This is a genomic window from Terrabacter terrigena (genome assembly GCF_042676085.1).
GTDB classification, from domain to species: Bacteria; Actinomycetota; Actinomycetes; order Actinomycetales; family Dermatophilaceae; genus Terrabacter; species Terrabacter terrigena.
Genome location: NZ_JBHTKH010000005.1, coordinates 171,326 through 285,320, shown reverse-complemented (window position 1 = coordinate 285,320; position 113,995 = coordinate 171,326). Strand labels below are relative to the sequence as shown.

The 113,995-nt window shown below is 72.5% G+C and carries 97 protein-coding genes, 1 tRNA gene and 1 riboswitch (2 of these 99 cut by a window edge); of the genes, 58 read left to right on the top strand and 40 right to left on the bottom strand.

Annotation, left to right across the window (positions count from 1 at the left end; all coding sequences use genetic code 11):
- A protein-coding gene (locus ACFQ2V_RS10380; RefSeq protein WP_386052614.1) for a ribose-phosphate diphosphokinase crosses the window boundary here: on the top strand, positions 1 to 246 show its end. Its footprint begins 735 nt before the window's first position; 246 of the gene's 981 nt are visible here — the last part of the coding sequence; its start codon lies off the left edge, out of view; its stop codon occupies positions 244 to 246.
- 79 nt (positions 247 to 325) lie between these two features.
- On the opposite strand, the gene ACFQ2V_RS10375 is transcribed toward ACFQ2V_RS10380, so the two are convergent.
- The gene (locus tag ACFQ2V_RS10375) at positions 326 to 886 is read right to left on the bottom strand and encodes a CGNR zinc finger domain-containing protein (RefSeq protein ID WP_386052613.1); all 561 of its coding nucleotides are present in this window, start codon (positions 884 to 886) and stop codon (positions 326 to 328) included.
- 102 nt (positions 887 to 988) lie between these two features.
- Between ACFQ2V_RS10375 and ACFQ2V_RS10370 the strand changes: the two genes are divergently transcribed.
- The 6 genes from ACFQ2V_RS10370 (at position 989) to ACFQ2V_RS10345 (ending at position 9,043) form a co-directional block, all read left to right on the top strand.
- Complete coding sequence (locus tag ACFQ2V_RS10370; RefSeq protein ID WP_386052612.1) at positions 989 to 1,987, top strand: EamA family transporter; 999 nt, start codon at positions 989 to 991, stop codon at positions 1,985 to 1,987.
- Between the two features lie 282 nt (positions 1,988 to 2,269).
- Positions 2,270 to 2,959, top strand: coding sequence for a 50S ribosomal protein L25/general stress protein Ctc (locus tag ACFQ2V_RS10365; RefSeq protein WP_386052611.1), 690 nt, complete (start codon positions 2,270 to 2,272; stop codon positions 2,957 to 2,959).
- A 142-nt stretch (positions 2,960 to 3,101) separates the two neighbouring features.
- Positions 3,102 to 3,692, top strand: coding sequence for an aminoacyl-tRNA hydrolase (gene pth, locus ACFQ2V_RS10360; RefSeq protein WP_386052610.1), 591 nt, complete (start codon positions 3,102 to 3,104; stop codon positions 3,690 to 3,692).
- Positions 3,693 to 3,772: 80 nt separating this feature from the next.
- Positions 3,773 to 7,423, top strand: a complete 3,651-nt coding sequence (mfd, locus tag ACFQ2V_RS10355; RefSeq protein ID WP_386052609.1) for a transcription-repair coupling factor — start codon at positions 3,773 to 3,775, stop codon at positions 7,421 to 7,423.
- Between the two features lie 33 nt (positions 7,424 to 7,456).
- Positions 7,457 to 8,029: a hypothetical protein gene (locus ACFQ2V_RS10350; protein WP_386052608.1), complete on the top strand. Its 573-nt coding sequence runs from the start codon at positions 7,457 to 7,459 to the stop codon at positions 8,027 to 8,029.
- 21 nt (positions 8,030 to 8,050) lie between these two features.
- Positions 8,051 to 9,043, top strand: a complete 993-nt coding sequence (locus ACFQ2V_RS10345) for a MazG family protein (protein ID WP_386052607.1) — start codon at positions 8,051 to 8,053, stop codon at positions 9,041 to 9,043.
- A 137-nt stretch (positions 9,044 to 9,180) separates the two neighbouring features.
- Here the strand turns inward: ACFQ2V_RS10345 and ACFQ2V_RS10340 are convergent, their stop codons facing one another.
- Positions 9,181 to 10,545 (bottom strand): sugar transferase, encoded by a 1,365-nt coding sequence (locus ACFQ2V_RS10340; protein ID WP_386052606.1) that lies wholly within the window; start codon positions 10,543 to 10,545, stop codon positions 9,181 to 9,183.
- Between the two features lie 538 nt (positions 10,546 to 11,083).
- Here ACFQ2V_RS10340 and eno point away from each other — a divergent pair.
- The 4 genes from eno (at position 11,084) to ACFQ2V_RS10320 (ending at position 14,788) form a co-directional block, all read left to right on the top strand.
- Positions 11,084 to 12,385, top strand: coding sequence for a phosphopyruvate hydratase (gene eno / locus ACFQ2V_RS10335; RefSeq protein ID WP_386052605.1), 1,302 nt, complete (start codon positions 11,084 to 11,086; stop codon positions 12,383 to 12,385).
- A gap of 5 nt (positions 12,386 to 12,390) precedes the next feature.
- Positions 12,391 to 13,119: an FtsB family cell division protein gene (locus tag ACFQ2V_RS10330; RefSeq protein WP_386052604.1), complete on the top strand. Its 729-nt coding sequence runs from the start codon at positions 12,391 to 12,393 to the stop codon at positions 13,117 to 13,119.
- Between the two features lie 111 nt (positions 13,120 to 13,230).
- Complete coding sequence (locus ACFQ2V_RS10325; RefSeq protein ID WP_386052603.1) at positions 13,231 to 13,821, top strand: DUF501 domain-containing protein; 591 nt, start codon at positions 13,231 to 13,233, stop codon at positions 13,819 to 13,821.
- Positions 13,814 to 14,788 (top strand): Ppx/GppA phosphatase family protein, encoded by a 975-nt coding sequence (locus ACFQ2V_RS10320; RefSeq protein WP_386052602.1) that lies wholly within the window; start codon positions 13,814 to 13,816, stop codon positions 14,786 to 14,788. The genes ACFQ2V_RS10325 and ACFQ2V_RS10320 overlap by 8 nt, the downstream gene beginning before the upstream one ends.
- Positions 14,789 to 14,879: 91 nt before the next feature.
- Here the strand turns inward: ACFQ2V_RS10320 and mptB are convergent, their stop codons facing one another.
- Both mptB and ACFQ2V_RS10310 read right to left on the bottom strand, forming a co-directional pair.
- Entirely contained in the window at positions 14,880 to 16,487 is a 1,608-nt protein-coding gene (mptB, locus tag ACFQ2V_RS10315) for a polyprenol phosphomannose-dependent alpha 1,6 mannosyltransferase MptB (RefSeq protein ID WP_386052601.1), read from the bottom strand.
- A gap of 188 nt (positions 16,488 to 16,675) precedes the next feature.
- A tRNA-Leu gene (locus tag ACFQ2V_RS10310) sits at positions 16,676 to 16,750 on the bottom strand.
- A gap of 149 nt (positions 16,751 to 16,899) precedes the next feature.
- Between ACFQ2V_RS10310 and ACFQ2V_RS10305 the strand changes: the two genes are divergently transcribed.
- Entirely contained in the window at positions 16,900 to 17,781 is an 882-nt protein-coding gene (locus ACFQ2V_RS10305; protein ID WP_386052600.1) for a Bax inhibitor-1/YccA family protein, read from the top strand.
- A gap of 51 nt (positions 17,782 to 17,832) precedes the next feature.
- Positions 17,833 to 18,120: a hypothetical protein gene (locus ACFQ2V_RS10300; RefSeq protein WP_386052599.1), complete on the top strand. Its 288-nt coding sequence runs from the start codon at positions 17,833 to 17,835 to the stop codon at positions 18,118 to 18,120.
- 106 nt (positions 18,121 to 18,226) lie between these two features.
- Here ACFQ2V_RS10300 and ACFQ2V_RS10295 read toward each other — a convergent pair whose 3' ends face one another.
- Positions 18,227 to 19,450: an acetyl-CoA C-acetyltransferase gene (locus ACFQ2V_RS10295; protein ID WP_386052598.1), complete on the bottom strand. Its 1,224-nt coding sequence runs from the start codon at positions 19,448 to 19,450 to the stop codon at positions 18,227 to 18,229.
- A gap of 218 nt (positions 19,451 to 19,668) precedes the next feature.
- Here ACFQ2V_RS10295 and ACFQ2V_RS10290 point away from each other — a divergent pair, with 218 nt between their 5' ends.
- Entirely contained in the window at positions 19,669 to 20,424 is a 756-nt protein-coding gene (locus ACFQ2V_RS10290) for a hypothetical protein (protein ID WP_386052597.1), read from the top strand.
- Between the two features lie 125 nt (positions 20,425 to 20,549).
- Here the strand turns inward: ACFQ2V_RS10290 and ACFQ2V_RS10285 are convergent, their stop codons facing one another.
- On the bottom strand, positions 20,550 to 21,683 hold the full coding sequence (locus ACFQ2V_RS10285; RefSeq protein WP_386052596.1) for an SGNH/GDSL hydrolase family protein: 1,134 nt from the start codon (positions 21,681 to 21,683) through the stop codon (positions 20,550 to 20,552).
- A gap of 222 nt (positions 21,684 to 21,905) precedes the next feature.
- Here ACFQ2V_RS10285 and ACFQ2V_RS10280 point away from each other — a divergent pair, with 222 nt between their 5' ends.
- The gene (locus ACFQ2V_RS10280; RefSeq protein ID WP_386052595.1) at positions 21,906 to 23,276 is read left to right on the top strand and encodes a cystathionine beta-synthase; all 1,371 of its coding nucleotides are present in this window, start codon (positions 21,906 to 21,908) and stop codon (positions 23,274 to 23,276) included.
- 80 nt (positions 23,277 to 23,356) lie between these two features.
- Here the strand turns inward: ACFQ2V_RS10280 and ACFQ2V_RS10275 are convergent, their stop codons facing one another.
- Both ACFQ2V_RS10275 and ACFQ2V_RS10270 read right to left on the bottom strand, forming a co-directional pair.
- Positions 23,357 to 23,929, bottom strand: coding sequence for an HhH-GPD-type base excision DNA repair protein (locus ACFQ2V_RS10275; protein ID WP_386052594.1), 573 nt, complete (start codon positions 23,927 to 23,929; stop codon positions 23,357 to 23,359).
- Between the two features lie 103 nt (positions 23,930 to 24,032).
- A complete protein-coding gene (locus ACFQ2V_RS10270) occupies positions 24,033 to 24,701 on the bottom strand; it encodes an IMPACT family protein (RefSeq protein ID WP_386052593.1) in 669 nt (222 codons plus the stop codon).
- 123 nt (positions 24,702 to 24,824) lie between these two features.
- Between ACFQ2V_RS10270 and ACFQ2V_RS10265 the strand changes: the two genes are divergently transcribed.
- Positions 24,825 to 25,418 carry a WXG100 family type VII secretion target gene (locus ACFQ2V_RS10265; RefSeq protein WP_386052592.1) on the top strand — a complete coding sequence of 198 codons (594 nt, stop codon included), beginning with the start codon at positions 24,825 to 24,827 and terminating at the stop codon, positions 25,416 to 25,418.
- A 30-nt stretch (positions 25,419 to 25,448) separates the two neighbouring features.
- Here ACFQ2V_RS10265 and crcB read toward each other — a convergent pair whose 3' ends face one another.
- The 4 genes from crcB to ACFQ2V_RS10245 form a co-directional block, all read right to left on the bottom strand.
- Positions 25,449 to 25,826, bottom strand: coding sequence for a fluoride efflux transporter CrcB (gene crcB / locus ACFQ2V_RS10260; RefSeq protein WP_386052591.1), 378 nt, complete (start codon positions 25,824 to 25,826; stop codon positions 25,449 to 25,451).
- Entirely contained in the window at positions 25,823 to 26,308 is a 486-nt protein-coding gene (locus ACFQ2V_RS10255; RefSeq protein ID WP_386052590.1) for a fluoride efflux transporter FluC, read from the bottom strand. The genes crcB and ACFQ2V_RS10255 overlap by 4 nt, the downstream gene beginning before the upstream one ends.
- Complete coding sequence (locus ACFQ2V_RS10250; protein ID WP_386052589.1) at positions 26,299 to 26,841, bottom strand: universal stress protein; 543 nt, start codon at positions 26,839 to 26,841, stop codon at positions 26,299 to 26,301. The genes ACFQ2V_RS10255 and ACFQ2V_RS10250 overlap by 10 nt, the downstream gene beginning before the upstream one ends.
- Positions 26,842 to 26,913: 72 nt before the next feature.
- Positions 26,914 to 26,990: riboswitch (Fluoride riboswitch) on the bottom strand.
- 7 nt (positions 26,991 to 26,997) lie between these two features.
- The gene (locus tag ACFQ2V_RS10245) at positions 26,998 to 27,687 is read right to left on the bottom strand and encodes a sirohydrochlorin chelatase (protein WP_386052588.1); all 690 of its coding nucleotides are present in this window, start codon (positions 27,685 to 27,687) and stop codon (positions 26,998 to 27,000) included.
- A gap of 232 nt (positions 27,688 to 27,919) precedes the next feature.
- On the opposite strand from ACFQ2V_RS10245, the gene cobA reads away from it, so the two are divergent.
- Entirely contained in the window at positions 27,920 to 29,008 is a 1,089-nt protein-coding gene (cobA, locus tag ACFQ2V_RS10240; protein WP_386052587.1) for a uroporphyrinogen-III C-methyltransferase, read from the top strand.
- Between the two features lie 101 nt (positions 29,009 to 29,109).
- The gene (locus ACFQ2V_RS10235) at positions 29,110 to 30,243 is read left to right on the top strand and encodes a uroporphyrinogen-III synthase (protein WP_449343043.1); all 1,134 of its coding nucleotides are present in this window, start codon (positions 29,110 to 29,112) and stop codon (positions 30,241 to 30,243) included.
- 32 nt (positions 30,244 to 30,275) lie between these two features.
- Here ACFQ2V_RS10235 and ACFQ2V_RS10230 read toward each other — a convergent pair whose 3' ends face one another.
- Complete coding sequence (locus ACFQ2V_RS10230; RefSeq protein ID WP_386052585.1) at positions 30,276 to 30,665, bottom strand: winged helix-turn-helix transcriptional regulator; 390 nt, start codon at positions 30,663 to 30,665, stop codon at positions 30,276 to 30,278.
- A 95-nt stretch (positions 30,666 to 30,760) separates the two neighbouring features.
- Between ACFQ2V_RS10230 and ACFQ2V_RS10225 the strand changes: the two genes are divergently transcribed.
- The gene (locus tag ACFQ2V_RS10225) at positions 30,761 to 31,630 is read left to right on the top strand and encodes an SDR family oxidoreductase (protein ID WP_386052584.1); all 870 of its coding nucleotides are present in this window, start codon (positions 30,761 to 30,763) and stop codon (positions 31,628 to 31,630) included.
- Positions 31,631 to 31,747: 117 nt separating this feature from the next.
- Here the strand turns inward: ACFQ2V_RS10225 and nirD are convergent, their stop codons facing one another.
- The 5 genes from nirD to ACFQ2V_RS10200 all read right to left on the bottom strand — a co-directional run bounded on the left by nirD (position 31,748) and on the right by ACFQ2V_RS10200 (position 40,080).
- The gene (gene nirD / locus ACFQ2V_RS10220; protein WP_386052583.1) at positions 31,748 to 32,197 is read right to left on the bottom strand and encodes a nitrite reductase small subunit NirD; all 450 of its coding nucleotides are present in this window, start codon (positions 32,195 to 32,197) and stop codon (positions 31,748 to 31,750) included.
- Between the two features lie 65 nt (positions 32,198 to 32,262).
- Entirely contained in the window at positions 32,263 to 34,821 is a 2,559-nt protein-coding gene (nirB, locus tag ACFQ2V_RS10215; RefSeq protein WP_386052582.1) for a nitrite reductase large subunit NirB, read from the bottom strand.
- The gene (locus ACFQ2V_RS10210) at positions 34,821 to 36,431 is read right to left on the bottom strand and encodes an FAD-dependent oxidoreductase (protein ID WP_386052581.1); all 1,611 of its coding nucleotides are present in this window, start codon (positions 36,429 to 36,431) and stop codon (positions 34,821 to 34,823) included. Before ACFQ2V_RS10210 ends, nirB begins: the two co-directional genes overlap by 1 nt.
- The gene (locus ACFQ2V_RS10205) at positions 36,428 to 38,596 is read right to left on the bottom strand and encodes a molybdopterin oxidoreductase family protein (RefSeq protein WP_386052580.1); all 2,169 of its coding nucleotides are present in this window, start codon (positions 38,594 to 38,596) and stop codon (positions 36,428 to 36,430) included. Before ACFQ2V_RS10205 ends, ACFQ2V_RS10210 begins: the two co-directional genes overlap by 4 nt.
- Positions 38,593 to 40,080 carry a nitrate/nitrite transporter gene (locus ACFQ2V_RS10200; RefSeq protein WP_386052579.1) on the bottom strand — a complete coding sequence of 496 codons (1,488 nt, stop codon included), beginning with the start codon at positions 40,078 to 40,080 and terminating at the stop codon, positions 38,593 to 38,595. The genes ACFQ2V_RS10205 and ACFQ2V_RS10200 overlap by 4 nt, the downstream gene beginning before the upstream one ends.
- 217 nt (positions 40,081 to 40,297) lie before the next feature.
- Between ACFQ2V_RS10200 and ACFQ2V_RS10195 the strand changes: the two genes are divergently transcribed.
- On the top strand, positions 40,298 to 41,128 hold the full coding sequence (locus ACFQ2V_RS10195) for an alpha/beta fold hydrolase (protein WP_386052578.1): 831 nt from the start codon (positions 40,298 to 40,300) through the stop codon (positions 41,126 to 41,128).
- 6 nt (positions 41,129 to 41,134) lie between these two features.
- Here ACFQ2V_RS10195 and ACFQ2V_RS10190 read toward each other — a convergent pair whose 3' ends face one another.
- Both ACFQ2V_RS10190 and ACFQ2V_RS10185 read right to left on the bottom strand, forming a co-directional pair.
- Entirely contained in the window at positions 41,135 to 41,833 is a 699-nt protein-coding gene (locus ACFQ2V_RS10190) for a LuxR C-terminal-related transcriptional regulator (RefSeq protein WP_386052577.1), read from the bottom strand.
- Positions 41,830 to 43,305: an ATP-binding protein gene (locus ACFQ2V_RS10185; protein WP_386052576.1), complete on the bottom strand. Its 1,476-nt coding sequence runs from the start codon at positions 43,303 to 43,305 to the stop codon at positions 41,830 to 41,832. Before ACFQ2V_RS10185 ends, ACFQ2V_RS10190 begins: the two co-directional genes overlap by 4 nt.
- Before the next feature lie 125 nt (positions 43,306 to 43,430).
- Here ACFQ2V_RS10185 and ACFQ2V_RS10180 point away from each other — a divergent pair, with 125 nt between their 5' ends.
- The 3 genes from ACFQ2V_RS10180 (at position 43,431) to ACFQ2V_RS10170 (ending at position 47,590) form a co-directional block, all read left to right on the top strand.
- Positions 43,431 to 44,756, top strand: a complete 1,326-nt coding sequence (locus tag ACFQ2V_RS10180) for a PspC domain-containing protein (protein ID WP_386052575.1) — start codon at positions 43,431 to 43,433, stop codon at positions 44,754 to 44,756.
- Positions 44,753 to 45,445, top strand: a complete 693-nt coding sequence (locus ACFQ2V_RS10175) for a hypothetical protein (RefSeq protein ID WP_386052574.1) — start codon at positions 44,753 to 44,755, stop codon at positions 45,443 to 45,445. Before ACFQ2V_RS10180 ends, ACFQ2V_RS10175 begins: the two co-directional genes overlap by 4 nt.
- A gap of 186 nt (positions 45,446 to 45,631) precedes the next feature.
- The gene (locus ACFQ2V_RS10170) at positions 45,632 to 47,590 is read left to right on the top strand and encodes a M13 family metallopeptidase (RefSeq protein WP_386052573.1); all 1,959 of its coding nucleotides are present in this window, start codon (positions 45,632 to 45,634) and stop codon (positions 47,588 to 47,590) included.
- Positions 47,591 to 47,632: 42 nt separating this feature from the next.
- Here ACFQ2V_RS10170 and ACFQ2V_RS10165 read toward each other — a convergent pair whose 3' ends face one another.
- Together ACFQ2V_RS10165 and ACFQ2V_RS10160 are read right to left on the bottom strand one after the other, a co-directional pair.
- A complete protein-coding gene (locus ACFQ2V_RS10165; RefSeq protein WP_386052572.1) occupies positions 47,633 to 48,091 on the bottom strand; it encodes a GNAT family N-acetyltransferase in 459 nt (152 codons plus the stop codon).
- Positions 48,088 to 48,552: an SRPBCC family protein gene (locus ACFQ2V_RS10160; protein WP_386052571.1), complete on the bottom strand. Its 465-nt coding sequence runs from the start codon at positions 48,550 to 48,552 to the stop codon at positions 48,088 to 48,090. The genes ACFQ2V_RS10165 and ACFQ2V_RS10160 overlap by 4 nt, the downstream gene beginning before the upstream one ends.
- A 224-nt stretch (positions 48,553 to 48,776) precedes the next feature.
- Here ACFQ2V_RS10160 and ACFQ2V_RS10155 point away from each other — a divergent pair, with 224 nt between their 5' ends.
- On the top strand, positions 48,777 to 59,327 hold the full coding sequence (locus tag ACFQ2V_RS10155; protein WP_386052570.1) for a calcium-binding protein: 10,551 nt from the start codon (positions 48,777 to 48,779) through the stop codon (positions 59,325 to 59,327).
- A 76-nt stretch (positions 59,328 to 59,403) separates the two neighbouring features.
- Here ACFQ2V_RS10155 and msrA read toward each other — a convergent pair whose 3' ends face one another.
- On the bottom strand, positions 59,404 to 60,078 hold the full coding sequence (gene msrA / locus ACFQ2V_RS10150) for a peptide-methionine (S)-S-oxide reductase MsrA (protein WP_386052569.1): 675 nt from the start codon (positions 60,076 to 60,078) through the stop codon (positions 59,404 to 59,406).
- 195 nt (positions 60,079 to 60,273) lie between these two features.
- Positions 60,274 to 61,797, bottom strand: a complete 1,524-nt coding sequence (gene thrS / locus ACFQ2V_RS10145; RefSeq protein ID WP_386052568.1) for a threonine--tRNA ligase — start codon at positions 61,795 to 61,797, stop codon at positions 60,274 to 60,276.
- On the opposite strand from thrS, the gene ACFQ2V_RS10140 reads away from it, so the two are divergent.
- The 4 genes from ACFQ2V_RS10140 (at position 61,778) to ACFQ2V_RS10125 (ending at position 65,726) form a co-directional block, all read left to right on the top strand.
- Entirely contained in the window at positions 61,778 to 62,794 is a 1,017-nt protein-coding gene (locus ACFQ2V_RS10140; protein ID WP_386052567.1) for a GNAT family N-acetyltransferase, read from the top strand. The two genes, thrS and ACFQ2V_RS10140, sit on opposite strands and share 20 nt — an antisense overlap.
- Positions 62,795 to 63,055: 261 nt before the next feature.
- Positions 63,056 to 63,610 carry a hypothetical protein gene (locus ACFQ2V_RS10135; RefSeq protein ID WP_386052566.1) on the top strand — a complete coding sequence of 185 codons (555 nt, stop codon included), beginning with the start codon at positions 63,056 to 63,058 and terminating at the stop codon, positions 63,608 to 63,610.
- 2 nt (positions 63,611 to 63,612) lie between these two features.
- Entirely contained in the window at positions 63,613 to 65,106 is a 1,494-nt protein-coding gene (locus ACFQ2V_RS10130; RefSeq protein ID WP_386052565.1) for a sensor histidine kinase, read from the top strand.
- Positions 65,103 to 65,726: a response regulator gene (locus ACFQ2V_RS10125; RefSeq protein WP_386052564.1), complete on the top strand. Its 624-nt coding sequence runs from the start codon at positions 65,103 to 65,105 to the stop codon at positions 65,724 to 65,726. Before ACFQ2V_RS10130 ends, ACFQ2V_RS10125 begins: the two co-directional genes overlap by 4 nt.
- A 98-nt stretch (positions 65,727 to 65,824) precedes the next feature.
- On the opposite strand, the gene ACFQ2V_RS10120 is transcribed toward ACFQ2V_RS10125, so the two are convergent.
- Positions 65,825 to 66,529 carry an SGNH/GDSL hydrolase family protein gene (locus ACFQ2V_RS10120; protein WP_386052563.1) on the bottom strand — a complete coding sequence of 235 codons (705 nt, stop codon included), beginning with the start codon at positions 66,527 to 66,529 and terminating at the stop codon, positions 65,825 to 65,827.
- Between the two features lie 44 nt (positions 66,530 to 66,573).
- Here ACFQ2V_RS10120 and ACFQ2V_RS10115 point away from each other — a divergent pair, with 44 nt between their 5' ends.
- Both ACFQ2V_RS10115 and ACFQ2V_RS10110 read left to right on the top strand, forming a co-directional pair.
- Entirely contained in the window at positions 66,574 to 67,752 is a 1,179-nt protein-coding gene (locus ACFQ2V_RS10115) for a cystathionine gamma-synthase (protein ID WP_386052562.1), read from the top strand.
- 30 nt (positions 67,753 to 67,782) lie between these two features.
- Positions 67,783 to 69,129 carry a glutamate mutase L gene (locus tag ACFQ2V_RS10110; protein ID WP_386052561.1) on the top strand — a complete coding sequence of 449 codons (1,347 nt, stop codon included), beginning with the start codon at positions 67,783 to 67,785 and terminating at the stop codon, positions 69,127 to 69,129.
- 163 nt (positions 69,130 to 69,292) lie between these two features.
- On the opposite strand, the gene greA is transcribed toward ACFQ2V_RS10110, so the two are convergent.
- Positions 69,293 to 69,778, bottom strand: a complete 486-nt coding sequence (gene greA, locus ACFQ2V_RS10105) for a transcription elongation factor GreA (protein ID WP_386052560.1) — start codon at positions 69,776 to 69,778, stop codon at positions 69,293 to 69,295.
- Between the two features lie 211 nt (positions 69,779 to 69,989).
- The gene (locus tag ACFQ2V_RS10100) at positions 69,990 to 70,361 is read right to left on the bottom strand and encodes a DUF4307 domain-containing protein (RefSeq protein ID WP_386052559.1); all 372 of its coding nucleotides are present in this window, start codon (positions 70,359 to 70,361) and stop codon (positions 69,990 to 69,992) included.
- Positions 70,362 to 70,534: 173 nt separating this feature from the next.
- Here ACFQ2V_RS10100 and mca point away from each other — a divergent pair, with 173 nt between their 5' ends.
- Both mca and ACFQ2V_RS10090 read left to right on the top strand, forming a co-directional pair.
- Positions 70,535 to 71,557, top strand: a complete 1,023-nt coding sequence (gene mca, locus ACFQ2V_RS10095) for a mycothiol conjugate amidase Mca (RefSeq protein WP_386052558.1) — start codon at positions 70,535 to 70,537, stop codon at positions 71,555 to 71,557.
- A complete protein-coding gene (locus ACFQ2V_RS10090; RefSeq protein WP_386052557.1) occupies positions 71,557 to 71,841 on the top strand; it encodes a hypothetical protein in 285 nt (94 codons plus the stop codon). The genes mca and ACFQ2V_RS10090 overlap by 1 nt, the downstream gene beginning before the upstream one ends.
- 94 nt (positions 71,842 to 71,935) lie before the next feature.
- Here ACFQ2V_RS10090 and trhA read toward each other — a convergent pair whose 3' ends face one another.
- Positions 71,936 to 72,646, bottom strand: a complete 711-nt coding sequence (gene trhA / locus ACFQ2V_RS10085; RefSeq protein ID WP_386052556.1) for a PAQR family membrane homeostasis protein TrhA — start codon at positions 72,644 to 72,646, stop codon at positions 71,936 to 71,938.
- Between the two features lie 223 nt (positions 72,647 to 72,869).
- Here trhA and ACFQ2V_RS10080 point away from each other — a divergent pair, with 223 nt between their 5' ends.
- The 6 genes from ACFQ2V_RS10080 (at position 72,870) to ACFQ2V_RS10055 (ending at position 78,936) form a co-directional block, all read left to right on the top strand.
- The gene (locus ACFQ2V_RS10080; RefSeq protein WP_386052555.1) at positions 72,870 to 73,631 is read left to right on the top strand and encodes an isoprenyl transferase; all 762 of its coding nucleotides are present in this window, start codon (positions 72,870 to 72,872) and stop codon (positions 73,629 to 73,631) included.
- Between the two features lie 197 nt (positions 73,632 to 73,828).
- Positions 73,829 to 74,758 carry a hypothetical protein gene (locus tag ACFQ2V_RS10075; protein WP_386052554.1) on the top strand — a complete coding sequence of 310 codons (930 nt, stop codon included), beginning with the start codon at positions 73,829 to 73,831 and terminating at the stop codon, positions 74,756 to 74,758.
- A 175-nt stretch (positions 74,759 to 74,933) separates the two neighbouring features.
- Complete coding sequence (locus ACFQ2V_RS10070) at positions 74,934 to 75,605, top strand: hypothetical protein (RefSeq protein ID WP_386052553.1); 672 nt, start codon at positions 74,934 to 74,936, stop codon at positions 75,603 to 75,605.
- Positions 75,602 to 75,967, top strand: a complete 366-nt coding sequence (locus ACFQ2V_RS10065) for a hypothetical protein (protein ID WP_386052552.1) — start codon at positions 75,602 to 75,604, stop codon at positions 75,965 to 75,967. Before ACFQ2V_RS10070 ends, ACFQ2V_RS10065 begins: the two co-directional genes overlap by 4 nt.
- Before the next feature lie 504 nt (positions 75,968 to 76,471).
- Positions 76,472 to 77,707 carry a PhoH family protein gene (locus tag ACFQ2V_RS10060; protein ID WP_386052645.1) on the top strand — a complete coding sequence of 412 codons (1,236 nt, stop codon included), beginning with the start codon at positions 76,472 to 76,474 and terminating at the stop codon, positions 77,705 to 77,707.
- Positions 77,708 to 78,150: 443 nt separating this feature from the next.
- On the top strand, positions 78,151 to 78,936 hold the full coding sequence (locus tag ACFQ2V_RS10055) for an aggregation-promoting factor C-terminal-like domain-containing protein (protein WP_386052551.1): 786 nt from the start codon (positions 78,151 to 78,153) through the stop codon (positions 78,934 to 78,936).
- Positions 78,937 to 79,127: 191 nt separating this feature from the next.
- Here the strand turns inward: ACFQ2V_RS10055 and coaA are convergent, their stop codons facing one another.
- The gene (gene coaA / locus ACFQ2V_RS10050; protein ID WP_386052644.1) at positions 79,128 to 80,060 is read right to left on the bottom strand and encodes a type I pantothenate kinase; all 933 of its coding nucleotides are present in this window, start codon (positions 80,058 to 80,060) and stop codon (positions 79,128 to 79,130) included.
- 249 nt (positions 80,061 to 80,309) lie between these two features.
- Between coaA and glmS the strand changes: the two genes are divergently transcribed.
- The 9 genes from glmS to tsaD all read left to right on the top strand — a co-directional run bounded on the left by glmS (position 80,310) and on the right by tsaD (position 89,607).
- Positions 80,310 to 82,169, top strand: a complete 1,860-nt coding sequence (gene glmS / locus ACFQ2V_RS10045; protein WP_386052550.1) for a glutamine--fructose-6-phosphate transaminase (isomerizing) — start codon at positions 80,310 to 80,312, stop codon at positions 82,167 to 82,169.
- Position 82,170: 1 nt separating this feature from the next.
- Positions 82,171 to 82,521 carry a holo-ACP synthase gene (locus ACFQ2V_RS10040; protein ID WP_386052549.1) on the top strand — a complete coding sequence of 117 codons (351 nt, stop codon included), beginning with the start codon at positions 82,171 to 82,173 and terminating at the stop codon, positions 82,519 to 82,521.
- Entirely contained in the window at positions 82,521 to 84,104 is a 1,584-nt protein-coding gene (locus ACFQ2V_RS10035) for a bifunctional ADP-dependent NAD(P)H-hydrate dehydratase/NAD(P)H-hydrate epimerase (RefSeq protein WP_386052548.1), read from the top strand. The genes ACFQ2V_RS10040 and ACFQ2V_RS10035 overlap by 1 nt, the downstream gene beginning before the upstream one ends.
- Before the next feature lie 67 nt (positions 84,105 to 84,171).
- Positions 84,172 to 85,425, top strand: a complete 1,254-nt coding sequence (alr, locus tag ACFQ2V_RS10030; protein ID WP_386052547.1) for an alanine racemase — start codon at positions 84,172 to 84,174, stop codon at positions 85,423 to 85,425.
- Positions 85,422 to 86,765, top strand: coding sequence for an alpha/beta fold hydrolase (locus ACFQ2V_RS10025; RefSeq protein ID WP_386052546.1), 1,344 nt, complete (start codon positions 85,422 to 85,424; stop codon positions 86,763 to 86,765). Before alr ends, ACFQ2V_RS10025 begins: the two co-directional genes overlap by 4 nt.
- A 5-nt stretch (positions 86,766 to 86,770) precedes the next feature.
- Positions 86,771 to 87,253: a tRNA (adenosine(37)-N6)-threonylcarbamoyltransferase complex ATPase subunit type 1 TsaE gene (tsaE, locus tag ACFQ2V_RS10020; RefSeq protein WP_386052545.1), complete on the top strand. Its 483-nt coding sequence runs from the start codon at positions 86,771 to 86,773 to the stop codon at positions 87,251 to 87,253.
- 58 nt (positions 87,254 to 87,311) lie between these two features.
- Positions 87,312 to 88,028: a tRNA (adenosine(37)-N6)-threonylcarbamoyltransferase complex dimerization subunit type 1 TsaB gene (gene tsaB / locus ACFQ2V_RS10015; RefSeq protein ID WP_386052544.1), complete on the top strand. Its 717-nt coding sequence runs from the start codon at positions 87,312 to 87,314 to the stop codon at positions 88,026 to 88,028.
- Positions 88,029 to 88,033: 5 nt separating this feature from the next.
- Positions 88,034 to 88,564, top strand: coding sequence for a ribosomal protein S18-alanine N-acetyltransferase (gene rimI / locus ACFQ2V_RS10010; protein WP_386052543.1), 531 nt, complete (start codon positions 88,034 to 88,036; stop codon positions 88,562 to 88,564).
- Positions 88,561 to 89,607, top strand: coding sequence for a tRNA (adenosine(37)-N6)-threonylcarbamoyltransferase complex transferase subunit TsaD (gene tsaD / locus ACFQ2V_RS10005; RefSeq protein ID WP_386052542.1), 1,047 nt, complete (start codon positions 88,561 to 88,563; stop codon positions 89,605 to 89,607). The genes rimI and tsaD overlap by 4 nt, the downstream gene beginning before the upstream one ends.
- A 198-nt stretch (positions 89,608 to 89,805) precedes the next feature.
- Here the strand turns inward: tsaD and ACFQ2V_RS10000 are convergent, their stop codons facing one another.
- On the bottom strand, positions 89,806 to 91,119 hold the full coding sequence (locus tag ACFQ2V_RS10000) for a glycoside hydrolase family 3 N-terminal domain-containing protein (protein ID WP_386052541.1): 1,314 nt from the start codon (positions 91,117 to 91,119) through the stop codon (positions 89,806 to 89,808).
- 115 nt (positions 91,120 to 91,234) lie between these two features.
- Here ACFQ2V_RS10000 and ACFQ2V_RS09995 point away from each other — a divergent pair, with 115 nt between their 5' ends.
- From ACFQ2V_RS09995 to ACFQ2V_RS09980, 4 genes are all read left to right on the top strand, one after another.
- Positions 91,235 to 92,224, top strand: coding sequence for a nucleoside hydrolase (locus ACFQ2V_RS09995; RefSeq protein WP_386052540.1), 990 nt, complete (start codon positions 91,235 to 91,237; stop codon positions 92,222 to 92,224).
- On the top strand, positions 92,224 to 93,054 hold the full coding sequence (locus tag ACFQ2V_RS09990) for a PfkB family carbohydrate kinase (RefSeq protein ID WP_386052539.1): 831 nt from the start codon (positions 92,224 to 92,226) through the stop codon (positions 93,052 to 93,054). Before ACFQ2V_RS09995 ends, ACFQ2V_RS09990 begins: the two co-directional genes overlap by 1 nt.
- 81 nt (positions 93,055 to 93,135) lie before the next feature.
- A complete protein-coding gene (locus ACFQ2V_RS09985) occupies positions 93,136 to 93,378 on the top strand; it encodes a metalloregulator ArsR/SmtB family transcription factor (protein ID WP_386052538.1) in 243 nt (80 codons plus the stop codon).
- Positions 93,379 to 93,461: 83 nt separating this feature from the next.
- Positions 93,462 to 93,974 (top strand): SRPBCC family protein, encoded by a 513-nt coding sequence (locus tag ACFQ2V_RS09980; RefSeq protein ID WP_386052537.1) that lies wholly within the window; start codon positions 93,462 to 93,464, stop codon positions 93,972 to 93,974.
- Positions 93,975 to 94,016: 42 nt separating this feature from the next.
- Here ACFQ2V_RS09980 and ACFQ2V_RS09975 read toward each other — a convergent pair whose 3' ends face one another.
- Positions 94,017 to 95,258: a THUMP-like domain-containing protein gene (locus ACFQ2V_RS09975; protein ID WP_386052536.1), complete on the bottom strand. Its 1,242-nt coding sequence runs from the start codon at positions 95,256 to 95,258 to the stop codon at positions 94,017 to 94,019.
- Between the two features lie 224 nt (positions 95,259 to 95,482).
- Here ACFQ2V_RS09975 and groES point away from each other — a divergent pair, with 224 nt between their 5' ends.
- Both groES and groL read left to right on the top strand, forming a co-directional pair.
- Positions 95,483 to 95,779 carry a co-chaperone GroES gene (gene groES, locus ACFQ2V_RS09970; RefSeq protein ID WP_045187591.1) on the top strand — a complete coding sequence of 99 codons (297 nt, stop codon included), beginning with the start codon at positions 95,483 to 95,485 and terminating at the stop codon, positions 95,777 to 95,779.
- Positions 95,780 to 95,935: 156 nt separating this feature from the next.
- Positions 95,936 to 97,549 (top strand): chaperonin GroEL, encoded by a 1,614-nt coding sequence (gene groL, locus ACFQ2V_RS09965; protein ID WP_386052535.1) that lies wholly within the window; start codon positions 95,936 to 95,938, stop codon positions 97,547 to 97,549.
- A 154-nt stretch (positions 97,550 to 97,703) separates the two neighbouring features.
- On the opposite strand, the gene ACFQ2V_RS09960 is transcribed toward groL, so the two are convergent.
- Entirely contained in the window at positions 97,704 to 97,991 is a 288-nt protein-coding gene (locus ACFQ2V_RS09960; protein ID WP_386052534.1) for a WhiB family transcriptional regulator, read from the bottom strand.
- Positions 97,992 to 98,399: 408 nt separating this feature from the next.
- Here ACFQ2V_RS09960 and ACFQ2V_RS09955 point away from each other — a divergent pair, with 408 nt between their 5' ends.
- The 4 genes from ACFQ2V_RS09955 (at position 98,400) to ACFQ2V_RS09940 (ending at position 102,798) form a co-directional block, all read left to right on the top strand.
- Positions 98,400 to 98,927, top strand: a complete 528-nt coding sequence (locus tag ACFQ2V_RS09955; RefSeq protein WP_386052533.1) for a sigma-70 family RNA polymerase sigma factor — start codon at positions 98,400 to 98,402, stop codon at positions 98,925 to 98,927.
- On the top strand, positions 98,924 to 100,033 hold the full coding sequence (locus tag ACFQ2V_RS09950; RefSeq protein ID WP_386052532.1) for a hypothetical protein: 1,110 nt from the start codon (positions 98,924 to 98,926) through the stop codon (positions 100,031 to 100,033). Before ACFQ2V_RS09955 ends, ACFQ2V_RS09950 begins: the two co-directional genes overlap by 4 nt.
- A 42-nt stretch (positions 100,034 to 100,075) precedes the next feature.
- Positions 100,076 to 101,590 carry an IMP dehydrogenase gene (guaB, locus tag ACFQ2V_RS09945; protein ID WP_386052531.1) on the top strand — a complete coding sequence of 505 codons (1,515 nt, stop codon included), beginning with the start codon at positions 100,076 to 100,078 and terminating at the stop codon, positions 101,588 to 101,590.
- Between the two features lie 86 nt (positions 101,591 to 101,676).
- Positions 101,677 to 102,798: a GuaB3 family IMP dehydrogenase-related protein gene (locus ACFQ2V_RS09940; RefSeq protein ID WP_386052530.1), complete on the top strand. Its 1,122-nt coding sequence runs from the start codon at positions 101,677 to 101,679 to the stop codon at positions 102,796 to 102,798.
- A gap of 36 nt (positions 102,799 to 102,834) precedes the next feature.
- Here ACFQ2V_RS09940 and ACFQ2V_RS09935 read toward each other — a convergent pair whose 3' ends face one another.
- On the bottom strand, positions 102,835 to 104,955 hold the full coding sequence (locus ACFQ2V_RS09935) for a bifunctional lysylphosphatidylglycerol flippase/synthetase MprF (RefSeq protein ID WP_386052529.1): 2,121 nt from the start codon (positions 104,953 to 104,955) through the stop codon (positions 102,835 to 102,837).
- A 105-nt stretch (positions 104,956 to 105,060) separates the two neighbouring features.
- Between ACFQ2V_RS09935 and ACFQ2V_RS09930 the strand changes: the two genes are divergently transcribed.
- Positions 105,061 to 106,752, top strand: a complete 1,692-nt coding sequence (locus tag ACFQ2V_RS09930) for a GMC oxidoreductase (RefSeq protein ID WP_386052528.1) — start codon at positions 105,061 to 105,063, stop codon at positions 106,750 to 106,752.
- Positions 106,753 to 106,768: 16 nt separating this feature from the next.
- Here ACFQ2V_RS09930 and ACFQ2V_RS09925 read toward each other — a convergent pair whose 3' ends face one another.
- The 7 genes from ACFQ2V_RS09925 to ACFQ2V_RS09895 form a co-directional block, all read right to left on the bottom strand.
- The gene (locus ACFQ2V_RS09925; protein WP_386052527.1) at positions 106,769 to 108,073 is read right to left on the bottom strand and encodes a glycoside hydrolase family 3 N-terminal domain-containing protein; all 1,305 of its coding nucleotides are present in this window, start codon (positions 108,071 to 108,073) and stop codon (positions 106,769 to 106,771) included.
- A 429-nt stretch (positions 108,074 to 108,502) separates the two neighbouring features.
- On the bottom strand, positions 108,503 to 110,278 hold the full coding sequence (locus ACFQ2V_RS09920) for an ABC transporter ATP-binding protein (protein ID WP_386052526.1): 1,776 nt from the start codon (positions 110,276 to 110,278) through the stop codon (positions 108,503 to 108,505).
- The gene (locus tag ACFQ2V_RS09915; RefSeq protein ID WP_386052525.1) at positions 110,278 to 111,999 is read right to left on the bottom strand and encodes an ABC transporter ATP-binding protein; all 1,722 of its coding nucleotides are present in this window, start codon (positions 111,997 to 111,999) and stop codon (positions 110,278 to 110,280) included. The genes ACFQ2V_RS09920 and ACFQ2V_RS09915 overlap by 1 nt, the downstream gene beginning before the upstream one ends.
- 136 nt (positions 112,000 to 112,135) lie before the next feature.
- Positions 112,136 to 112,504, bottom strand: a complete 369-nt coding sequence (gene mnhG, locus ACFQ2V_RS09910) for a monovalent cation/H(+) antiporter subunit G (protein ID WP_386052524.1) — start codon at positions 112,502 to 112,504, stop codon at positions 112,136 to 112,138.
- Entirely contained in the window at positions 112,501 to 112,800 is a 300-nt protein-coding gene (locus ACFQ2V_RS09905) for a monovalent cation/H+ antiporter complex subunit F (protein WP_386052523.1), read from the bottom strand. Before ACFQ2V_RS09905 ends, mnhG begins: the two co-directional genes overlap by 4 nt.
- Entirely contained in the window at positions 112,797 to 113,498 is a 702-nt protein-coding gene (locus ACFQ2V_RS09900) for a Na+/H+ antiporter subunit E (RefSeq protein WP_386052522.1), read from the bottom strand. Before ACFQ2V_RS09900 ends, ACFQ2V_RS09905 begins: the two co-directional genes overlap by 4 nt.
- On the bottom strand, positions 113,495 to 113,995 hold the final stretch of the coding sequence (locus ACFQ2V_RS09895) for a Na+/H+ antiporter subunit D (RefSeq protein ID WP_386052521.1). 1,119 nt of this gene lie beyond the right edge of the window; only the last 501 of its 1,620 coding nucleotides appear in the window; the start codon falls outside the window, past its right edge; the stop codon is at positions 113,495 to 113,497. Before ACFQ2V_RS09895 ends, ACFQ2V_RS09900 begins: the two co-directional genes overlap by 4 nt.

The following is a 113,995-nucleotide window of genomic DNA, read 5'->3' as shown; positions in this document are numbered from 1 at the left end:
CTCATGGACCAGGGCGCCGCGTCCGTCATCATCGCGGCCACCCACGCGATCCTCAGCGGACCGGCCGTCGACCGCCTCAAGGCCTGCAAGGTCGACGAGGTCATCGTCACGAACACGCTGCCGATCCCCGACGACCGCCGCTTCGACAAGCTCGAGGTGCTCTCGATCGCGCCGCTCGTCTCGATGGCCATCAAGGAGGTCTTCGAGGACGGTTCGGTCACGAGCCTCTTCGACGGCAAGGCCTGAGCCGCCGGCTCACACCAGCAACAGACCGAGGCCGTATGCCGCCGTGGCCCGCCCGGCGGCATACGGCCTTCGCGTGCGCTCAGGCTCGCGCTGCCTGCCGGGCGCGGTAGGCAGCCGTGTGCGCCCTTGCGGCGCAACCGCCCTCGCAGAAGCGCCGGGACCGGTTGCGTGAGAGGTCGACGACGACGTCGTCGCAGTCCGCGGCCTCGCAGACCCGCAACCGGGTCAGCTCGCCTGCGCGCACGACGTCGATGACGGCGATGGCGGCCTCGACCGCCATCCGCTGGGGGAGCGGCGCGTCGGCAGGGGTCGCGTGGATGTGCCAGCCGACGTCGTCGTGGTCGACGAGCTGCGGTGTCGCCCTGGCCTCGGCGAGCAGGTCGTTGACGAGCGCGACCACCCCGGCCTCGTCGAGCTCCCAGAAGCCGCGCAGCCGGGGGCGCAGCTCGCGCACACCCTCCAGCTCGGCGCTGTCGTGGTCGAAGCGGCCGGTCCAGCCGTGCTCGGCGTAGAGGGCGGCCAGCTCGTCGAGGGTCGTCAGGGTGTCGGGGGCGTGGTCGCCGGGCAGCACGCCGGGCATCGTGTTGACGAGGGCTGCGGCGCCCACGAGGGCAGCTTCGGTGTCATGGGTGAACAGCATGTTGACTCCTGACGCGAGGCGTCGATACCGTCATGAGTGTAAGTCTTTTGGGTGCTGACATCGACGAAGGGTCGGGCGTCGGCGGAATCGAGCGAGGCTGTCATGACCGAACGCGTTGTCGTCACCGGACCGGCCGTCGGCGAGCCGGCGAGGGTCGACGACGCCGAGTCCCACGGCAGCGACCACGCCGGCCACTCCCGCCACCCGCTGCTGGGCCTCGGGGTGGCCCTCGTCTCGGCCGCGGCCTTCGCCACCTCGGGTGCCTTCGGCAAGTCCCTGCTCGTCGGCGGCTGGTCGCCCGGTGCCGTCGTCACCCTGCGCATCACCCTCGCCGCCCTCGTGCTGCTCGCCCCAGCCCTCTGGTCGCTGCGCGGCCGGTGGCCCGCACTGCGCCGGAACGCGTGGGTCGTCGTCGGCTACGGCCTGACCGGTGTGGCGGGGTGCCAGCTCGCCTACTTCAACGCCGTGACCCACCTCTCCGTGGGTGTGGCCCTGCTCCTCGAGTACCTCGCGCCGGTGCTCATCGTCGGCTGGCTCTGGCTGCGCCACCGCCAGGCGCCGCGGCGGCTGACGCTCGCCGGCGTCGCGCTCGCGGTCGCCGGGCTGCTGCTCGTGCTCGACGTCCTGGGTGGCGCGAGCGTCAACCTCGTCGGGGTCTTCTGGGGCCTCGGTGCGGCCGTGTGCCTCGTCCTCTACTTCCTGCTGGCCGACCACGTGGACGACGACGTGCCGCCGCTCGCGCTCGCCGGCGGCGGTCTGGCCGTGGGGGCGGCCTCGCTCTGGCTCGCCGCCGTGGCCGGCGTGCTCGACATGACCCGGGGCGCGTCGCGGGTGCCGCTCGGCGGCGTCGTCGTCCCGTGGTGGGTGCCCGTGCTCGTCATCGCCCTGGTCGCGGCCGCGTTCGCCTACGTCACCGGCATCGCGGCGGTGCGGATGCTGGGGGCCAAGGTCGCCTCGTTCGTCGCCCTGACCGAGGTGCTCTTCGCGGTGCTCTTCGCCTGGCTCGTGCTCGCCGAGCTCCCGACGCCGGTGCAGCTGCTCGGGGGGGCCCTCATCGTCGCTGGGCTCGTCGCGGTGCGCTCCGACGAGGCCCGGCCCTGACCCGTCCGCAGGATTTCACCGGGGGCGCGTCCGTCCCGTAAGATCGAGCAGTTGCCTCGGCGAGGGACGGTGCACGACTGCCACGGCAGGACGTGACGAGGTCCGTGATCGACGCGGTGGCCTGACTCGTGGACGTGCTCGGTGAGCGCGCTGCGAACGGGTTCGCCTCTGCGTGCGGACCACGTCGGCCATCCGCTGCGAACTGCCGATCATCGCGCGTCGTCCCGCGTCGAGGCCACCACAACGACCGCCTCATGTTCCACAAGACCTCAGGAGACACCCGTGTCCGACAACACCAAGCTCGTCGCCGAGAAGCGCACCGACTTCGGCAAGGGCGCCGCCCGCAAGATCCGCCGCGCCGGCAACATCCCCGCCGTCATGTACGGCCACGGCACCGAGCCCGTGCACATCTCGCTGCCGGGCCACGACACGATGATGGCGCTCAAGCAGGCCAACGCCCTGCTCACGATCGTCATCGAGGGCGCCGAGCAGCTGGCCCTGGCCAAGGACGTGCAGCGCGACCCGATCAAGCCGGTCATCGACCACGTCGACCTCGTCGTCGTCCGCAAGGGCGAGAAGGTCACCGTCGACGTCTCCGTCCACCTCGAGGGCGAGGCCGCTCCCGAGACGGTCGTCACGCTCGACCACAACACGCTCCAGCTCGAGGCGCTCGCCACGAACATCCCCGAGAACGTCGTCGTCTCCGTCGAGGGCCTCGAGGCCGGCACGCAGATCCTCGCCGGTGCCGTCGAGCTGCCCGAGGGTGCGACCCTCGTGACCGACGCCGAGGCCCTCGTCGTCAACGTCACGCAGGCCATCTCCGCCGAGGCCCTCGAGGCCGAGCTCGCCGAGGCCGAGGCCGAGGCCGGCATCGAGCGCGAGGAGCACGAGGAGGAGGGCGCCGAGGGCGAGGCCGCCGAGGGCGAGGCCGCCGAGGGCGCCGAGGCCAAGGCCGAGGGCGACGAGGCCTGAGCCACAGCACCATCCGTGGCGCGACGCCGTATGCCGCGCCACAGCCAGCGTCCACGGGTCCCGTCCGAGCCTCGGCTCGGCGGGGCCCGTGCGCGCGCCGGCACCAGCAGGACGACCTGAGCGCCGACCACCGGAGGACCGCATGGACACCTGGCTCGTCATCGGGCTCGGCAACCCCGGGCCCGGCTACGCCGGTAACCGCCACAACGTCGGGGCGATGGCGCTCGAGGAGCTCGCGGGTCGGGCGGTCGGGGGCCGGGCCGTCCTCAAGCCGCACAAGGCGCGTGCGCGCGTGGCCGAGACGCGCCTCGAGGTCGGCGGCCCCAAGGTCGTCCTGGCCACCCCCTCGAGCTACATGAACGAGTCGGGCGGGGCCGTGGCCGGGCTGATGAAGTACTACGACGTGCCCGTCGAGCGGGTCGTCGTGATCCACGACGAGCTCGACATCGACGCCGGGCTCGTGCGCCTCAAGCAGGGCGGGGGAGAGGGCGGCCACAACGGTCTGCGTTCGGTCACGAAGTCGCTCGGCTCCAAGGAGTACCTCCGGGTGCGCCTCGGAATCGGGCGGCCGCCCGGCCGCCAGGACCCCGCCGACTTCGTCCTCAAGGACTTCAGCAAGGCCGAGCGCACCGAGCTGCTCCCGTTCCTGCTCGACGAGGGCGCCGACGCCGTGGAGGCGCTCATCGAGGTCGGCCTGCTCGACGCCCAGCAGCGCTTCCACGCCCCGCGCTGAGCCCGGGCCCAGCCCCGGGCTGGGGCCCCCCGCGGTCGGCGTCCCGACTGTCGCAGCCTCGACCTAGACTGGAGGACCTGATGCCGCATCCAATGCTGTCCGCCTTCAGGGCGCTTCCCGATGTCCGCCACGTCCTCGACCAGGTCGGCCGCACCCGCCTCGTCGACGTCTCCGCCAGCGACGGCTCGCGGCCCTTCCTCGTGGCCGCCCTCGCCCGGCAGGCCGAGGCCTCCGCTGCCGGTCCGGCCGACGCTGCACCCCTCGTCGTCGTCACGGCGACCACGCGAGAGGCCGAGGACCTCGAGACCGCCCTGGGCCTGTTCCTGCCGAGCGAGCGCATCGCCGTCTTCCCCTCGTGGGAGACCCTGCCGCACGAGCGGCTCTCGCCCCGCAGCGACACCGTGGGTCGTCGCCTCGCGGTGCTGCGCCGGCTGGCCCACCCCGACCCCGACGACGCGGCATACGGCCCCCTGTCCGTCGTGGTCGCGCCTGTGCGCGCCCTCCTGCAGCCGCTGACCAAGGGCCTCGGCGACCTCGTGCCCGTCGCGCTGCGCGCGGGCGACGAGCGGCCCCTCGAGGACGTCGTCGACGCCCTCGCCGCCGCCGCCTACACCCGCACCGACCTCGTCGAGCGGCGCGGCGAGTTCGCCGTGCGCGGCGGCATCCTCGACGTCTTCCCGCCCACCGAGCAGCACCCGGTCCGCATCGAGTTCTGGGGCGACACCGTCGAGGAGGTGCGCTGGTTCAAGGTCGCCGACCAGCGCTCGCTCGAGATCGCCGACCACGGCCTGTGGGCGCCGCCCTGCCGCGAGCTGCTGCTCACCGACGACGTCCGGGCCCGGGCCCGGGCCCTGGCCGACCAGCTCCCCGGCGTCTCCGAGATGCTGTCCAAGGTGGCCGAGGGCATCGCCGTCGAGGGCATGGAGTCTCTCGCCCCGGCCCTCGTCGACGGCATGGAGTCGGTGCTCGACGTCCTGCCCGAGGGGGCCGTCGTGCTCGTGGCCGACCCCGAGCGGGTGCGCCGCCGCGCGCACGACCTCGTCGCGACGAGCGCCGAGTTCCTCGAGGCCAGCTGGGCCAACGCGGCCGCCGGCAACCACGTCCCCGTCGACCTGCAGTCGCTCCTCGGCAGCGCCTCCTACTGGTCGCTCGCGGACGTCCGCGCGCACGCCGAGGTCACCGGCCGCGCCTGGTGGACCCTCACGCCGTTCGTCGCCGACGCCGACCTCGTCATCGAGGACGACGACGTCGACGAGCGTATCGCCGTGCGCACCACCGACCCCGAGGCGTTCCGCGGCGACACCGAACGCACCGTCGAGCACCTGCGCGAGCGGGTGCGCGACGGCTGGGCCGTCGCCGTCGTCACCGAGGGTCCGGGCCTCGCCAAGCGCGTGGCCGAGGTGCTGCGCGAGAACGAGGTCGCGGTGCAGGCCCTCGACACGTCGCGTGACGACACCCTCACCGCCGGCACGGTCCACGTCACGACGGCGCCCCTCGGCCGGGGCTTCGTCCACGAGGGCGGCCGCATCGAGGTGCTCACCGAGACCGACCTGACCGGCCAGCCCGGCAGTGGAACCTCGACGAAGGACATGCGGCGCATGCCGTCGCGCCGCCGCAACCAGGTCGACCCGCTGCAGCTGCGCCCGGGCGACCACGTGGTCCACGAGCAGCACGGCGTCGGCCGCTTCGTCGAGATGATGCAGCGCACGGTCGCCGGGGCCACCCGCGAGTACCTCGTCATCGAGTACGCCCCGAGCAAGCGCGGTCAGCCCGGCGACCGCCTCTTCGTCCCCACCGACCAGCTCGACCAGGTGACCAAGTACGTCGGCGGCGAGGAGCCCACCCTCAACAAGATGGGCGGCTCCGACTGGAGCAAGACGAAGTCGCGGGCCAAGCGCTACGTCAAGCAGATCGCGGCCGACCTCATCCGCCTCTACAGCGCCCGGCAGGCCACCAAGGGTCACGCCTTCGCGCCCGACAGCCCGTGGCAGCGCGAGCTCGAGGAGGCCTTCGCCTACGTCGAGACGCCCGACCAGCTGGTCAGCATCGACGAGGTCAAGGCCGACATGGAGAAGCAGGTCCCGATGGACCGCCTCATCTGCGGTGACGTCGGCTACGGCAAGACCGAGATCGCGGTGCGCGCCGCCTTCAAGGCGATCCAGGACGGCAAGCAGGTGGCGGTGCTCGTGCCGACAACCCTGCTCGTGAGCCAGCACCAGCAGACGTTCGCCGAACGCTACGCCCAGTTCCCCGTCAAGGTCGCCTCCCTGTCGCGCTTCCAGAGCGACAAGGAGGCCAAGGACGTCATGGCCGGCATGGCCGACGGCACCATCGACCTCGTCATCGGCACGCACCGCCTGCTCGCCAAGGACGCGCGGTTCAAGGACCTCGGCCTCGTCATCATCGACGAGGAGCAGCGCTTCGGCGTCGAGCACAAGGAGCTGCTCAAGACGATGCGCACGGCCGTCGACGTGCTGTCGATGTCGGCCACCCCCATCCCGCGCACGCTCGAGATGGCGGTCACGGGCATCCGCGAGATGTCCACTCTCGCAACGCCGCCCGAGGAGCGCCACCCGGTGCTGACCTTCGTCGGTGCCTACGACGAGAAGCAGATCACCGCCGCGGTCCGGCGTGAGCTGCTCCGCGAGGGCCAGGTCTTCTTCGTCCACAACAAGGTCAGCTCCATCGAGAAGGCCGCGAGCCGCCTGCGTGAGCTCGTGCCCGAGGCCCGCATCGCCACGGCGCACGGCCAGATGGGGGAGCACCGGCTCGAGCAGGTCGTCGAGGACTTCTGGGAGAAGCGCTTCGACGTGCTGGTCTGCACGACCATCGTCGAGACCGGGCTCGACATCTCCAACGCCAACACCCTCATCGTCGAGCGCTCCGACGTCCTGGGCCTCAGCCAGCTGCACCAGCTGCGCGGCCGCGTCGGCCGTGGACGCGAGCGGGCCTACGCGTACTTCCTCTACCCACCCGAGAAGCCGATGACCGAGACGGCCCACGACCGCCTCCGCACCATCGCGAGCAACACCGACCTCGGCTCGGGCATGGCGGTGGCGATGAAGGACCTCGAGATCCGCGGCGCCGGCAACCTGCTCGGCGGCGAGCAGTCGGGCCACATCCAGGGTGTCGGCTTCGACCTCTACGTGCGGCTCATCGGTGAGGCCGTCGCCGACTTCCGCGGCGACGCCGTCGACCTGCCGGCCGAGATCAAGATCGAGCTGCCCGTCGACGCGCACCTGCCGCACGACTATGTGCCGGGGGAGCGGCTGCGACTCGAGGCCTACAAGAAGCTCGCCACCGTCGAGACGTTCGAGGCCGTCGACGAGATCGAGGCCGAGCTGCGCGACCGCTACGGCGCCCCGCCGAAGCCCGTCGCGAACCTCCTCGAGGTCGCCCGCCTGCGTGTCGTCGCCCGCCAGGCCCGCATCGGCGACATCGGTGTGCAGGGCAAGGTCGTGCGCTTCGGGCCGGTCAAGGAGCTGCGCGAGAGCCAGCAGCTGCGGCTCATGCGGCTCTACCCCGGCACCATCGTCAAGGAGGCCCTGGGCACGATCCTCGTGCCGGCCCCCATGACGGCGCGGGTCGGCGGCAAGCCGCTGCGCGACGTCGAGGTGCTGACGTGGGCGCGCCAGCTCATCTCCGCCGTGCTGCTCGACGACATCGCCTCCGCGGGCTCGGCGGCGAGCGCATCGTCGGGGTCGGCGAGATCCGCCGTGGGCGCCCCGTAGGATGTCAGACGCATCCGCCAGAGGAGGAAATCAGTGAAGGCTTGGTCCGCCACCCCCGCCAGGCGCGTCGCCGTCGTCGGCATCGCCGCACTCGGTGCCGTGTCGCTGCTCGGTGGATGCGGCTTCGAGACGCGCCAGCAGGCCGCTGCCGTCGTCAACGGCGAGGTCATCCACGAGTCCGACGTGCGCGAGACGTTCGACCAGCTCAAGGCCGCCAAGCTCGACTTCGCCGAGAACATCGTCGTCACCGCCCTCGTCGCAGCGCCCTTGCTCAAGAGCGCCGTCGCCAAGTCGGGCAGCTGGAAGCCCGACGAGACCTACGCGTCGGTCATCGCCTCGATCCCGGGCGCCACCGACACGACGAAGGAGTTCGTCGAGGCGGTCGCCCTCATCCAGTCGCAGAAGATGACGCCTGCCGACGTCGCCGCCTACCGGGCCGACCTCAAGAAGGCCGACATCTCGATCAACCCGAAGTACGGCAGGGTCGTGCAGTCCGACCAGGGCCCGGTCTACTTCACCATCGGCCAGACGACGCCGAACTGGCTCAAGCCCGAGACGAACCCGGCTCCTGCCGGTCCCGGTGCCACGGGCACCCCGGCACAGTAGTCGCGCACCTCTCGCAACGCCGTGCCCGGTCGCCTCGTCCTGCTCGTCACGACTCCCCGCATCGCGCCGGGGCTGCTGACGCGTGAGGCGTGGACCATCCTCGACCAGGCGTATGCCGTCTGGGGTCGACCCGACGAGCCGCAGGTCGCCGCGGTCGTCGAGGCCGGCATCGACGTGCAGGAGCGCGAGGAGGGCCACCCGGCCGCCCTCGCGCGTGACCTCGTCGCGGCTGCCGAGGCGGGCGACGTCGTCTGGGTGGGCTCGTCCGACGGGGACCCGGGGCTCAGCGACGCCGTCGCCGTCGAGGTGACAAGGCTTCCCGAGCCGCCCGACGTCGAGCTGCTCATCGGCTCCTTCGACGTGCCCGGCGCCCGCCTGCTCGACGTCGTCGCCGTCATGGACCGGCTGCGTTCGCCGGGCGGTTGCCCCTGGGACGCCGAGCAGACCCACGCCTCCCTCGTGCCCTACCTGCTCGAGGAGGCGCACGAGGCGATCGAGGCCATCGAGAGCGGCGACCCGGTCCACATGCAGGAGGAGCTCGGTGACCTGCTGCTGCAGGTCGCCTTCCAGTCCCGGGTCGCCGAGGAGCACCCCAGCGAGCCGTTCGGCATCGACGACGTCGCTGGTGGTCTCGTCGACAAGCTCGTGCGCCGCCACCCGCACGTCTTCGCGGACGTCGAGGCCGACACCGCCGAGGCTGTCGCCACCAACTGGGAGTCCATCAAGGCCGCCGAGAAGCAGCACCGAATGCACCCCGTCGAGGGCGTGCCGCAGTCGCTGCCCGCACTGGCCCGCGCCGAGAAGTACGTCTCGCGCCTGCACAAGGCCGGTCGCGACGACCTGGTCGACGCCGCCGTCGCGACCGGAGACCTCGGCGCAGAGCTGCTCGCGGTCGTCCGCCGGGCCCGGGCGGAGGGCCTCGACGCCGAGGCGGCGCTGCGTGAGACCCTGCGTGGCCTCGCAGCCGCCAGCGAGGCGCTCGCCGACGAGGGCGGACGCGCGCCGGGCGCCTGACCGCGCGCGACGGCATACGCCCTCGGCCGAGCCGACGGCACACGTCGTCGGGCTGCCCTGAAACGCCGGGACGAAGAGGGCCGCGTCGACCGGGTGACACGACGCGACCCCCTCCGGGTCCGTGGCGTGGCGCGGCGTCAGTAGGCGCCGCGCGCGCGAACGACCGCGTGGACGGTCCTGGCCAGGATCGACAGGTCCTGCACGAGCGACCAGTTGTCGACGTAGTAGAGGTCGAGGCGAACCGTGTCCTCCCAGGACAGGTCGCTCCGGCCCGAGACCTGCCACAGGCCGGTCACGCCGGGACGCACGTGCAGCCGTCGCTGGACGTCCGGCACGTAGCGCCGCACCTCGGCGGGCAGCGCGGGCCGCGGGCCGACGAGGCTCATGTCGCCGTTCACGACGTTGACCAGCTGGGGCAGCTCGTCGATCGAGAGGCGGCGCATCACGGCGCCCACCCTCGTGACCCGCGGGTCGCGCGCCACCTTGAAGAGCACGCCGTCGCTGTTCTGGTTGAGGTGCGTGATGCCCGGCAGCTGCGCCTCGGCGTCGACGACCATGCTGCGGAACTTGAGGCACTCGAAGAGCTCGCCGTCGCGGCCCACGCGGGTCTGCCGGAAGAGGACGGGCCCGCCGTCCTGAAGCTTGGTGGCGACGGCGAAGACAAGCATGACCGGCGCGGCGAGCAGGAGCAGCGCGGTGGCGCCGAGCAGGTCGAAGGCGCGCTTGAGCCCACGTGAGGCGCCGAGGCTCTGCGGCTGCCCCACGTGCACGAGCGGCAGGCCGCCGACCGGACGCATCGCGATGCGGCCCGTCGAGATGTCGCTGAGGCTGGGGACCACGGCCATCTGCACGTGGTGCCCCTCGAGGTCCCACGCGATGCGACGGAAGTCCACGGCCGACGGGAAGGCGCCCTCGGTGAAGACGACCATGTCGGCCTTCTCGGCGAGCACCGAGTCCGCCGTGTGGGTCGTGGTGCCGACGACGCGCACGCCGCGCGGCGTGGCCCGGAGCGGCTGCGACGACGGCACGAGCGCGCCGACGATGCGGAAGCCGAGCCATGTCTCGCGCTCGAGCACCGCGGCGACCTCGTCGACGTGCGCGACCGAGCCGGAGATGAGCACCCGGGTCAGCAGGTGGCCACGGGCGTGCGCGCGGTGGACGAGGCGTCGGGCGTACCAGCGCCACAGCAGAGCTGCCGGCACCCCGATCGCGAAGATCAGCACGAAGAAGCCCCGAGAGAGGTTGAACTTCGTGAGGTAGCTGAGGATGCCGATCGCTCCGGCCGTCAGGCCTGCCGCGCTCAACACCCTGGCGTACTCGATGGTGCCGACCCCCAGGTGGCTGCTCGTGTACGTCCCGGAGAGCAAGTTGGCCATCATCCAGGCGGCCACGATCCACAGGCCGACCGACTGCGCCACCTGGCCCACGTCGTTGGCGACGTCGAAGACGTCGAGCCCGGTTCGGCCGAGCGCGGCCAGCGCCGTTGCAGCGGTGATGATCACCAGATCGCCCCCCGCGATCCCCAGCTGCAGGAGACGCTGGCCGCGACTCCTCTCGCTGTGAGGTTGCGTCACCGGACGCGCACTCACATCGAGCAGAACAACCCCCGCTTCGCGCATGGGCTGACCCATGACAACACCCCACCCCCGGCACCCACCGGTGCCCTCGCCACGAAGAGCTCCACCCCCCCGGATGGTTAGTTGGAGTATGCCTCTCCCGGGTCAGCGATTGGTAAGGAAAGAGTAAAAATCTTTGGACTGTCCAACTTGCGGCATTCGCGCCGGAACGGCCATCGGAACGCCGTCGTCCAGCGGTCACCAAGACCTACCCGCCCGTATGCCGGGTCGCTCCGACCGGCCCCGGACACCACGGGCTACGCTCGAACCCGACACCTGTGCTCGGTGTGCGCGCGGTCCGCAGTGCCGCGTCTCGCGCGCACCAGTCGAGGACCACCGAGCACCCCGGACCCATCCACCCACCGTTCGTTCGACATGGCCGGGCCCGCCCGGCATCACGAGCAGCACCAGCACAGGAGAGCCAGTGGCCAGCATTGAGGAGATTGGCGCCCGCGAGATCCTGGACTCGCGAGGCAATCCCACCGTCGAGGTCGAGATCCGTCTCGACGACGGCACGTTCGCCCGCGCAGCCGTCCCGTCCGGCGCGTCCACGGGTGCCTTCGAGGCATCCGAGCGTCGCGACGGCGACAAGGGCCGTTACCTCGGCAAGGGCGTCGAGCAGGCGGTCGACGCCGTCATCGAGGAGATCAACCCCCGACTGGTCGGCTTCGACGCGAGCGAGCAGCGGCTCATCGACGCCGAGATGCTCGCGCTCGACGGCTCGGCCAACAAGGAGACGCTCGGCGCGAACGCGATCCTCGGCGTCTCGCTCGCCGTGGCCCACGCCGCCGCCGAGTCCGCCGGCCTGCCGCTGTTCCGCTACGTCGGCGGCCCGAACGCCCACGTGCTCCCGGTCCCGATGATGAACATCCTCAACGGTGGGTCGCACGCCGACTCCAACGTCGACATCCAGGAGTTCATGATCGCCCCCGTCGGCGCGCCGACCTTCCGCGAGGCGCTGCGCTGGGGCACCGAGGTCTACCACGCGCTGAAGAAGGTCCTGAGCGAGCGCGGTCTCGCCACCGGCCTCGGCGACGAGGGTGGCTTCGCGCCCGACCTCGAGTCCAACCGTGCCGCTCTCGACCTCATCCTCGAGGCGATCAAGGCGGCCGGCTACGAGCCGGGTCGTGACATCGCCCTCGCGCTCGACGTCGCGGCGTCCGAGTTCTTCAAGGACGGCTCCTACGCCTTCGAGGGCGCCAGCAAGTCGGCCGACGAGATGGTCGCCTACTACGCCGAGCTCGTCGACGCCTACCCGCTCGTGTCGATCGAGGACCCCCTCAACGAGGAGGACTGGGACGGCTGGAAGTCCATGACCGACCTGCTCGGCACGAAGGTGCAGCTCGTCGGCGACGACCTGTTCGTCACCAACCCCGAGCGCCTCGGTCGCGGCATCAGCACCAACACGGCCAACGCGCTCCTCGTCAAGGTCAACCAGATCGGCACGCTCACCGAGACGCTCGACGCCGTCACCCTCGCGCAGACCAACGGCTACCGCTGCATGATGAGCCACCGGTCCGGCGAGACCGAGGACGTCACGATCGCCGACCTCGCGGTCGCGACGAACTGCGGCCAGATCAAGACCGGCGCCCCGGCCCGTTCCGAGCGCGTCGCGAAGTACAACCAGCTGCTCCGCATCGAGGAGGAGCTCGACGACGCCGCGGTCTACGCCGGCGCCGGCGCGTTCCCGCGCTTCGACGCGAGCCGCTTCGGGTCGCAGGGCTGAGTCCGGTGGCCGACCGCACGCCGTCCCGCCCGGGTCGCCCGTCCTCGACGGGCCGCCCGGGCGGTGGCGCGCGCCCGGCCACCCCCCGGCCCTCCACCCCCCGCAGCGCACCCCGCTCCTCGTCGGGCGCGGCCGGCGCCTCGGCTGCGGGCTCGCGCTCCGGCTCGGGCCGCACCGCCCCGCGCTCGGGTGCCGCCAAGGCCTCGGGTACGCGCCCGGGCCAGTCCCGCCCGGGGGCCTCCCGTCCCAGCCGGCCCGGGGCGGGCAAGGAGCGTCCGGCGCTCGCCGCCCGCCCGCGCACGCCGCAGACGGCACCGCCCTCGGCATCGACCACCTGGGTGCGCGGAGCCATCCTCCTCGGCATCGTCGTCATGCTGGCCGTCACGATCGTGCCGACCCTGCGTTCCCTCGTGCAGCAGCGAGGTGACGCGGCTGCCTTGCAGGAGAAGGTGACCCAGCAGCAGCAGACGGTGCAGCAGCTCGAGCGCGAGGCCGCGCTGTGGAAGGACCCCGCCTTCATCGAGGTGCAGGCGCGCGAGCGCCTGAAGTTCGTGCGCGTGGGTGACCGTGCCTACACGGTGATCGACCCTGCCGCGAACGAGACCAGCGCGCCGGCGGCCGAGCGTCCCGTCGTGGCGGCACCCCTGGCCAACGCCTCGGCGCCCTGGTACGGCAAGGTGTGGCAGTCGGTCCAGATCGCCGACCGACCGACGGCCGGCGTCGCGCGCAAGTGACCGGGTCCGGGCGGCCGCCCGTTGGTGTCCCCTGGAGGGAGCACACTGGTGCGGCACCGGTCCGAAGGCCCCAGAAGCCAGTTCCAGGAGTGAGCCCCAAGTGAGTGCCGAGTGAGCGACCCCACCCGTCCGTCCCGTCCTGCCGTCGACCCCGCCGACCTCACCGCCGTGGAGAGGCAGCTCGGCCGGCGCCCGCGTGGCGTGGTGGAGGTGGCGCACCGCTGCCCCTGCGGCGAGCCCGACGTGCTGCGCACGGAGCCGCGGCTGCCCGACGGCACGCCCTTCCCGACGACGTACTACGCGACGTGCCCACGACTCACCGGTGCCATCAGCACCCTCGAGAGCGTCGGGGTCATGAAGGAGATGACCGAGCGGCTCGGCCGGGACGAGCAGCTCGCGGCCGCCTACGCTCGCGCTCACGAGCACTACCTGGCCCAGCGCGCCGAGCTGGGCCACGTGCCCGAGATCGACGGCATCTCCGCCGGCGGCATGCCCACCCGCGTCAAGTGCCTGCACGTGCTCATCGGCCACTCCCTCGCCGCCGGCCCCGGCGTCAACCCTCTCGGTGACGAGGCGCTCGCGATGCTCGACGACTGGTGGCAGCCCACCTCGTGCGCCGCCGCGCACGCCGCCGAGGACGCCGCCGAGGACGCTGCCGCTGACGGAGCGGCTGAGGACGCGACGGGCCGCGCCGATGGCTGAGCCCACAACCCGCGTCGGGGCGATCGACTGCGGCACCAACTCGATCCGCCTGCTCGTCGCCGACGTCGACCCGTCCACGGGCGCCCTCTCCGACGTGCTGCGTCGCATGGAGATCGTCCGGCTCGGCCACGGCGTCGACCGGACGGGCGTGATCGCCCCCGAGTCGATGGAGCGCACGCTCGCCGTCACCCGCGAGTATGCCGGCCAGTGCCGCGAGCTCGGCGCGTCGGCCGTCCGCTTCGTGGCCACGTCTGCGTCGCGCGACGCGCGGAACGCCGCCGACTTCATCGGGGGCGTTCGCACCGCCTTCCAGGAGCACTACGGCGCCGAGGTCTCGCCCGAGGTCGTCTCCGGCGACGAGGAGGCCTCGCTCTCGTTCGCGGGCGCCACGGGCGGCCTTGCGGCCAAGGGTGTCGCGGGGCCCTATCTCGTCGTCGACCTCGGCGGGGGCTCGACCGAGCTGGTCCGTGGCACCGACCACGTCGAGGCTGCGCGCTCGGTCGACATCGGTTGTGTGCGCATGACCGAGCGCCACCTCGTGAGCGACCCTCCCACCGCCGACGAGATCGCGGCCGCCACGCGCGACATCGACGCGGCCCTCGACGTCGCCGAGTCCACGGTGCCCATCGAGGGGGTCTCGGCCCTCGTCGGCCTGGCCGGCAGCGTCACGACCATCACGGCGCACCTGCTGCGCCTCACGGCATACGACCCCGAGCGCATCCACCTCAGCCACGCGCCCGTGGCCGACGTGCTCGCCGCGTGCGACGACCTGCTGACGATGACCCGCGCCGACCGGGCAGCCCTGCCCTACATGCATCCCGGACGCGTCGACGTCATCGGCGCCGGTGCGCTCGTGTGGCGGCGGGTCGTCGAGCGCGTCGCCGACCGGGCGGGCATCACCGAGGTCGTCACGTCGGAGCACGACATCCTCGACGGCATCGCCCTCAGCGTCGCCTGCCGGCACTGACCCGCTGTCGCATCTGACCGGCCGTGGCTGGCTCGTTGCGGTCAGTGGCGCGGGCACGCCACATCGAGCCGGCCACTGCGGTGGGGATGCGTCAGGCGCGGGGGAGGGACGCCGCGAGCACCGGCTCGTCGGACTGCTCGTGCACCCTGCGTCGGTGGGCCCGCAGCCGAGCCGCCATCCAGAGCGCGGCCGAGACCCCGAGGGCCCAGGTGCCGTTGGACACGGTGGCGTCGACGACCCCGTAGGTGACGAAGAAGAGCGTCGCGAAGACGACCGCGCGCACGTGGACCGCCGAGAGCCGGACCGCGGCGAGCAGCACGCCACCCCACAGGAGGTACCACGGGTGGATGACCGGGCCCGAGGCGCAGAGCACGAGCATCGCGCCGGCGGTCGCGAGCACCGGGTTGCGCGGGGCGACCCGCCACGTGATCCACGTGATGCCCACCAGACCGGCGGCGAGGCCGATGCTCTGGGCGATCGGGACCGGGGCGGCGGTCACGCTCTCGGGCATGCCGCCGACGCGCATCAGCCACTCGACGACGCTGCCGACGAAGGTCGGCGGCGACAGCATCGAGCGCAGCGAGACGGGCACCGACAGGTTGGGCACCCAGCCCCAGCCGAGGCCGGTGAGCTGCGTGATGACGGCGAAGGTGACCACCATGATGCCGCCGTAGGTGAGGCCGTGCCGCACCATCGCGCGCAGTCGGGCCGTGGCGCCGGGGGCGAGGTCGGTCTGCGCCTGCAGGGCCATCCCGACGACACCGATCAGCGCGAGCACGGCCGTCTGCTTGTACGCCGCGGCGGCCGCGAGCGTCATCGCCGCGACGATCAGCTGCCCCCGGCTGGCGAGCAGCAGCGCGAACGCGACGAGCGCGACCATGACGGCGTCGCCGTGGGCGCCACCGATGAAGTGCATGATGACGAGCGGGTTGAGCACCCCGAGCCACAGGGCGTGCCGGCCGCTCACGCCGTAGCGCTCCGCGAGCCGGGGCAGGGCGTACGCGAGCAGCCCCACGGCGAGCAGGGCGGGCACGCGCATGGCGACGGCGGCGGCATACGCGTGGTCGGGGAAGACCTGGACGACGGCATGCTGCACCTGCAGCGCGAGCGGGCCGTAGGGCGCCGGGGTCTGCACCCACATGGGGTCGACCTGGTCGGCGAACGGCCCCGGCACCCAGAAGGGCCCCACGGCATACGGGTCCATGCCGCGGGAGACGATCTTGCCCTGGGCGGCGTAGCTGTAGGCGTCGCGGCTGAAGAGCGGCGGCGCGAGCATGATCGGCAGGCTCCAGAGCAGCCAGGCGAGCGAGGGCGCCTTGCGGCCGTGGACGGGGCGCATGCGCAGCCACGCGTCGACGAGCAGCGCGAGCCCGACGGCGAGCAGGAGCGTGGTGAAGACGCGACCGGCTCCGGTGCCGAGCCACTCGAGTCCGAAGCGCCCGATGAGGGGCGAGACCGGCGTCTCGAAGGTGTCGCCGGGCAGGAACGCTGGGCTGATCGAGCCGGCCGCGACCAGCGACGTGCCCACCGTGCCGCGGCGGACCATGGGGTCGGCCCAGGTGCGCCGGAGGGCCGCGGTGAAGCGCGCGGCGAAGTCGGCGCCGAAGTCGGCGACGGCTGCGGTCAGGTCGGGGTAGGTGCTGCGGCGCACACGTGCGGGAGCAGTAGTCGTCGCCCCCGCGACACGATGCTCCAGCACCCGCTTGCTCCTTCGGTTGAGGGGCCGCGTCACCGACGCGGCACAGTCCGTGAAGGAGCGACGATCAGCCCCTGGACCGCGTTCTCGACCGCCATTCTAGGTGGAGCGGCGTGCCGGGTGCCGTGCGACGCCCAAGGGGTGGGCGGCGACGTTACCGAACCGTGCCCCGACGACCGACGCTGAACACGTACCCCCGGAGGGACTCGAACCCTCACCGTTGGCGATTTTAAGTCGCCTGCCTCTGCCGGTTGGGCCACGGGGGCGCCGGCCCAAGTATGCCGCGGGGTGGTCGTCACGCACCGGGACGGGTGCGCCGGGAACCTATCGGTGGGGTGCGTTCGCTTACTGTTGGGGACAGTCGTCACGCCCAGGAGCGGGTCGTGGCACCCAGTGCTTCGAGGAGCGCACTCACATGGCAGGTGGAAACCCGGTCTTCGACCGGCTCAACAAGCAGATCGAGAAGGAGCGCTACGCCGGTTTCGGCGCTCCCCAGGGCAGTCCGCAGCAGCCGGGCGCCCAGACGCAGGCTGCAACCACGGGTTACGCGACCCAGGACGCGATGTCCGCGCAGCAGCTCAACGACATGTACGCGCGTCAGAGCGCCGGTCCGGTCGACACCGGCCGCGTCACGCTCGACGACGTCATCATGAAGAGCCTCGGGCTCTTCGCCCTCCTGGTCGCCGCAGGAGCCGTGACGTGGGTGACGGTGTCCGGGTCGCCGGGTCTCGCCCGCCCGATCTGGCTCGGCGGCATGGTCATCGGGCTCCTGCTGGGCCTCGCGATCGCGTTCATGAAGACCGTCTCGGTGCCGCTCATCGTGCTGTACTCCGCGGTCGAGGGAGCGTTCCTCGGGGCCTTCAGCTACACGATCAACACGATCCCCAACTACAAGGGCGTCGTGCTCATGGCGGTGCTCGCCACGGCCTGCACGTTCGCCGGCATGTACGCGGCGTACGCCTTCGGCCTGGTCAAGGTCAACAACCGCACCCGCCGCATCTTCACGTTCATGCTGATCGGCTACGCCCTCTTCATGCTGCTGCAGCTGGTCCTGCAGTGGACCGGCGTGCTGAGCGGCTGGGGCTTCGGTGGCAGCGGCATGCTCGGCATCGGCCTGTCGATCCTCGGCGTCGGCCTCGCGGCCTGGTCGCTGGCGTTCGACTTCGACTCCATCGACCACGCGGTGCGCCTCGGCGCGCCGGCCAGGTACTCCTGGCTGCTCGCGCACGGCCTCATCGTGTCGGTGGTCTGGCTCTACATCGAGTTCGTCCGCCTGTTCGCGCGACTGCGCGACTGACGCGTGGCACCTCCGGCATCTCCGGGCGCGGGTTCGCCGACCCCGCAGGAGGTGTCGGACGAGCTCCGGCGCGTGGTCGAGCGGTGGCACCAGCTGCCGCTCGACCACGCGCTTTCGCGTATGCCGTCCGTCCGCCTCGTCGTGCAGCGGCTGGCCGACCGCGTGGCGGGCGAGCGCGGCGTCCCGTCGCGCGAGGTGCCGGACCTCGGGCCCGCCGTCCTGATGGACCAGCTCGCCGTCATGGTCCACGACCTGCTGGCCGCCCGGCCTCGCGCCGACGCAGCCGCCGACGCAGCCGCGGTCGCGGCCGAGCTCGCCGGCATACGCCGCTCCCTCTGATTCCGCTGACTCGCCCGACTCGCCCTGACTCGCCTGACTCGGCCCCCCGCCCGTTCGAAAGAGCACGCGGTACGCGTACGGCGTGCTCTTTCGAACGGAGACGGGGTCAGCTGAGGCGCTCGAAGATGACCGCCATGCCCTGGCCACCGCCCACGCACATGGTCTCCAGGCCGAACTGGCCGTCGGTCTCGCGCAGTGCGTTGATGAGCGTGCCGGTGATGCGCGCGCCCGTGGCGCCGAAGGGGTGGCCGATCGCGATGGCGCCGCCGTTGACGTTGAGCTTGTCGTAGTCCATGCCGATCTGGTCGGCGGAACCGATGACCTGCGCCGCGAAGGCCTCGTTGATCTCGTAGAGGTCGATGTCGCCGATCGAGAGCCCGGCGCGCTTGAGCGCGAGGTTGCTCGCCTCGACCGGGCCCAGGCCCATGATCTCGGGGGAGAGGCCCGTGGCGGCCGTGGAGACGACGCGGGCGAGCGGCGTCAGGCCCAGCTCCTTCGCCTTGGCGTCACTCATGACGACGAGGGCGGCGGCGCCGTCGTTGAGGGGGCAGCAGTTGCCGGCGGTGACCGTGCCCTGCTCGCGGAACACGGGGTTGAGGGCCTGGACCGCTTCGAGCGTGACGCCGGCGCGGGGGCCGTCGTCCTTGGTGACGACCGTGCCGTCGGGCGTGGTGACCGGGGTGATCTCCCAGTCGAAGAAGCCACGGCCGATGGCGGCCTCGGCGCGGTTCTGGCTCGTGACGCCCCACTCGTCCTGGCGGTCGCGCGAGATGCCGTAGGCCGTCGCGACGTTCTCGGCGGTCTGGCCCATCGCGATGTAGATGTCGGGCAGGGCGCCGTCGGCGCGCGGGTCGGTCCACGTCTCGTTGGTCTCGGCGATTCGCTTGGTGCGCTCCTGCGCCTCGGCGAAGCGCGGGTTCTGCGCGTCGGCCTTGGCGCCGCCGGCGCCGGCCCAGTCGGTGTACTGCGAGACGCACTCGACACCCGCGGAGACGAAGATGTCGCCCTCGCCGGCCTTGATCGCGTGGAAGGCCATCCGGGTGGTCTGGGCCGAGGAGGCGCAGAAGCGGTTGATCGTCGCGGCCGGGGTGGCGTCGAGACCGAGCAGGGTGGCGACCACCTTGGCCATGTTGGAGCCGTGCTTGCCCGACGGCTCGGCGCAGCCGAGGTAGAGGTCCTCGACGAGCGACGGGTCGAGGCCCGGGACCTTGTCGAGCGCGGCCTGGATCACGGTGGCGGCGAGGTCGTCGGGACGGACCTCCTTGAGCGAGCCCTTGAAGGCACGCCCGAACGGCGAGCGGGCGGTCGAGACGATGACGGCTTCGGTCACGGGGGTTCTCCTGCTACTTCATCGGGAGGGATCCACTAAGCGCTTGCTCAGTCACTCGATGGTAGGACGTCCTCGCACCCGTTGGACAGGGCGCGGCCCATGACATGCGTCTCGCTGCGCCCCGCTAGGCTGACCGGGTTGTCGGCGCGCAGCTGTGTTGCCGGCCCCGGTCCGGCGGCTCAGCCCGGACCTCCGACGATCAGGGGGCACCACCCACCATGAAGACCTTCACGACCCGCGTCGTCGCCGTGTCCGGCGCCATCGCGATCAGCCTGGGCGCGGCCGCGTGCTCCAAGTCCGAGACGCCCGTCGCCGGCTCCGCCGGCACCACGTCCGCGACGGGCGCCGCCACGTCCACGACCGCTGCTTCCGGCGACGCCACTGAGGCGTCCGACATCCTGAGCAAGGCGAAGACGAGCGCCCTCGCGGCGAAGTCCGGTGCCTTCGTCGGGCAGGTCGACCAGAACGGCAAGACGATCAAGATCGACTTCAAGGGCACGAGCGACGGCAAGACCGCCGACATCACCATCGACATGGAGGGCGACGGCAAGGCGCGCGTGATCTCGCTCGCCGACGGTGTCTTCATCCAGGCCGACGCAGAGTTCTGGAAGAAGCAGGGCGCTCCGGCGTCGGTGCAGAAGGCCGGCAACAAGTTCATCAAGGCCCCCACCTCGGCCAGCGCCATGACCGAGAGCCTGAGCCTGAAGACCTTCCTCGAGAAGGCCTTCGGCGCCGTGACGCCCAGCCAGCTCGCGAAGGACGTCGCCAGCGAGGACGTCAACGGGGTGCCGTGCTGGGTGCTCACCGACAAGAAGGGCAAGACCGAGGGCGCCCTCTACGTCTCCAAGGACAAGTTCGAGGTCGTGCGCTTCACCGGCTCCTCCGCGAGCCCGGGCCAGCTCGACTTCTCCAAGTGGAACGAGGACCTCGGCATCAAGGCGCCCGCCGCCTCGGAGATCATGAAGATCGGCTGACGCGGTCCAGCCGATCCAGCTGTGCGAAGGGTCCGTCCGCGCCGTGCGGACGGGCCCTTCGACGTCTCGCCGACGCGGTCGTACGCCGTGGGCCGCCTCACCGGGGATGTCGCCGCACGTGCCCGCTAGCGCGCGACGGGGTCCTCGGCGGGTGTGTCGTCGGCAGTGGGCTCGTCCGCCTCCTGCGCGACGGGACCCGGAACCGGCGCAGCGTCGGCGGCGCCCTCCGGAGTGACCGGCTCGCCGAGACCGGCCGGGGCGGACAGCGGCACCGCCGGCCGGATGCGGTGGAGCAGCACGGCCCAGCGGCCCTGGGCCCCTCGGGCCTGCCCGTCGACCTCTGCCGGCGCGACCTCGGTGCCCGGCTGCGTGACCGCCCGCATGGCGGCCTTGGCGACCGGCCCGACACTCTCGCCCCGGCGCAGGTTCGGCTCGGCGGGTGCGCTCCGCTCGCCGAAAAGGTCGAGCGCGGCGCTCACCGTCGGCAGCAGGGCGGCCGCGACACGTGCGTAGCCGGCCGGACTCGGGTGGAAGCGGTCCTTGCTGAACATCACCGTCGGCTCGGCCGAGAACGCCTCGCTGAGGAGGTCGCCGACCGACACCGCGCGGCCTCCGGCCTCGACGACGGCCACCGTCTGGGCCGCGGCCAGGTCGCGCGACCAGCGGCGGGCGAGCAGCCGCAGCGGCTGCGGCACCGGCTCGATGGCCCCGAGGTCCGGGCACGTTCCGACGACCACCTCGGCCCCCGCCTCACGCAGTGACCGGACGGCCATCTCGAGGTGGCGCACGGCGACGGAGGTGTCGATGCGGTGCGTGACGTCGTTGGCGCCGACCATGATGACGGCGACGTCGGGCTCGGGCACGGCAGCCAGGCCGCGCTCGACCTGCTCGTCGAGGTCGGAGGACTCGGCACCGATGACGGCGACGTTCGTCAGCTCCACGGGTCGCCCGCTGAAGGCGGCCACGCCGCTCGCGATCGTGGCGCCGATCGTCTGGTGCGGGTGGTCGGCGCCCATGCCGACGCCGGTGGAGTCACCCAGCACCAGGAACTGCACCGGTGTGCCGTGGCCCGAGCCGTAGGTGCCGCTGTCCTCCGGAGCGCCCTCGAAGGGCTGGCCGACGATGCGCCGCGCCATGCGTGCCTCGGCTCGCAGCAGCCCGTAGCCGAGCAGGCTGAGGGCTCCGAGGCCCGCCACCCCGACTCCGCCGCCGTACGCCGCCTGCTGCGCGATCCTGCGTGCGCGTCGTGCACGCCCCATCTCGAGAGCCTCCCGCCGTCGTCGTGCCGTGTTCCTGCCGGGTCGTGGGCGACCCGGACGTCCGGAAACCGGTCCACCACGGTAACGCCCGGGGCCCTGGCTCCGTGCCCGGTTCGTCCAGGTCCGCGAGTCTCCGCCTGACGGTGGAGCAGGCCCGTAGCCGGGGCTCGTGGAGGGGGCCGCGGGTCTCGACCCGTGGGACGTCCCTCCTAGGATGGGCGGGTGAAGTATGCAGAGAACGTCGCCGACCTCGTCGGGAACACGCCACTGGTCAAGCTCGGTTCGGTCGTCGCCGACGCGGGGGTGAGATGCACGGTGCTGGCGAAGGTCGAGTACTTCAACCCCGGCGGTTCGGTGAAGGACCGCATCGCCCTGCGCATGGTCGAGGCCGCGGAGCGCGACGGGCTGCTCGAGCCGGGCGGCACCATCGTCGAGCCGACGAGCGGCAACACCGGGGTGGGCCTGGCCCTCGTGGCACAGCGCAAGGGCTACAAGTGCGTCTTCGTCTGCCCCGACAAGGTGAGCCAGGACAAGCGCGACGTGCTGAAGGCGTACGGCGCCGAGGTCGTCGTCTGCCCGACGGCCGTCGAGCCCGAGCACCCCGACTCCTACTACTCGGTCTCCGACCGGCTCGTCCGTGAGATCGACGGCGCCTGGAAGCCGAACCAGTACTACAACCCCGAGGGCCCCAACAGCCACTACCTGACCACCGGCCCGGAGGTCTGGAACGACACCGACGGCAGGGTGACGCACTTCGTCGCGGGCGCCGGCACGGGCGGCACCATCAGCGGCACCGGCAAGTACCTCAAGGAGGTCAGTGACGGCGCCGTGCGCATCATCGCCGCCGACCCCGAGGGCTCCGTGTACTCCGGTGGCACCGGCCGGCCCTACCTCGTCGAGGGCGTGGGCGAGGACTTCTGGCCGGGGGCCTACGACCCGTCCGTCGTCGACGAGGTCATCGCGGTCAGCGATGCCGACTCCTTCGAGATGACGCGCCGGCTCGCCCGCGAGGAGGGCCTGCTCGTCGGCGGCTCGTGCGGCATGGCCGTCGTCGCGGCCCTGCGCGCCGCGAAGGACCTCCCCGAGGACGCCGTCGTCGTCGTGCTACTGCCCGACTCGGGCCGCGGCTACATGAGCAAGATCTTCAACGACGAGTGGATGCACTCCTACGGCTTCCTCAACGACCACACCGAGGAGACCGTCGGTTCGGTGCTGCGCACGAAGTCGGGTGACATGCCCGCCCTCGTGCACACCCACCCCAACGAGACCATCCGCGACGCGGTGCAGATCCTGCGCGAGTACGGCGTCTCGCAGATGCCCGTCGTCAAGGCCGAGCCGCCCGTCATGTCGGGTGAGGTCGCCGGGTCGGTGAGCGAGCGCGCCCTGCTGCAGGCCCTGTTCACCGGTCAGGCCCACCTCGCCGACTCGGTCGAGAAGCACATGGAGCCCGGGCTGCCGCTGGTCGGCGCCGGTTCGCCGGTGTCCGCGGCGCGCAAGGAGCTCGAGGACTGCGACGCGATCCTCGTCGTCGAGGACGGCAAGCCGATCGGTGTGCTCACCCGCGCCGACCTCCTCGGCTTCCTCGCCGACTGACAGACACCAACCACGTATGCCGCTGGGCTCGCTTCTCTCGGAGGCGAGCCCAGCGGCATACGTGCGGAAACTGTTGTGGCTCAGGCGTCCTGGGCCGCCTTGGCGCTGGCCTTCTTGGCCTGCTTGAACTCTCGCACCTTGAGCAGGGAGTCGCCGTCGACGACGTCCGCCACCGAGCGGTAGCCGTCGAGGGCGTAGTCGCCCGCCGCGGCCTCCCATCCCTCCGGACGCACGCCGAGCTGCTTGGCGAGCAGCGCCACGAAGATCTGCGCCTTCTGCTTGCCGAAGCCGGGCAGCTCCTGCACGCGCTTCAGCAGCTCCCTGCCGGTCTGCGCCTCGGTCCAGAGGCGGGTGACGTCGCCGTCGTAGCGGCTCTCGACGAGCGCGGCGAGCTCCTGCAGGCGCGCGGCCATCGAGCCCGGGAACCGGTGGATCGCCGGCGGCGTGCTCGCCATCGCCTTGAACTCGTCGGGGTCCGCGGCCGCGATGGCGGCGGGGTCGAGGGTGCCGAACCGGCTCAGCACCTTGTAGCCGCCACGGAAGGCGTGCTCCATGCCGTACTGCTGGTCGAGCATCATGCCGACGACGACGGCGAACGGGTGCTCGTCGAGCACCTGGTCAGCGGCGGGATCGCCCGCGATCTGGAAGCCCATGCAGGCATGCTCTCACGCGCCAGCCGGGGCGGGCTGCCCCATATGGTCGGTCTGCGGCGCCGCCAGCACCGGATGCCCACCTGAGCCGGAGCCGCCCGGTCGGTCAGTCCCCGACGGGCGGATGCAACGAGATCGGCACCCAGCTCTGCGGCCCGGCGGCGACGTGCCCGGCGCCCGATGTCAGCGATGCGACGAGCCGGGCGAGCGAGTCCTGCGTCCCGGGCACGACCGCGAGGTGTAGCACGAGCCCGTCTGCCGTCCATCCGGTGTGCGTGACGTCGCAGCCCTCGTGCCCGCGCAGTGCGTTCTCGACGCGCGGCCCGTGGACCGCCCCTACATCGACGACGAGCCCCTCGCGACGCTCCATCCTCCGCAGCCGCGCCTGCTCGAGGGCTGCCGTGAGCGCGTCGCCGTAGGCGCGGATCAGACCGCCGGTGCCGAGCAGCGTGCCGCCGAACCAGCGCGTGACGACGGCGACCACGTCGACGAGGCCGTGGCTACGCAGCACGTCGAGCATGGGCGCACCTGCCGTGCCCGACGGTTCACCGTCGTCGTTGCTGCGCAGCGTCGCCCCGTCGGGGCCGAGGACGTATGCCGTGCAGTGGTGTCGCGCGTCGCGGCTGCCCGCGCGCACCTGCCCGACGAAGGCCCGGGCGGCCTCCTCCGACGTCGCGGGCGCGACGTCGCACACGAAGCGGGAGCGACGCACCTCGATCTCGGCCCTGGCCGGCGACGCGAGGGTCAGGTAGCTGCGTGGCGAGCTCAGCGGCACACCTTCCCTAGGGGTGGTCGGGACCCCTCGAGTATGCCGGCAGACCGGGGAGCGCTCCCCGTTGCACGCGGGCGCGTGGTCGGGTGAGGATTGGTCCGGTTTGCAGGGGTGAAGGGGAGTTCTGTGTTCTCGAAGGGTGCTGACGTCGACGCGCTGCGCGACTCGGCGGGGCGGATGGCGTCGTTCGGCGACGAGGTCGACCTCGTGCGGGCGCGCGGCCGGCGGGCGGTGTCGACGATGCAGCGAGTCTGGCAGGGGCCGGACCTGCAGCACCTGGTCGAGAGGTGGCGCCGGGTCGAGCAGGACCTCGTGCGCCTCAGCGCCGACTTCGACCGGCTCGCGCGCCGGCTGAACGACAACGCAGACCTGCAGCACCGTTCGAGCGGACGCCCCGTCGACACGTCGGGTCAGGCGTCGGGTGCGTCAGGTCAGGTGTCGCGCCACGCGTCCTTCGGCCACGTCGCCGACCCGGCCGGCGCCGGGCACGGCGGCCGAGCAGGTCATCAGCCTGCCGCGTGGGCGGCTCCTGTCGGCGCCTCCTCCGTCGGGTCGACGTGGGCTCCGCAGGCGCAGACCGCGATGGGCTGGGCCGAGTGGATCGGCGTCGGGCAGGGGTTCGAGCCGCAGGACGGCGTGCCGGTCGGATGGTTCCACCCGGTCCCGTCGGCGGCCGTCGGGGCTGCCGCTGCGCACCGGCTGGGCCTGCCCGTCCGCTGACCGAAGGCCGCGGCTGGTCGCCGGTCCGGGTCAGAGGAGCGCGCCGAGCCAGAGGCCGAGGGCGGCCGCCCCGACCGACCCGAAGAGCGTCGCGGCGGCGTACCTCACCCCGGTGCCACGGTCCTGCGCGACCCACAGCCGCACGGTCTCGACCGAAGCCGTGCTGAACGTGGTGTAGCCGCCGCAGAACCCGGCGCCGAGGACGGCGCGCACGCTGGCCCCGGCCGAGTCCGGCGACCCGGCGGAGAGCAGACCGGTGAGCAGGCCCAGCAGCAGCGAGCCCGTGACGTTGATGACGAGGGTGCCGAGCGGCATACGGAACGGGTTGTGCCGGGCCACGAACGCGTCCGCGAGGAAGCGGGAGACGGCCCCGAGGCCACCCGCGACCGCGAGGAGCAGCATCGTCATCGGAGGGGCTCCGCCCCGGACGCCCGCGTGAGGCGGCGCGCGCCGACGAACCCCGCGGCAGCGGCGGCCGCACCGAGAACGATGCTGCCGACGGCGTAGACGAGGCCCACGGCAGCCGAACCGGACGTCGCTCGCTGGACCGTCTCGACGGCGAAGGTGCTGTAGGTCGTGAAGCCCCCGAGTGCTCCTGTGCCGAGCGTCAGCCGGGAGGCCCTTCGTCGCCCCACGTCGTCACCGGTGCGAGCGAGCCACTCGACCAACAGCGCCAGCACGAGCGACCCGATGACGTTGATGGCCAAGGTCATCCAGGGAATGCCGGCTGGCTCGGCCGGCAAGAGGTTCTCGAGCGCGGCCCGCGCAGCAGTGCCCACGGCGCCTCCGACGAAGATGAGCGCGAGCAGCCCGGCGTGCCGGTGTGCCGGCCGCGGGGCCGGCGCCGTCGGGGTCGACACCCGGTCGGGCTCGCCGGCGGTCACTCCCACGGGGCCCGGCCCTCCCAGTCGACGACGTCGACGGGCACGACCACGACCGGTCGGTGCTGGCGGTGGGACAGCTGCGTCGAGACGGAACCGTTCACGAAGTCCGCGACCCGGTGGTGGCGACCGACGTGCGTCCCCACGACGAACGCCGCGGCGTCGACTGCGCGGGCGAGATGGGTCAGGGCCCGGTCCGGGCGCCCCGCGAGGTAGCGGAAGCGCCACGGCACGTCCTGGCCGTCCATCCACTCGCCGACCATCCGCACGAGGGAGGCCTCTCGCTCGGGCCAGGCCCGGTCGTCGGCGTCGGGGTCGATCGGCAGGTGACGGACGGTCCCGTCGGGGTGCTCGGCGTCGGCGTAGCGCGAGGTGTCGACGTGCGCGAAGTAGACGGCCGGGGCGGCGGTCGCCCGAGCCAGCGACACCGCCGTCAGCGCGACGATCGGTGCCTGGTCGGCGACCACGCCCACGACCAGCGGGTGACCGGCGAAGTCCGTCAGTCGTGAATGATGCGGCTGGGGTGGCACGCGCTCGCCCATCGGTGAATCTCCAGTCACTCGGTGACGGGCGCGGCGCCCGGGCCTGCCCATCGCCGCGGCAACGCGCACCGCGGATGAACAGGAACCATCAGCCGGTCGGCGGTTCGGGCACCCGTGGTGCCCCGGCGGGATCCATCGCCGGGCACCACCCTAGCGTCAACCGAGGAAGCGCTCGAGGACGATGTCGACGAGCTCGTCGGGCGCCGGCTCGCCGGGGACCAGCAGCGGTGGTGTGACGACGTCGGCCCCCGCCCTGGCGGCAAGGTCGGCGAAGAAGCCGGGCGCCAGCAGGTAGGTGGCGACGACGACGCGGCGGCCGGGAACACGTTGCGACACAACGGCATCCGCAAGCCTCGGCTCTGCGGCTGACAGGAACGCCGCCGTGACGGGGCGTCGCAGGAGGCGTCCGAGCTCAGTCGCGACGGTGCGGCAGTCCTCGACGGCTGACGGCTGCGACGAGCCGGCCGCAGCGAGCACGACGGCGTCGTCGTCGCGAAGCCCGGCGGTGACGAGCCGACGCCGGAGCAGCTCGGCGAGCCGGTCGTCCGGCCCCAGCGCGGGCGCGACGGTGGTGCCCGGCACCGATCCGGCGGCATCGGTGAGGTCGACGTAGACGTGGTAGCCCGCCGAGAGGAGCAGCGGGACGAGCCGAGCGTTCCGACCGTCCGCGAGCGAGGCCAGCACGGCCGCGGGGTCGGGGGGCTGGACGTCGACGTACGCCGCACGCACCGTGAGGTCGGGCCGCCTGGCGCAGACGGCGGCCACGAGCCCGCCGATGGCTGACCTCCCCGCCGGGGACGACGTGCCGTGGGCGGCCGCGACGAGCACGGGCGCTTGACGGGTCATGACGTCACTCTGTCAGGTGGGGAGACCACGAGGACGCGACGGCTCACCGACCAGCCGACCGGCGGCTCCGACGACCGGGTCGAATTGCGACGCCTCCGGTGGGACGCACCCTCACCGGGCGAACGGGTGAGCCGGTCGTTACCAGCGCATCGCACGATCGAAACGCGGATGAAACACGCACTTCCTAGCGTGGGAGCACCGCGAAACCGAGCTGCGACGGAAGGAGTCCGCCGTGCTGATCGACACCGACCTCACCGGCGTGCCCGTGCTCGTCGTCGGACCGCCCCACGCACTCCGCTCCGCGGTGCGCCGCTACTCGCGAGCGGGAGCCGTCGTGGCCACGGCCGACTCACCCGACGCGGTGACTCCCGAGGCCTGCGCCGCTGCGCGCCTGGGCGTGCTGGTCGGCGCTGCCGTCACGTGGACGGCCGCGCGCGCTGCGCTCGCGGCCGGCTGCGTCGTCGTCACCGACGCCGCGCCCGCCCCAGTGCCCGCGCCGGAGACGGACGACGGGCCCGAGGGCGTCGACGGCGAGTGCTCGACCGGCGGTCGTGTGGTCCTCGTCGGCGCGGGTCCCGGGGGTCTCGAGCTGCTCACGCTCGCCGGGGTCCGCGCCCTCGCCGAGGCCGACGTCGTGCTCACCGACCGGCTCGCCGAGGTGGGTGACGTCGCCGCCCTCGCGCCGGGCGCCGAGGTGATCGACGTCGGCAAGCGCGCCGGCCACCACGCGGTTCCGCAGGCCGAGATCGAGCGGATCATGGTCGAGCGTGCCCGTGCGGGCCACGTGGTCGTACGCCTCAAGGGCGGCGACCCCTACGTCTTCGGCCGCGGCGGCGAGGAGGTCCTGGCCGCTGTCGAGGCGGGGCTGCACGTGACGGTGGTCCCGGGCGTCTCGTCGGCGGTCGGCGTGCCCGGTGCGGCCGGCATACCCGTGACCCACCGCGGCGTGAGCCACGTCTTCACCGTCGTGTCCGGCCACGTGCCGTTGGAGCCGCACCAGGCTGCGTCGCTCGCCACGCTCGGCGGCACCGTCGTGTTCCTCATGGGTATGCACAACCTCGTGCCGATCACCACCGCCCTCGTGCGCGCCGGGCTCTCGCCGGACACCCCGGCGGCCGTCGTGGAGCGCGGCTTCACGCCCGACCAGCGCAGCGTCGTGGGCACCGTCGGCTCGCTGGCCGACCTCGCCGCACGTGCAGGGGCCGCGGCGCCGGCGGTGATCGTCGTCGGGGAGGTCGTGCGCCAGTCCGAGGTGTGGGCCCGGCGCGCGGGTGCCGTGCATCCCGAGTGTGCGAGCCCCGCGAGGGGCGCTGTCGGGTGAACGGCCACGAGCGGCGCACGGGGTCGGCTGCCGGTGACGAGGCGCAGGCGGACTCGCCGTCGACGCCCGGGCGGCATCCGCACACGGCCTGGTCCGCCGAGCTGAACGGGCCCGACACCGACAGTGGCCGCCTCGAGCCGAGCGGCCCCGTGCTCTCGGGGTTCCGCATCGCCGTGACGTCGGACCGACGGTCGGCTGACCTCATCGACGCCTTCGTGCGGCGCGGCGCCGAGGTGCTGCACGCACCGGCCGTCCGCATCGCCCCGGTCGAGCAGGACGAGATCCTCATCGGTGACACGAGGGCGGTCATCGCCTGTCGACCTGACGTCGTCGTCGTGACGACGGCCTACGGCTTCCGCAGGTGGATCGAGGCCGCAGACGCCGCCGGGCTCGGGGACGCCCTGGCCCGCACGCTCGACGAGGCGCGCATCATCGTGCGGGGACCCAAGGCGCGCGGGGCCGTGCGAGCCGCGGGCCACGACGACGACGGCATCGCCCACGACGAGCGCACCGCCTCCACGATCGGCCTGGTGCTCGATGCCGGCGTACGCGGCAAGCGGGTGGCGGTGCAGCTGCACGGCCACGAGGACGTCGAGCAGCTGGAGCGGCTGAGAGCGGCCGGCGCCTCCGTGCTGACCGTCGCCCCCTACCGGTGGGTGCGCCCCACCGACGAGAGCCGGCTCGGCCGGCTGGTGGCTGCCGTCGCCGCCCGAGAGGTCGATGTCGTGACCTTCACGTCAGCACCCGCCGTGGACGGACTCGTCTCTGCCGCAGCGCAGCTCGGCATGGACGGCGTGCTGGTCGACGCCCTGCGGTGCGGGGTCACGGCTGCGGCCGTCGGGCCCGTGACCGCCGAACCCCTGCTCGACCTCGGCGTGACCCCGATCATGCCGGAACGGTTCCGCATGGGCGCGCTCATCCGCACCGTCATCGAGCACCTCACCGTGAACGGCGTCGAGCAGGTGCAGACGGCGCTCGGGCCGCTCGTCGTGCACGGACGCGTCGTGACGTTCGGTGGGCAGACCGTCACCCTGGCGCGTGGGCCTCGGGCGATGCTCGCGGCCCTGATGTCGGAACCCGGCGCGGTGCTGAGCCGGGAACGCCTGCTCGACGAGCTGCCCGACGCCGAGAACGAGCACGCCCTCGACATGGCGGTCAGCCGCCTGCGGTCCGCACTGCCGGACCGGCACCTCGTGCAGACGGTCGTGCGGCGGGGCTATCGCCTGAACGTCTGAGGTCCCATGGGCCGGCTCGGCGCGGGGTGCGGTCAGCGCGAGGTGGCGGCGGCCTCGGCGTCGGCGAGGATGTCGGGCGCGTTCTCGACGATCCACAGCATGAGCGGAACCATGCGCTCGGCGAGCTCGGCGCCGCGTGACGTGAGGGAGTACTCGACGTGCGGCGGCACGACCGGGCGCGCGTGACGGCTGACGAGCCCGTCGGCCTCGAGCAGCTTCAGCGTCTGCGCGAGCATCTTCTCGCTCACGCCCTCAGCCCTGCGGCGCAGCTCGCTCCACCGCAACGGCTCGCCCTCGGACAGCGCGAGGAGCACGAGCGTGCCCCACTTGCTCGTCACGTGGTCGAGGACGACCCGGCTCGGGCACCCGGACGAGTAGACGGCATCCGGGAAGAAGTCGCGCAGCGTCGGACTAGCTGTCATGTCAGTACCTTACTTCAAAGTGGGTACTAACTTCTGGGAAGCATGCCGTTAGCCCGGTCGTTCATGTGGGTGTCCAGCCCTTCGAAAGGAACGTCATGACCCTTCTCGTCACCGGTGCCAGCGGCCACCTCGGCCGCCTCGTCGTCGAGGCCCTGCTCGACCGCGGCACGTCCGCCGCCGACGTCGTCGCCACCGCCCGCAACACCGAGTCGATCGCCGACCTGGCCGAACGAGGGGTCGAGGTGCGCCGCGCCGACTACGACGACCCGGCTTCACTCGACGCGGCCTTCGCCGGGGTCGACCGCCTCCTCCTCGTCTCAGGCAGCGAGGTGGGCGCGCGAGTTCCTCAGCACACCAACGCCATCGAGGCCGCCAAGCGGGCCGGGGTGGGCTTCGTCGCCTACACGAGCATCACCCGGGCCGACACCTCCGACCTGGCGCTCGCGGCAGAGCACCGCGCGACGGAGGAGCTGCTCGCCGCCTCAGGCCTGACGTACGCCCTGCTCCGCAACTCCTGGTACCTCGAGAACTACACGGGCCAGCTCCCGACCGTCCTCGAGCACGGCGCCGTCCTCGGCGCGGCCCGCGACGGCCGGGTGAGCGCGGCGACGCGTGCCGACTACGCCGCCGCGGCTGCGGCGGTGCTCGCCGGTGGCGAGCACGACGGTGCCGTGTACGAGCTCGGTGGCGACCACGCCTTCACGCTCGCCGAGTATGCCGCTGCGGTCGCCACTGCGAGCGGGCGCGACGTGGACTACCGCGACCTCTCGGTCGAGGACTACACGGCGGCGCTCGTGGCCGCGGGGCTCCCCGAGGGGTATGCCGCCGTGCTGGCCGACAGCGACCGCGGCATCGCCGAGGGCGCCCTGTTCACCGACTCCGGTGACCTCTCGCGCCTGGCCGGCCGACCGACGACCGACCTCGAGGCAGCCGTGCGCGCCGCCCTGGTCACCACCGCCGCCTGACCCGACGGACCCCCGCCTTCCCAACCGTCGAGAGGCCACGTCGTCCCGCTCCTCCACGGTCGAGAGGCCGACGTGTGCCGCTCGCATGCTCACTGGTCAGGATTGGCCCCTCGACGGTCAGGGGAGGAGGGGGAGGCCGATGTGGACGATGCCGTGCTGGACGCGGACGGCATACGTCGGCAGGGCGGTGGCGTCGTCGTCTAGGGCGGCGCCGGTGCGCAGCGAGAAGACCTGCTTGAGCAGCGGTGACGCGACCGTCGGCTCGCCACCCCGGTCGCCGGTCAGCCCGCGCGACAGCACCGCCGCGCCGGCGTAGGGGTCGAGGTTGTCGACGGCGTAGATCATCCCGTTGGGCAGCAGGAAGAGCGCGGCCTGGGCTCCGCCGGGGAGCAGCACCGCGACGCCACGGCCCGGGACGAGCCGGTGCACGTCGCAGGCCGGCACCCACTGCTTGGCTCCGGGGGCGGGCACGATGCCGGGGCGCACCACGGTGCGGGCCCGGGCCAGCGCGGTCGCAGCGACCTCGGGGTCGGTGGTGATCTCGGGGGCGGTGGCGATGCTGGTCATCTCGGGATCCTCTCTGGCTCAGTCGTTCTGGTGAGTCGGGTGCGGGTCGAGCGGTGGACGGGCACTCAGGACGGGCGGGTTGACGACGGCATGCCGAGCATGACCGGCACCTTCCGCGGTCCGGAGTCGTCGAACGCGACCGTCGGGTCCGCCTCGTCGGGAGCGTTGACGAACGACACGAAGCGAGCGAGCTTCTCTGGGTCGTCGAGCACGGCCTTCCACTCGTCCTGGTAGCCGTCGACGTGGCGGGCCATCGTCGCCTCGAGGTCGGCGGCGATGCCGAGCGAGTCGTCGCACACGACCGCCTTGAGGTGCTCGAGGCCGCCCTCGAGCGAGTCGAGCCACGGTGCGGTGCGCTGCAGCCGGTCGGCGGTGCGCACGTAGAAGACGAGGAACCTGTCGATGTAGCGCACCAGGGTCTCGTCGTCGAGGTCGCTGGCCAGCAGGCGAGCGTGCGCCGGCGTCTGGCCACCGTTGCCGCAGACGTAGAGGTTCCAGCCCTTGTCGGTCGCGATGACGCCGACGTCCTTGCCTCGCGCCTCGGCGCACTCGCGGGCGCACCCGGAGACCCCGAACTTCAGCTTGTGCGGCGACCGGAGCCCGCGGTAGCGGTGCTCGAGGTCGACCGCCATGCCCACCGAGTCCTGCACGCCGTAGCGGCACCACGTCGAGCCGACGCAGGACTTCACCGTGCGCAGCGACTTGCCGTACGCCTGCCCCGACTCCATGCCGACCTCGACGAGGCGCTGCCAGATCGCCGGCAGCTGCTCGACCCGCGCGCCGAAGAGGTCGATGCGCTGGCCGCCGGTGACCTTGACGTAGAGCCCGAAGTCCTGGGCGACCTGCCCGATCGTGATGAGCTGCTCGGCGGTGACCTCGCCACCCGGCATGCGCGGGACGACGGAGTAGGTGCCGTTCTTCTGGATGTTCGCGAGGAAGTGGTCGTTGCTGTCCTGCAGCGCCGCCTGCTCGCCGTCGAGGATGTGGTCGCTGCTCGTCGACGCGAGGATCGAGGCGACCGTCGGCTTGCAGATCTCGCACCCGGTGCCCGTGCCGTAGCGCGAGACGAGCCCCGAGAAGGTGCGGATGCCCGTCGACGCCACGATCTCGAAGAGCTCGGCGCGGCTCTGCTCGAAGTGCTCGCAGAGAGCCTTCGAGAGCTCCACACCAGAGTCGACGAGGAGCTTCTTCACGGTGGGCAGGCAACCGCCACAGGTGGTTCCGGCGTTCGTGCACCCCTTGATCGCCGCCAGGTCGCAGGCGCCCTCGGCGATGGCGCCGCAGATCGAGCCCTTCGTGACGTTGTTGCACGAGCAGATCACCGCGTCGTCGGGCAGGGCGTCCGCTCCGAGCTCGGCGCCGGCGGGGGAGACGAGCGCGCCAGGGTCACCGGGCACCTCGCGGCCGACGTACGCCTTGAGCGTGGTGTACGCCGACGCGTCGCCGACGAGGATGCCGCCGAGCAGCGTCCTGGCGTCGTCGCTGACGACGACCTTGGCGTAGGTGCCCTTGGTCGCGTCGGTGTGGACGATCTCGAGCGCGCCAGGCGTCGTGGCCATCGCGTCGCCGAACGACGCGACGTCGACGCCGAGCAGCTTGAGCTTGGTGGACAGGTCGGCGCCGGGGAAGGTCGCCTCGCCGCCGAGCAGCCGGTCAGCGACGACCTCGGCCATCGTGTACCCCGGGGCGACGAGGCCGTAGCAGCGGCCCTCGACGGCCGCGACCTCTCCCACGGCCCAGACGTTCTCGTCACTGGTGCGGCAAGCCAGGTCGGTGAGGACGCCGCCGCGCTCACCGACCTCGAGGCCGGCATCGCGGGCCACGGCGTCGGACGGCCGAACCCCTGCGGAGAAGACGACGAGATCGGTGAGCAGCGCTGTGCCGTCGGAGAGCTCGACCGCCAGGCGCCCGTCGTCCTGCGGGGAGATCGAGCTCGTGCCCGCGCCGGTGTGCACCTGCACGCCCAGGTTGCTGATGAGGCCCTCGAGCACCGCACCACCACCCTCGTCGACCTGGAGCGGCATGAGCCGCGGCGCGAACTCGACGACGTGCGGGGTCAGCCCGAGCAGACGCAGCGCATTGGCTGCCTCGAGCCCGAGCAGGCCCCCGCCGACGACGAGTCCGTTGGCCTCGCGGCCCTCGGCGCGCGCCCGCTCGTGCGACTGCTCGGCGGCGCGGCGGATGCCGTCGAGGTCGTCGAGCGTGCGGTAGACGAAGCACCCCGTCGAGTCGTGGCCCGGCACCGGCGGGACGAACGGGTAGGAGCCCGTGGCGAGCACGAGCGAGTCGTACGTGATGACGTCGCCGTCGCCGGTCGTCACGGTTCGCGCCACGCGGTCGACGCTCTCGGCGCGGGTGCCGAGGCGGAGGTCGACGCGGTCGTCGTCGGCGTACGTGTTGCCCGTCAGGGCGAGTGCGCCCCGGTCCCACGCTCCGACGTACGACGAGAGGCCCACGCGGTCGTATGCCGCCTCCGCCTCCTCGGACAGGACGACGACCTTCCACGCGCTCTCGGTGTCGCGCGAGCGCAGCGCCTCGACGAAGCGGTGGCCGACCATGCCGTGGCCGATCACGACGACCGTGCGGGAGTCGCTGCCCGGCAGGTTCTCGGTGGGGGTGGACATCAGGCGGCTCCTTCGGTCAGGGCGGCGGTTGCCGGCACCGGTGCCGGGCTGGTCTGGGCAGGGGAGGTCGGGGCGGCGGAGGCGGCAGGCGGCGCGTGTTCGGTTGGGGAAGAACCGGGTTCGGCCGATCGGAGCCACGAGCAGAGGCCGTCGACCGCGCTCTTGCACGAGCCGCAGCCCGTCGTGGCACGAGTGGCGTCGGCGACATGGGCGACGGTGTCGGCCCCGGCACGGAAGGCGCCGACGATGGCCGACTTCGTCACGGTGTTGCAGCGGCAGATGACGGCGGAGCCCGGCATCTCCGCGAGGCTGGCCGTCTCGGGGGCGCCCGAGCGGGTGACCGCGCGGCCGAGCATGAGTGCCAGGCGGTCCCTCGGGACGGCCGCGCCGGTGTCGTAGAGCTGGGTGAGGGGGCCGGCGGCGTCCCCGACCCCGAGCAGGATCGCGCCGACGAGCCGGTCCTGACGCAGCACGAGCTTGGCGTAGCGACCGCGGCTCGGGTCGGTGAAGGCGAGCACCTCGTGGCCGGGGTCGTGCACGTCGACGTCGACGGTGCCCATGCTCGCGAGGTCGATGTCGTGCGCCTTGAGGCGGGTGAGCACGCTCGTGCCCTCGTAGGTCGCGGCGGCGTCGGACCCGGTCAGCACGTCCGCGAGCACCCGAGCCTGGTCCCAGCCGGGCTGCACGAGGCCGGGCACCGCGCCGCGGTGCTGGCTGCACTCGCCGATGGCGTGCACGTGGGGTGCCGACGTGGCGAGGCGGTCGTCGACGACGACGGCGCGGTCGACCTCGAGCCCCATGGCCACGGCGAGGTCGGTGCGGGGGCGCACACCCGCGGCGACGACGACGAGGTCGGCCGGCACGGCCGAGCCGTCGCTGAGCACGACGTGTGCCGGCTCGCCGTCGCCTGCGGGGTGACGGGCCGTGACGAGCTGGCCCAGCACGAGGCGCGCGCCGATGCCGCGCACGACGCGGGTGAGGACCGCGCCGCCGTCGACGTCCAGCTGACGGTCCATCGGAAAGTCCTGCGGGTGCACGATCGTCACCTCGACGCCTCGGGCGAGGAGCCCTCGAGCAGCCTCGAGCCCGAGCAGTCCGCCGCCGAGAACCACTGCGGTGGAGGCCGACTCGGCGGCAGCCACGATGCGGGACGAGTCGTCCACGGTGCGGAACGCGACGACGCCGTCAGCGAGCTCGGCGTCGGGACCGGGCGCGGCGGCATACAGGCCCTCGGTGGGCGGGACGAACGCGGTGCTTCCGGTGGCGAGCACGAGCTCGTCCCACGCGAGACTGGTCTGCGCGCCGTCGGCGCCGGTCAGCGTGGCGGTTCGCGACGCGGTGTCGACGGCGGTGACCCGCGCCCCGGTGACGACCTCGACGTGGCGCGCGGTCCACCAGCCGTCGGGCTTGAGCCGGGTCTCCCGCGGCGTGAGGCCGCCGGCCACGACGGTCGAGAGCAGCACCCGGTTGTAGGCGGCGTGAGGCTCCTCACCGACGACCGTCACCGAGAAGCGACTGGCCTCCGGGTCGCGGTGGCGGATCTCCTCGGCGAGGCGGGCACCGGCCATGCCGTTGCCGACGACGAGCACCCTGCGGGGTGTGGGGGTCATGAGACGGCCTCCAGGCGGACGGCGCACGCCTTGAACTCGGGCATGCGGCTGGTCGGGTCGAGGGCGGCGTGGGTGAGCGAGTTGGCGCGGGCGTCGCCGGCCCAGTGGAACGGCAGGAAGACGACGTCGCTGCGCATGTCGTCGTCGAGGCGCACGGCCGCGCGGGTGCGGCCGCGGCGGCTCACGACGTCGACGAGGGCCCCGTCGGCCACACCCGCGGCGTCCGCCGTGTCGGGGTGCATCTGGACGAACATCGCTCCGGCGGCTGTCGACAGCTCGTCGACGAGCCGCGTCTGCGCACCGGACTGGTAGTGCTGCAGGACCCGACCGGTCGTCGCGACGAGCGGGTAGTCCCTGTCGTCGGCCTCGGCCGGACCGACGTGGTCGACGGGCACGAAGCGGGCCAGCCCGTCCGGCGTGGCGAACGCGTCCAGGAACAGCCGCGGGGTGCCCTGGGGGCGCTCCGTGGTGCACGGCCAGTGCAGGCTCTCGCCGGCATCCAACCGCGCCCACGTGACGGCGGAGTAGTCGGCCGGGCCGCCGGCAGAGGCGCGACGCAGCTCCTCGAAGACGACGTGAGGGTCGGTGGGGAAGTCTGTGCTGCAACCGATCCGGGCGGACAGCTCGCTCCAGACGTCGAGCTCGCTGCGGCACCCGGGCGGAGGGGAGAGGGCGCGACGGCGACGCAGCACCCGGCCCTCGAGGTTGGTCAGCGTGCCCTCCTCCTCGGCCCACTGGAGCACCGGGAGCACGACGTCCGCGATCGCGGCGGTCTCCGACAGGACGAAGTCGGAGACGACGAGCAGGTCGAGGGCGGCCAGCCGCTCGGCGACGACTCGGGCGTCGGGCGCCGACACGACGGGGTTGCTCCCGTGGACCATGAGCACGCGCGGGCCGCCGTCGGTGCCGAGTGCCGAGAGCAGCTCGAACGCGCTGCGGCCCGGCCCGGGCAGCTCGTCGGGGTCGACGCCCCAGACGGCCGCCACGTGCGCTCGTGCCGCCGGGTCGTCGATCTTGCGGTAGCCGGGCAGCTGGTCGGCCTTCTGGCCGTGCTCGCGCCCGCCCTGCCCGTTGCCCTGGCCGGTGATCGTGCCGAAGCCCGTGCCACGGTTGCCGGGCAGGCCGAGCACGAGGGCGAGCGCGATGAACGCGGTCACCGTGTCGGTGCCGCTCGCGTGCTGCTCGCTGCCACGGGCGGACAGCACGTACGCGCCGCGCTCGGTGTCGCGCGCCCGGGCGAGTGCCGCGACAGCAGTCCGCATCACCGTGACGGCGACGCCGGTGACGCGCTCGACGCGCTCGGGCAGCCACTGGGCCGCCACCGGCCAGAAGTCGTCGAAACCGGTGGTGCGCTCGGCGACGAAGCGGCGGTCGGCGTACCCCTCGGTGACGGCGAGGTGGATCATGCCGAGAGCGAGGGCGGCGTCGGTGCCCGGGCGCAGCTGCAGGTGCAGCCCGCCGCCGTCGAGCGCCTTGGTGGCAGTCGGGGTCAGGCGTGGGTCGGCGACCATGAGCCCACCCGAGTCCGCGGCGCGCACGAGGTGCGTGAGGAAGGGAGGCATCGTCTCGGCGGGGTTGGCACCGAGGAGCAGCACGGCGTGGGCGGACCCGATGTCGGTCACCGGGAACGGCAGCCCACGGTCCAGCCCGAAGCAGCGGATGCCCGCGGCGGCGGCCGAGCTCATGCACCAGCGGCCGTTGTAGTCGATCTGGCTGGTGCGCAGGGCGACCCGCGCGAACTTGCCCAGCTGGTAGGCCTTCTCGTTCGTCAGACCGCCTCCGCCGAACACCGCGACGGCGTCCCGGCCGAATGCCGCCTGCGTCCGCACGATCGCATCGGCGACGACGTCGAGCGCCTCGTCCCACGACGCGGGCGCGAGCTCGCCGTCGCGGCGGACCAGGGGGGTCGTGAGACGCCCGGGCGTGCGGAGCAGCTCGGCACTGGTCCAGCCCTTCTGGCACAGGCCGCCCCGGTTGGTCGGGAAGCGCCGGGGAGCCACCGTGAGGTCGTCGGGCGACGTACCGGTCAGTGTCATCGCGCACTGGAGGCCGCAGTAGGCGCAGTGCGTCGCGACGCCCACCTGCCCCGACTGCTCGGAGGGGGAGTCCCCTCCGAGCGTGCGCGCCGGCCTGGTGGAAGCGGCGTCGGTGGTCTGGCTCGTCATCGTCGGTAGCGCACCTTGGTGAGGACGGCGGCGCCGACGTAGAAGAGCGTGAAGACGACGAACGCGGCGGTGGCCGACTTCGCCGCGCCCTGGTACGACGCTCGCAGCCCGAGGTTGATGAGCACGCCGCCGACGGCACCGATCGCTCCGGCGATGCCGATGAGGGCCCCGGACATCGAGCGGGACCAGGCGGCCCGCTCGACGGCGGGTCCGGGCACCGACGCCGCCTTGGTCTCGAAGAGCGCCGGGATCATCTTGTAGACCGAGCCGTTGCCGACGCCCGAGAGGACGAAGAGCAGGACGAAGCCGCCGATGAGGCCGGTCAGCTGCAGGCCGGTCGCCGCGCCGGTGGTGACGTCGTCGGCGCGGGCCGAGAGGGTCACGAGGACCCCGGCGCAAGCCATCCCGACGAAGGTCCAGAGGGTGACGACAGCCCCGCCGCGGCGGTCGGCGAGCTTGCCTCCCCAGACGCGGCTGACCGAGCCGAGCAGTGGCCCGACGAACGCGATCTGGGCCGCGTGGAGGCTGGCTGCCGCGGTCTGGGCGGGGGTCGGCGCGGCGCCACCGGTGAGGCCGGCGAGGAAGGTCTGGTTGAGCACCTGGCCGAAGGCGAAGCCGAAGCCGATGAACGAGCCGAACGTGCCGATGTAGAGCAGCGAGACGACCCAGGCGTCGGCGTGCCGCAGCACCTCGAGCATCGCCTTGGGGTTGGCGGTCTGGTGGTCGAGGTTGTCCATGAAGACGGCGGCGCCGACGCTCGCGACGGCGAGCAGCACGAGGTAGACGGCGCAGACGACCTCGGGGCGGCGGTTGCCGAGCGTCGCGATGACGAGAAGGCCGACGAGCTGGACGACAGGGACGCCGATGTTGCCGCCGCCTGCGTTGAGTCCGAGCGCCCAGCCCTTCATCCGCTGCGGGTAGAAGGCGTTGATGTTCGTCATCGACGAGGCGAAGTTGCCGCCGCCGAGGCCGGCGAGGGCAGCGACCGCCATGAACGTGCCGAGCGAGTGGCCCGGGTTGACCATCAGCCACCACGTCAGCACGGCCGGGACGAGGAGGGCGACGCCGCTGAAGATGGCCCAGTTGCGGCCGCCGAAGAACGCCGTCGCCATCGTGTACGGCACGCGCAGCACGGCGCCGACGAGCGTGGGCACGGCGACGAGGAAGAACTTGTCCGCCGCAGTGAAGCCGTAGACGGCCTGCGGCATGAAGAGCACCATGACCGACCAGATCGACCAGATCGAGAAGCCGATGTGCTCCGTCGCGACGGACCAGACGAGGTTGCGTCGGGCGACCTTCCTGTTGCCCGCCTCCCAGGCCGCGGTGTCCTCGGGGTCCCAGTCGCGGATGACACGGGACCTCGGTGCAGTGAGCTGGCGGAAGCGGCTCGGGCTCTCCGGGACGAGGGTGGTCGGCGTGCTGGTGGGTGCGGCGACGCTGCCGTTCGTGCTGGTGCCGGTGCTGTTTCCGGTGGTGGTGCTCACGGGTTCCTCCTCGGGAGGCGGGTCGGGGGCCGCTGCGAGAGCGTGGCGCCCACGCTAGGAACGCGGTGTTGCACGTCGTCCGGCCCGCGGTGACACGGGAGTTACATCTCCCTCACGTGGCGGTCGGAGGGCCGTGAGGTCACGCACGGCACGCCCGGGATGGGACCTCACGGACGGCCGCGACGGCCGTGAGGCCGCCGCCGCGTAGGCTCGCCGCATGACGTCGGCTCCGGACCAGGCCTCGCTCAACACGCTGTCCGTGGGCACCGCCGGACCCCGCGTCGCGTTCCTGCACGGGCTCTTCGGCCAGGGCCGCAACTGGACCCAGATCGCGAAGGCGGTCAGCGGCCCCGACGGCGCCGACGCCCGCTGCCTGCTCGTCGACCTTCCCGACCACGGGCGGTCCCCGTGGTCGCAGCAGTTCTCGCTCGACGCGTACGCCGACGCCGTGGCCGCCACCCTGCGCGACGCGGCGCCGGGGGAGTCGTGGACGGTCGTCGGGCACTCGCTCGGGGGCAAGGTGTCGATGGTCCTGGCGCTGCGCCACCCCGAGCTCGTCGGCCGGCTCGTCGTCGTCGACATCGCGCCCAAGGGCTACGGCTCGCTCGAGCGCTTCGAGGGCTACATCCGCGAGATGCAGGAGCTGCCGATCGCCGAGCTCGCGAGCCGCGGCGACGCTGAGGCCCGGTTCAACGAGCCCGACCCGGGCGTCAAGGCATTCCTGCTGCAGAACCTGCGACGCGACGGCCACTCGTGGCGCTGGCAGGTCAACCTCGACCTCATCGCGGCCGACGCCGCCCTCGGGGTGGACTCACGCATCGCCGACTGGCCCCGCGAGGTCGACGACCTCCCGGCCTACGACGGACCCGTGCTGTGGATCGCCGGCGGCGACTCCCGCTACGTCAAGCGGGAGGACGGCGAGCGCATGAGACGGCACTTCCCGCGTACGCGTCAGTTCACGATCAAGGGAGCCGGGCACTGGGTGCACACGGACGCACCCGAGATCATCGTCACCGCCCTGCGCCGCTTCCTGCACGGCGCCACCTGACGGCGGTCACAGGAGGCGGCGGCCCATCGCCCAGGCCGTGAGCTCGTGGCGCGAGCTGAGCTGCAGCTTGCGCAGCACCGAGCTGACGTGGGTCTCGACGGTCTTGACGGAGATGAACAGCTCCTTCGCGACCTCCTTGTACTGGTAGCCGCGCGCGATGAGGCGCATGACCTCGCGCTCGCGCGCCGACAGCCGGTCGAGCTCCTCGTCGATCTCGGCCACCTCGCCGGCGGCGGCACCGAAGGCATCGAGCACGAAGCCGGCCAGGCGCGGGCTGAAGACGGCGTCACCGTCGGCGACCCGGCCGATCGCCGTCAGCAGCTCGTCGGCGCTGATCGTCTTGGTCACGTAGCCGCGGGCACCCGCACGGATGACGGCGATGACGTCCTCCGCGGCGTCCGACACCGAGAGCGCGAGGAAGCGCACCGGGACGTCAGCTGCGGACTGGACGCCGGCGCACGCCCGGATGACGTCGGCACCGCCGTGGCCGTCACCGCCGGGGAGGTGGACGTCGAGCAGCACCACGTCGGGCCGCTGCTCCGTGATGACCTGCACGGCCGACTCCACGGCACCTGCCTCGCCGGCGATCTCGAGCGACACGGAACCCGATGCCGCCGAAGCCGCGGTCAGCTCGGCGCGCACGCCGGTGCGGAACATGTGGTGGTCGTCGACGATCACGATGCGGATGGTCCGCGGGTCGGTCATGAAGCCTGCTCCTGGGTCTGTCGTGCTGCTGCGGCGTCGGGGTCCTCGGCCGGGGGGTCGGTGTCCTGCGGGTCGGTGTCCTGCGGGTCGGTGTCCTGCGGGTCGGTGCTCCTCGGTGCCGCGGCCCCGGCCGTGGAGGCCCTGGGCTCGGCGGGCTCGGGCTCGGACGGCTGGCGCACCGGCAGGCGCAGCTCGATCTCCGTGCCGTCGGCGCGGTGCCGGATGCGGGCGGTGCCGCCGTGCCGCTCCATGCGGCCGATGATCGACTCGCGCACGCCGGCTCGGTCGTCGGGCACGTCGTCGAGGTCGAAGCCGGTGCCGTGGTCGCGCACGAACGCCTCGACGGCGTCGGGGCCGACTTCGACGTATGCGCTGACGGGCGGGCTGCCGTGGCGCACCGCGTTCCAGGCGGCCTCGCGGATCGCCTTCACGAGGGCGTCGAGGTGCTCGTCGATCTGCCGGTCGCCGGTGACGACGAGCTGCACGGGCACGCCGTGGAGGTCCTCGACCTCACCCATGGCGGCGGTGAGGGCGGCCCCGAGCGTGCCGGCGCGGGCGTCCTCGTCGTAGAGGTAGCTGCGCAGCTGGCGCTCCTGGGCCCGGGCCAGCCGGGCGACGGTCGCGGCGTCGGACGACTGCCGCTGGATGAGCGCGAGGGTCTGCAGCACCGAGTCGTGCAGGTGGGCCGCGATGTCGGCGCGCTCGGTGGCGCGGATGCGGGCGGCCTGCTCGAGACGCAGGTTGCTCCAGAGCCGCAGCATCCACGGTGCGGCCAGCACGGCGACGCCGACGAGCGCGGCGAGCACGGCGCCCGCGACCTGCCAGACGGCCGTGAGGTCGGTGCCGCGGACGAGCAGCCCGACGAGGCCCAGGATCGTCAGTCCGAGGCCGACGACGAGCCAGATCCACCGGACGGGACGCCGGGCCCCGATGGCGTCGGTGTCGTCGAGCTGCGACCAGAAGAAGATGGCACCGATGACGATCGCGACGACGGGCAGGATCACCTCGGCGTGCACGTCGAAGCCGGCGCTGCCGAGCCACAGGGCGCCGGCGAGCGCCAGTGCCGCGACCCCGAGCAGCGTGATGAGGACGGCCTGGTTGCCGCTGCGCAGCCACGTGCGCAGGCTCGCGAGGTCGACGTGGTGACTCGTGCCGGAGGTGGGCGACGTCGCGGCGGGCACGCTGGCCGCGGCCGGGTCGCCGACGACCGGAGCGGCCGTGGGAACCACGTCGCCGATCTCGCGCATGGTGGCCCAGAGGAACACGTAGACGGCGAGTCCCGCACCGAAGGGGATGCTCGTCAGCACGAGCGCGATGCGCACCGCCGACGTCGGCACGCCGAGGTGGTCGGCCAGCCCCGCGGCGACCCCTGCGACGACCTTTCCCTGCCGGTGGCGCACGAGTGGTGGCCGTTGCGCCGCCCGCCAGGCGGGTCGCACCGGACCCTGGCCGTTCTCGTATGCCGTCTGCACCGTTCCATCCTCGCCCACCCGGGTGGGTGAGGGCGACCATCAGGCCCTGCTTTGGGGGTCGCGTCAGGGTGCGCTCAGGGTCGACCCTCATGGTTGCGGTGCGAGCGCACCGCCACGCTGGAGCCATGACGAAAAGCAATGGGGCCCCCACGCAGGGCCACGGCCTGGACGGTTTGTACACCGCCCTGCGACGCCCGGGGATCGTGCGCAGCAGGGACGGTCGCTGGTTCGCCGGCGTCGCGACGGGCATGGCCCGGTGGCTCGGCGTGGACCCGCTCGTCGTGCGGGCCGGCTTCATCCTCTTCTCCATCTTCTTCGGGATGGGCGTGGCGCTGTACCTCGTGCTGTGGCTGCTGATGCCCGACGAGCAGGGCGAGATCCACGTCGAGCGCGCGCTGAAGCACGGCGAGGGCAGCTCGATCTTCCTCCTCGTCGTCACGGGCATCTCGGTGCTGGGTGGCGGCCCCTGGTGGGGCGGTGACACCCAGGGCTTCCGCTTCTTCGGCTTCGTCCTGCTGGTCGTCGGTGCCTGGTGGTTCCTCACCCGCACCGACACGGGCCGCGACCTCATGGCCTCGGCCCCGTGGAAGAGCTCGGGCAACCGTGCGACGCCGGGGTCCACCACCGGCACACCCACCGACCCGTCGGCAGACCCCACCGCGTCGGGCACGTCGGCGGCGGCGCCGCTGCACCCGGCATACGGCTCGACGGGAAACGCCGCAGCCAACGCCGGCGCGACTCTCACCGCACCGCGCCCGCCGGCGCCCACCCCGGTTCGGTACCGCACGCCGTCGATCGGCTTCGCCGGTGGGCTGCTCGTGCTCGGCCTCGCGATCACGACCGGCGTCGTGCTCTCGCTCGTCGCCGACGGCGCTGGGTGGCCCGGCAACCACGTGGCGATCGGAATCGCCTCTGGCGTGGGGATGCTCGGTATCGCGATCGTGGTCGCGGGCATCGCCGGCCGCCGCTCGGGCCTCGGCTTCTTCGCCGTCGTCGGCGTCATCGCCGCAGCCCTCACGACCGCTGCCCCCGCGGGCCTGGACTACCCCTGGCAGGTCGGTGACAGGTCGTATGCCGTCACGTCCCTGACGCCCGCGCCGACGTACGAGCTCGGTCTGGGTGACCTGAAGGTCGACCTGACGAAGGCCGACTACAAGGCCGCCGGGACCGACACCGTCACGGCGACGGTCGGGGCCGGCCAGGTGACCGTCGTCGTCCCGAAGGACGTACCCGTGACGATCAACGCCAGGGCGCGCGCCGGCGCGCTCAGGGCGACCGGCAGCAACGAGGGCGACTTCAGCTACGAGTCGGCTGACCCGGGGCTGCACGCCGGCGGCATCAGCTGGGAGCGCACGGTCCACTACGGTCCGAAGACCGGAGCCGACGAGATCGTCGTCGACGCCGAGGTCGGGCTGGGCGAGATCCGGATCCTCTCGGGGAGCGCGTCATGAGCGCCGAGCACACCCGGGATCCGGGCGACGACGCCGACACCACCCACACGACCGACACGACGTCCGGGGAGACGAGCACCATGAGCCACGACGACAGCACGAGCGCAGGGCCGCAGTTCAGCGACCCGCTGGCCGACCCGACGGCTGAGCCGTTCGGCGACCCGACGGACGCGTCGACGGCCGACAGGCAGGCGGCCACCGCGTCGGCCGTGCCGTCGGTCATGCCGATGGCCGGCGCGACCGACCCCGGCGCGACCGACCCCGGCGCGACCGACCCCGACGCGACGACCACGATCCCGGCGACCACCACCCGGGCGCTGCCGACGCCGAGCCCGTTCCGGGTGGAGCCGTCGGCGCCGGTGCCCGACGACGCCGTGACCGACGCGGCGCAGCTGCCGCACCTGCCCCCGCCGTCGCAGACCGACCCCTCGTGGCCCGCCCCGGCCCACGCGCAGCAGGCCCACCAGGACCCGCGTCCGGCCCTCGTCACCGTGCGCAAGGGCCCCCGTCCGGGCTCGATCATGTTCGGGCTGCTGACCATGATCGTGGCCGGCTGGCTGCTCGCCGCCAACCTCACCGACGCCGACCTCACCTTCCGGTTCGTCGGGCCGCCGATGATCGGAGCCTTCGGCGGCATGCTGCTCATCGTCGGGCTCGCCGGCGTCGTGGCCGGACGGCTGCGCCGCTGACGAGTCCCCACGCCACGAGGGGCCCTGCCCGCTGGTGGCCGTGGGCGCGGCCGGCCGGGTGACGGGACCCGACCGGCGGCGCTCGTGCGCGTGCCGGGTCGGCACCCGACGGAGGGTCCGGCGTGGTTAGGCTCGGGGCACGTTCGCCGGGACGATCCGGCACGGGTACGAGGAGACATCGTGGTCATGAAGTCCGGCATCAACCTCGAGACGCTCGACCGGTCGACGCGGCCGCAGGACGACCTGTTCAGGTTCGTCAACGGCACGTGGCTCGACACGACCGAGATCCCCGGCGACCGGGCCCGGTTCGGCACGTTCGACATCCTGCGCGAGGAGTCGACGTCGCGTGTTCGCGATCTCATCGAGGGCGCCGCCGCCGACCACGACAGCGCGCCGGGCACCCCGAAGCGCCAGGTCGGTGACCTCTACGCCAGCTTCACCGACACCGACCGGGTCGAGGAGCTCGGACTGACCCCGCTGCAGGCGATGCTGTCGGAGGTCGCCACCGTCATCGACGTCAGCACCCTCGGGGCTGCCCTGGGACGCCTCGAGCGCGACGGCGTCGACGGGCCGCTGCGCCACTTCGTGTCTCCTGACGAGCGCTCCCCGGAGGACTACGTCGTCTACCTCGAGCAGGGCGGGCTGGGCCTGCCCGACGAGTCGTTCTACCGCGAGGACAAGTACGCCGACATCCGCGCCGCCTACGTCGCGCACATCGGGCGGCTGCTCGGCCTCGCCGGCACCCCCGACGCGGAGGGCAAGGCCGCGCGCATCATGGCCCTCGAGACGCTTCTGGCGTCGTCGCACTGGGACAACGTCACCAACCGCGACGCCGTGAAGACCTACAACGCCCACACCCTCGACGAGGCGAAGGAGCTGGCTCCCCAGTTCCCTTGGGACGCCTGGCTGTCCGCGCTGCAGGCACCGGCCGGCTCGTTCGACAAGGTCGTCGTGCGCCAGCCCAGCTTCGTCGGTGCCCTCAGCTCCGCCCTGGAGTCGGTCGACATCGACGACTGGCGCGCGTGGCTGACGTGGCACGTGCTCTCGGAGTTCGCGACCCTGCTGCCCCAGTCGTTCGTCGACGAGGACTTCGACTTCTTCGGCCGCACCCTGTCGGGGCAGCCCGAGAACAAGGAGCGCTGGAAGCGCGGGGTGGCCGTCGTCGAGTCGTGCGTCGGTGAGGCGGTCGGTCAGCTGTACGCCGAGCGCTGGTTCCCGCCGGCGGCGAAGGAGCGCATGCAGGAGCTCGTCGGCAACCTCGTCGCGGCCTTCCGCAAGTCCTTCTCCTCGCTCGAGTGGATGGGGCCCGAGACCCGCGCGCAGGCCCTCGAGAAGCTCGACGCCTTCACCCCGAAGATCGGCTACCCCGACGTCTGGCGTGACTACTCCTCCATCGACATCGACCCCGCCGACCTCGTCGGCAACGTGCGGCGCAGCACGGCGTTCGAGGTCGACCGCAACCTCGGCAAGATCGGGGGCCCCATCGACCGCACCGAGTGGTTCATGCTGCCGCAGCACGTCAACGCGTACTACATGCCGTCGATGAACGAGATCGTCTTCCCGGCCGCGATCCTGCAGCCGCCGTTCTTCGACCTCGACGCCGACGACGCCGTCAACTACGGCGGCATCGGCGCCGTCATCGGGCACGAGCTCGGGCACGGCTTCGACGACCAGGGCTCCCGCTACGACGGCACCGGGGCGCTGCGCGACTGGTGGACCGAGGCCGACCGTGACCGCTTCGACGCCCTGTCGCAGCGGCTCATCGAGCAGTTCGACTCCTACACGCCGGCCGGGCTCGACGACTCCCACAAGGTCAACGGCAGCCTCACCGTGGGCGAGAACATCGGCGACCTCGGCGGCCTGCAGATCGGCTACTCGGCCTACCGCATCGCGACCGAGGGCACCGGCATGACCGAGCTCGACGGCTTCACCGGCCCGCAGCGCTTCTTCATCGGCTGGGCCCAGGTCTGGAAGGGCAAGGCGCGCGAGGCCGAGGCGATCCGCCTGCTCGCCATCGACCCGCACTCGCCGCAGGACGTCCGGGGCAACGCGGTGCGCAACCTCTCGGAGTTCCACGAGGCGTTCGCCGTCAAGCCCGGCGACGGCCTCTGGCTCGAGCCCGACGAGCGCGTCCGCATCTTCTGAGCAGGCACGACCCGAGGGGCGGTGACGACCGGTCGCCGCCCCTCAGCCGTCGAGCCGGAGCTTGAAGCCGACGTGTGAGGCCTCGAAGCCGAGCCGCTCGTAGAAGCGTCGGGCATCGGTGCGGCTGGCGTCGCTCGTCAGCTGCACCAGGGTGGCACCGAGCCGGCGCGACTCCTCGACGGCCCACGTGACGAGCTCGGTGCCGAGGCCGCTTCCGCGCTCGCCGTCGGCCACGCGTACGGCCTCAATGATGGTGCGCGTCGCGCCGCGTCGGGAGAGCCCGGGGATGACGGTGAGCTGGAGCGTGCCGACGACCGTGCCGTCGCGCTCGGCGACGACGAGGTGCTGCCCGGGGTCGGCCACTACCCGGTCGTACGCCGCGTGGTAGGTCTGGGTGTCGGCCGGGTCCTCGCGGCCCGCCCCGAGCGGGTCGTCGGCGAGCATGGCGACGATCGCCGGGACGTCGCCTCGCATCGCCCGGCGGATGGTCAGGCCGGTCACGCGGTCTCGGCCGTGCGCTTGAGCTGCGCGAGGCCCTTCTCGAGGTCCGGGCCGACGAGCTTCTCCATGGACCAGAACCTGCTCATGAGGCGCATCACGGCGTTCTGTGGACCGGTCATCGCCCACTCGACGCGAGTGCCGTCGCCGACCGGCGTCAGCGTGAAGTCCACCCGGTTGTGCGCCTTCATCGGGGCGGCGAAGAGCAGGTCGATGCCCACGTGACGGGGCTCGGACTCGAGGACCTCCATGCGGCCCTCGCCGGCCTTGCGGTTGCCCCTCCACGCGTAGACCGCGCCGGCGCCGGACGGGGCACCGGTGTACGTGCGGTCCATGGCCGGGTCGAGCCCCTCCCACGGCGACCACTTCTGCCACTCGTGGAAGTCGGAGAGCAGGGGCTGGATGCGTTCGGGCGGCGCCGCGATCGTCGTCTCGCGGGTGATGCGGAAGCTCTTGTCGGCCATGCCGGCATCCTGCCATCGGAGACCGACGGTGGGTGGCTCGACCTCGGTCGGGTTGGTGGACGTCACCTGAGTCCCATCTGTCCCTCTATCACCGACTCGATGCCTTTTCCGACGATTTGCCAGACGTGTGACGGGGGGCTCACTACGTTGTCAGCACGAGGAGTGTGTCGGATGTGGCTCGGGCAGGGATGGGCTCGCGGTGCGCTCCCTTCTGGGGAGAAACCATGGTGCGCAAGTCGATTCGTCGTGCCCTCGGAGCGGTTGTGGCGTCGCTCCTCGTCGTGGTCGGAGCGCTCTCCGGGCCGTCGCCCGCGTTCGCAGCCGACCCCGACCCCGGAGTCGACAAGGTGGTGGCGTTCCTCGGCGGAAGCGGTGGCACGGCCAACCTCGCCACCTGGACGCGTGGGCTCGCGACGATCGGTGCGTTCGGCAAGCAGCTGCCGTTCGTCGCAGCGAGCCCCGGAGGGCTGGCCGGCCTCGACGACCTCGTCGAGGAGGGCGTGACAGGGGCTCTGGCCGGCACGACGACCTGGGCCGACCTCGCGACGTCGGGGGAGTCGGTCAGCCTGCCCGGCGGCCGCACCGGGACGCTCGACATCACGGTCGACGACCTCGGCGAGGGCAAACGAGTCCACGTGAACCTCGTCGTCACCCGCACGGCCGCGCAGCAGGCTCTCGCCGTCAGCTCGGCGAGCCCGCGCGTCGAGCTCTCCTCGCCGAAGGGCGTCACCGCGACGGTCGAGGCGACGCTCTCGCTCTGGGTGGTCTGGACGGGCGCCACGACGAACAAGGTCTACCTGGCGAGCGACGCGGGCCACGCGCCGCGGGTCGACGTCGACGTCACCGCGCACCTGTCGGCAGCGGCGAAGGCCGCCGTCGGCATCCTCGGCGTGACGCTCAGCAGCACCGACTTCGCCGTCACGGCGCACGCGTACGCGAAGGTGGACGACCCGGACAACGACGGAGTACTGGCCTTCGACGGGGCGGGCACCGGTGACGGCGAGCTCGCCGACGGCTCGCTCGCGGGGCTCGTCTCGGCATCCCTCGACCCGACCGGGTCGCCCACACAGCCGGGCACCGCCGGCTCGGTGTCCGGCACCCTGCACGTCGCCGCCGACACGAGCGGCCTCGCAGGAGTGAGCTTCCCGACGAACGTCGCCGCCGACGTGACCGTCGCGTGGCCCGACATCGCGACCGGCACGCCGACGGTCACGGCCCCGACGCTCGCCGGCCTCGTCGGCAAGTTCCAGAACATGAGCCTGCGCGACCTCGCCGACGGACTGGCCCAGGTCGCGACTGCGCTGACCGGCATCCAGGCTGCCAGGTTCGACCCCGACGGCGCGGGACCGCTGCCCTCGACGGGCAACCTCGACCTGCCGTTCCTGCGCGGCACCGTGTCGGACGCGATCAAGGCCAACCAGGTGCTCGTCGACTTCCTCAAGGCCAACGTCGTCCAGGCTCCGGACCCGAACCAGCCCTCGCCGCCGGGCTTCGACGCCTCCACGGTGGGCAACCCGACCTTCGACTCGCTGCAGGACCTCGTCGCGAAGCTCAAGGCGGCGGGCATCGGCCTGGACAACCTCGCCTGGGACGCGGCCACGAGCAAGCTCGTCTTCCGGATGCGCATGGTCAAGGCCGCACCGTCCACCGGTGTCGCGATGGACGCGGGGGCTGCACGCACGTCGCGTCCGTCGGCCACCTACTCGGCCAGCGGCCTGACCCTGGACGACGGCACCCAGCCATGGCAGCCGAACCAGTGGGTCGGCATGCGCGTCATGGCCGGCACCTCGGCCGGAGAGATCACGGCCAACACGAAGAACTCGCTCACCGTGTCCGGTACCTGGATCGGCGGGCAGCCCTCTGCCAGCTCGCCGTTCGTCATCGTGGGCCCGGAGGCCCAGCTCGGCGCCGTCACCTTCGGAGACCAGCTCACCGACCAGCCCGGCGGCACCGGTCCGCGACGCGGCATCCTGCGGGCGAACTCCGCCCAGACCTTCGCGACGGTCAAGCCGTCGTTCGCCGCGGACCTGACGCTCGTGCTCGACCTGCAGGACCCGAAGACCGGCAACGACTGCATCGGCTTCGAAGGCAACACGAAGGCCTGCCCGTTCGCGCAGACGACCGGCGCGTTCTCGACCAACGTCACCTCGCTGCCGCTCGGCCCCGACCGCATCATGGTGCGCACCGGCAGCCCCCTGCTCACAGCGGACTTCCCGATCGACACCGCGGTCGACCTCACCGCCAACGCCGGCTTCTTCCAGGTGCGGCTCAAGGGATCGCTGTCGGTGTGCAACAGCTCCGCCCCGGCCGACTGCTCGGCTGCAGGCACCGGCCACATGCTCTCCATCGGCCTGAAGCAGGCCGGGGACGCCCAGCACGACCTCCGGCTGCGCGACTTGTTCGCGACCCTCGTCACCGACACCCCGACCGGCACGAGCAACGCCGGCGACCTTCTCGACGTGGACCTGGCCGTGCGGGCGAGCGCCGACCTCAAGGCCTCGATCCCGGACGCCGACGGGTTCCTGCCCGCCGGCACGGACGTCGGGCTCTCCGCGCACTGGAACGACCTGACCAAGCTCAGCGGCAGCGACGGTCCGCAGCTCGACCTCAGCCGACTCAGCCGGATCTTCGCCCTCGACATCAAGCCCGGCTCCCAGGCCGAGCTCTTCGCGATCGTCCTGAAGACGCTCCAGACGATGGCGGCCCAGCTCGCCGACGCGCAGCCCGGAGGCGCAACGGGCATCTACAGCCGTGAGATCCCCGGCACCGGCACGTCGCTGCGCGACCTCATGCGGCGTGACGCGTCGGGCGTCGGCTCCGACGTGAACTACGGCACGAACACCCTTCAGCACGTGGGGCGTACGTTCGACGCGTCCTTCGTCGGGCGCACGGTCGTCGTCGGCACGCAGGTGGCCGTCGTGGCCTCCGCGTCAGGGGACACCGTGACGCTCACCGAGCCCTGGACGACCAGGCCTGTCGACGACACGGCATACGCCTTCCGCTCACCGCTCGACGACGCCATCGACGTGCTCTCGTTGCACCCGCCGCAGAACATGCAGGACCTCGTGAAGGTGCTCGACGACCGCCTCGGCGCGGGCGCCCTGCACTTCCGCTACCTCGACGACGGGGGCACCCCGAACGTCGTGCTCGACCTGGACTGGAAGCGCGACTTCCGCACGAGCACGCCGCTGCGCCTCGACCTCGGTGGCGACAAGTCGCTGGTCACGGCCGCCGCGACCGGCCAGGGCTCCGCTCACGTCACCGGCGGCGTCAAGGTCGGCCTCGTCGTGCCGCTCGCACCGGGCACCGGTCCCGACGACGCGGCCTCGCTGAAGGTGCTCGCCGACTCGAAGGTCAGCATCGCCGCCGACGCCGGCTTCACGGGGCGTGCCGCCGGCACCATCGGCCCGTTGACCGTGTCGGCCGGCGACCCCGCCGGGGACCCGGCCAAGCAGGCGAAGCTGAAGGCCAACCTCAGCCTCGAGCTGTCCGACGCGGGGGCCGCGGCGAACACGCCGGTCAGCTTCTCCACCTTCCTGTCCGGCCTCGACGTCGGCTTCAACGCCTCGAACACTCCCGTCGACTGCGGCGAGGGCCTGACCACGCCGCTCATGGTCTGCGGCCTCATCCCGCTCTACGCCACCGTCTCGGGCGGCCCGACCACCTCGCTCGGCTCGGTGGCCCTTCGCCTGCAGGACTCGACCGACCCCGCGACCCTGCTCGACCTCTCCGGCAACCTCCCGGCCCCGGACGCCGCGGAGCAGCGCTTCGAGCTGCCCGACCTGTCGGCCGCCTTCGCCAACGCCTTCGCCGACTTCACCCAGATCGGCCCCGGCCTCGACGGCTACCTCGAGAAGATCGAGCAGTCGATGCGCCTCGCGACCTTCGACGGCAAGCTGCCCTTCGTCGGCAAGGACCTCCAGCAGGGCGCCGACTCCGTCGGACGCCTGCGTGCCGAGATCAGGTCCAAGCTCGGGAACGTCCCGGCGAGCCCGAAGGAGGCCAAGGACTACGTCAACACCAAGATCGCCGAGGCGATCACCGCGGCCGGCCTGCAGAAGACGAGCCTCACGGTGGACTACGAGTGCAAGGCGAAGCTCGAGCCCACCGCGGCTCCGACGCTGGCGGCGACGCCGTCGACGACCGGCTCGACGACGTGGCGCTACGAGGTCGTCGCGAGCCAGGGCTCCGGCGCCGGCACCGACGGCGACACCGTGGCCTCGCCCCCGAGCGCCGCGACGACGACGTCGTGGACGACCCTCGGCGGCGGCAACTCGATCAAGGTCTCGTGGACGAAGACGAACGGGGCCACGAAGTACAAGGTGCTGCGCAGCAAGGACGGCGGCGCGTACCAGCTCGTCAAGGTCGTCGACGCGGCCTCGGGCAGCGCGCAGTCCTACACCGACGACGGCACCGCGACGGCCTCGGCCTACACGCCGGTCACGACGAAGCCCATGCTCGTCGACTGCCCGACGACGAGCATCAACGGCGTCAACCTCTCCTTCGACGTCAAGGCCGGCACGGTGACGCCCGACGACGGCTGCGTGCCCGGGTCCGGCTGCCTCGGCGACGGCAAGAAGCTGCCGCTCGACATCGGCATCCCGGGCCTGGCGCTCAAGGCCGGCGACGACGCCGCCATCACCTACGGCCTCGGCCTGCAGCTGCACGTCAAGGCCGGCATCAACACCGACGACGGCTTCGTCATCTACACCCACGACAGCTGGCAGGACGGCGCCCCCGCACCCGAGTTCGGTCTCGGGGCACGCTTCGACATGCCGGCCACGATGAGGGCCCAGCTCGCCTTCCTCGACATCGACGTCAGCAAGAACGGCACGGCGCCGCTCTTCGCCGGCGCGTTCCTCGTCGACCTCAGGTCCCGAGACACGACGGAGACGGCCGACAGCGTGCTGACGATCGGCGACCTCGCCAAGGGTGACGCGTCGTCCCTCTTCGGCATCTCGCTCACGGCGAAGATCAAGGCCGACTGGCTCGTCAAGGCCTCGGTCGACTCGGTGTTGCCCGGGGTCCAGGCGAACTTCGTCCTCGGGTGGGAGTTCTCGAACAAGGACCTCAAGCACCTCGGGGCGCCGAACATCGAGTTCAAGGACGTCGCGATCGACGCCGGCGGATTCCTGTCCAACCTCCTCGGCCCGGTGCTCAAGAAGGTCAAGTCGGTCACCGGCCCGCTCCAGCCGGTCATCGACACCCTCTACGCGCCGATCCCGGTGCTGTCCGACCTCAGCAGGATGGCCGGCGGCGGAGACGTCAGCCTGATCACCCTGGCCAAGACGTTCAACACGCTCGCCGGCGGTCCGAAGCTCGACTTCGTCGACAGGATCGCGGCCCTGACGACGCTCATCAACAACCTGCCGGACTGCGGTGGTGGCGCCGGCGACCCGACCTGCCTCATCCCGATCGGGAGCTTCACCGTCAGCGGCGACAAGGCCCTCGACACCGACGTGTCACCGACGAGCAGCCTGGCCCCCGGCACGGCCAGCTCGCTCATCAAGACCGCCTCGGCCGCCAGCAAGGACGACGTGAAGAACGCCCTCAACACCAAGGGCGGCAAGGGCAACGTGTTCGGCTCCGGCAGCAGCGCCGGCAGTGCGAACAAGTCCGGCTTCACCTTCCCGATCCTCGACGACCCGGCCTCGGTCTTCAGCCTGCTCATGGGCAGCGACGTCTCGCTCGTCGAGTTCGACAGCGGGCCGCTGACGCTCGGCTTCACCTGGCGCCAGGCCTTCGGGCCCGTCTACGCGCCGCCGCCCGTCATGGTGACGCTCTCCGGCTCGGCGTCGGTGACGTTGCGCTTCATGGCTGGGCTCGACACCGCCGGCATCCGGTATGCCGTGGAGGCGGCCCGGGCGGGCACGTCCGTCGACGCCGTCAAGCTCCTCGACGGGCTCTACTTCAAGACCACCGACGCGAACGGCGTGCCGGTCCCCGTGGTGCGGCTCGACGGCGAGATCGCCGCGGGCGCAGCGGTGACGGCCGTCATCATCACCGTCGGCCTCGAGGGCGGGTTGCACCTGACCATCGGCTTCCACTGGAACGACCCGAACAACGACGGAAAGTTCCGCGTGAGCGAGTTCCTCCACGCGGCGGCCAACAACCCGCTGTGTCTCTTCACGACCACGGGGCGCCTGAGCCTCTTCCTCCGCCTCTACGTGACGCTCGGCTTCTCGCCGTTCAGCGTGTCGTTCTCGATCAACATCGCGGACATCACCCTGCTCGACTTCACGGCGAAACCGAACTGCGAGCCACCGCCGCCACGCTTGGGCGGCACGACCGGTGACACGCTCGTCGTCTTCGCCGGACGGTTCGGCACCGACGCGGCACGAGGCACGCCGTGGGGCAACACGGCGGACACGGAGACCGACACGGTCAGGGTGACCGCGCTCCACTTCGCCCAGAAGCCGGGCGACGACGCGGGCACCAACCCCGACTTCGACGGGTTCAAGGTGCAGATGCTCGGTGAGACGCGCGAGTACCTCGACGCCGGCCTCAAGAGGGTCGTCGTCGACGGGCGGGGCTCCTCGACGCCGCTCGCCGTGAGCTTCGTCGGTGACGGCAAGAAGGACGCGAACCCGTCGTCGTCGACGACGCAGGCCGACCTGTCGGTCTTCGACAGGGACGCCGTCGTCTTCGGCACCCCCGGCAAGGACCAGATCCAGACGGGCACGGGCAGCTCGTGGGTCGACGGAGGTGCCGGCGACGACCGCATCGTCACGGCCGACGCCGTGGGCAAGGTCGCCCGGGTCGCAGGTGGGACCGGCGCCGACGCCATCACGACCGGCCAGGGCGCCGACCTCGTCTCGGGAGACGGCGCTCTGCCGCAGCACCCGCTCGAGGTCACGGCCGCCCTCAACCCCGTCGACGTCGACAACGCCAAGGGCTCGGTCACCTCGGTCAAGCTCGCCGACATCGTCGACTGGACGAAGCTCGACGTCGACCCGACCCAGGGCGACCAGGGCAGCGGCGGCGCCGACGTCGTCAGCGTCGGCCTCGGCAGGAACAGGGCCAACGGTGGCCCGGGCGACGACAAGATCGGCGTCGCGTCCGACCGACCCGGTGCGACGGCCGGCACCACGATCCGCTCCGACGGCAACGTCCTCATCGGTGGCCTCGGCAGCGACTCGGTCACCGGCGGCTCCGGGCCCGACACGATCTACGCCTCCACCGAGGGGACCTTCGGCGTCGACGCCGCGGGCACCGCCGACACCCTGACCACCCCGTCGGGCAAGCCGTCGATCCCGAACATCATCGAGACCGGCTCCGGCGACGACCAGGTCTGGGGCAGTGCCGTCGAGGACATCGTCACGAGCCACTCGAAGAGCGGTGAGCACGCGCGAGCCGTCGGCGGCGGTGGCCACGACGCCCTCGTCGGGGGCTACGGCACCGACGCCCTCTTCGGCGGGCCCGGTGACGACTACGTCATCGCCGAGCCGAGCCAGGTCGGGGCCCGTGGCCTCGACGCGGCCGGAAACGCCCGTGGACCGGACGTCGTCGAGGGAGTCGACTTCGGGGCGTACCGCGCCGTGACCCACCTGCCGATCCCGGCCGGCGAGGCCTCGTCGCGCAAGACGCTCGTCGGCGGCCTCGGCAACGACCACGTCATCGGCGGCGACGGTCCGGCGACGGTCTTCGGCGACACCCTCCGCGACGCGGACACCCTCGACGCCGCGAAGGACGAGACGTGCCGTCCCGGCAGTCCCGTCACGAGCGACCCCGCTCCCGAGGGCACCTCGGCCGCCGGTGGTGACGGCAACGACCTCGTCCTCGGCGGGGCCGGCGTCGACACCATCTCGGCCGGCGGCGCGAGCGACCGCGTCCTCGCCGGCGGCGGAGCCGACCTCGTCTGCGGCCAGGAGGGCGCCGACGTCCTCTCCGGGGGCGACGACGCCGACCGCGTCTGGGGCGGCAGCGGTGACGACCGCGGCTACGGCGACGCCGGGGACGACCTCGTCTTCGGCAACACCGGCCAGGACCAGCTCTACGGCCAGGCGGGCACCGACGTCGTCGAGGGCGACAACGGCTCCGACCGCATCAGCGGCGGCGACGGAGACGACGTCCTCTACGGCGGCACCCGTGCGGCGGGCCGTGCCGACGTCGGGCCAGCAGACGCCGGCGACACGATCTCCGGCGACACCGGCGACGACGTCATCATCGGCGACAACGGCACGGTCGACGACCCGACGAGCACCACTGATGCCCAAGCGATCCCGTACGACCTCGACGGGCTGACGCCGTCGGCCGGCCGCGGCGACGTCATCTACGGTGGCGTCGGCGACGACACGGCATACGGCGGCCTCGGCGGCGACGCCGTCAACGGAGGAGACGACGCCGACCACCTCGAGGGCAACAACGGCTCGGACGTCGTCCACGGTGACGCGGGCGAGGACGAGATCGTCGGCGGGTCCTTCCAGCAGCCGAGCACCGGTGTCGGCCGTCCCGACGAGGGCGACCAGCTCCACGGCGACGCCGGTCCCGACCTCATCGCCGGCGACAACGCCGTCGTCGAGTCGGGTGTCGCCGCGGCGGACGCGACGCCGGTCACTCGGATGCGGGGGTTCTCACGCACGCACCGGGTGACGCTGCTCGACCTCGGCACGAGCCCGGTCCTCGCCAACTCCGGGGCCGACCAGGTCTTCGGCGGCGACGGCCAGGACGTCGTCCTCGGCCAGAGCGGCACCGACCGGCTCAAGGGCGACGGAGGCGACGACTACGTCGAGGGCGGTCCCGACACCGACTGGGTCGAGGGCGACCTCGGCGACGACGACCTCGTCGGTGGCAGCTCCACGCCCTCCGGCGGCAGCGGCCCGACGACGGCCGGCCAGCCCGACACCGACGACGCCGTCTTCGGCGGCCCCGGTGACGACGTCGCGCTCGGTGACAACGGTCAGGTGCTCCGGCCGGTGGCCGGCCAGGCGCCCAGCTCGGTCACGGTGCGTCTCGGCAGCACCACCGGCACCGCGATGACGCCCCGCGTCATCCAGCCGTGGGACCTCGGCGCGAGCCCGCTGACGACGCCCTCGGCGTCGCTCTACGGCTTCGACCGTGTCTCCGGCGGCGACGGGGTGGACGTGCTCCTCGGGCAGGACGGCAACGACGCGGTCACCGGCGACGCCGGCGCCGACCACGTCGAGGGCAACGGCGGCACCGACCAGCTCTTCGGTGACCTGCCGTTCGGCCAGGCGTCGACCCACGGCACCACGGTCGCGGCGCTCGCGGCGACCTGGCCCGGGTCGGCGAGCCCGACCGCGCTGCTGCGCGGCACGAGCTCGGTGCCCGGACAGGACGACGTCATCGGCGGCAGCACGGCAGCCGGGTTCCGCGACGGCTCCGACGTCATCGAGGGCAACGGCGGCGACGACGTCGTCCTCGGCGACAACGGCTCGCTCCTGCGCACCCTGCAGGGCGGCGCCGGCGCCCGGTCCGAGAAGGTCTACGCCGACCGCTACCCGGACGGTGCGGTGCCCTCGGACGCCACGGCGTCGCGCACCCACGACCCGGCGCTGCCCGGCCCGAGCACCCGCTTCTGCACGACCACCCAGGCGACGTGCGAGGTGAGCGGGGCCTTCGGCGCCGACGTGCTCTGGGGCGACGACGGCAACGACGGAATCTGGGGCCAGGACGGCGACGACGTCATCTCCGGCGGCTTCGGCGACGACGACCTCTACGGCGAGCTCGGCGACGACCGCATCGGCGGCGACAGCGGCCGTGACGCGATCGTGGGCGACCGCGGCGGCATCGTGAACCAGCTCCTGAGCGCGGGCGACAGCCCGGCCCAGGGCTCGGTGACGCTGAACAGCCCGCCCAAGGAGACGTTCACGGCGTTCCCGCGCGGCGCGTACGACCGCCGGGTCGACCTGCTCCACGACGTCGACGGCGACCAGTGGGTCGGTGCCTCGACCGACGCGGCCATGCCGCACAACGGCATGGACGAGGGCGGACGCGACCTCATCCGTGGCGGCTCGGGCGACGACGCCATCCACGCCGGCCACGGCGACGACGTGGTGAACGGCGACAGCGGTGGTGACGACGTCTTCGGTGGCGACGGCGAGGACATCCTCTGGGGCGGCCAGGGCTGTGACGCCGTGCTCGACGCCGCGACGCCCGACTGCCTCGTGAACGGCGTCTTCACGCCGAGCTCGCGCGGCGCCGACGACCGGTTCGTCGACCACCTCTTCGGTGGCGCGGGCGAGCCCGACGTGTCGAAGCAGGACGTGCTCGGCTCCGACCTGCTCGACGTGCGGCCGCGGGGGTCCTACGCCCCGGGCAGCGGCTGCACGCTCGGCGACTGGCCGCTGACGACCGGCACGAAGAAGAGCGTCGTCACGGTCGACCCGTGCCTGTGGTTCGAGATGACGGGCCTGGCCGACGCCGACCCGGCCAACGACAACCACCACCAGGGCACCGACTGGATCTACGGCGGCTGGGACCGCGACGTGCTCCAGGGCGACGTGACGGCCAACGGGCCCAACCCCGGCGACCGGCTCATCGACTGGAACGGCGCGTACAACCTGTTCACCCACTGCAACGCGGCGTACGGCGGCTTCAACGACGTGCGCGGTCACTCCCCGGCCATGCAGTCGTGGCTGCAGCAGCTGGCATGGTCGTCGAGCGCCGGCCGTCCCAGCACGGACGTGACGACGGACGGCACCTCGGCCTTCCGCGAGCTCGCCATGGTCTACCCGGGCCAGAACGAGCACGGGTCGGGCGCCGCCTACCCGGGCACACCGGGGCACTTCGACGAGACGGCCTGCACACCCTGACCGGTCCCCTCCGCACGGACGCCCCCACCCGAAGGCGGGTGGGGGCGTCCTCGTCCACGCGGTGAGCGAGCCGCGGTCAGGCGGGCGGTGCGATGTCCTGCTGCGACGGGAGCTGGTCCTGGCGCACGATGCCCACGGGGCAGGTCATGCCGTTGGGCCCGTGGTTGCAGTAGCCGCCGGGGTTCTTGTGCAGGTAGCCCTGGTGGTAGTCCTCGGCGAGGTAGAACGGCCCGGCGTCGTCGGCCGAGCGGATCTCGGTCGTGATCTGCCCGTAGCCGTTGTCGTCGAGCACCTTCTGGAACGCCTCGCGCGTGGCCTCGGCGGCGAGCCGCTGGCCCTCGGTGGTCCAGTAGATCGCCGAGCGGTAGGCCGTGCCGATGTCGTTTCCCTGGCGGTTCGCCGTCGTGGGGTCGTGGTTCTCCCAGAACGCCTTGAGCAGCAGCTCGGGCGACGTGCGCTCGGGGTCGTAGACGACGCGTACGGTCTCGGCGTGACCGGTGCGGCCGGTGCACGTCTCCTCGTAGGTCGGGTTGGGCGTGTAGCCGCCCATGTAGCCGGCGGCCGTCGACACGACGCCGTCCTGCCGCCAGAAGATCCGCTCGACGCCCCAGAAGCAGCCCATGGCGACGTAGAGCACCTCCGATCCCTCGGGCCACGGTCCCTCGATCGGGGTGCCGAGCACGACGTGGGTCGGGTCCACCTGGAACGGGCGCTCCGCGCGGCCGGGTAGGGCCTCGTCGCGAGCGGGCATGTGGGTCTTCCTACCGAGTCCGAACACCATTCCAGTGTCACATCCTTTGTGTGGGGCGGGTCGTTCGCCCCTTCAACGCTCGAGCCCCCTCCCGTATGCCGCCACGTCCGGCTCGTGGACCCGTCGCGTGTGCGGTGGGCGGGGCCAGGACCCGGCCCACCGCTCGCGCGAGTCGCCTGGTGGGCCGCGTGCGGCTCAGGCCCAGTCGACGAGCCGGCACCGTCCGTCGCGAGCCGCCACGACTCGGTCGACGAGGTGGCCCACCGCGACGACGTCGCGGAAGCCGGCCGCGACGTCGGTGACCTGCACGGACCGGTCCGCCGCCTCACGGGCCCCGACCACGGCCACCACAGCGACGCGTCGCCGGCGGGCCTCGCGCACGCGCGAACCGAGGGAGTCGTCGCAGCCGAGCCCCACGCGTACGCCCTGGGCGCGCAGCGCGTCGACGAGCTCTCCGGCGGCGTCGTCCTGCTCGGCCGACACGGGCAGCACCGCGACCTGGACGGGCGCGAGCCACAGCGGTAGCCGCCCGTCGTAGCGCTCGAGCAGGGCGGCGGTGACGCGCTCCATCGAGCCGACGGTGCCGCGGTGCACCATGACGACGCGGTGCCGCTCCCCGTCCTCACCGTGGTAGGTCAGGTCGAAGCGCTCGGGCTGGTTGAAGTCGACCTGCACGGTGGCGATGGTCTCCTCGTGGCCCCGGGAGTCGAAGACCTGGAGGTCGACCTTCGGGCCGTAGAAGGCGGCCTCGCCCGGCGCCTCGACGAGGGGAAGGTCGTAGCCGTCGAGGACCTCTCGAGCCGACACGCGCAGGGCGTCCTGCGCGGTGCGCCACTGCTCCTCGGTGCCCAGCCACGCGTCGGAGTCGTCGCGCATCGACAGGCGCGCGTGGTGCACCGGAAGGCCGAGGACGCGCTGGGCCTCCAGGGCCGCGCGCAGGCCACGAGCGACCTCCGCCCCGGTCTGGTCGGGCCGGCAGAACACGTGGGTGTCGTCGAGGCTGATCTGGCGCACGCGGTTCAGGCCCGAGAGCACGCCTGAGCGCTCGGCCCGGAACATCGGCGCGAGCTCGTTGAGCCGGATCGGCAGCTCCCGGTACGAGTGGCTGCGGGCCCTGTAGACAAGGGCGTGGTGCGGGCAGTTCGCCGGCCGCAGCACCACCTCCTCGTCACCGAGCCGCAGGGTGGGGAACATGTCGTCCTCGAACTTGGCCCAGTGGCCCGAGCGCTCGAAGAGGGCGCGCTTGCCGAGCACGGGTGTGTGCACGTCGACGCAGCCGTCGGCATGGGCCAGGTCCTTGGCCAGACGCTCGAGCTCGCGGCGGATGACGGACCCGCCCGGGAGCCACAGGGGCAGTCCGGCGCCGGCGAGCGGGTCGGTGGCATAGACGTCGAGGTCGTGGCTGAGGTCGCGGTGGTCGGACATGTGGGTCTCCTCGTGGCCGAGTCGACCCGGAGACGACGCACGCCCCGGAGTCGACTCCGGGGCGTGGTGTGCAGTGGGTGCTAGAGCAGCAACAGTGCGCCGGAGGGGTCCGGCGTCGTCGTCTGCTGTGAGCGGTGCATGTGTCGAGGGTAGGGCGGGCGCGCCGCTGCGGCAACGGGATTGCGGGCTGGAGCCCACCGACGAGGTACGCCGCTCGGCGGGCCGACGACAAATTGCTGGCCCACGGGGTGGGGTGGTCGACAGACTCGGGCCCGTGAGCGACGACCTCGACATCAGACCGATCGACCTGCTCGACCCGGCGCAGGAGCCCGCCGCCCGCGAGTGGATCGACGTCCACGCCGCCGTCCAGCGCGACCTCTTCGGGGAGCGGGGGAGCGCCTGGACCCTCGAGGAGATCCGCGGCTTCCACCGCTCGCCGACGGGGCGCCGGGTCGCCCGCGCCGCCTGGGTCGGAGACCGCCTCGTCGGTGCTCTCGAGGTGCGGATGCCGACGACCGACAACCTCGACCTCGCGCTCGTGTGGCTGTCGGTGCACCCTGACCACCGGCGGCGGGGCCTGGGTGATGCCCTGCTCCGTGAGGGAGAGGCCATCGCCGGAGCGCACGGCCGCGGCACGCTCATGGGGGAGACGGAGTGGGCCGCTGGTGCCAACGACGATGCGGAGGCGTTCGCGGCCCGACACGGCTATGCCGTCGGGCAGACGATGGTCCGCAGCGCGATGCCGCTGCCCGCGGACCGCGAACAGCTGGCGCTGCTCGCCACGGCCGACGACGACTACGCCGTCGAGTCGTTCGTCGACCAGATCCCCGAGTCGTGGCTCGACGACCGCGCCGTGCTCCAGCAGCGGATGAGCACGGACGCACCGCTCGACGACCTCGTGCTCGAGGAGGAGGCGTGGGATGCCGACCGGCTGCGCGAGTCCTTCGCCCGCACCCTCGACTCGGGTCGACGCGTCGTCGAGTCCGCGGCCCGGCACAGGGCAACCGGCCGGCTCGTGGCGTTCACGACCATCGCGGTCTCCGCGGGCAGCCCCGACCTCGGGTTCCAGCAGGACACCCTCGTGCTCGAGGAGCACCGTGGTCACGCACTCGGCTTGCGACTCAAGGCCGCCAACGCGTTGCGCCTCATGGACGAGCTGCCCGAGGTGACCTCGGTGCGCACGTGGAACGCGGCCAGCAACACGCACATGCTCGCCGTCAACCAGCGGCTCGGGTACGCCGTCGAGGGCTACAGCCGCGAGTGGCAGAAGCAGACAGGGAAGAGCGAATGAGCTTTCAGGTCAAGGAGATCGAATGCGAGCGGCTGACCTCTTCGTGCGAGGACCGGGAAGTGGGCCAGGCCGCTGTGAAGGGTCGCCTGCGGGGGTGACCGGCAGAACCTCTGCCGGGTTACCCGCGAGGGGTCGCTGGGGGACCATGAGGTACTAGGACCAAAGCCCGATGGCGTCGGAGGGGGCCCAGGCCGCACCGTTGGACCAGAGCATCCGCACACGACCCCGAACCCGGGAACGGTGCCCTGAAGAGGAGACCCGATGAGACGACTCACCGTTGCAGCGGTGGCAGTGGCCGCCTTCATCCCAGCTGCCCTGGGACTGATCGGCAACAGCTCGTTCGCGCAGAGCATCCCCACCTACGTGCCCCCGTCGGCAGAGCTGGTCACCGAGCTCGGCGACGACAGCGCCCGTACCGTCAGCACCCCCAGCGGTACGCCGAGCGTCACCCGCACCACCGAGGCGGGCGACGACAAGGGCGGCGAGCGTCCCCGCGCCACTCGCACCGAGGCCGGCGACGACCGCGGTTCGCACGTCGAACCGGGCGACGACCGCGGCTCGCACGCCGAACCCGGCGACGACCACGGCGGGTCGTCGAACCGCGGCTCCGGATCCTCGGGGTCGGGTTCTTCCGGTACCTCCGGGTCGTCCTCCTCGGGCTCCCGGGTCTCGGGCTCACGGGTCTCAGGGTCCGCGACCACCCTGACGACCGATGACCACGGCGGCCGTTCCGGTTCGTCCTCCTCCGGCTCGTCCGGCTCCTCCCGCTCGTCAGGTCGCCACGGCGGTGACGACTCCGGGACCGACGACCACTGACCATGAAGGCGACCGAACGCTCGGGCACCGGGAGCACGCTCCCGCTGCCTGGGGCGGCGCTCCGACCGGTGGATCCCCCACCACCGCTCGCGCCGCAAGCCGTCGGCGAGCGACCCCACCAGAACCTCCCCCTCTGGTGGACGCTCGCCGACGGCGTCGCGCCCGCGACCGTCCAACCGCTGCCGAGCCGTCGACGGATGCTGCTCCAGCTCGGGTTCGCAGCGCTCGCCGTCTTCGCGCTCGTCGTCGTCGGCACCTCCTTCGCCGCCAGCCGCCTCGCGGAGCGGCAGGTGCTCAACGACGTCGCGCACCGCACCAACCTGATGGCGCTCGCCGTCATCCAGCCGGCTCTCGACGACGCCCTCCTCAAGGGAGACCGCGAGGCGTTCGACGCGTTCGACACGATCGTGCGCGAGCGGGTGTTGCCCAACGGCATACGGCGCGTCAAGCTCTGGACCACGGACGGCACGATCGTCTACTCCGACGTGCCGACGCTCGTCGGCAAGCACTACGAGCTCGACGAGGAGCAGCTGAACACCCTCGCGCATCCCAGGACGCAGGCCGAGGCAACCGACCTCGACCGCTCCGAGAACGAGTTCGAGCGCGGCGACGGCAAGCTGCTCGAGATCTACCGCCCGGTGTGGACACCGTCGGGTCATGAGCTGCTGTTCGAGGTGTACGGCGAGTACGGACCGGTGCAGGAGCGCGCCTTCGACCTCTGGCGGGGACTCGCGGGGGTGCTCGCCACGAGCCTGCTGCTCCTGCTGGTTCTCATGGTTCCCGTCATCTGGCGGCTGCTCGACCGGCTCGACGCGGCCCAGCACCAGCGCGAGGCGCTGCTCCGCCGTGCCGTCGACGCCTCTGCCCGCGAGCGGCGCCGCATCGCCGCGGACCTGCACGACGGGCCGGTCCAGGACCTCGTCGGAAGCTCGCTCGCTGTCAGCGGGGCGGCCGAGGCCGAGCGGGCGGCGGGACGCACCGCGCTCGCCTCGACGATCACCGAGGCAGCCTCCACCGTCCGGGCGAGCGTCGCGAGCCTGCGGTCGCTCCTCGTCGACATCTACCCCGAACGGCTGGCCGACGCCGGGCTGTCGACGACGCTGACCGACCTGGCTCGCCCCCTCTCAGGCCGCGGGGTCGAGGTCGACGTGGACGTCGACGAGGCGTTGGCGGCCCGGCTCAGCGAGGTGGCCCAGCAGCTGACGCACCGCGTGGCGCGCGAGTGCCTGCGCAACGTCGTGCGCCACGCCGACGCCCGCCACGTCACGATCACGCTCGCCGCCAACGACGAGGACCCCGACCACCCGGTGCTCCTGAGCGTGGAGGACGACGGGATTGGCTTCGATCCCGACATTCTCCCGCGACTTGAGGGACACTTCGGGATACGGGTACTCACCGACCTCGCCTCCGAGGTCGGTGCCGTGCTCCGTGTGAGCTCGTTCCGCGGTCGAGGCACCACGTGGCAGCTCGCCCTACCCGTGGAGGAGGTTCGATGACCACCGTCGTCGTCGTCGACGATCATCGGCTCGTCCGCGCGGGCCTGCGCACCATCATCGACGCGAGCGACGACCTCAGCGTGGTCGGCGAGGCGGCCGACGGGGCCGAGGCCGTGGGTGTGGTCCTCGACGTCAGGCCCGACGTCGTGCTCATGGACCTCTCGATGCCCGGCGTCGACGGCGTCGAGGCCATCCGGCGGCTCAAGGCCGCCGGCGTGCCCGCCCCCGTCGTGGTCCTCACGTCCTTCGCCGAGGCCGAGCGCGTGCGCGCCGCCCTCGAGGCGGGGGCGGTCGGCTACCTGCTCAAGGACAGCGAGCCCCGCGACGTCCTCGACGCGGTCCGGGCGGCGTCGGCGGGCCACGCCCCCCTCGACCCCCGCGTGACCAGGGCGTTGCTGCCGTCCACGAGCCGTGACGCCGCCGGTTCGCCCGCCCTCAGCGGCCGCGAGCGCGAGGTGCTCGCGCAGGTCGCCCGCGGCCTGGCCAACAAGCAGATCGCGCGCAGCCTCGGCATCAGCGAGCGCACCGTCAAGGTGCACCTCGGCAACGTCTTCCGCCAGATCGGCGTCGGCGACCGCACGTCTGCCGCCCTCTGGGCCCGCGACCACGGCGTCGCCTGAGGTCTCCGCCCCGGGCCGTCCCGGGCCGTCCCGGTGCCGTCCCGGTGCCGTCCCGGGGGCCGTCACCGTGCGGCCGCCCTCGTCACGGGCGCCGGCGCTCAGCGCCCGAGCAGGCGCGCCCTGTCGACGGACCGCTCGACCACGGTCGCCATGCCGGCGTCGTTCGGGTGGAAGCGGTCCGACGCGAGCCGACCCCACCACGAGCGTGGCCCCTCGCGGCGCATGTCCACGAGCACGACCCGACCCGCGGCCGCGCGTTCCCGGAGCATCCTGTCGACGTCGCGCGCCTCCCGGTGCGGGTTGGGCAGGTTCGAGACGACCGCGCCGTCGGGCAGCCGGTCGAGCAGCTCGGCGAAGCGCTGCACGAGCAGTCGACGGTGGCGCCGCAGCACCACGTCGTTGGAGCCGGCGACCACCGTGACGAGGGCGGCCGGCCCGTCCGCAGTCAAGTCGGCCAGCGCCGGCAGCTGGCGCTCGAGGAGGTCCTCGACGCGCGCCCCGTTGACGGCGAGGTTGACGAGCCGATGGTGCCACCCCCGCTCCTCGAACCGCCGGCTCAGCTGCCCCACCCACCCGCGGTCGGGGGCGCCCGCGCCGATGCCGAGGGTCATGGAGTCACCGAGCGCGACCCACAGCGGCTCCGCGCCACGCGCGGCCACGCGGTTGTGCGCGCGCCACCAGGCGGCATACGGCTCGACCTGCTCCTGGACCGCGCGGATGCCGGGGAACGTTGCCGAGAGTGCGGACAGTACCGGCCCGCGGGGGCGCACGCCGCGGTTGGGGTAGTCGAAGTCGTCGCCCACGCCCGCAGCATCGCAGACGAGCCCGTGGGCATAGGCTCGGCACCATGTCTGACGAGCACGGTTTCTCCACTCGCGCCATCCACGCCGGCCAGGAGGCCGACCCGCTGACCGGCGCGGTGGTCACCCCGATCTACCAGGTGTCCACCTACAAGCAGGACGGCATCGGCGGCTTCCGCAACGGCTACGAGTACAGCCGCTCGGCCAACCCGACCCGCACCGCCCTCGAGGAGTGCATCGCCGCGCTCGAGGGTGGCGGTCGCGGCTTCGCCTTCGCCTCGGGCCTCGCCGGCCAGGACACCGTGGCACGCGCGCTGCTCGTGCCCGGCGACCACGTCGTCGTGCCCAACGACGCGTACGGCGGCACCTACCGCTACTTCAACAAGGTCGCGAAGCCGCAGGGCGTCGAGCACTCGATCGCCGACATGGGCGACCTCGAGTCCGTGCGCGCCGCCCTCCGCCCCGGCACGACGAAGATGGTCTGGGTCGAGACCCCGACCAACCCGCTCCTCGGCATCGCCGACATCGCGGCCATCGCCGAGGTCGCCCACGACGCAGGTGCGGTCCTCGTCGTCGACAACACCTTCGCGACCGCCTACCTGCAGAGCCCGCTGGCACTCGGCGCCGACATCGTCACGCACTCGACGACGAAGTACTCCGGCGGCCACAGCGACGTCGTCGGTGGCGCCGTCGTGACGGCGCGGAGCATCGCGGTGCCAGGGTTCGAGGACGCCGCGGACCGGATCGCCTTCCACCAGAACAGCATCGGCGGCGTCGCGGGCCCCTTCGACTCGTGGCTCACACTGCGCGGCCTCAAGACGCTCGGCGTCCGCATGGACCGCCACTGCGACAACGCCGAGAAGGTGGTCGACTTCCTCCAGGGCCACGACGGCGTCTCGAGCATCCTCTACCCGGGTCTGCCCGGGCACCGCAACCACGACGTGGCCACGCGACAGATGAAACGCTTCGGCGGCATGGTGAGCTTCCGCATGAAGCGCGGCGAGGACGCAGCGGTCAAGACGTGCGCAGCCGTGAGCCTCTGGACCCTCGGAGAGTCGCTGGGCGGCGTCGAGTCGCTCATCGAGCACCCGGGGCGCATGACGCACGCGAGCGTCGCAGGCACCGAGCTCGAGGTGCCGAACGACCTCATCCGCCTCTCGGTCGGCATCGAGGACGTCGACGACCTCATCGCCGACCTGCGTGAGGCGCTCGACATCCACGGCTGAGCAGACGCGAATCCTCTTCTCACGCAACGCATGACGATCCTCGCGGTCGACTTCGGGTCGACCTTCACCAAGGGCGCCCTGCTCGCCGACGACGGCACGGTGCTGGGCACGGCTTCGACACCGACGACCGGGACCCAGCGCCGCGGCGACATCCTCGACGGCTACCGGGAGCTCCGGGCGCGGCTCGACGTGCCCGGCGACGCGGTCGTGCGCGCCTGCTCGAGTGCCGGGGGAGGGCTGCGGCTGGCCGTCGTCGGCTACGAGCGCACCGTCACGGCGCAGGCGGGCCACCGGGTCGGCCTGTCGGCGGGTGCCAAGGTCGTGCACGTCGCAGCCGGTGAGCTGACGACGGCCGACGTCGCGGGCATCCGGGCTGCACGGCCCGACATGATCCTGCTCGTCGGCGGCACCGACGGCGGCAACAGCAACGTCCTGCTGCACAACGCCGCCCGGCTCGCCAAGGGTGCCATCGGTGGCCACGGCGCGCACGCCGTGCCCGTGGTCGTGGCCGGCAACGTCGACGCGCGCGACGAGGCCGCGGCCGTGCTCGCCACGACCAGCCGGCCCACGGTGCTCGCCGGCAACGTGCTCCCGCAGATCGGGGTCATCGCACCCGATTCGGCGCGGGCCGCGATCCGTGAGGCGTTCCTGCACCACGTCATCGGCGGCAAGGGACTCTCCCGCGACCCGGCGTTCACCGACATGGTCGAGACGGCGACCCCCGACGCCGTGCTGCGCGGCGTCGAGGTGCTCGCGTCGGTGGCCGGCGGGGGAGACGTGCTGGTGGTAGACGTCGGGGGGGCCACCACCGACGTCTACTCGTGCCTGACGCCCGAGGGCGAGGACGCCAGCCTCCGCAAGGACGTCGTCGCGCCGCTCTGGCACGCCCGCACCGTCGAGGGCGACCTCGGCATGCGGTGGAACGCCGAGCACGTCGTCGAGGCCGCCGAGGCCGAGCACCTGCTCGACGACGTGCGCAACCTCCGGGCGCTGAGGGCGTATGCCGCCCGCGTCCACGAGCAGCCCGGCTCGCTCCCCGTCGACGACGCCGAGCGCGCCCTCGATCTCGAGCTGGCCCGGCTCGCCGCGCTCGCGGCCGTGCGGCGGCACGCCCGTCCCGCGCAACCCACCGAGGCGCCGCGCCCGCTCGCCAACGTGACGGCCCTGGTGGGCTCAGGAGGCGTGCTGCGCCACACCGACGGCGCCGGACGCGACCACGTGCTCGGTGCCGTGCTCGCCGACCACGCCGGCGGCTGGAGGGTGCCGCGCGCCGCCCGCGCGACGGTCGACACGGCATACCTGCTCTTCGCGGCGGGCCTCCTGGCCGCCGACGCGCCCGAGGCCGCCCGCGCCGTCGCCGCCCAGATTGCCCGCTGACGCCGGTCCCGCTCACCGACCCCGACCTCGCTCAGCCGCGCCGCAGCCCTGCCAGGTCACCGAGACAGGCCGGGCGTCGCTGAGCCGGACCGGCGGCGGACACCAGAACGGGCCGGCCCCCGCGGTGGGGGACAGGCCCGTCCTCGTGGGCGTGGGGCTCGGCTCAGCCGGTGTAGGGCTTCGCCGCGATGATCTTGACGTCGATCGTCTTGCCGTTGGGCGCCTCGTAGCTCGTGCTGTCGCCGACGCTCTTGCCGTTGATGGCAGCACCCATGGCGGACTTCTCGGAGAAGACCTGCAGGTCGGAGCCGTCGGCGATCTCGCGGTTGCCGAGCAGGAAGGTCTCCTCGTCGCCGAAGATCTCGACCGTCACGAGCATGCCGGGCTCGACGACACCGTCGTCGGGAGGCGTCTCACCGATCGTCGCGTTGTGGAGCAGCTGGGTGAGCTGGCGGATGCGGGCCTCCATCTTGCCCTGCTCCTCGCGGGCGGCGTGGTAACCGCCGTTCTCCTTGAGGTCGCCTTCCTCGCGGGCCTCTTCGATCTTGCGCGCGATCTCGATGCGACCTTCGCCCGTCAGCTGGTCGAGCTCCGCCTTGAGGCGGTCATAGGCCTCCTGGGTCAGGAAGCCAGCGGCAGTGTCGGTCACTGTTGTCACTCCTCGATTGAAGAGCGCCCACGCGGTGCTCGCGTGGGCGCCTACACAAAAAGAAAAGGGACCGAACCGTGGTGTCACCGACTCGACATGCCGGTCGGCGACGGGTCCGGACCCTTTGATGAAGCAACAAGGATAACAAAGTGAACGGCGAAAGCGCAGTTCACGGCGTATTCGTGGCCACCTGCTGGACGGCGGATGACCGTCAGGAGCAGGTGCGCACCTGCCCCGTCACGGCCCGTGAGGTCGTGCGCAGCGTCGCCGACTGGCGCGTGGTCTCGTCGGCGCCCGCGGGCACCTTGACGGTGCTCGTGCCGACCGGCGAGAAGTCGCGGGCCAGCGCCTCGACCGTGCAGGTCAGCGCCGTGCCGCCCGGCCGGTAGACCTCGAAGTCGACGCGCACCTCCCGGTCGCTGATGACCTTGTAGCCGAGCGTCTGCCAGCTCGGCTGCCCGAGTGTCGCCGAGAGCCCGAACCAGACCGCGAGCGCCACGCCGCCGAGGATGCCGACGGCGCCGACGACCCACCACTTCAGCTGGCCGGGAGCGGGGCGGGGCAGGGTCGGGCGGGACGGCATACGAAGTCCTGGCGGTCGAAGCCCGGGCGTCGGGAGCCGCGGGGGAGGGTGAGAGGATGACAGGCGGGTCCAGTGTCTCGTATGCCGGCACGGCACGACGCGCGGGCCCGGGCGTCCGGCGGCCACGAGCCGCCTCGCGCCCAACCCACGACGATCGACGAACAGGGAGCCACGTGGCCCAGGGCATGCGGTTGATGGCGGTGCACGCGCACCCCGACGACGAGTCGAGCAAGGGCGCTGCGACGACGGCGAAGTACGTCGCCGCAGGAGCGTCCGTCATGGTCGTCTCCTGCACCGGAGGTGAGCGCGGCGACATCCTCAACGAGAAGCTCAAGGACGACCCGCACATCCTGCGCGACATCGCGCAGGTGCGGCGCGACGAGATGAAGGCCGCGCAGGAGGTGCTCGGCTGCGAGCACACGTGGCTCGGCTTCGTCGACTCCGGCCTGCCGGAGGGCGACCCGCTGCCGCCCCTGCCCGACGGCTGCTTCGGCCTCGAGGACATCGACGTGACGACCGAGGCGCTCGTCCGGGTCATCCGGGCGTGGCGTCCGCACGTCATGACGACGTACGACGAGAAGGGTGGCTACCCGCACCCCGACCACATCATGTGCCACACGGTGTCGATGGCCGCCTTCGAGGCGGCCGGCGACCCCACCCGATACCCGCACGCCGGCGAGCCGTGGCAGCCGCTCAAGATCTACTACAACGGCGGCTGGTCGAAGGACCGTCTCGAGGCCATCCACGAGGCGATGCTCGCCGAGGGGCTCGAGAGCCCGTATGCCGAGTGGCTGGCCAACTGGAAGCCGCGCCGGTCGGGGCGGCCGACGACCACCATCGCGTGCGGCGAGTTCTTCGAGACCCGTGACCGCGCGCTCATGGCGCACGCCACGCAGGTCGACCCCGACGGCTTCTGGTTCCAGGTGCCGCTCGAGATCCAGCAGCGGGTCTGGGGGGTCGAGGAGTTCGAGGCCGCGATGTCCTACGTGCCGGTCGCCGAGGGCGAGGACGACCTCTTCGCCGGCCTCGGCACGCCCGCTGAGGCCGATGCGCTCGCGACCCGTGGCGACCTCGAGCTCGTCCACGACGGCCGGATCGGCGAGGAACCGGCGCCCGAGGAGGCAGCGGAGACGGCTCAGCACGAGCCCGGCGACAGCTCCGACACGCACACCGACGACGAGAAGGCGGACGTCTGATGGGCAGCGGCGGCAACCTCCCGGTCGGCCCGGGCATCTGGGGCTTCATCGCCTTCTTCGTGCTGGCGGTCTCGCTGTGGCTGCTCGTGCGCAACATGAACAGCCGGCTGCGCCGGATGGCCTACCGCGACCGGGACGAGGCTGCCGCACGGGCCGAGGCCGACGGCGTGGGGGTCACCGACGCCACCCCCGAGCCCGACCCCTCGCGCGACGCCTCCGCCGAGGACGGACCGACCGGCGACGGAAGACCCGGCGACGACCGCCAGGCGCCCCGCGCCGACTGAGCGCCCCGATCGAAGAAGACTCCGTCACGCAGTGGTGGTGACGGAGTCTTCTTCGATCGGGAGGGCTTGTTTCGACTGGGCAGCTCGCCGTGCCTCAGGTGGCTGCCTGGTAGCCGATGACTGCGAGGGCGACGGCCGCGAAGTGGGTCGCGAAGCCGCCGAGCGTGAACGCGTGGAACACCTCGTGGAAGCCGAACCACTTCGGCCACGGGTTGGGGCGCTTGGTCCCGTAGACGATGCCGCCGGCCGTGTAGAGCAGACCGCCGAGACCGATCAGGGTGCCGATGAGCGGGCCGCCCTCGCGCCAGAACGGCACGACGTAGAACACGGCGGTCCAGCCGAGGGCGAGGTAGAGCGCGGTGTACAGCCAGCGCGGTGCACCGACCCAGAAGACGCGGAAGAGGACGCCGCCGATCGCGGCACCCCAGATCACGGTGAGCAGCAGCCGCGCCTGGTCGGCCGACAGCAGGGTCACCGCGAACGGCGTGTAGGTGCCGGCGATGATGAGGTAGATGTTCGAGTGGTCGAAGCGCTTGAGCAGCCCGGCCGTCCTGGGCCCCCACGTGCCGCGGTGGTAGACCGCCGAGACGCCGAAGAGCAGGGCGGCGCTCACCGTGAAGACGACCGACGCGGTGCGCACGGCACCGGGGTCCGAGAGCAGCACGAGCACGAGCCCGCCGAGCAGCGCGACGGGGAACATGCCGAGGTGCAGCCAGCCGCGCAGGCGGGGCTTGACGATGGCGACGAGGTCGGCGACGGGGCCGCCCGAGGACTCCTCACGGGGCTGTTCGGTGGTGGTGCTCATGCCCCGAGTGTAACCTACGCAACCGTAAGTTACGGTTGCGTAGGTTCTGAGATCTTCCCGTCGAGCACGTCCTCACACAACCTCCACATCGGCCTCACGGGACCCACCCGCTGCCTGCCGCCGACTGCCGCGGTCGGGACCGGCGCGAAGGGTACGGTGGGGACCGCGGCCCGCCGGGTCTGCGACCTGTGGGCGAGACGATCGAGTCGACGAGGAGGCCCCCGTGGGGTGGCGCGATGTGGTCTACGGCGCGTACGAACGCAGGGTCCTCAAGGATCTGCCCAAGGAGTCCCTCCCACGGCACGTGGCCGTCATGCTCGACGGCAACCGGCGCTGGGCCCGCGCCCGCGGTGCCGGCACCGCGAGCGGCCACCAGGCCGGCGCCGACAAGATCGAGGAGCTGCTCGAGTGGTGCCGCGAGGCCGGCGTCGAGTACGTCACCCTCTGGCTCCTCTCGACCGACAACCTGCGTCGCCCGGAGGAGGAGCTCGCCCCGCTCCTCAAGATCATCGAGACGGCCGTCGCCGACCTCGCCGACACCGGCAACTGGCACCTCAAGATCGTCGGGGCGCGTGACCTGCTGCCGCGTGAGACCGCCGAGAGCCTCGGTGACTCGGCCAGGCGCACCAAGGACGTCGACGGCATGACGGTCAACGTGGCGGTCGGCTACGGCGGCCGGCGCGAGATCGCCGACGCGGTGCGCGACCTGCTGCTCGAGCGGGCGGCGGCCGGGGAGTCCATCGAGCAGATCGCCGCCGGTCTCACCGCCGACGACATCGCCGGGCACCTCTACACCAAGGGCCAGCCAGACCCCGACCTCGTCATCCGCACCTCGGGCGAGCAGCGCCTGGGCGGCTTCCTGCTCTGGCAGAGCGCCACGTCCGAGTTCTACTTCTGCGAGGCGTACTGGCCCGACTTCCGCCACGTCGACTTCCTGCGCGCGCTCCGGGCGTATGCCGGCCGGCACCGTCGCTTCGGCAGCTGACCGACCGCTGACCGACCTCCGACCTCCGGGCAACCTCCGCCGCGGGGTGGGGAGTGCTCCCCATTGTCCGACTTCGCCTTCGTTGCGTAGGTTGCGGGGAGCCGGCTGGGAGACCCACCGGCAGCACACGGCACACGGCTGGGGTGGGCACGCCCACGACCACGGCACGGCGACGACGTCAGGGGAGCAGCGGACACATGGCGATCTACAAGAAGGGCGCCGACCCGGTGGCGCTGCGCGCGTCGGCCGAGCGCATCACCGGGCACGCCCGCGAGTGCGAGAGCGTCAAGGGTGAGGCGAGCCGGGCCGTCCACGCCCTCAAGGGGCAGTGGGGCGGCGGCGACCTCGACCACCTGATGAACCGGTGGCCGCCGATCGAGGCGCAGCTGACCCAGTTCGGCACCGACCTCGGCAAGCTCGCCGAGGCGCTGCGGCGCAACGCCGGCGCGCAGGACACCGCGAGCGGCCAGGGCGGCTCGGGCTCCGGTGGCGGCCCGGGGGGCTCCGGGAGCGGTGGTGACAACGGGGGAATCCCCGGCTACGACCTCCTCAAGTCGCTGTGGACGCCGATCAAGGGCATCGGCACCGCCGTCGGCCTGCTCGGCACCGGCATGAAGATCAAGAACTTCCTCTCGAACCTCGGCAGCTGGGACAGCGCGACGGGCCTCTTCGCCAACCTCAAGAACGCCTGGAAGACCGGCCCCCTCGCCGAGTTCGGCGAGGCGCTCGCCCCGAAGAACTGGGGAACGCTGTCGCGGTTCCTGCCCTCTCTCGCCGAGGGCGGTGCCCTCGCGCGCACCCTCGGCACCGTCGGCAAGGCCCTCGGCCCGATCGGCGTCGCGTTCGGTGGCTTCACCGTCGCCAACGACATCTCGGAGGGCAACTACGGTCGCGCCGGCTACGACTCGGTGATGACCGGGCTCGGCGCCGCCGCCCTGATGACGCCGCCCCCGGTCGACGTCGTCTGCGGCATCGCCGCGGGCGGCATGGCTGTCGGCCAGCTCGTCTACGACAACTGGGACACCATCACCGACTTCACCGGTGACGCCGTCGACGCCGTGGGCGACTTCGCGTCCGACGCGGGCGACGCGATCGCCGACGTCGCCGACAAGGTGTGGCCGTTCTGACCGCTGCGTGGGCGCCCCGGGAGGCGAAACCCCGGGACGCCCGGCATCGTTGGACCGACGACATGACACCGTTGACCACCGAACGCCGGTCGAGCCCCTGCGCGGCACCCACCGCGAACGGCCGCGAACGACCGCGAACCACCGCGAACCACTGCGCAACGACAGAGGGAGAACCATGGCTGACCCGATGAAGGGCACCCCGCTCGAGGGCTTCGAGCTGCCCGAGGAGGTCTTCGGCCTCGGCGCCGCCGAGCTCGCCTACCTCATGGCCCGCCACGAGACACCCGGCGGCGAGCGCTCCCGGCAGCTGCTCATGCTCGACCCGCGAGCGGCCGACGACGCGGCGCTGCTCGCCGGCGCCTCGAGCCTCGCCTCGCGCGGCTGGCTGGCGGTGGACGACGAGGGCACGCACGAGGCCCGCTCCAACGCGGCCCTCGTCGAGTACGCCGTCGGTGCGGCGACCCGCTGGACGCGCATCGGCCTCGTCGGCGAGAACGTCAGCCAGGCCGACTTCGCCATCCTGCTCGAGTCCGACACCGTCGTCGCGCTGATGCAGCCGCGGCAGCTCGCGTCGTGGTTCATCCGCCTCGGCCAGCAGGACGGCAGCACCGGCGCGCTGGTGACCGGCCTCGTGCGCGAGCGGTTCGCCGCCAACCCGCAGGCCGGAGTGTTCCTCGAGGTGCAGACCCTCGACGCACGCAGCAACCTCGCCGTCCGCCGCTCGGGCGAGGGCTTCGAGGCGCTCGCCGACGTGGCGGGCCCCGGCACCGGCACCGGGGGCGTCGTCGACACGAACGGCCTGCAGGGCGCCGTCGAGCAGCTCTACACCGAGGCGGTCAGCGCATGAGCACCCCGGCACGGCAGCCCGACGGCACGCCGCAGGCGCACGCAGCCCCGCGCGGGGGCGAGCCGGCGCCGCCCAAGGAACCCTTCGCGTACGTCAGCCAGGAGCGTGGCCTGCTCACCCTGAAGATCCGTGAGCCCGCGCTGATGTTCGTCTTCTTCCTCGCGCTCACCGTGCTCGGCGTCATCTTCTTCCTCCAGGTCAAGAAGGGCGCCGACCAGGGTGCCGAGGGCGCCATGGGGGTGGCCTGGCTGATCCTCGGGATCTTCGGCGTGCTGGGCGTCATCGGCATGGCCGTCGCCGCCGTCCGCTGGCGCTGGAAGCGCGAGTACGTCCGCGTCATGGGCCGCTCTCCCTGGGCCTGAGACACCTCTCGTCGAGCGCCCGGTTCCCGACGGCTGGCCCCGTCGGGAGCCGGGCGCTCGACGCGTCAAGGCCGCTCGGCGGTCATCCGGTCGACGGGTGTGTTGCCTGGACGTGAACTTCGGGGCGACACGACGACGCAACGACAGTCAATGCGTGTCAGCGCCGGATGCGGGTCGTACCGTCGTCCCAACGGCCGGCACCCGTCGGACGTTGCCAGGAGGCCCACCCATGGAGCGATCGCTCAGGACGGAGGGCCGGGCACGACGCCACCCTCTGGTGGCCGCCCGGCATCTCGGGAGCGATCAGGCGCGCTGAGCGCGCCGCGTAGGGAGTGGCACATGGCACGTACGACCCGTCAGGTCACGTCGGACCCCGCCAGCACGACCACCAAGCCGGCCGCGGCCACCACACGAACGTCCGCACGGGGCACGGCACGTGAACGCGTGCCCGAGCACAAGACGTACGTCCTCGACACGTCGGTGCTCCTCTCCGACCCGAGGGCGATGCTCCGTTTCGCCGAGCACGAGGTCGTGCTGCCGGTGGTCGTCGTCACCGAGCTCGAGGGCAAGCGCCACCACCCCGAGCTCGGCTACTTCGCGCGCCAGGCCCTGCGCCTGCTCGACGACCTGCGTGTCAGCGAGGGCAGGCTCGACAAGCCCGTCGGCGTCGGCGACGACGGCGGCACCCTCCGCGTCGAGCTGAACCACACCGACCCCTCGTCGCTGCCCGCAGGCTTCCGGCTGGGCGACAACGACACGCGCATCCTGGCCGTCGCGAAGAACCTCGCCAACGAGGGCTGCGACGTCACCATCGTGTCCAAGGACCTCCCGATGCGCGTCAAGGCCTCGGCCTGCGGGCTCGAGGCCGAGGAGTACCGCCACGAGCAGGGGGTCGACTCCGGCTGGACCGGCCTGCAGGAGCTCGAGGTCACGACCGACGAGCTCGACCAGCTCTACGACCGCGGGCGCGTGGAGCACGCGGGCGCCGCGGAGCTGCCGTGCCACACCGGTCTCGTCCTGCTCTCGCCGCGGGGAAGCGGTCTGGGGCGGGTCGGCGCCGACAAGCAGATCCGGCTCGTGCGGGGCGACCGCGACGCGTTCGGCCTGCACGGCCGCAGCGCCGAGCAGCGCATCGCCCTCGACCTGCTCCTCGACCCCGACGTCGGCATCGTCAGCCTCGGTGGCCGCGCCGGCACCGGCAAGTCGGCCCTTGCGCTCTGTGCGGGCCTCGAGTCGGTCATGGAACGCCGCGTCCAGCGCAAGGTCCTCGTCTTCCGCCCGCTCTTCGCCGTGGGTGGGCAGGAGCTCGGCTACCTCCCCGGCACCGAGGCCGAGAAGATGAACCCGTGGGGCCAGGCGGTCTTCGACACCCTGAGCGCGCTCGTCTCCACCGAGGTCGTCGAGGAGGTCATGGACCGCGGCCTGCTCGAGGTGCTGCCGCTGACCCACATCCGTGGCCGGTCGCTGCACGACGCGTTCGTCATCGTCGACGAGGCGCAGTCCCTCGAACGCAACGTGCTCCTCACCGTGCTCTCCCGCATCGGCCAGAACTCCAAGGTCGTGCTCACCCACGACGTCGCCCAGCGCGACAACCTGCGGGTCGGGCGCCACGACGGTGTCGCTGCCGTGATCGAGAAGCTCAAGGGCCACCCGCTCTTCGCCCACGTGACGCTGACTCGCAGCGAGCGCAGCCCGATCGCGGCCCTCGTCACCGACATGCTCGAAGGTCTCGACGTGTGACCTGAGTCACGCCCACACGGCGTCCTCCGAGCACGGGCTCGGGGGACGCCGTGTTCTGGGACTCGTGCCCAAAGAGGACCAAGTACCCATTACGGTTAGGGCCGAACTTGATCTTCGGTACCTCCGCTGGCACCGTTGCACCAGAAAGATCTCGGATCGGTAACGCTCGCTGCGGGGTGCGAGCGCTGGCGGACCGGTGATCCCCCTCCCTCACGACCAGCTCGGGACGGCACGTTCTGCCGTCCCGCGCCTGCGTCGAGCACTGACCCCGAGAACCCAGGAAGGCGTGACGTCAGTTCATGGCACGGTATGAAGGCCGGCACCGCAATGCACCGGCTCCCTCATCCGCTCCCAGCTCGAAGCACGCCACCCCTTCGGTGCGTCCGAGCCGGTCCGGCAGCACGGCCCCGTCCGGTCCCGCGGTCTCGCGGTCGACGCAGGGCGTGGCGACCGAGTCGGTGAAGCACGGTTCCTCGGGCCACTCATCGGGCCACTCATCGGGGCAGGCCGCATCGACCCGCCGCAGCCGTCACGAGCCGACCCCGCGCCGCAAGCGGCACGTCGGGCGTCCGATCCTCGCCGGGGCGCTGGCTCTGGGGCTCGGCACCAGCGGCTTCGCGTACGCCAAGGCCACGAACATCATCGGCGCCGACGCCGCGGCGTTCGTCGTGGGATCGGGCGTCGTCGCCCAGACCGACGAGCTCGCCCGCGCGACCACCGTCGACACGACCTACCGGGCCGCCGCGTCCGTCTCGCGCAACGAGCGCCGCACGGCGATCGCCGCGACGGGCCTGCGCACCGCCAAGGAGCTCGAGGCCAAGAAGAAGCAGGAAGCAGCCAAGCAGGCCGAGCTGGCCCGGCAGGCTGCCGAGGAGGCAGAGCGCGAGCGCGAACGCCAGCGCGCCATCGACAACGCCCAGAACGACCCGAAGTCCGCCGCCCGTGTGCTCATGGTCGACCAGGGCTGGACGAGCGACTCGCAGTACAACTGCCTCGTCAACCTCTGGACGGGCGAGAGCGGCTGGCGCTGGTCCGCCGAGAACCCGAGCTCGGGCGCGTACGGCATCCCGCAGTCGCTGCCGGCCCGCAAGATGTCGCAGTTCGGCGCCGACTACCGCACCAACCCGATCACGCAGATCAAGTGGGGGCTCTGGTACATCAAGATGTCCTACGGCAACCCGTGCAACGCCTGGTCGACGTGGCAGGCGCGGTCGCCGCACTGGTACTGAGCCCACCGGGACCGACAGCGAGCCCGACACCGGGCCCGACACCGAGCCCGACGTCCGGGCGAGCCCACCGACGACGTATGCCGTGTGGCCGGCCCCTGCTGGGAGCCGGCCACACGGCATACGTGCGTCACAGGCGATACGCGCGTCACACGGCACACCTGCGTCAGGGCCACGACGCGGGGCAGCGGGGCTCAGATCTTGCGGAGCCTGACCCGGCGCACCTCGTGGTTGTCGCCCTTCGAGAGCACCAGGCTGGCCCGTGACCGGGTGGGCAGGATGTTCTCGACGAGGTTCGGGCCGTTGATCTCGCGCCAGATGCGGTTCGCGGTGGCCACGGCCTCCTCGTCGGAGAGCACGGCATACCGGTGGAAGTACGAGTCGGGGTCGGAGAACGCCGTCTCGCGCAGTCGCAGGAACCGGTCGACGTACCACTTGCGCACGTCGTCGACCCACGCGTCGACGTAGACGGAGAAGTCGAAGAAGTCGCTGACCGCGAGTCCGGTGCCCCGCACGGGGTGCACCTCGGGCGCCTGGAGCACGTTGAGGCCCTCGACGATGAGCACGTCGGGCTGGCGCACGACGATGCGCTCGCCCGGGACGATGTCGTAGGTCAGGTGCGAGTAGACCGGGGCGGTGACCTCGGCCCGGCCCGACTTGATCTCGGCGACGAAGCGCAGCAGCGCCCTGCGGTCGTAGGACTCGGGGAACCCCTTGCGCTGGAGCAGCCCACGGCGCTCGAGCTCGGCGTTGGGGAAGAGGAAGCCGTCGGTCGTGACGAGGGCGACCCGCGGCGTGTCGGGCCAGCGGGCGAGCATCTCGCGCAGGATGCGGGCGGTCGTCGACTTGCCGACCGCCACCGACCCGGCCACGCCGATGACGAAGGGAGTCTTGGCCGGGCGCTCGCCGAGGAAGTCGCTCGTGACCTGGTGCAGCTGGCGAGTGGCTCCGACGTAGAAGTTGAGCAGGCGCGACAGGGGCAGGTAGACCTCCTCGACCTCGTTGAGGTCGACGCGGTCGCCGAGGCCGCGCAGCCGCGCGAGGTCGGCGTCGTCGAGGTTGAGCGGCTGGTTCTCGCGCAGCCGCGACCACGCGGCCCGGTCGAACTCGACGTAGGGCGACGGGATCGACCCGTTGCCACCCGGCCCGTTGCCGCCCGACCCCGTGCCGCCCGTGCCGCCGGTGCCACCCGTGCGGCCGGTGCCGCCGACGCCGCCGTCGTTGCCGTCACCGCTGGTCGCCCCAGAGGGCGCGCCACCGCTGCTCGTCGCCTCCGACACGCGTTCCGCCACGTCCGCCATTGTGTCGGACGATGGCACGCCCGGCGGCCTCGGCCCCGGACGTGGCACCCCCGGCGTTCCCCTAGGCTGGACCTCATGTGTGGAATCGTGGGATACGTCGGCCGGACGAACGACGGCACGGCGCTCGACGTCGTCATGGAAGGCCTGGCCCGTCTCGAGTACCGCGGTTACGACTCCGCCGGTGTGGCCCTCCTCGACGGCGACCACGTCGAGACCCGCAAGAAGTCCGGCAAGCTGGCCAACCTCACCGCCGAGCTCGAGGCCGACCCGCTGCCGACGTCGACCACCGGCATCGGGCACACCCGCTGGGCCACGCACGGCGGCCCCACCGACGAGAACGCCCACCCGCACCGCGGTGGCAAGGACGGCAAGCTCGCCCTCATCCACAACGGCATCATCGAGAACTTCCACAGCCTCAAGAAGGGCCTGCTGGCCGAGGGCGTCGACTTCACGAGCGAGACCGACACCGAGGTCGTCGCCCACCTGCTCGCCGAGGCCTACGACCGCGAGCACGACCTGACCGCCGCGATGCGCGCCGTCGTCGCCGACCTCGAGGGCGCCTTCACGCTCCTCGCGATCCACGCCGACCAGCCCGACGTCGTCGTCGGCGCCCGCCGCAACAGCCCGCTCGTCGTCGGCCTCGGCGACGACGCCAACTACCTCGGCTCCGACGTCGCCGCCTTCATCGGCCACACCCGTCAGGCGCTCGAGCTCGCCCAGGACCAGATCGTCACGATCACGCCCGCCGGCGCCACGGTCATCAACTTCGACGGCACGCCCGCGGAGGGCAAGGCGTACGAGGTCACGTGGGACGCCGCCGCCGCCGAGAAGGGCGGCTACGCGACGTTCATGGAGAAGGAGATCAACGACCAGCCGCACGCGGTGGCCGACACCCTGCTCGGTCGCACCGACGTGGAAGGCCGGCTGACGCTCGACGAGATGAGCATCTCCGAGGAGCAGCTCAAGAACGTCGACCGCATCACGATCGTCGCGTGCGGCACGGCCGCGTACGCCGGCATGACCGCCAAGTACGCCATCGAGCACTGGACCCGCATCCCCGTCGAGGTGGCGCTGGCCCACGAGTTCCGCTACTGCGACCCGATCGTCAACGAGCGCACGCTGGTCGTGTCGATCAGCCAGTCGGGCGAGACCATGGACACCCTGATGGCCGTCAAGCACGCCCGCGAGCTCGGTGCCATCACCGTCTCGGTGTGCAACACCCACGGCTCGACGATCCCGCGCGAGTCCGACGCGGTGCTCTACACGCACGCCGGCCCCGAGATCGCGGTCGCCTCGACGAAGGCGTTCCTCGCCCAGATCACCGCGTGCTACCTGCTCGGCCTCTACCTCGCACAGCTGCGCGGTGGCTCGTTCGCCGACGACGCTGCCGCGGTCATGAAGGAGCTCGCGCAGGTCCCCGCGAAGATCGAGACGCTGCTCGGGCAGATGGGGCGCGTCAGGGAGATCGCGAAGTTCATGGCCGACACGCGCTCGGTCCTCTTCCTCGGCCGCCACGTCGGCTACCCGATCGCGATGGAGGGCGCGCTCAAGCTCAAGGAGCTCGCCTACATCCACGCCGAGGGCTTCGCGGCCGGCGAGCTCAAGCACGGCCCGATCGCGCTCATCGAGCCCGGGCAGCCGGTCTTCGTCATCGTGCCCTCACCCACGAGCGAGCACGGCCTGCACGGCAAGGTCGTCAGCAACATCCAGGAGATCCGCGCCCGCGGCGCCCGCACCCTCGTCATCGCCGAGGAGGGCGACGAGGCGGTCGAGCCCTTCGCCGACGAGGTCATCCGGGTGCCCGCGACCTCGCCGCTGCTCGCGCCGCTGCTGACCGTCGTCCCGCTGCAGGTCTTCGCGCTGTGGCTCTCGACCGCCAAGGGGCTCGACGTCGACCAGCCGCGCAACCTCGCCAAGTCGGTCACGGTCGAGTGACGTGATCGTCGGGGTCGGGATCGACGTCGTCGACATCGCGCGCTTCGAGGAGACCCTCCGGCGCGCTCCGGCGCTGCGCGAGCGGCTCTTCACGGCCGAGGAGCGCGGGCTGGGCATCGCCTCGCTCGCGGCCCGCTTCGCCGCCAAGGAGGCCCTCGCCAAGTCGCTCGGGGCCCCGGGCGGCATGGAGTGGACCGACGCGCGGGTCGTGACCAACGCCGACGGCCGGCCCTCGCTCGAGATCGGCGGCACGGTGCGCGCCCGCGCCAACACGCTCGGGGTCGACTCGTTCCACCTGTCCATGTCGCACGACGCGGGAATCGCGTCGGCCGTCGTCATCGCGGAGGGCTGATGATCCGCGCCCACTCCATCGACGCCGTGCGGGCCGCCGAGGCCGCCGCCATGGCCGAGCTGCCCGAGGGGACCCTGATGGCTCGCGCCGCGCTCGGCCTCGCCGAAGTCGCCGCCGCGCGGCTCTCCGACGCCGGGGGCACGACCGTCGTGGGCCTCGTCGGGGGCGGCGACAACGGAGGTGACACCCTGTATGCCGTCGCCCACCTCGCCGAGGCCGGCTATGCCGCCGCTGTGGTGCTGCTCGCGTCGTCGGGTCGCGACGGTGTCCACCCGGCAGGCCTCGCGGCCGCCGAGGCGGCCGGGGTCGTGGTGCACGTGGCCGCCGGCGCCCCCCGTGACCCCGACTCCTACCCCGACTCCACCGCCGACGTCGTCGCCGAGGCCGACCTCGTGCTCGACGGCATCGCCGGCATCGGCGGGCGCCCGGGCCTTCGCCCCGACGCGGCCCGTCTCGTCGACGCCATCGACGACGACGCCTGGGTGATCGCCGTGGACGTCGCGAGCGGGCTCGACCCGGCCGGCCAAGCCGGCGAGGACGACGCCGTGTGGGCCGACGAGACCGTCACCTTCGGCACGCCGAAGCCGGCGCACCTGCTCCCGGCGGGGGAGGGCGCGACGGGTGTCCTGACCGTGGTCGACATCGGCGTCCCCTTCGACGACGTGCCTGCGGCCGTGGAGCGGCTGACCTGGGACGACGTCGCGGCGCTCTGGCCCGTGCCCCGGGCCTCCGACGACAAGTACTCCCGCGGTGTGCTCGGCGTCGTCGCCGGCAGCGAGGCCTACCCGGGCGCAGCGGTGCTGTGCACGACGGCCGCTGCCGAGGCCGGCGTCGGGATGATCCGCTACGTCGGCACGCGCACCCCTGTGGGGCTCGTGCACCACGCGGTGCCCGAAGCCGTCGTGGGTGAGGGGCGGGTCCAGGCGTGGGCGGTCGGGCCCGGCCTCGACACCGAGACCGACCACGACGACGCACGCGCGCAGCTCGACGCTGCTCGGGCTGCACTCGCGTCCGACCTGCCGGCAGTCGTCGACGCCGGCGGGCTCGACCTCGTGAACGGCCGCCGCGACGCGCCCACGGTGCTCACGCCGCACGCCGGTGAGCTGGCCCGCCTCCTGAGCCGCCTCGACGGGTCGACCGACCGGACCAAACCGGCCGAAACGGTTGCTGCGGGCTCTGACGCCGCCGAGCGTCCGGTCGACCGACGCGCCGTCACGGTCGACGAGGTCAAGGCCGACCCGCTCGGTCACGCCCGCCTGCTCGCTGACCTCACTGGCGCCACCGTCCTGCTCAAGGGCTCCACGACCCTCGTCGTGACCGACGGCCGGGCCGTACGCGCGCAGGCCGACGCCCCGACGTGGCTGGCGACCGCTGGCGCCGGCGACGTGCTCTCCGGTGTCATCGGCACCCTGTTGGCGGCAGGTCTCGCTCCTCACGACGCCGCCTCCCTCGGGGCCCTCGTGCATGGTGTGGCAGCGGACCGCGCGTCCGGCGGTGGCCCGCTGCGGGCGCTCGCGGTCGCTCACGGCATACGGCCGGCGGTGCGCGACCTGCTCGCACGGGGTAGGTCTGCGCCGGGGTGAGCCGTCGGCCCCTCGGCGCGCCCAGCCCTGTTCAGCGACCCACTCCACGAACTGCGAGACTGCACCAATGAGCCAGATCGACGCCGCCGGCGCGCAGCGCGCCGCCGTGCCGACAGCCGCGCCGGACACCGCGCCCCTCGTGCCGGACACCCACGGGCTCACCGTGTGGGCCGAGATCGACCTGACGGCCCTCGAGGCGAACGTGCGGACGCTCCGCGCGCTCGCCCCGGCCTCGGATTTCATGGCCGTCGTCAAGGCCGACGCCTACGGCCACGGGCTGCTGCCGGTGGCCCGCGCCGCGCTGCGTGGCGGCGCGACGTGGCTCGGCACAGCCCAGTTCGCGGAGGCGTTCGCGCTGCGCGATGCCGGGCTGACCGCCCGTCTGCTGACGTGGCTGAGCGTCCCCGGCTCCGACTTCGCGGGCGCCGTCTCCCGCGACATCGACCTGTCCGCGTCGGCCCCGTGGGTGCTCGACGAGATCGCCGCCGCAGCGGCCGAGGTCGGGCGAACGGCGCGTGTACACCTCAAGGTCGACACCGGCCTCGGGCGCGGCGGTGCCTACGGCGCCGACTGGGGCACCCTCGTGGCCCGCGCCCGGCACCTCGAGGCCGAGGGCACGGTCGAGGTCGTCGGCATCTGGACCCACTTCGCGCACGCGGACTCGCCCGAGCACCCGACCGTGCTCGCCCAGCAGGAGCGGTTCTTCGAGGCGGTCGCTGAGGCCGAGCAGGCCGGCATCCGGCCCGAGGTGCGCCACCTCGCGAACTCCGCGGCCACCCTCGTGCACCCGTCGGCCCACGCCGACCTCGTGCGCCCCGGCATCGCCATGTACGGCCTCACCCCGGTGCCGCAGGTCGACGACGACTTCGGGCTGCGCCCGGTCATGACGCTGCGGGCCCGGCTCGCCCTCGTCAAGGAGCTTCCCGCAGGCCAGGGCATCAGCTACGGCCACGCCTACGTGCCCGACGTCGACACCGTCGTCGGGCTCGTCCCGGCGGGCTACGCCGACGGCATCCCGCGCAACGCGACGAACGTCGGGCCCCTGCTCGTCGAGGGGCGCCGCACGACGATCGCTGGTCGGGTCTGCATGGACCAGCTCGTCGTCGACCTCGGCCCCGGGTCGAGGGCGCAGGCGGGCGACGTCGTGACCCTCTTCGGCGGCGCACCCGGCGAGCCCACCGCGCAGGAGTGGGCCGACGCCACCGACACCATCAGCTACGAGATCGTCACCCGGCTGGGGGCGCGCGTGCCCCGGCTGTTCATCGGCGACGTCCCCGGCACGAGCAGCCCGGACGGCCCCGACGGCGCGAGGCGCGCATGAGCCCCCGCCGCAACCCGGTCATCGGCATCGCCGCCGCGACCCTCGGCGTCGCCGCGGGTGTCGCCGCAGGCATCGCCGCCGACCGCGCGGGCAAGCACCGGGCCGCGATGGCCGCCCTCGAGACCCCCGAGCTGCTCGACATCCAGCCCGACGAGGAGCACGTCGTCCTCACCGACGACGGCGTGGCCCTCCACGTCGAGATCGACCTCCCGACGCGCGAGGCGGCAGCTCGAGCCGCCAAGGGCTCGACCCGCCACGGCCGCGCCGACGAGCTGCCCACGGTCGTGCTGAGCCACGGCTACTGCCTGAGCCTGCGCTGCTGGGTCTACCAGCGGCGGGCCCTCAAGGAGGCGGGCTACCGCGTCGTCTCGTGGGACCAGCGCGGCCACGGCCAGTCGGCCCGGGGGGAGAAGGACAGCTACACGATCGACCGCATCGGCAAGGACCTGCACACCGTCCTCACCCAGACGGCGCCCGAGGGCGACCTCGTGCTGGTCGGGCACTCGATGGGGGGCATGACGATGCTCGCGCTCGGCGAGCAGGACCCGGGGCTCATCCTCGAGCGCGTCGTCGGGGCGGCCTTCGTGGCGACCAGCCCGGGCGGGCTCATGCTTGCCAACGGCGGCCGCGTGGCCACGCTCGGGCGGCTCATGCTCGAGCGACTCGGTCCGGGCGTGCTCGGCTCTCTCGCGCGTCGCCCCGAGGTGTTCACGAAGATGCGGCGCGCGGCCCGCGATCTGGAGCACTTCATGGTCGAGCAGAACTCGTTCGCCTCCCCGGTGCCCCGCTCGGTCGTGCGCTACACCGCCGACATCCTGCTCGGCACGCCGCTCGACGTCGTCAACGACTACCTGCAGACGTTCGACGGCTTCGACAAGCGGCCGGCCCTCGGCGAGTTCTCCAAGGCGGTCGTGCTCGTCTTCAACGGCCGCGAGGACGTCCTCACCCCGCCCTCGCACAGCGAGCTCATCGTCGAGGGCATCCCCGGCGCCGAGCACATCGTCGTCAACGACGCGGGCCACGTCATCATGCTCGAGCACCCCGACCTTCTGAACGCCCACCTCATCCAGCTCGTCGACCAGGCCACCCGCGCCCGGGCCGAGCAGATCGAGGTGTCGAAGCAGCCCCGCGTGCGTCGCATCGTCACCGACGTGGCGAAGAACCGCCGCCAGCGCCGGCTCGAGAAGGAGGCGGCCGACCTCGTGCGCACCGGTCGCACCAGGATCGCGCGCACCAAGGCGCCGCGCGGCACCAAGTCGGCCGACGCCAAGTCGGCCGGCCCCAAGACGGACGGCCCCAAGACGGCCGGGCCGAAGACGCCCGACGCCAAGGGCGCCTGAGCGACATGGCCCGGCCAGCGAGTGCGCGCCGGAAGGTCCGTTGGGCCTCCCTCGACGACACCGAGGACTTCGGGCGCCGGCTGGGGGCACTGCTCCGTGGCGGCGACGTGCTCGTCCTCACCGGTGACCTCGGCGCGGGCAAGACCACCCTGACCCAGGCCATCGCCGAGGGGCTCGGCGTGCGGGGACCGATCACGTCGCCGACCTTCGTCATCGCCCGGGTGCACCCGTCGCTCGTCGGTGGTCCGGAGCTGGTCCACGTCGACGCCTACCGACTGGGCAGCGCCCTGGAGCTCGACGACCTCGACCTCGACGCCGACCTCGACGCGAGCGTCACGGTCGTCGAGTGGGGCGCCGGCCTGGCCGAACAGCTCAGCGACGCGCGACTCGAGCTGACCATCACCGGTGACGACGAGCGAACGGTCGAGCTGACCGGGGTCGGCTCCCGGTGGCACGCCGTCCTCGACGAGGTCGCCCCCGCTTCCTGACCCACCGTCACGGCGGCGCCGTCCGCCGCTGCAGCGCGGCTCGGATAGCCTGACCGTCGTGCTCCTGCTCGCGATCGACACGTCCACGACGGCCATCACCGTCGGACTGCACGACGGCTCGTCGGTGGTCGCCGAGGAGACGACCCTCGACGCGCGGGCGCACGCCGAGCACCTCGCGCCGGGCATCCAGGCCGCCCTCGCGTCCGTCGGCGCCGCCACCGAGGACGTGACCGACGTCGTGGTCGGCATCGGTCCCGGGCCGTTCACCGGGCTGCGCGTCGGCATCGTCACGGGCCGCACCTTCGCCTTCGCGCTGGGCCTTCCCGTGCGCGGCATCACCAGCCTCGACGCCCTCGCCCACCAGGCGTGGGCCGGCGGGCATCGCGGCGACCTGCTGGTGGCCACCGACGCCCGCCGCAAGGAGGTGTATGCCGCCGCGTACGCCCTCGGTGACCGCGGCGCCGTCCGCACCACCGAGCCCGTGGTCGCGCGCGCGGAAGACCTGCCGCCCGAGCTGCGGGCCCTGCCGTGCGCGGGCCGCGGACCCTCCCTCTACGCGGAGGCCCTGCCCCACGGCACCGGGCCGCTCGACGTCAGCGGGGGAGCGCTCGCCGACCTCGCCGTGCGCCGTCTGACGCAGGCGGGCGCCGAAGCCGCGCCGAACGGTCTGCAGTGGGTCGACCGCGGCCACGGGTTCGACGGTCTCGAGCCGCTCTACCTGCGCCGTCCCGACGCCGCACCAGCACCACCGTCGAAGAAGTCGACGCTCGGATGACCGTGGTGACGACAGACCCGACGGCCCCGAGCAGCGACCGGTCCAGCGACTCCGGCGGCAACGCCCCGCCGCCTGGCCTGAGCCTGCGCGATCTCGAGTGGACCGACCTCGCCCGTCTCGCGGAGCTCGAGCAGGACCTCTTCGCCGACGACGCGTGGTCCGAGGCGACGTGGTGGAGCGAGCTCGCCGGCCGCGCACGGCGCGACTACGTCGTCGCGGTGGCTCCCGACGGGAGCATCGCCGGGTATGCCGGCCTCGACGTCTCGGGTGACGTGGCCGACGTCATGACGGTCGCGACCGCACCGGGCGGCCAGGGCCGGGGCACCGGCCGCCTGCTGCTCGACGAGCTCGTCCGACGTGCCGTCGCCCGTGGCGTCGAAGCCGTGCTGCTCGAGGTGCGCGCCGACAACGCCGCCGCGCGCCGGCTCTACGACGGGGCCGGCTTCGAGGTCATCTCCGTCCGTCGCCGCTACTACCAGCCGGGAGACGTCGACGCGCTCGTCATGCGTCTCCTCGTCCCGAAGGGAGACGCATGACCGACGAGCCCCTGGTCCTCGGCATCGAGACGTCCTGCGACGAGACCGGGGTCGGCATCGTGCGCGGCCAGACGCTCCTCGTCGACACCGTGGCCAGCAGCGTCGACGAGCACGCCCGCTTCGGCGGCGTCGTGCCGGAGGTCGCGAGCCGGGCCCACCTCGAGGCCATGGTGCCGACCATCGAGCGCGCCTGCCGCGAGGCCGGCGTGCAGCTGCGCGACCTCGACGCCATCTCGGTGACCTCGGGTCCCGGCCTCGCCGGTGCGCTGCTCGTGGGCGTCGCGTCCGCCAAGGCGCTCGCGCTGGCCCTCGGCAAGCCCATCTACGGCGTCAACCACCTCGCCTCGCACGTCGCCGTCGACATCGTCGAGCACGGCCCGCTGCCCGAGCCGACCATGGCGATGCTCGTCTCCGGTGGGCACTCGTCGCTGCTGCTCGTGCCCGACGTGACCAACGACGTGCGCTCGCTCGGCTCGACGATGGACGACGCTGCCGGTGAGGCGTTCGACAAGGTCGCCCGGGTGCTCGGACTACCTTTCCCCGGTGGGCCGCACGTCGACCGGGCTGCGCGAGAAGGCAACCGGATCGCCATCGACTTCCCGCGCGGCCTCACGAGCGGCCGCGACATGGAGCGGCACCGCTTCGACTTCTCGTTCTCGGGGCTCAAGACCGCGGTCGCCCGGTGGGTCGAGACGCGCCACCGGGCCGGCGAGCCCGTGCCCGTCGCCGACGTCGCCGCCAGCTTCCAGGAGGCCGTCGTCGACGTGCTGACGCGCAAGGCGCTCCTCGCGTGCAGGGAGCACGACGTCGACCACCTCCTCATCGGCGGCGGCGTCGCGGCCAACTCGCGCCTGCGCGCCCTGGCCGAGGAACGCTGCGCCAAGGCCGGCGTGACGCTGCGTGTGCCGCGTCCCGGGCTGTGCACCGACAACGGTGCGATGGTCGCCGCGCTCGGGGCGCAGATGGTGTCGAAGGGCCGCGAGCCGAGCGACCTCGGGCTGCCGACCGACTCCTCGATGCCCGTCACTCTCGTCCAGGCGTAGCGCCTCCCCGCCCGCTGGGCGTGGGTCGTCGGGCGCGCTGGCACCCTCTCGGCGTGGAGCGTCAGCCGGCCGTATGCCGATGCCGCTCGCGCACCCTCCTCCGCGCCCCTCGTGGCGACCGACGGACCGCCACGAGACGGCATACGGCGGCGTCTCGTGCGGGAGTGCGGGTGCTCGTGGCGGTCGGTCGGTGCGTGCTCAGCCGCAGTTGGCGAGGCCCCGGCGCAGCTTGAGGTCGACGACCCGGATGGTCGCCGCCTCGACGAGCTTGGCGAACGCGGGGTCGGTGGCCATCTTGCGCGTGAGGGCGTCGTGCATCGCGGGGACCGTCGAGGGGCGCGCGGTCAGCGTGATGTCGCCGCCGGCCTGGATGAAGCGGGTCGCGCGCTGGGCCACTGGCACGGCGGCGAGGGCCTTGGCCGCGCCGACGTCGTCGGTGATGACGACGCCGTCGTAGGAGAGCCGGTCGCGCAGCAGGTCGGTGACGATCGCCTTGGAGAAGGTGGCGTTCGTGCCGGGGTCGATGCGGCTGTAGATGGCCGAACCGACCATGACGAGCTCGACGCCGTCCTGGATGCCCGTGCGGAACGGCTCGAGGAACGGGTCGTCGACCGTGGTCGTGCGGTCGGTGATGCCGCTGGCGGTGAAGTCGGTGTTGCCGGTGATGCGGCCGATGCCGGGGAAGTGCTTGACCGTCGAGGCGACGCCGCCGGCGCGCATGCCCGCGATGAAGGCGCCGACCATGCGCGAGACCCGGTCGGGGTTGCTCGAGAACTGCCGGTCGTGCTGGCCGATGGGTCCGTTCGCGCGGCCGATGGACGTCGGCACGGTGTCGGCGACCGGTGCCAGGTTGACGTTGATGCCGGCGGCGCGCAGCTGGTTCGCCCAGCGGGTCGCGTCGGCGGTGAGCTCGCCGGGCGAGCCCTGGTTCTGGACGCGAGCCGACGGCATACGGGTGAAGCCGTCTCCGCGCAGCTGCTGGACCTGCCCGCCCTCCTGGTCGGCAGCGAGGAGCAGGCCCAGGCCGGCCGTGGCCCGGTCGGACGCGAGGCCGGCCAGGTGCCGGGTCGCCGCGCGCACCCGGTCGGCGCCGTCGAACCAGCCGCCGAGCAGGATCACTCCGCCGAGGTGGCGCTCTGTGACCAGGGCGTCGAGGCTCGTGCGACGTGCCCCCGCGTCGAGGCCGACCATGAGCAGCTGGCCGGCGCGCTCGTCCGGGCCCATGCGGGCCACGATGCGTGGAGCGCAGGAGGTGGAGCCGCCCTGGGTCTGCTTGGGAGTCGGCGTCCGGGTCGGTGTCCGGGTCGGCGTCGTGGTGGTCGTGGTGGTGCTGGTGGTCGTCGTCGACGTGGCCGTGGACGGGCTTCCGGGAGACGTCGACGTGGACCCGCCCGCGGTGCTGCCGGGGGTCGGAGTGGACGAGCAGGCGGTACCCACGGCCACGACGGCGGCGACCACGGCGAGCCACCGGAGGGTCGTCGGCAGGCGGCGACGGCTGGGGCTCGGGCGCATCATGCGAGCCTATCCCGCGATGCCTCGTCCGCCCTCGGGCCGTGGTCGGCGAGCTCGCACGGCCGGTCGTGCCGGCGCCGTCACACCCGACCGCGACACCCGGTACGTTGCCGCTGTGACGACCGAACCCACTCCTGTCGTGCTCGACGTCGACACCGGTGTCGACGACGCCTGCGCGCTGCTGCTCGCGGCGCTCCATCCCGCGCTCGAACTCCGCGCGGTGTCGTGCGTCGGTGGCAACGCCCCCGTCGACGACGTCGTGCGCAACACGCTCAAGGTGCTCGAGACCGCCGGCCGCGACGATGTCCCCGTGGCCCGGGGTGCCGAGCGGCCGTTGCTCGAGCCGCCCCTGCACGCGCGCCACGTCCACGGCGAGGACGGCATGGGCGACCTCGGCTGGCCGACCTCGTCGCTCGTGCCCGACCCGCGGCACGCGGTCGAGCTGCTCAGGGACGTGTGCCGTGAGGCCGCCGAGGCCGGACGCCCGGTCACCCTGGTGCCCCTGGCGCCGCTGACCAACATCGCGCTGCTGCTGCGCACCCACCCCGACGTGGCGTCCGGCATCGCCGAGATCGTCTTCATGGGCGGTGCCGCCAACGTCGGAAACGCCACGGCCTCTGCCGAGTTCAACGTCTTCCACGACCCGGAGGCCGCAGCCATCACGCTCGACGCGGCAGCCGACCTCGGTATCCGCGTCACCATGTACGGCCTCGACGTCTTCTACGAGCCTGTCATCGGGCGCGACGAGGCGGCCGAGCTCGTCGCTGTCGGCGGCCGCGGACCGGCAGAGCTGGGCGGGCGCCTCATGGACTTCCAGCGCGAGCGGCTCGGCGGCCAGGACGCGACGATCGGCGACGCCGGGGCCGTCTGTGCCGTCATCGACCGCGACGCGCTGCGCACGCAGGTGCTGCCCATCCGGGTCGAGCTCGCCGGCCACTGGTCGCGCGGCCGGACCATCGTCGACCGCCGGGACTGGAGCGGGGCCATCACGCACGACCCGCACGGGGAGGCCCCGGTACGCGTTGACGTCGCCCTCGGCGTCGACGGCCGCAGGTACTCGCGGCTGTGGGCCAACGCGCTCCTCGGCCGGGCAGGGGAGCGCTGATGGGTCGCGTCGCCGTGCTCGGGTCGCTCAACGTCGACCTCGTCACGCGGGTCGAGCGGCACCCGATGCCCGGCGAGACCCTGCTGGGCGAGGCGGGAGGCCGCTTCGCCGGCGGCAAGGGCGGCAACCAGGCCGCCGCCGCGGCACGAGCCGGCGCCGAGGTGCGGATGCTCGCCCGGGTGGGCGCGGACGACGCCGGCACCGCCTACCGCGAACGGCTCACGGCGCTGGGCGTCGACGCCTCTACCGTGGCCACGAGCCCGGACGCGCCGACCGGCATCGCCCTCATCACCGTCGACGCGGCGGGGGAGAACTCGATCATCGTGGTCGCCGGTGCCAACGCCGAGCCCGACAGGGCGCTGGTGGCCGAGGCGGGCCGCCTGGAGCGGGGCGACGTGCTCCTCTGCTCGCTCGAGGTCGACCTCGGCATCGTCGCCGAGGCTGCCCGCGCCGCCCACGCGGCCGGTGCGCGGGTCGTGGTGAACCTCGCCCCGTATGCCGCCCTACCGCCCGACGTGATCGCGCTCGCCGACCCGGTGGTCGTCAACGAGTCGGAGATGCGCGACCTCGCCGACTCCGACCTGCTGCCCCCGTCGCTGCTGGTGACGTTCGGGGCAGCAGGGGCCAGGTGGGGACTCGACGGCGTCGACGGCATACCCGTGGCGCCCGGCGAGGTGGCCGACACGGTCGGCGCCGGCGACGCGTTCTGCGGGGCGCTCGCAGCCGCGCTCGCCGCCGGCGCCGAGCCCGGCGCAGCACTCGAGGCGGCCAACCGCGCCGGGGCCGACGCCGTGCGCTGGGCAGGTGCCCAGCCCGACGCCGCCCTCTGACCCAGCTCCCTGACCCAGCTCCCTGACTGTGCCGAGCTCCCGTATCGTGCCGGTACGTAACTCAGTCGTTACGCTGGTTGGATGGGCAGGACGTGGGAGGCGTTGAGCGACCCGACGCGACGGACGATCGTCGAGCACCTGGCACGAGAGCAGCTGACCGCCGGTGAGGTCGCCGCGCTCTTCGACACGGCCCGGCCCGGCATCTCGAGGCACCTGCGGGTGCTGCGCGAGTCCGGGGTGGTCGAGGCGGAGGCCGTAGGCCAGCGGCGCGTCTACCGGCTGGTGCCCGGCGCGCTCGACGAGGTCGAGCGGTGGTGCCGGTAGGTCCGCTCGTTCTGGGGGCCGCGACTCGAGGCCCTCGACACCGAGATCGCCCGCGGTGCGCGGGCGCGACGAGAGGAACGGGCATGAGCGAGCCGACCCGGGTGCTGGGCCGCATCGAGCGCGAGGGCGACGCGGTGGCGGTGGTCTTCGACCGGCACTACGCGACGACGAAGGCCGACCTCTGGGCGGCCTGCACCGAACCCGACCGTCTCGCGCGGTGGTTCGCCCCGGTCTCGGGCGACCTGCGTGAGGGCGGCACCTTCACGATCCACTTCGACGACGCCGACACCCCGGTGTGCCGCGTCATCCGTTGCGCACCGCCTGAGCGGCTCGTCTGGGAGTGGCCGGTGGGTGAGGTCGCCGGCCTGGTCACGGTCGGGGTCGCCACGGACGGGGACGGGGCGCGCCTGACGCTGCGGCACGAGCGCCTGACACCTGCGCAGGCTCCGGGGTACGCCGCCGGCTGGGACACCTACGTCCGCTCGCTCGACGCGTACCTGCGGGGTGCGGACGGCCCGGACTGGGACGCCATGTGGAGCGCCCTGCACGAGCTCTACGCCGCGGCTTCGACCTCGGGAGCCGCTGACCCCTGCTGACACCGGCTGACACCGGCTGACACCGGCGGGCGGGTGGTTGCCTCAGCCCGGGGTGACGACGACGGCGACCTGGCTGCCGCCGACGCGCGTCAGCACCAGGGTCGCCTCCGAGCCGCCCTTGCCCCGGCCCGTCATCTTCAGCTGCCGGCGCAGCGCGTCGGCGTCGAGGGTGACGCCGCGCTTCTTGATGGTGACCCGGTCGTGCCCGGCGTCGCGCAGCCACCGGGCGAGGCGCTTCGTCGACAGTGGCATCGCCTCGACGACCCGGAACCGGCGGGCCCACGGCAGCTCGCGGGCCACCCCGCTCGTCACGTAGCCCACACCTGTCGCGAGCTCGGCCCCGTCGACCGCCGACACCAGGGCGCCGGTGAGGCCGGCCCGGATGACGGCCCGGTCGGGCTCGTAGAGCCACTCGCCCAGGTCGGTGACCGACCGCAGTGTCGCGTGGTCCGCCCCGTCCGCGGCGTCGTGCTCGGTGACGACCGACGTCGACGTCTCGGTGCAGACGGCGGCGGTGCGTCCGGCCGTCGACACGAGTGGCCCCCACCAGACGGCACACTCGAGCACCTCGCCGTGCCAGGAGGTCCACTGCGCCTCGGCTCCACGGGGCACGGACCCGTGGGGAAAGGCGGGGGAGAGCTTCGCCCCGGTCGCTGGCACGGCGTCGGCGAAGGCGAGCACCTGCGACCACGGCGGCGAGATGGCGTCGAGAGAGAAGACGCGCTTGGTGCGCCCGTGCACGTCGGCCACACCGCGCACCCGGCGGGCCGGGTCGAGCCACAGGCCGACGTCACGGCGGGCGTCACCGCGTGGCAGGCGTACGTCCTCGGCGAGGCCGTGGGTCGCCTCGGCCGACGGCCAGTGCCGCAGGTTGACGGCGGCGACGCGGGCCGTGGCGGCGTCGGCGTCGACCGCGTGCACCGTGAGGTCGAGGCCGGCGAACGCCATCGCGTCGGCCCCCAGCCCGCACCCGAGGTCGTGAACCTCGCGCACCCCCGCGGCGGCGAAGCGGTGGGCGTGCCGGGCGGCGACGGCAAGGCGGGTCGCCTGTTCGAGGCCGTCGGCGGTGAAGAGCATGCCGGCCGCGAAGTCGCCGAACTTCTCGGCGCCGCGGGCGCGCAGCCGGGACTGGGTCATGGCGGCGGCGACCAGGTCGGCCGCGAAGCCGGCCTCACGGAGGCGGTCCTGCAGGTGCAGCGAGCCCGCCTCGTCGTAGGGCGGCAGCGACTGGAGCAGCGCCCAGCCCTCACCCGCGGCGAGGCGGTCGACCATGGCGGCGTCCATGCGCCCATCCTGCCAGCGTCGGTGATCGCCACGACTCGCGACGGATTCTGGCACTCGACTTGACCGAGTGCTAACCGAAACCTAGATTTCTTCCTGTTGGCACTCTCCACCCGGAAGTGCCAGCGCCCTCCTCGAGGGAGGTCGAGCCCCGCGACGGCGACCGGCCTCGAGAGCCCACAGTCCGCAATCCAGTTTTCGACTGTCCCGAAGGGAAGGTCACCACCGTGTCGGTTTCCATCACGCCGCTCGAAGACCGCATCGTCGTCAAGTCCCTCGAGGCCGAGCAGACCACCGCGTCCGGCCTCGTCATCCCGGACACCGCCAAGGAGAAGCCCCAGGAGGGCGAGGTCCTTGCTGTCGGCCCCGGCCGCTTCAACGACAACGGCACCGAGCGCGTGCCGCTCGACGTCAAGGTCGGCGACAAGGTCATCTTCAGCAAGTACGGCGGCACCGAGGTCAAGTACGGCGGCGAGGAGTACCTCATCCTCTCCGCGCGCGACGTCCTCGCGATCGTCGGCTGACCCGACGCCGTATGCCGTGAACGCACCCCGGTGAGCCCCATCGGGGTCTCCCCGGGGTGCGTCTCGTTCGGCCCATCGTCTGACCGGGCCGTCGTCTGACCGGGCCAACTGCCCAAAACCCAAGAACCGCAAAGCAACCCGAGCCAAAGGAACACCATGGCCAAGCAGCTGGAGTTCGACGACTCCGCCCGCAAGTCGCTCGAGCGCGGCGTCGACGCGCTCGCCAACGCCGTCAAGGTGACGCTCGGCCCGAAGGGCCGCAACGTCGTCATCGACAAGAAGTGGGGCGCCCCCACGATCACGAACGACGGTGTGACCATCGCCCGCGAGATCGAGCTCGAGGACGCCTACGAGAACCTCGGCGCCCAGCTCGCCAAGGAGGTCGCGACCAAGACCAACGACGTCGCCGGTGACGGCACGACGACCGCGACCGTCCTCGCCCAGGCCATGGTCAAGGAGGGCCTGCGCAACGTCGCCGCAGGTGCCGCCCCGGCCGCGCTCAAGCGCGGCATGGACAAGGCCGTCACCGCGGTCAACGACCGCCTCCTCGAGAACGCCCGCGAGGTCGAGGGCAAGGACGAGATCGCCTCCGTCGCCACGCTCTCCGCCCAGGACGCCACCCTCGGTGGCCTCATCGGTGAGGCGTTCGACAAGGTCGGCAAGGATGGCGTCATCACCGTCGAGGAGTCCTCGACGACCGCCACCGAGCTCGAGTTCACCGAGGGCATGCAGTTCGACAAGGGCTACCTGTCGGCCTACTTCGTCACCGACACCGAGCGCATGGAGACCGTCCTCGAGGACGCCTACGTGCTCATCAACCAGGGCAAGATCTCCTCGGTCGCCGAGGTGCTCCCGATCCTCGAGAAGGTCGTGCAGTCGGGCAAGCCGCTGCTCATCATCGCCGAGGACGTCGACGGCGAGGCCCTCTCGACGCTCGTCGTCAACAAGATCCGCGGCACGTTCAACGTCGCCGCCGTCAAGGCGCCCGGCTTCGGCGACCGCCGCAAGGCCATGCTCCAGGACATCGCGATCCTCACCGGTGGCCAGGTCATCGCCGAGGAGGTCGGCCTCAAGCTCGACCAGGCCGACCTCACGGTCCTCGGCCAGGCGCGACGGGTCGTCATCACCAAGGACACCACGACGATCATCGACGGCAGCGGCGACGAGTCCGAGGTCGCCGGCCGTGTGCACCAGATCAAGGCCGAGATCGAGCGCACCGACTCCGACTGGGACAAGGAGAAGCTCCAGGAGCGTCTCGCCAAGCTCGCCGGTGGCGTCTGCGTCATCAAGGTCGGCGCGCACACCGAGGTGGAGCTCAAGGAGAAGAAGCACCGCATCGAGGACGCCATCTCCGCGACGCGCGCCGCGATCGAGGAGGGCATCGTCGCCGGTGGCGGCACGGCCCTCATCCACGCCGCGACGGCCATCGACGCCCTCGAGCTCTCGGGCGACGAGGCGACCGGTGCCACGATCGTGCGCAAGGCCGTCTCCGAGCCGCTGCGCTGGATCGCCGAGAACGCGGGCCTGCAGGGCTACGTCGTCACCTCGAAGGTCGCCGAGCTCGAGCTCGGCCAGGGCCTCAACGCGGCCACGGGCGAGTACGGCGACCTCATCGCGGCCGGCGTCATCGACCCGGTCAAGGTGACCCGCTCCGCGCTGCGCAACGCCGAGTCCATCGCGTCGATGATCCTCACGACCGACACGCTCGTCGTCGAAAAGCCCGAGGACCAGCCCGAGGCCGGCGGCCACGGGCACGGCCACGGTCACTGACCGGCGAACCGGGCCCGACGGCACACGTCGTCGGGTCCGGACAGGCTGGGCGCAGCGGACGTACGCGTCCGACGCGACGTCCTGACGCACGACGAGGGCCGCTCCCCGATCGGGGAGCGGCCCTTCGTGTCGTCGTCGGCCCCTCAGGGCCGGTTCAGGACGCTTCCTGGATGCCGTCGTAGAGCAGCTCGCGCTCGGCCTCGGTGAGCCCGCCCCAGACGCCGTAGGGCTCACGGACCTCGAGGGCGTGTGAGCGGCACGCGGCCACGACGGGGCACGCAGCGCAGACGGCCTTGGCCTGGGCGTCGCGGTTGCGGCGACGCGGGCCGCGCTCTCCCTCGGGGTGGAAGAAGACCTCGGGGCTGGTGCCGCGGCAGGCACCGTCCAGCTGCCAGTCCCAGAGGTCGGCGACTGGACCGGGCAGGCGGGTGATCTCGGCCATGAACTCGTCTCTCAGGTCGGGCGGGGGTGGCCGCCGGTCGAACCGGTCCGCTCGGTGCAGGTGGGGGCGCGGACCGCGAAATCGACGCTAACCGGGCACGCGATCACGGATAAAGGTTGGAATCTTAAGGACTTGTTCAAGAATTGCCATTCAGATGGCATGCTCGTCGAAGGCGTGCTGGGCACCTTCCCGGACTCGTCCGCTCGCGCCCGTCCGGCTAGCATGGGCGCGCTCCGGGCGACGCCGACGAGCAGCGCGACGTGGCGCTGGAACTACGAGACGAGGGTTCGGGGGACGACGGCTCACATGGGTCATGGATGGTCGAGGCGCGCCCGCGTAACGCCGGGTGGTGCACCAGCGATGGAGCGGATGGACGCTCCATCGCTTCGTGAGCTGGCGGCTGACGCCGTGCGAGACCCGCACGCGCGCGACCTGCTGCTGGCCCGCGTCAGGGACATGGCCCTGCGGTACTCCCGCGTCCGTCTCGGTCGTTTCGGCGCCGAGGACATTGCCCAGGACGTCGCGCAGGAGGTGTGCATGGCCGTCGTCACGGCTCTGCCGACCTACGAGGAGCGCGGCCTGCCCTTCGAGGCGTTCGTCTACACCATCACCTCCCGCAAGCTCGCCGACGCCCAGCGCGCCGCCATGCGGGCTCCGGCACCCGTGGCCGACATCCCCGACGGTCCGTCCGACGCTCCGTCGCCCGAGTCGGTGGCCGTCCTGCGCGACGACGCCGCCACGGCGATGACCCTCATGCGGGAGCTGCCGCCGCAGCAGCGCGAGATCCTCACCCTGCGCGTCGCGGTCGGCATGTCCGCCGAGGAGACCGCTGCGGCGCTCGGCATGTCGGCCGGCGCGGTGCGCGTCGCCCAGCACCGGGCCCTGGGCAAGCTCCGCGGCCTCATCGCCGACGCCGAGGCGGGTGACGTCGCGTGAACGACTTCTCGCCCCTGGGCAGCGCCAGCGACCTGCTCGCCGACGACCTGCTGCTCGACCGTCTCGCCGGTCGCAGGGACCCCGGCGGCGAGCCCGTCGCCGCGCTCCTCGCCGCCCTGGCGGCCCACGCCGACAGCCCCCTGACCGCCCACACCGGCCGCCGTCGCATCGCCAACAAGCACCGCTACCTCGGTGCCTTCGCCGTGCTCGCCGTCGCGGCCAGCGGGGCCGGCGTCGCGGCTGCCGTGACCCTCCCGGACGACAGGTCCATGCTCGCCAACCGCGCCCGCATCGAGCAGCGCATGGAGCAGAACGCCCGCAGCGACGCCCCGAGCGCACTGCTCTCACGCCTCGGGCTCCCGGCCACCGGCGGCACGACCGCCGCCCGCGACCTGGTGCTCGCCCGCGGCGCGAACGGCACCTTCGTACTTCTCCCCGCGGCGACCGCGTCGGCCCGGGCCGAGACTGCCGCTGACGGCGGCGAGCCCGACGGCCTCGCCGAAAAGACTGCCGCCGAGGCGTCGGACGCAGGAGTCACCGACGGCAACGGCGCAGTGGAGGCCGGCGCGGCCGCCGAGACACCGGCGGGCGCCCCCGTCGCCGGTCCCACGGTCCCCAGCGACAAGGCGCCCAGGACCAAGCCCGCGAAGCCGGTCAAGGTTCGTCCCGCCACCGGCGCCGCGGCGGGCAACGGCCAGGCGGCCAACGGGCAGCCGGCCAACGGGCAGGCGGCCAACGGGCAGGGCGCCAACGGCCAGGGCGCCGACACGACGGCCCAGACTGGCAGCGACCCGGTCTGGGTCGTCGCCCCGCCCACCGGTTCGAGCAGCGACCCCGCCGGCAGCGCCGTGTCCGACCCCTCGACCCAGCAGTCGCTGGTGGGTCCGTCGACCACCCCGCCGGCCAACCGTCGCGCCGTGGTCCCGGGGGTGGGCCCGTCGGTGACGCCCGGGGCGGCGCGCCCGTCGCGTTCCGCCGCTCCGCAGGCGACGTCCGCCGACGCCCCGGCTGACGCCGCCGCTCCGAGCGCGGCACGCACAGGAGCCACGGCGCCCGACGCCGCAGCCCCGGTCGCGCCTGTCGTCCCGGTCGCGCCCACCCCCTGAAGGGCGTTCGGGCGGGGTCCCGCGAGCCCGTAGAATCGGCGAATGAGTCTCGGATCGTCTGACGTGCCCGCTGCTTTCGCCACGATGGGACTGACGTACGACGACGTCCTCCTCCTGCCGGGTTACAGCGACCTTGCGCCGAACGACATCGACACCTCGACGCGCCTCACCCGCGAGCTGTCGATCAGGTCGCCGCTCATCTCGGCGGCGATGGACACCGTCACCGAGGCACGCATGGCGATCGCCATGGCGCGCCAAGGCGGCCTCGGCGTGCTGCACCGCAACCTGTCGATCCAGGACCAGGCCTACCAGGTCGACCTCGTCAAGCGCACCCAGACGGGCATGATCTCCAACCCGATCACCATCGGCCCCGACCGCACCCTCGAGGAGCTCGACGCGATCTGCGGCGAGTACCGCGTCTCGGGTCTTCCGGTCATCGGTGACGACAAGAAGCTGATCGGCATGGTCACCAACCGCGACCTGCGCTTCACGCCGGTCGCCGAGTGGGCCACGACGCTCGTGCGTGACGTCATGACGCCGATGCCGCTCATCACCGGCCACGTCGGCATCAGCCGCGACGAGGCGACGGCCCTGCTGCGCCAGCACAAGCGTGAGCGGCTGCCGCTCGTCGACGGCGAGGGCCACCTGACGGGCCTCATCACCGTCAAGGACTTCGTCAAGAGCGAGCAGTTCCCGAACGCCAGCAACGACGCCGACGGCCGCCTCATGGTCGGTGCCGCCATCGGCTACTTCGGCGACGCGTGGGAGCGTGCGACCACCCTCATCGAGGCCGGCGTCGACGTGCTGGTCGCCGACACCGCCCACGGCCACGTGCGCCTGCTCATCGAGATGGTCGAGCGCCTCAAGAAGGATCCCGCGACGCGCCACGTCCAGGTCATCGGTGGCAACGTCGCGACGACCGCCGGTGCCCAGGCCTTCGTCGACGCGGGCGCCGACGCCGTCAAGGTCGGCGTCGGGCCGGGCTCCATCTGCACCACGCGCATCGTCACCGGCGTCGGCGCCCCGCAGATCACGGCGGTGCACGCCGCTGCCCAGGCCTGCAAGCCCGCCGGCGTGCCGGTCATCGCCGACGGCGGCCTGCAGTACTCCGGCGACATCGCGAAGGCCATCGTCGCCGGCGCCGACTCCGTCATGGTCGGCTCGCTCCTCGCCGGCTGCGAGGAGAGCCCTGGCGAGCTGATCTTCGTCAACGGCAAGCAGTTCAAGAGCTACCGCGGCATGGGCTCCCTCGGTGCGATGAGCAGCCGCGGCAAGAAGTCCTACTCCAAGGACCGCTACTTCCAGGCCGAGGTCGAGTCCGACGACAAGATCGTGCCCGAGGGCATCGAGGGCCGCGTCGCCTACCGCGGTCCGCTCTCCGCGGTCGCCCACCAGATGCTCGGCGGCCTGCGCCAGTCGATGTTCTACGTCGGCGCGCGCACCGTGCCCGAGCTGCAGGAGAAGGGCCAGTTCGTGCGCATCACCCAGGCCTCGCTCAAGGAGAGCCACCCGCACGACATCCAGGGCATGGTCGAGGCCCCCAACTACTCCGGCTGAGCCCACCACGCCGACCACGTATGCCGTCCCGGGGAGCCCGCGGGACGGCATACGTCGTCGGTGGGCCCGGTCGGTAGGATCGGCCGGTGACCGAGATCGAGATTGGCCGAGGCAAGCGCGGACGGCGCGCCTACTCCTTCGACGACATCGCCGTCGTGCCCTCGCGGCGCACGCGCGACCCGGAGGAGGTCTCGGTGTCGTGGCAGATCGACGCGTACCACTTCGACATCCCGGTCATGGCTGCGCCGATGGACTCCGTCGTGTCGCCGGAGACGGCGATCGCGCTCGGCAAGCTCGGCGCGCTGCCGGTCCTCGACCTCGAGGGGCTGTGGACGCGCTACGAGGACCCCACCGCGCAGCTGCGCGAGATCGCTGAGATCGAGCCGACCGCCGCGACGGCGCGCATGCAGCAGATCTACGACGAGCCGATCAAGCCCGAGCTGATCACCGAGCGGCTGCGCCAGCTGCGTGACGCCGGCGTCACGGTGGCCGGTGCCTTGTCGCCGCAGCGCACCCAGCAGCACTGGAAGACCGTCGTCGACGCGGGCGTCGACCTCTTCGTCATCCGTGGCACCACTGTGTCGGCCGAGCACGTCAGCGGGCGGGCCGAGCCGCTCAACCTCAAGCGCTTCATCTACGAGCTCGACGTGCCGGTCATCGTCGGCGGCGCGGCGTCGTACACCGCGGCCCTGCACCTGATGCGCACCGGCGCGGCCGGCGTGCTCGTCGGCTTCGGTGGCGGGGCGGCCCACACGACGCGCACCGCGCTCGGCATCCACGCGCCGATGGCCTCGGCCGTCGCCGACGTCGCCGCGGCTCGTCGGGACTACCTCGACGAGTCCGGCGGCCGCTACGTCCACGTCATCGCCGACGGTGGCGTCGGCACGTCCGGCGACATCGTCAAGGCCATCGCCTGCGGCGCCGACGCGGTCATGCTCGGGGCGGCCCTCGCCCGCGGCACCGACGCGCCCGGCGGCGGCTACCACTGGGGGCCCGAGGCGCACCACCAGCAGCTGCCGCGCGGCGAGCGCATCGCACTCGGCAGCCAGGCCACGATCGAGGAGATCCTCTTCGGCCCGGGGCGTCACGCCGACGGCACGACCAACGTCATCGGCGCCCTCAAGCGCGCGATGGCCACCACGGGCTACTCCGACGTCAAGGAGTTCCAGCGCGTCGAGGTCGTGGTCTCGCCGTACCTCGGCAACTGACCGCCAGGGCTCCGGGGCGCGGGTCGCGCTCCGGCCTCAGTGGCCGGTGCGCGCGAGTGCCACGAGGTCGCGCACGCCCGCCTCGGGCAGGTAGGCACGGGTGAGCGCGAGCCCGATCCTCGGCAGGGCGGCCTCGTCGGGGAACACGAGGTGCAGCGGCTCGTGCCGCGGCTTGAACTTCGCCTTGAACGCGTGCAGCGACCGGAAGCCGTAGTACGGCTCGAGGGTGGCGCCGAGCCGGTCGAGGAACGTGTCGATGGTGCCGCGGTCGAGGCCCTCGTCGCCGGCCTGCGCCACGGTGCGGGCGAGCGGCGCCCCCGACAGTGAGACGACGGCGCAGCCTTCCTCCTTGAACGCCAGGCACGCCGACGCGATGAGGAACTCCATCGAGTAGCGGAACCCGCCCGGCAGCCGGCGCATGACGTCGAGCGTCCACCCCGTCGGGTCGCCGCCGCCCTCCTCGTGCACGGGCATCCACGAGGTCACGCCGTGCACCGTGCCGTCGTCGTCGACAGCGAGGCCGACCCGCACGTCGGGGTCGAGCGCCTCGTCGACCCCGCCGAGGGTGAAGCCCATCTCGGGCAGCCCCTTGTCCTCGACCCACTCGGACGAGATGGCCTTGACCTGCATCTGGATGCCCCGCGGCATCTGCACGAGTGGGCCGAGCCGGAACACGACGCCGAGCTTGGCTGCCTGGTTGAGGGCCGTGCGGACGTCCTGCCAGGCCTTGCCGACGAAGTCGAGCGTGGGCAGCTCGATCCAGGCCTCCTCGGCGACCTGCACGCAGTGCCATCCGCGCGCCCTGGCGTGCGCCGACACCTCCGAGGTGACGGTGAAGAGGCACGGCACGAGCCCTTGCGCGTGCACCGTGTCGGAGAAGGCGCCGAGCAGCGCGGCGCGCTCGCGCTGCGTCCCGGCGACCGGGTCGCAGAGGCCGATGACGACCCCGGCGTGCACGCGGTAGGCGATGTAACCGGACTCGCGCTCGTCGGTGAACCAGCGGTTCTCGGGCCACGTCGTCATCCAGGCGAGGCGGTTGCCCGTCCCCTGCTCGCGCAGCAGGGCGACCGCCTGCTCGCGCTGCCCGTCGTCCGCGGGCGCCACGAGGCTGCCGGTCGTGCGGCGGGCGCGGCGCCTCGACGGGTTGCGGAACGCGTGCCGGCCGACGAGGAGTACCCCGAGACCGAAGGCGTTGCCGACGAGGTCCCAGCAGGCGACGAGCAGTCCTTGCTCGGCCGTCGCGAGGACATAGCCGACGTTGGCCAGCTGGATGCCGATGACGAGCACGAGTAGGCCCACGGCCCAGCGCCAGGCACGCCGCCGTCCCTTGTAGAGCGAGCGCGCGAGGATGAGCCAAAGGGTGCCCAGCACCACCCCGACGAGGAGGTTGCGGTCGGCGAGCGCCTCAGCCCGCGCGGCCGCCGACAGCGTGGCGGTGAGCGGCCCGTCGGCCGTCGTGAACGGCTGGATGAGGCCCTCGACGGCGGCGACGACGAAGAACCCGGAGGCGAGGAGCCGGAAGTCGCGCCGGGTCAGCTGTCGCGAGTGCAGCGCGGGTGCTCGCCCCACGAGCACGGGGCCGAGGAGCAGTCCCCAGCCCACGGCGAGCACGTGCTCGAGGTCGGCGAGCCCGCCGAGGTGGATGACGAAGAGAACCACGTATGCCGTCAGCACTGTGCGCAGCCGCCCGCGCCAGGGCGGGGCGACCGTCACCGAGGCCGCAGCCGCGGCTCCGAGGAACGCGGCGGACGGGCCGGCGTCGCGAACGTGGGAGAGCGTCGTGCTCCAGAGGTAGCCGTGGTCGCGGGTCAGCCACAGCAGCCCGGCCGACCCGAGCACCCCGACGAGGTGGCAGGTGGCCAGCGCGACGGCATACCGGAGCGGGCCGAGGCGCCACTCGGCGAACCCGCCGAAGACGGCGAGGCCGACGAGGATCGGCACGTACTGGAGGGGCCGCGGCGCGAAGAAGGCCCCGGTCAGCACGGTCCACCAGTCGCCGGACTCGAAGGCCGGGAGGCCGTAGGTGAGGCTCGTGCGGAGCAGGCGGTCGAGCAGCGGGTCCCAGAGCGTCCGGGTGACGACCGACAGGGCGAGGACTACGGCGAGGAGGGCGCTCGTCAGTGGCAGGCGTCGCATCACCGTCCGGGGACGGGGCATCCCTCAATGGTGCTCCTCGACCCGCCGCCCGTCAGGGGATCCGGCACAGGTGACGGTCATTACTCTCGGTAGCCTCGGGGTGGTGGCCGCCCGTAGGGTTGAGCCATGGAGCTCGACCACGACGTCGTCGTCATCGGGTCCGGCTTCGGCGGATCCGTGGCCGCGCTGCGCCTCGCCGAGAAGGGCTACCGGGTTCACGTCTACGAGGCGGGCCGCCGTTTCGAGGACGCCGACTTCGCCCGCACGAGCTGGGACGTCCGCCGCTACGTCTGGGCGCCGCGCCTCGGGTGCTTCGGCGTCCAGCGCATCCATCGGCTGCCCGACTGCCTCGTGCTCGCGGGCGCGGGGGTCGGCGGCGGCTCGCTCAACTACGCGAACACCCTCTACGTGCCGCCCGCCCCGTTCTTCCGTGACCGGCAGTGGGCGCACATCACCGACTGGCAGGCCGAGCTCGCCCCGCACTACGCGACGGCCCAGCGGATGCTCGGGGTCACCGTCAACCCGTGCGAGGGCCCGGTCGAGCAGCTCATGCGCGACGCCGCGTCGGACCTCGGAGTCGGCGACACGTTCCGCAAGACGCCCGTCGGAGTCTTCTTCGGCGAGCCCGGCAAGCGCGCGCCCGACCCGTACTTCGGCGGCGCCGGCCCCGACCGCACCGGGTGCACCCAGTGCGGCAACTGCATGGTGGGCTGCCGCGTCGGCGCCAAGAACACCCTCGTCAAGAACTACCTCGCGCTCGCCGAGCGGCACGGCGTGACGATCGAGCCGCTGCGCACGGTGACGCGGGTGCGTCCGCTCGACCCCGCGTCACCCGAGCACGGGTATGCCGTCACGACCGTCCGCACCGGCGCGTGGGGTCGGCGCCGGGCGGGGGAGCGCACCGTCACCGCCGGTCAGGTCGTCGTCGCGGCCGGCGCCTGGGGCTCGGCCCAGCTGCTCCACGCGATGAAGGCCGACGGCGACGGGCTGCCGCGCGTGTCCGACCAGCTCGGCGAGCTGACCCGCACCAACTCCGAGGCGCTCGGCGGCGCGATGACGGCGCGGGTGCCCGAGGGGGTCGACCTGACCCGGGGTGTCGCGATCACGTCGAGCTTCAACGTGTCCGACACGACCCACGTCGAGAACGTCCGCTACGGCAAGGGCTCCAACCTCATGGGTTCGCTCGCCGTCATGCAGGTCGACGGCGGCGGCCGGGTGCCGCGCTGGCTGCGCTTCGCCGGCACGGCGGCCCGTCACCCCTACGTCTTCGTCCGGTCGCTGTCGTCGCGACGGTGGAGCGAACGCACCGTCATCGCGCTCGTCATGCAGACGAGCGACAACTCGATCACCGTCAGCCGGCGCCGAGGCCTGTTCGGCTGGCACCTGACCTCGACCCAGGGCCACGGCGAACCCAACCCCACCTACATCCCCGAGGGCAACCGGGCGGTGCGGGCGATGGCGCAGCGGCTCGAGCGCACGACCGGCGAGCGTGCCTGGCCAGGGTCGTCGATCGGCGAGGTGCTCGACATCCCGATGACGGCGCACTTCCTCGGCGGGGCGGTCATCTCCGACTCGCCCGACACGGGAGTCCTCGACCCGTACCAGCGGCTGTGGGGCTACCCGGGCGTCAGCGTCGTCGACGGGTCCGCGGTCTCGGCCAACCTCGGCGTCAACCCGAGCCTGACGATCACGGCGCAGGCCGAGCGGGTCTTCTCGCTCTGGCCGGCCGCGGGAGAGGTCGACCGCCGCCCGGCCCAGGGTGAGGCTTACGTCCGCCTCGCCACCCCACCTCTCCTTGATCGAGAGAACGCTCCGTGACGCCGAGCCCGGGACGTCAGAGCTGGGTGTTGAGGTAGGCCTGCAGCCGGCGGACGGTTCGGGCGTTCCAGGTCGTCGCGCCGTCGTGCGAGAGGCCGAGGTAGGACTGCAGGGCCGCCATCGACCGGCTGCCCCACACGCCGGTGGCGGGGACGTTCACCCGCACCTGGAGCGCCCGGACCGTCGCGCTGTCCAACGAGCCGGTACGCGTGACGCCGAGCCACCGCTGCAGCGCAGAGATCGTCGACGTGGACAGCGATCCCGTGACCGCGATCCTCGTGCCGAGCATCCCGTTCGCGGCCTTGACGGTGAGCACCCGCAGGGCGGCGGCGTTGACGCGGGCCCGAAGGGTCGCGTCCGTGGCGACCCTGGCCGTGACCGCGTTGACCATCGCCGGGACGACAGTCGGATCCACGGTCAGCACGATGTCGCCACCGGAGCTGAGAAAGTTGATCGCGCGCGTGCCGGGCGACCACGCCTGCACCGCACGGGCCGCCCCGATGTCGTCGCTGATGACGACTCCCGTGAACCGGAGGTCGCCACGGATCATCCCCGTGATCACGGTGGGGGAGAAGACCGCCGGCCGAGCGGGGTCGATGCGGCTGTAGATCGCGGACGAGACCATGAGCAGCTGCGCCCCCGCAGCCACGGCCGAGCGGAACGGCCCGATGTCGGGCGAGGTGCGGGTCGTGACCCGGTCGGTCACGCCAGCCGTCGTGTCGGTGTTGCCGGTGACGCGGCCCAGGCCGGGGAAGTGCTTGGCAGTCAGGGCCATTCCCGTCGAGCGCATGCCGCGCACGAACGCCGATCCCTTCTCGGCGACGACGGCCGGCGTGTGGCCGAACTCGCGCTGAAGCGCTCCGATCGGCGCGTTCAGGGGAGCGAACGAGGCCGACACGGTGTCCATCACGGGAGCGAGGTTGACGTCGACGCCGGCGCGCAGCACCTGGCTGCCCCACAGCGTTGCGCTCCGTGTGAGGCCGGCGTCGCTGAACGTGCCCTGCACCAGCGCCGTGGGCATCCTCGAGAACCACGGGCCCTGCAGCACCTGGACGAGGCCGCCCTCCTGGTCGGAGGCGACGAGCAGGGGCACGGCGGAGGTGGCGGCGTTGGTCGTCATCGACTCCGCGCCGGCCGCCAGTGCGCGCACGGGCGCGGCGCCCGTCGTGGTGCGTCCGGTCAGGATGAGGTTGCCGACGTGGTAGCGGCTGATCGCGGTTCGGGTTGCCGTCGAGATGCCCTTCACGGAGCCACCGACCATGAAGAGCTGGCCGATGCGCTGGGCCGTGGTCATCCGGCTCAGCACCGCCTGCGCGGTCACCGCCGGTGAGACGCCAGTGGGCACCGCGCGTGGGACGACGCCGGCCGAGCTCGTCCGGGCGTCCGCAAGAGGTGCAGCGCCCGTCACCGCCGTGGCCGCCACCGGTCCGCACACAAGGACCGCACCCGTGCACGCGGCCACACACGACATGACGAGGCGTCGAGAGCTCATCACAGCCTCCAGCTCAAGCCCCGTCGAGCGAACCGCTCGCCCCCACCTGCGATTCTAGGCCGGGTCGGGCCAGCTGGCTCGAAGATGATGAAGGGGTGAGGCCGTCACCCCTCAGAGACGGCCCCACCCCGCGGTGCGCAGGCCTTCAACCGGTCGAGAATCGGCCCGGCACCGCGCTGACAACGACGCGAACCGGGCGGGGTTACGGGCCTTGTCATATCTTTGCAAAAAGGTTGCGAGCGACCCCGGGGCTCCGCGTCAGACGGCCGGCTGGGGCTCGTCGCGCCACGAACGCCACAGGGCGGCATACGCCCCGTCCGCTGCGAGCAGCTGCTCGTGCGAGCCGATCTCGGTGATGCGTCCGTCCTCGACCACGCACACCCGGTCGGCGTCGTGGGCCGTCATGAGGCGGTGCGCGATCGCAACCACGGTGCGGCCCTGCACGACCGCAGCGAGGGAGCGCTCGAGGTGCCGGGCGGCGCGCGGGTCGAGCAGGGACGTCGCCTCGTCGAGCACCAGGGTGTGCGGGTCGGCGAGAACGAGCCTGGCGAGCGCGAGCTGCTGCGCCTGCGGCTCGGACAGCCGGTGACCGCCGGAACCGACGACGGTGTCGAGGCCGTCGGGCAGCCCGACGGCCCAGCCCTTGGCGTCGACGGCCTCGAGGGCCTCGAGCAGCTGCTCGCGCGACGCCTCCGGCCGGGCCAGGCGCAGGTTGTCCTCGAGCGACCCGACGAAGACGTGGTGCTCCTGCGTCACGAGGGCGACCTGCCCACGCAGCTGCGGCAGCTCGAGGTCGACGAGGCGAACGCCGCCCACGTCGACGCGGCCCGCGCGGGGACCGTCGATGCCGGCCATGAGCCGGCCGAGCGTCGACTTGCCGGCACCCGACGGGCCGACGATGGCAAGCCGCTCACCCGGCTGCAGGTCGAGGGAGACGCCGCGCAGCACGTCGCGGCCGGCGCGGTAGGAGTACACGACGTCGTCGACCTCAAGCCGGTCGTCGGCGGGCACCTCGCCCGTCGGGGACCGGTCGGGCGGCACGTCGGCGATGCCGATGACGCGGGCGAGCGACGTCGCCCCGACCTGGATCTCGTCGAGCCACGAGATGAGCTCGTCGAGCGGGCCGGCCATCTGCTGCACGTACAGCGCGACCGCGGTGACCGTTCCGGCCGTGGCGAGGTCCTGCGAGATGAGCCAGCCGCCCCACAGCAGGGTGACGGCGACCGGTGCGAAGAAGGCGAACTCGACCGACGGGAACCACCGCATGCGCAGGCCCAGCGTGTAGAGCTCGGCGTCGTAGCACTCGTGCAGGGCGTCGTCCATGCGGCGCCGGCGCCGGCCGCGCAGGCCGAGCGCGTCGACGGTGCGGGCACCGTCGGCCGACTCGGTGACGACGCCGTTGAGCACGGCGTACGTCGCCCGCTCGCGCAGGTAGCCGTCGGGCGCCAGGCGCAGGTAGCGGCGCGTCGACAGCACGAGGATCGGGGCGCCGACAAGGACGGCGAGCGCCACCTGCCAGCCCGTGACGAACGCGGCCACGAGGGTGATCGCCGTGGTGACGGCGCCGACGAAAATGGCGGGCACGCCGAAGCGGATGACGTGCGAGAGCGCCTCGACGTCGTTCGTCGTGCGGGAGACGAGGTCGCCGGTGCCGGCGCGCTCGACCGTCGACAGCGGCAGCTCGACGACCCGGCCCATGAACTGCTCGCGCAGCTCGGCGAACACCGTCTCGCCCATGACGAACGACGCGCGTCGCGCGAACCACGTGACGACGGTCTGCACGACGACGGCTCCGGCGATCCACAGCGCCAGCGAGTCGACGACGTCGAGGGACCGGCCGTGGCTGATCTCGTCGACGAGCAGGCCGATGACGCGTGGCGCGACGAGTCCGGCGACAGCCGCGACGGCGTGCAGGCCGACGACCGTGGCGAGGCTGCGGCGGTGGCGGCGGAGCAGCCCACGGGTGTGGGTCCGGACCGAGGCGGTGTCGGCGACGGGAAGCGTGCGCGTGGACGGCGCTGGTGTCAGTGACATCAGTCCTCCTCTCCTCGGACGACGGTGCGTCGGTAGTCGGGGTGCTCGGCCATGAGCTGGTCGTGGGGGCCCGCTGCGGCGACCTTGCCGTCGCGCAGGAACACGACGTGGTCGGCCTTGTCGAGGATGAGCGGGCTCGCCGACATCACGACGGTGGTGCGGCCCCGGCGGGCGGCCGTGAGCCGGCCGGCGATCCGGGCCTCGGTGTGGGCGTCGACGGCGCTCGTCGGCTCGACGAGCACGAGGGTCTCGGCTCCGGTGAGCAGGGCGCGGGTCAAGGCGAGGCGCTGGCGCTGGCCGCCGGAGAAGGCGCGGCCGCGTTCCTCGACCTCGTTGTCGAGGCCGCCCGGCAGCGCCTCGAGCACGTCGTCGCCGCTCGCGACCGACAGCGCCTCGAGGATCGTCGCGTCATCGTGCTCGCCCCACGGGTCGAGCTCGTCACGCAGCGTGCCGGAGAACAGGCGCGGATCGGTCTCGGACACCACGACGCGGCGGCGCACGTCCGCGAGGGGGGCGTCGGCCAACCGGGTGCCGTCGAGGCGCACGTCGGTCTCGGTCGCGCCGAAGCGTCCGAGCCGGTCGGCGAGCGCGGCGGAGTCCTCGGGGCGCGCCGACACGACGACGGTGAACCGGCCCGGCTCGACCGTCACCTGGCTCACGGGGTCGTGCAGTCGCGCGGGCCCGGTCGGCAGCGCTTGAGTCTGCGCGGCCTCGACCTGGTCGGGCTGCACCCGCAGCACATTGGTCAGCTTGCGAGCGCCGATGTGCGCCCGGGTGGCACGGTCGACCATCTCGGTCGCGGTGCGCAACGGGATGACGAGGAAGGCGGTGTAGCCGTAGAACGCGACGAGCTGGCCGGCCGTGATCTCGCCCTCGATGGCGAACCGCGCGCCGAGCCACACGACCACGAGGACGAACAGCCCCGGCAGCAGCACCTGGGCCGCGTCGAGCGCCGCCTGGTAGCCGGCCACCCTGTTGCCGACCTCGCGCACCGACTGCGACTGGACGGCATACCTGCTCAGGAAGGTGTGCTCGCCACCGATGCCGCGCAGCACGCGCAGTCCGGCGACGGTGTCGGCGCCGAGGCCGATGAGCTTGCCGGACTCCTCGCGCTGCGCGAGCTGGCGGGCCTGGAGCGGCCGCACGATGAAGGTGAGGCAGCCGACCAGCACCGGCACGCCGATGAGGACGACGAGCCCGAGGGGCGTCGAGGCGCTGAGCAGGATGAGGGCGACGACGACGTAGGAGACGACGGCGCCGGCGAAACGGGCGAGCACGTCGTAGAGCCCGCCGATGCGCATCGCGTCGGAGCTCACGGTGGCGACGACGTCGCCGGTCGGGACGGCGCGGGTCAGCGCCTCACCGGTGTCGGCGGCCTTGTGCCCGACGAGCTGGGCTGACCGGAACGCGCCCTGCATCCAGTTCACGACGGCGTAGCGGTGCCGCACGGCACCGGAGAGGGCGCTGATCGTGACGAGGCCGACGAGGATCGCGCACCAGCGCAGCAGGGAGCCGCCGTCGCCGCCGATGATGCCCTCGTCGATGGCCTTGCCCATCGCGGCAGGGAAGAGCGCCTGGCTGACGAGCCACACGACGCCGAAGCAGATCGCCACGACGAGGGTGCGCCACTGGCCCCTGCCGACCCAGCGCAGGTATGCCGTGGGGCTGGTCAGGTCGGGGGTGCCGGGATCGGCGTGGGGCAGCGAGATCACTTGGTTCATTTTACGTTCGGCGAGAGGGCGTTTCACGCCATTTTCCGTCGGGGCCACGGCCCGACCGTAAGAGCTCCAGTGGACTTGAGGTCAAACCCTCATGGGGTATGCCGTCCGCCACCGGCGGGGGTGCCGACGAGAGGCGTCAGCGCGTCGGGTCCCAGCCGGAACGCTCGAGCGCCTCGGAGAGCTCGTCGACCTCGAGCGTGCCGTAGTCGACGTGGCGGTTGCGGTAGGCCGCCCGCCCGACGAGGTGGGCCGAGACGGGGGAGGTGAAGAACTGGGTCGCCGCGAGGAGCACGAGCGTCGTGACGGCAGCCCAGGTGCGCAGGGTCAGCGCGAGGCCGGCGAGGATGAGGATCAGGCCGAGGGTCTGCGGCTTCGTGGCGGCGTGCAGCCGGGAGAGGGCGTCGGGGAAGCGCAGCAGGCCGATGGCGCCCGCCAGGCAGAGGAACGAGCCGAGCAGCAGGCACACGCCCCCGGCGGCGTCGAGCACGGTGGTCAGGGTCGTCATGGCTGCTCCGGGATCTCGCGCTGGACCGCGTCGGGCTCGTCGGAGTCGCGGGACATGAAGCGGGTGACCGCGACGCCGCCGACGAAGCCGACCAGCCCGAGCACCATGAGGAGCGGCAGGTAGGTCGAGGTGTTCTGTCGGGCCGACTCGAGCGCCACCCCGGCGATGACGATGACGAGCAGGATCTCGGCCGCGATGATGCGGTCGAGGTTGCTCGGCCCGCGGAAGAGCCGGACGAGCACCAGGGCGGCTGCCGCCCCGAGCATGGCGAGGGCCAGGGTGAGGACGACGGTCACGGGAGCTCCTCCCTGCCGTCGGGGTGGTCGTCGAGGTGGTCGTCGAGGTCGTCGTCGGATCGGTCGCCGTTCGACGAGCTGCGCTGCCCCTCAGGCAGATCCGCGGTCGTGTGGCCCGGCCACGGCGCACCGGTCTCGACCGACGCGATCTCCTCGCGCGAGCCGAAGGTGCGCACGACGCGCCGTTCGACCACGAGCACGTGGGCGCGCTGCGCCTCGATGGCAGCGTCGTCGTCGACATCGAGCAGGTGCAGGTAGAGGACCGACGTCGACCGGCGCGCGTCGACGACGACCGAGCCCGGCACCAGTGCCACCAGCTCGGCCGTGATCGTGAGGTAGAAGTCGGAGCGCGACCGCAGCTGCACCCCGATGACGGCGTTGCGCGGCCGGCGCGTGCCGAACGCGAGCAGCATGACCTGCCACGAGGCGACGACGAGGTCGGCGAGGAAACGCAGGATGAGCCAGGCCAGCCGGAGCGGGCGCAGGCGTCCGCGGAACTCGATCGACGGGAGCGGGAACGCGTACGTCACGACGAGGCCGACGAGGACGCCGTTGACGACGTTGCCCCACGTGACGCGGTCCCAGAGCAGCACCCAGGCGAGGGCGATGGTGGCGACGGCGCGAGGCTGCAGCACGCGACGCCTGCGACGGGGCGCCTCGGGCCCTCGGTGCGCCGTGCCCGTGCGTGTCTCGGTCATCGCCGCACGCCCTCGGGCAGCACCGTGGTGACGTACGGGTCGCGGCGGGCGAGGTCGCCCGCCGCCCGCTGCGTGTAGGCGTACAGGGGGCCGGCCACGAACGTGATGGCGAGCCCGACCGCAGTCATGGCGGCCGTCGCGCCCAGCATCGTGCGGGGCAGCGTGCGCGGGGCGGTGTCCACGACGACAGCGGTGGCGGGGTCGGCCGCCGGCTCGACGTCGAGGGTGCCGAGCTGCAGGCCGGCGGCGGTCTCGATCGAGTGCGGGGCGTCGGCGAGCGTGCGCCAGAACGCCTGGCTCCACACCTTCGCGAGCGCGTAGAGCGTGAGCAGGCTCGTGACGATGCCGCCGACGACGAGCAGCCAGGCGAGCGGGGTGCCGAGCGCGATGCCGGCGTGGAGCAGCCCGATCTTCGCGAGGAAGCCCGACATCGGGGGGATGCCCGAGAGGTTCATCGCCGAGACGAAGAAGAGGGTCGCGAGGACGGGGGAGGCCGC

What these genes read in the sequence shown, in the direction of transcription:
- ACFQ2V_RS10375 (WP_386052613.1), bottom strand. Translation starts at nt 886, where the DNA reads ATGCTGTTCACCCATGACACCGAAGCTGCCCTCGTGGGCGCCGCAGCC.
- ACFQ2V_RS10370 (WP_386052612.1), top strand. Translation starts at nt 989, where the DNA reads ATGACCGAACGCGTTGTCGTCACCGGACCGGCCGTCGGCGAGCCGGCG.
- pth (WP_386052610.1), top strand. Translation starts at nt 3,102, where the DNA reads ATGGACACCTGGCTCGTCATCGGGCTCGGCAACCCCGGGCCCGGCTAC.
- mfd (WP_386052609.1), top strand. Translation starts at nt 3,773, where the DNA reads ATGCCGCATCCAATGCTGTCCGCCTTCAGGGCGCTTCCCGATGTCCGC.
- ACFQ2V_RS10320 (WP_386052602.1), top strand. Translation starts at nt 13,814, where the DNA reads ATGGCTGAGCCCACAACCCGCGTCGGGGCGATCGACTGCGGCACCAAC.
- ACFQ2V_RS10305 (WP_386052600.1), top strand. Translation starts at nt 16,900, where the DNA reads ATGGCAGGTGGAAACCCGGTCTTCGACCGGCTCAACAAGCAGATCGAG.
- ACFQ2V_RS10290 (WP_386052597.1), top strand. Translation starts at nt 19,669, where the DNA reads ATGAAGACCTTCACGACCCGCGTCGTCGCCGTGTCCGGCGCCATCGCG.
- ACFQ2V_RS10285 (WP_386052596.1), bottom strand. Translation starts at nt 21,683, where the DNA reads ATGGGGCGTGCACGACGCGCACGCAGGATCGCGCAGCAGGCGGCGTAC.
- ACFQ2V_RS10275 (WP_386052594.1), bottom strand. Translation starts at nt 23,929, where the DNA reads ATGGGCTTCCAGATCGCGGGCGATCCCGCCGCTGACCAGGTGCTCGAC.
- crcB (WP_386052591.1), bottom strand. Translation starts at nt 25,826, where the DNA reads ATGACGATGCTGCTCCTCGCGGTCGCGGGTGGCCTCGGGGCCGTCTCC.
- ACFQ2V_RS10250 (WP_386052589.1), bottom strand. Translation starts at nt 26,841, where the DNA reads ATGGGCGAGCGCGTGCCACCCCAGCCGCATCATTCACGACTGACGGAC.
- ACFQ2V_RS10245 (WP_386052588.1), bottom strand. Translation starts at nt 27,687, where the DNA reads ATGACCCGTCAAGCGCCCGTGCTCGTCGCGGCCGCCCACGGCACGTCG.
- ACFQ2V_RS10230 (WP_386052585.1), bottom strand. Translation starts at nt 30,665, where the DNA reads ATGACAGCTAGTCCGACGCTGCGCGACTTCTTCCCGGATGCCGTCTAC.
- ACFQ2V_RS10225 (WP_386052584.1), top strand. Translation starts at nt 30,761, where the DNA reads ATGACCCTTCTCGTCACCGGTGCCAGCGGCCACCTCGGCCGCCTCGTC.
- nirD (WP_386052583.1), bottom strand. Translation starts at nt 32,197, where the DNA reads ATGACCAGCATCGCCACCGCCCCCGAGATCACCACCGACCCCGAGGTC.
- nirB (WP_386052582.1), bottom strand. Translation starts at nt 34,821, where the DNA reads ATGTCCACCCCCACCGAGAACCTGCCGGGCAGCGACTCCCGCACGGTC.
- ACFQ2V_RS10210 (WP_386052581.1), bottom strand. Translation starts at nt 36,431, where the DNA reads ATGACCCCCACACCCCGCAGGGTGCTCGTCGTCGGCAACGGCATGGCC.
- ACFQ2V_RS10205 (WP_386052580.1), bottom strand. Translation starts at nt 38,596, where the DNA reads ATGACGAGCCAGACCACCGACGCCGCTTCCACCAGGCCGGCGCGCACG.
- ACFQ2V_RS10195 (WP_386052578.1), top strand. Translation starts at nt 40,298, where the DNA reads ATGACGTCGGCTCCGGACCAGGCCTCGCTCAACACGCTGTCCGTGGGC.
- ACFQ2V_RS10190 (WP_386052577.1), bottom strand. Translation starts at nt 41,833, where the DNA reads ATGACCGACCCGCGGACCATCCGCATCGTGATCGTCGACGACCACCAC.
- ACFQ2V_RS10180 (WP_386052575.1), top strand. Translation starts at nt 43,431, where the DNA reads ATGACGAAAAGCAATGGGGCCCCCACGCAGGGCCACGGCCTGGACGGT.
- ACFQ2V_RS10175 (WP_386052574.1), top strand. Translation starts at nt 44,753, where the DNA reads ATGAGCGCCGAGCACACCCGGGATCCGGGCGACGACGCCGACACCACC.
- ACFQ2V_RS10170 (WP_386052573.1), top strand. Translation starts at nt 45,632, where the DNA reads ATGAAGTCCGGCATCAACCTCGAGACGCTCGACCGGTCGACGCGGCCG.
- ACFQ2V_RS10160 (WP_386052571.1), bottom strand. Translation starts at nt 48,552, where the DNA reads ATGGCCGACAAGAGCTTCCGCATCACCCGCGAGACGACGATCGCGGCG.
- ACFQ2V_RS10155 (WP_386052570.1), top strand. Translation starts at nt 48,777, where the DNA reads ATGGTGCGCAAGTCGATTCGTCGTGCCCTCGGAGCGGTTGTGGCGTCG.
- msrA (WP_386052569.1), bottom strand. Translation starts at nt 60,078, where the DNA reads ATGCCCGCTCGCGACGAGGCCCTACCCGGCCGCGCGGAGCGCCCGTTC.
- thrS (WP_386052568.1), bottom strand. Translation starts at nt 61,797, where the DNA reads ATGTCGAGGTCGTCGCTCACGGGCCCGAGTCTGTCGACCACCCCACCC.
- ACFQ2V_RS10135 (WP_386052566.1), top strand. Translation starts at nt 63,056, where the DNA reads ATGAGACGACTCACCGTTGCAGCGGTGGCAGTGGCCGCCTTCATCCCA.
- ACFQ2V_RS10130 (WP_386052565.1), top strand. Translation starts at nt 63,613, where the DNA reads ATGAAGGCGACCGAACGCTCGGGCACCGGGAGCACGCTCCCGCTGCCT.
- ACFQ2V_RS10125 (WP_386052564.1), top strand. Translation starts at nt 65,103, where the DNA reads ATGACCACCGTCGTCGTCGTCGACGATCATCGGCTCGTCCGCGCGGGC.
- ACFQ2V_RS10115 (WP_386052562.1), top strand. Translation starts at nt 66,574, where the DNA reads ATGTCTGACGAGCACGGTTTCTCCACTCGCGCCATCCACGCCGGCCAG.
- ACFQ2V_RS10110 (WP_386052561.1), top strand. Translation starts at nt 67,783, where the DNA reads ATGACGATCCTCGCGGTCGACTTCGGGTCGACCTTCACCAAGGGCGCC.
- ACFQ2V_RS10100 (WP_386052559.1), bottom strand. Translation starts at nt 70,361, where the DNA reads ATGCCGTCCCGCCCGACCCTGCCCCGCCCCGCTCCCGGCCAGCTGAAG.
- ACFQ2V_RS10090 (WP_386052557.1), top strand. Translation starts at nt 71,557, where the DNA reads ATGGGCAGCGGCGGCAACCTCCCGGTCGGCCCGGGCATCTGGGGCTTC.
- trhA (WP_386052556.1), bottom strand. Translation starts at nt 72,646, where the DNA reads ATGAGCACCACCACCGAACAGCCCCGTGAGGAGTCCTCGGGCGGCCCC.
- ACFQ2V_RS10075 (WP_386052554.1), top strand. Translation starts at nt 73,829, where the DNA reads ATGGCGATCTACAAGAAGGGCGCCGACCCGGTGGCGCTGCGCGCGTCG.
- ACFQ2V_RS10070 (WP_386052553.1), top strand. Translation starts at nt 74,934, where the DNA reads ATGGCTGACCCGATGAAGGGCACCCCGCTCGAGGGCTTCGAGCTGCCC.
- ACFQ2V_RS10065 (WP_386052552.1), top strand. Translation starts at nt 75,602, where the DNA reads ATGAGCACCCCGGCACGGCAGCCCGACGGCACGCCGCAGGCGCACGCA.
- ACFQ2V_RS10060 (WP_386052645.1), top strand. Translation starts at nt 76,472, where the DNA reads ATGCTCCGTTTCGCCGAGCACGAGGTCGTGCTGCCGGTGGTCGTCGTC.
- glmS (WP_386052550.1), top strand. Translation starts at nt 80,310, where the DNA reads ATGTGTGGAATCGTGGGATACGTCGGCCGGACGAACGACGGCACGGCG.
- ACFQ2V_RS10035 (WP_386052548.1), top strand. Translation starts at nt 82,521, where the DNA reads ATGATCCGCGCCCACTCCATCGACGCCGTGCGGGCCGCCGAGGCCGCC.
- alr (WP_386052547.1), top strand. Translation starts at nt 84,172, where the DNA reads ATGAGCCAGATCGACGCCGCCGGCGCGCAGCGCGCCGCCGTGCCGACA.
- ACFQ2V_RS10025 (WP_386052546.1), top strand. Translation starts at nt 85,422, where the DNA reads ATGAGCCCCCGCCGCAACCCGGTCATCGGCATCGCCGCCGCGACCCTC.
- tsaE (WP_386052545.1), top strand. Translation starts at nt 86,771, where the DNA reads ATGGCCCGGCCAGCGAGTGCGCGCCGGAAGGTCCGTTGGGCCTCCCTC.
- tsaD (WP_386052542.1), top strand. Translation starts at nt 88,561, where the DNA reads ATGACCGACGAGCCCCTGGTCCTCGGCATCGAGACGTCCTGCGACGAG.
- ACFQ2V_RS10000 (WP_386052541.1), bottom strand. Translation starts at nt 91,119, where the DNA reads ATGCGCCCGAGCCCCAGCCGTCGCCGCCTGCCGACGACCCTCCGGTGG.
- ACFQ2V_RS09990 (WP_386052539.1), top strand. Translation starts at nt 92,224, where the DNA reads ATGGGTCGCGTCGCCGTGCTCGGGTCGCTCAACGTCGACCTCGTCACG.
- ACFQ2V_RS09985 (WP_386052538.1), top strand. Translation starts at nt 93,136, where the DNA reads ATGGGCAGGACGTGGGAGGCGTTGAGCGACCCGACGCGACGGACGATC.
- ACFQ2V_RS09980 (WP_386052537.1), top strand. Translation starts at nt 93,462, where the DNA reads ATGAGCGAGCCGACCCGGGTGCTGGGCCGCATCGAGCGCGAGGGCGAC.
- ACFQ2V_RS09975 (WP_386052536.1), bottom strand. Translation starts at nt 95,258, where the DNA reads ATGGACGCCGCCATGGTCGACCGCCTCGCCGCGGGTGAGGGCTGGGCG.
- groL (WP_386052535.1), top strand. Translation starts at nt 95,936, where the DNA reads ATGGCCAAGCAGCTGGAGTTCGACGACTCCGCCCGCAAGTCGCTCGAG.
- ACFQ2V_RS09960 (WP_386052534.1), bottom strand. Translation starts at nt 97,991, where the DNA reads ATGGCCGAGATCACCCGCCTGCCCGGTCCAGTCGCCGACCTCTGGGAC.
- guaB (WP_386052531.1), top strand. Translation starts at nt 100,076, where the DNA reads ATGAGTCTCGGATCGTCTGACGTGCCCGCTGCTTTCGCCACGATGGGA.
- ACFQ2V_RS09935 (WP_386052529.1), bottom strand. Translation starts at nt 104,955, where the DNA reads ATGCCCCGTCCCCGGACGGTGATGCGACGCCTGCCACTGACGAGCGCC.
- ACFQ2V_RS09930 (WP_386052528.1), top strand. Translation starts at nt 105,061, where the DNA reads ATGGAGCTCGACCACGACGTCGTCGTCATCGGGTCCGGCTTCGGCGGA.
- ACFQ2V_RS09920 (WP_386052526.1), bottom strand. Translation starts at nt 110,278, where the DNA reads ATGTCACTGACACCAGCGCCGTCCACGCGCACGCTTCCCGTCGCCGAC.
- ACFQ2V_RS09915 (WP_386052525.1), bottom strand. Translation starts at nt 111,999, where the DNA reads ATGAACCAAGTGATCTCGCTGCCCCACGCCGATCCCGGCACCCCCGAC.
- mnhG (WP_386052524.1), bottom strand. Translation starts at nt 112,504, where the DNA reads ATGACGACCCTGACCACCGTGCTCGACGCCGCCGGGGGCGTGTGCCTG.
- ACFQ2V_RS09900 (WP_386052522.1), bottom strand. Translation starts at nt 113,498, where the DNA reads ATGACCGAGACACGCACGGGCACGGCGCACCGAGGGCCCGAGGCGCCC.